Origin of the sequence: Micromonospora sp. NPDC049047, from assembly GCF_040649135.1 — a bacterium.
In the GTDB taxonomy this organism is placed as follows: Bacteria; Actinomycetota; Actinomycetes; order Mycobacteriales; family Micromonosporaceae; genus Micromonospora.
The window spans coordinates 1-114,601 of the sequence record NZ_JBEZEY010000019.1 but is presented as its reverse complement, the minus strand read 5'-3'; the positions used below and the strand labels follow the sequence as shown (position 1 = coordinate 114,601).

Genomic DNA, 114,601 nt, shown 5'->3' with positions numbered 1-114,601 from the left:
ATCCGGTACGCCTCCCGGATGGTGGGGGAGCGGAACGCCTGCGGGGTCTGCCCCCGGCGCAGCCGGGACCGCACCGGGATGTCGGTGATGCAGTCGTTCTCGTCCACCTGGATGATCGTGTCCGCGGACGGGATGGCCACGTCCACGGCGTCGTAGGTCCACAGCGCGTTGACGCACTCCCGCACGATCCGACCGCTGAGCAGTGGGCGTACCGCGTCGTGGAAGAGGATGTTGCAGTCCTGGGGGCCGACCGCGTCAAGCGCGATCCGGGTGGTGGCGTTGCGGGTGTCACCGCCCTCGATCACCTTGGTGACCTTGCGCAGGCCGGCCTTCTCGACGATCTGCCGGGCGTCGTCGACGTGGCCGGTCGCCATCAGCACGATGATCTCGTCGATCTCCGGTGCCGCCTCGAAGACCGCCAGGGTGTGCTCGATGATCGGCTTGCCGGCGATCTTGAGCAGCTGCTTGGGGATGCCGAGGCCCAGCCGGGTCCCGGTGCCGCCGGCCAGGATCACGGCCACCGTCCGCGAGGGCCGCCACGGCGTCGGGTGCTCCGTTGCGGCGTCCGGGCCAGTGGTCTGGTCCTGCGTCATTGCCGGATCCTCACTCTCAGGGATGCGTTAACGGAAGGTTCCGCCCGAGCGGCGACGGAATGAACCTTAACGCGCGGATCGCGCCGCCCCAACGCGGGCGACGCGGTCCATGGCGCCGTGTCGATGCCGGACGTTCGCCGGCGCTCTACTTGCTGTTCGCGTACGCCTCGTAGGCCCGAATGACCTCGTCGGTGGGCCCGTCCATCCGCAGTACGCCCGATTCCAGCCAGATCGTCCGCTCGCAGGTGTCCCGTACCGAGGAGAGCTGGTGGCTGACGAGGAACACAGTGCCCGCGCCCTCGCGCAACTCCCGTACGCGCTGCTCGCTGCGCTTGCGGAAGCCCTTGTCACCGGTGGCGAGCGCCTCGTCGATGAGCAGCACGTCGTGCTTCTTCGCGGCGGCGATGGAGAACCGCAGCCGGGCCGCCATGCCGGACGAGTACGTCCGCATCGGCAGGCTGGCGAAGTCGCCCCGCTCGTTGATCCCGGAGAATTCGATGATCCCGGCGGCCTGGTTGGCCACGTCGTCCGGGTGCATGCCCATCGCCAGGCAACCGAGGGTGACGTTGCGCTCGCCGGAGAGGTCGTTGAGCAGGGCGGCGTTCACGCCCAGCAGCGACGGTTGCCCCTGGGTGTGGATCGCCCCCCGGTTGACCGGCAGCAGGCCGGCGATGGCCCGCAGGATGGTGGACTTGCCGGAGCCGTTGCTGCCGATCAGCCCGATCGCCTCGCCCCGGTACGCGGTGAACGAGACACCCTTGACCGCGTGCACCTCCCGGATGTTCGGCGCGTGGGTGCGCTTGACCAGCCGGCGCAGCGCGGCCACCGGGGTGGTGCCACCGGTGGCACCCTGGTGCACCCGGTAGATGATGTGCGCGTCGTCCACGACCACTGTCGGGATGCGCTCCTGGGTCGACGTCATCGTCGCGGTCGCCTCGATGGGCGCGTCGAACTGCTCAACCACGGCCGTACTCCTGTTCGCCGCGCCAGAAGTAGAGGAAACCGCCGACGCCGGCGACCACTGCCCACCCGCCGCCGACCAGCCAGAGCTGGGCCAGCGACTCGTTGAGCAGTGGTGCTTCCTCCAGCAGCGTGTACCGCGCGAGCTCGATGTAGACGAGCAGCGGGTTGTACTGCACGAGCGTCGTCGCCCAGGCGGGCAGCCGTTCGAAGAGGCTGACGCTGTAGAGGACGCCGGAGCCGTACATCCAGGTGCGCAGGATGAACGGCATGACCTGCTTCAGGTCGCTCGACTTGCTGCCCAACCGGGCCACCGCGAGCACGACACCTGCGTTGAACACCGCCTGTAGGAGCAGGGCCGGCACCAGCAGCAGCCACTCCAGCGTGATCGGCTCGCCGGTGACGAGCACGATGCCGATCAGCACCACCATCGAGGCCAGCAGCTGCTGGAACTGCGTGAGCGTGGTGGACAGCGGCAGGCTGGCCCGGGGGAAGTGCAGCGCCCGGATCAGCCCGAGGTTGCTGCTTATCGACTGGGTGCCGGCCAGGACCGCGCTCTGGGTGAAGTTGAAGATGAACAGCCCGGTGGTGAGGTAGGCGATGTAGTTCGGCATGTCGTTCTGTGCCAGCACCACCCCGAAGATCAGGTAGTAGACCGCCGCGTTGGTGAGCGGGGTGAGCACCTGCCAGAGCTGGCCCAGCTTGGCGTTGCTGTACGAGGCGACCAGCTTGGCGTTGGCGTACGCGGCGATGAAGTGCCGGTAGGCCCATAGTCGGCGGCTGTACTCGACGACGCTGGGGCGCTCACCGGCGACCCGTAGCCCGTGCCGAGCGGCCAGCTGCGCCTGGGTCAGGCCCGTGTCGGGGTCGACCAGCGCGGTGGTGGCCATGGAAATGGCGCTCCGATCTTTCGTGCAGACGGGTGGCTCGCGACGATGGAATCCTAGTGGGAACTGTGCGCGGGGCGCCGCCTCGTCGCTGCGTGGACAGTAGTCCGAAACACGTCGGGACGCAACCGTATCGTCGTTGCGCTACTCTGGGCACCGTGACCTGCGATAAGAGTGATTGTTGACGACCGAGAAGAGGCGTGCCCCGGCCGGAGCGGCGGTGCTGCGCGACGAGATCACCGCGGCGATCCGGCGCGCGCTGACGCAGGAGCTCGCCGCCGTCGGCTACGGCCGGCTCTCCATCGAGGCGGTGGCCCGCCGGGCCGGCGTCAGCAAGACGGCGATCTACCGGCGCTGGAACTCGAAGCTCGACCTGGTGCTGGAGATCGTCGCCGCGGCGGCGCACGGCAAGCTGCCGGCCCTGGACACCGGCACCCTGCGCGGCGACCTCGCCCTGCTGTTCCAGGCGGTGGCGCACGCGCTGCGCCACCCGCTGGCCTCGCAGATCATCCCGGACCTGCTGGCCGAGGCGGCGCGTAACCCCAGCATCGACGCGACCCTGCGGCAGGTGCTGCACGCCCGTCAGCAGGAGATCGGCGGTCGCCTGGTCACCCGCGCGGTGCAGCGCGGCGAGCTACCCGCCGACACCGACCCGGACGCGGCGATCGACCTCATCGTGGGCCCGCTCTACTGGCGGCTGGCCATCGCCCGGCTCCCGCTCACCGACAGCTACCTCGACAACCTGGTCGAGTCCGTGGCCACCGGGCTCGGCGCCGACAGCGCCCTACCGCGTCCCCGGGCCGCCCCGATATCGGGTTGACCAGCGTCCGACACTCCGTCGCCCGCTGCGCCGGTCACCCGGTCCGACTCCGCTACGCTGCCCCCTGAAACCCGGTCGGCAGCGTGCCGAAACCCCTCATCCGCCTGACGAGTAAGGACGACCGTGGCCAACGTCGACAGCATCGCCGTAGCGCCCGCCGACCCGGACCCGGCACGGCCCGCACCGGCATCCCGTCCCGGCGGCCGGCCCGCGGCGATGTCCCGGGTGCGCGCGCTGGTGGCCGTCGCCCCGGCGGTGCTCACCGACGGTGCCGTGCTCGCGTTCGCGCTCTTCACGGTGATCTACCACCTGGCTTTCCTGGGTGACCTGCGTCCGTCGGTGACCTTCAAGATCTGGCTGGTGGCCTGCGTGGTGCTCGCGGCCGTGGTCCTGCTGCGCGCCCGCCGCCGGTTCGTCGACGTCGCGGCCCGCACCGAGCGGGCGGTGCCGGTCGACCCGGCACCGGCCGAGCCGGACGGCCCACGGCCCGCCGTCGACCGCCGGTTGCTGATCGGGGTGCTGGTCGCCGCCACGGTGGCCGCCGTCTCCGCCGCCGTCACCGCCGGTGAGCGGATCACCGTGTGGTGGTGGATTCCGGCGGTGACCGGCCTGCTCGCCGCGATCGGCGGGATGGTGCTGGTGCGCAAGGTCTGGCTGCGCGGCCCGGTGTCCAGCACCGTCGCCCCGGCACCCACCGCGGCCCAGTCGGCGTACGCGCTGATCGTCTCGGTGCTTGTCGGCATCTCCTCGTTCTTCATGGCCCGTAACACCCCGGACGACGTCTACTACGTCGGCAAGTCGGTCTGGATCGCCGATCGGGACCTGATCCCGATCAACGACTTCCTGTTCTCCGAGAACGTGCTGCCGGCCATGGGTTCGCAGCCGCCGATCCCGTCGATCGAGGCCTTCGACGGCGCCTTCGCCAACGTCGTCGGCATTCACGCCAGCTCGGCCCTCTGGTACGTGCTGCTGCCGATCATGGCGGTGATCGCGGCGCTGGCGCTCTGGCGGTTGACACACCGGTGGGCTCCGCGCCGTCCGGTGCTCGCCTTCGCCGTGGCGCTCGCGTACCTGTACCTCGTCGCCGGTGGGGACGCCGCACTCGGCACGTTCCACCTCCTGCGGCTGCACGAGGGCAAGGGCATGTTCGTCTCGGCGGTCATCCCGCTGATGTGGCTCTATCTCACCGAATGGTTCGACACCAGGTCGCGGCGCAGCCTGTTGCTCATCGTCGCGCTCTCGATCACCGCAATCGGTCTCACCAACACCGCGGCGATCATCCTGCCGATGCTCGTCGCCGCCGCCGGCTTCGCCATGCTGCTCGTCGGCCGCGGCAAGGACGCCGTCATCGCGGCCGTCGCCGCCCTCGCGTACCCGATCGGCTCGCTTGTGGTCTCCCGCCTGCTGCTCGGCGGGATGACAGCGGCCGGCGCGGACGACGCCTTCTTCGACGCGGCGTACACCTACCGGCGGACCCTGCTGTTCGGGGTGGTGGGGGTGATCAGTGGACTGGCGCTGTGGTGTGGCCCACTGCTCGCCCGTCGGCGGACGCCCGCGCTGCTCGCCGCCGGTGCCACGCTGGCGCTGAGCGTGATGTTCGTGCCCGGCGTGCTTGAGGTGATGAGCGCGTTGAGTGGGATCTCGGTGGTGCTCTGGCGCGTACCGTGGCTGCTCGCCCTGCCGACGCTCATCGGTCTGCTCAGCACCGTGCGCGTGCCGACGCCGAAACCGTCGCGCTACCGTGCGGCGGCCGGTGGGATCGCGGTGCTGCTTGTCGCCTCGTTCGCGCTGTTCGCCACCCCGATGTGGTCGGCGAAGAGCTGGGTCGAGGTGCACGAGCGCCCCACCTGGAAGCTTCCGCAGCAGCGTCAGGCCATCTCCTTCTGGATCACGGACCTGGACCGCCCGCAGGGCATGCTGCTCGCACCGAAGACGATCATGCGGACGTTGCCGGTCGTCACCAGCGAGGTCCGGGTCGTCCTGCCCCGTGACTTCTACCTCGTCGAGTACGACCTCACCTCCCAGTTCGCCAAGGACCGGCTGTTGCTCGCCGATTTCGCCGACGGCACGACCAGCCCGTCGCCGGCCGAGCTGACGCCGGCACTGGACCGCCTGAACGTCGGCACCATCTGCGTCTACAACGGCAACCACTACGCCCGCGACACCGCGCCGCAGCTCGGCTACCAGGAGTTCGCCACCCGCAAGGCGCCCGGCGCGATGACCTGCTTCGGACGGGTCGGCTGACCGCTCGCCCAGCGCCGCGCGGCGGTGCCTGGTGCGCCGGGCCCGCGACTTTGACCGAAATAGTGCGGGATACCCGAGCGACACCGAGCTGTCCCTTCGCGTTAAGGTCGCAGTCGTGCGCAGCCGGCTGCGGTTGACCCGCTGCGCTACGGGGGAGTGACGTCGGCCCATCACGGGCGCCGCCCGCAACGAAATCTCGTAGGGAGCGAACTCGTTTGTTCGGCACGTTGACAGGACGCCTCGGAGTGGCCGCCCACAGTGCGCTACTGGTTCTGGCCTACCTGGTCATGCTCGTCGGTGGTGTGTTCGGCTGGATCGGCCTGTTCGCCATCGCCGGGCTGGCCGCCATCATCGGCGAGTTCGCCGTCGCCCGCTGGTCACCCCCGTCACAGCTGCTGCTGGAGAAGGTGGGCCTGCACTGGTCGTACCGACAGCTGACCCGGGACCTCGCCGCCGTGTTGCTCGTCGTCGCCGAGGTGCGGCTCAGCGGCGGTGAACTGACCCTGCTGCTGGCGCTGCCGGCCGCGGTGTGGGTCGTGTCGGTCTTCGCCGGGGCACTCTCCATCATGATCGAGCGCCGTAATCCGCTCTCCGCCATGGTGCGCAACATCGAACTGGGTGAGCTGCGCTCCGCACCCCAGCTGCCGGGCTGGGTGGCGGCGGTGGCCGGGGACCGGATGCCCCTGCTCAACCTGCTGCTGGTGCCGGCCGCCGTGGCCGCGGCGGTGCAGCACGACGCGACGCCGTTCTTCGCCGCCGCCGCGGTGGCGGTCGTGGCGACCGGCGTGGTGGGCGCCATCACCGCGCTCACCTGGCTGCGCGGCCGGGGCCGGAGCACGGGGGAGGGCCCGCTGCTGCCCGCCGTGCAGCGTTGGCTGGACAGTTACCGGCCCGAGGTGGCGCTCTACTTCGCCGGGCCGGCCAAGGACGTCTACCAGGCCAACATGTGGCTCGCCCCGACCGAGGCGCTCCAGCAGCGCGCGGTGGTGCTGCTGCGCAGCCGGGACGCGTTCCTGGAGTTGGCCGACACCCGGCTGCCGGTGATCTGCGTACCGGCCGGGGTCGACTTCATGAACCTCGACCTGCGCGGCATCCGCGCGGCGCTCTACGCCGCGAACGTCGGCGCGAACATCCACATGCTGCGTGAGCCGGGCACCAAGCACGTCTTCGTGGGGCACGGCGACAGCGACAAGCAGGCAAGCGTCAACCCGTACAGCAAGGTGTACGACGAGGTCTGGGTCGCCGGCCTGGCCGGCCGGGAACGCTACGCCCGCGCCGGTGTGGGGGTCCTCGACTCGGACATCGTCGAGATCGGCCGCCCGCAGCTCGCCGGGGTGCACACCTTCGGCGCCGAGTCGGTGGACCGGCCGTTCACAGTGCTCTACGCCCCCACCTGGGAGGGTTGGCTCGACGACGACCCCTACCACACCTCGCTGGTGCTGATGGGCGAGCGGATCGTCAAGGGGCTGCTCGCCACGACGCCCCGGCTGCGGCTTGTCTACAAGCCGCATCCGCTCACCGGGTCGCGCTCCCGAGCGGCCAGGGCGGTCCACGACCGGATCGTGGCGGCCATCCGGGCCGCCGGTGGTGACCCCAACGCGTCCTCCCTGGACGGCACCGCTCACCTGGTGGTCACCGGCCGCACGCCGGCGCTGTTCGACTGCTTCAACCAGACCGATCTGCTGATCAGCGACGTGTCCAGTGTGGTCTCCGACTTCGTGCAGAGCCAGCGGCCGTACGTGGTGGCCAACCCGTCCGGCCTGTCGGAGGACGACTTCCGCCGGGAGTACCCGACGGCGCGGGCCGCGTACCTGCTCTCCAAGGACTGCGGCGAGCTGGAGAAGATCGTGGCACTGACCCGGGCCGGCGACGACCCGATGACCGAGGCCCGGCGGGAGCTGAAGACCTACCTGCTCGGTCCGGCCGAGGCGAACCCGATGGACCGGTTCCAGGAGGAGATCACCCGCCTCTGCCGCTGAGCGGCAGGTACCGCCCCGCGCGCCCGGCCCGACACCGATCGGGCCGGGCGCGACCGGTTCAGCCCAGCAGGTCGGCCACCGCGTCGGCGGCCGGAGTGTCCGCCGGCAACGGCTGCGCCGCGACGACCGCCGCGACCGGCAGCGGGCCGTACAGGTGCGGAAAGAGCTGCCCGCCGCGCGACGGCTCCCACCGCAGCGCGTCACCCAGCCCCTCCTCGGCCACGCTGAGCAGGGTCAGTCCGGTCGCCCCGGCGAAGTGTCGGCGGGCCGTCTCGACCACCTGGTCGGCGCCGGACAGGTGGATGAAGCCGTCCTGCCGGTCCACGGCGGAGCCGGGGAACGCACCTGCGACGAGGGCGTCGTCCCACTCCGTGCTCGACAGCAGTTTGTAGATCATCACGGCAGCCTACGGGTGCGCCCGCCGCTTTTCGCCGGTACCGCCGCGCCCGCCACCCCGGGCCGGGCATGCTCAGGTCAACGGCCGCGGAGGGATGGGCGATGCAGAGCTACGACGACGACTGGACCGACAGCCAGCGCGCGCTGTACGACGAGTGCTACCGGGCTGGCGGCGAGTGGGCCGAAGATCCGGACACGCCGTCCGATGACGTACAGCACGTGATCAACCTGGCCGAGGCGGACGACGACGCCTTCACCGACGCCGAGATCGACTACCCGCCCCTCGTCGACGCGGTCACGCAGGCCAGCGGGGTCACCGTGACCAGTGTGCCGGCCAGCCACGAGGACCCGGGCTTCCGCGGCTTCACCGACGGCGTCCGGGACGCCACCGCCGACGACGTGTTCGGCCTGTAGCCGGATCCGACACGACACGCGACTTCCCGCCGGGCGCGCGCTTCTGCCACCATTCGCAGAACAGCGCTGCGACGGACGGGGGCACGGGTGCGGATCCTGCTGGTGGAGGACGACCGCCGGGTGGCCGCCGCGCTCTCCTCAGCCCTCACCCGCCGGGGCTACGAGGTCGAGCACGCCTCCACCGTCGCCGCCGCGCTCTCCGCCGCCCCGTGCGACCTGGTGCTGCTCGACCTGACCCTGCCCGACGGGGACGGCACCGACCTGTGCCGGGAGCTGCGCCGGCGCAGCAGTCAGCTCGGCATCATCGCGGTGACCGCGCGAGGTGAGGAACGCGACCGGGTGCTGGGCCTGCGGCTCGGCGCGGACGACTACGTCGTCAAGCCCTTCTCGATGGTGGAGTTGCAGGCCCGGATCGAGGCGGTGCTGCGCCGGGCCGCGAACGCCGCACCGGAGCGGCACGTCATCCAGGTCGGCTCGGTGCACATCGACGTGGCCGCGCGGACGGTGACAGTGGACGCCCGTGCCGTCGCGTTGACCCGCAAGGAGTTCGACGTGCTGCTCTCGCTGGCCCGCCAACCCGGGGTGGCGGTGCCCCGCGACCGGATCCTGCTCGACGCCTGGGGCACCACCTGGGCCGACCGGCACACCGTCGAGGTGCACGTCGGGTCCCTGCGCGGCAAACTCGGCGACGCCCGCCTGGTGGAGACCGTCCGCGGCGTCGGCTACCGGCTGCGCGACGCGTGAGGGGCTGACGTGCGTCGTCGACTGGTGATCAGCTATCTGCTGCTGATGGTGCTCGTCCTCATCGCGTTGGAGACGCCGCTGGCGGTCACCATGGCCAGCCGCGAAACCGAACAGGTCCGGGCCGACCGGCTCGCCGACGCGACCCGGTTCGCCTCGCTCGCCGGGCCCGCACTGCGCGACGGTGGGCCAGGTCCGATCGAGCCGGAGCTGACCAGCTACGACGACCTGTACGGGATCGGAGCCGCGATCGTCGACCGGGACCGGAGCACACCCGTCGCGTCGCCGCGGTGGCGGCCCACCCCGGGCACCGCGTCGGTGCTGGACGTCGCGCTGTCCGGGCAGCAGACAAGCGCCCCCGAGCTGGTCTGGCCGTGGACGACCGGCCCGGTGGTGGTGGCGGTGCCGATAAACGACGGTGGTGAGGTGCTCGGCGCGGTGGTGATCGTGACCCCGGCCGACCCGATCCGTCGGGAGGTCGCCGCGTGGTGGTCGCTGCTCGCCCTGGCCGGCCTGCTCGCGGTGCTGGCCTGCGTGCTCACCGCGTTCGGGCTGGCCGGTTGGGTGCTGCGCCCGGTCACCGAGCTGGACGCGGTCACCCACGAGATCGCCGAGGGTGACCGGGGCGCCCGGGTGCAGCACCGGCCGGGCCCGCCGGAGCTACGTCGGCTCGCGGCCAGCTTCAACCACATGGCCGACGTCGTGTCCGACGTGATGGACCGCCAGCGCGCCTTCGTCGCGCACGCCAGTCACCAACTGCGCAACCCGCTCACCGCGCTGCGGCTACGGGTGGAGGAGCTGGGCCCCAGCCTCACCGACCCGGAGGGTCGGGCGGAGCACCAGTTGGCCCTGGAGGAGACCGACCGGCTGGCGTTGGTGCTCGACGCGCTGCTGACTCTGGCCCGCGCCGAACGGGAGGAGAACGAGCGGGTCACCGTGGACGCCGCAGCGGTGGCCGCGTCCCGGGTGGCGGCGTGGGCGCCGCTGGCCCGGCACCGTTCGGTAGCGTTGCGGCTGACCAGCACCGACGCCCCGGCGTACGCACAGACCGTGCCGACAGCTGTCGACCAGGCGCTGGACGCGCTCATCGACAACGCGGTGAAGTTCAGCGGGGCGGGCGGGGCGGTGACGGTGTCCGTGTCCCGTCGCGACGACGGGGTGGCCCTGGAGGTGCGCGACTCCGGTCCCGGCATGACCGGGAGTCAGCTCGGCCAGGCGACCGAGCGGTTCTGGCGGGCGCCGGACGCGCAGAACGTGGATGGAGCGGGGCTCGGCCTGACCATCGCCGCCGTGCTTGTGGACGCGTCCGACGGGCGGCTGACCATGCGCCCGGGGGAGTCGCGCGGACTGGTCGCGGCCCTGTGGTTCCCCGCGCCGGACCCGGACGGGTCGGCGGAGCCGGTGACCGGCGAGCGCGCCACCGACCTGCGGCAACCCCTGTCCCGGTAGGGCCGCCGTCAGGGTTTCTCCGCCCGGTACCAGGCGGCGGCGCCGGGGTGCAGCGGCAGCGGCGCGGTCACGATCGCCGAGCGAGGGCTCATCCGCCCTGCCGCCGGGTGCGCGGCGGCCAACTCGGCCCGCCGGTCCATCAGCAGCCGGGTCACCTCCCGGACCAACGAATCCGGCAGGTTGGCCCGGACGATCAGATAGTTCGGGTCGGCCACCGTGGTCACCGCGTCCAACCCGTAGACCGAGCGGGGAATGTCCCGGGACACGTACACCTGGCCGTAGCGCGAGCGCAGCTTCTCGGTCCAGCTGCTGAGGTCGACGATCCGGGTGGCGCTGCGCCGGGCCAGGTCCGCGATGCCCCGCACCGGCAGCCCACCGGAGAAGAAGAACGCGTCGATCTGCCCCGAGCCCAGCGCCGCGACCGAGTCGTCCAGCCCGAGCCGTTCACGGCGTACCGCGTCGCCGCCGAGGTCGGCCACCTCCAGCAGCCGGGTCGCGGTGATCTCGGTGCCCGAGCCAGGTGCGCCGACGGAGACCCGCCGGCCACGCAGGTCGTCGAGGGTGCGAACCGCGCCGCCGCCCGTGGTGACCAGGTGCAGCTGGTCGTCGTACACCCGGGCTATCGCCTCGACCGAGGAGTTTTCCGCGGCGTTCGTGGGTAGCACGTCGGCCTGGGTGAAGCCCAGCTCCGCGTCGCCGGAACCGACCAGGTGGATGTTCTCCGCCGAGGCGGCGGTGATCACCACGCTGGCGTGGACGTCGGGCAACTCCCGGTTGAGGATGGCCGCCAGCGACTGCCCGAACGCGTAGTAGACGGCGGTGGGGCTGCCGGTGGCGATTCGGATCGACGTCTGCTTGGTCGGGGTGTCCGGGCAACCGGCAGCGCCCAGGGTCATGGTCAGCAGCACCGTCAACAGGGCTGCCGTCCGCGCGTACGGACGCCGGGGCCGGCTGGAGGAGGTACGTCTCACGCGGTGCACTGTGCGCCGTCGGACCGGTGCGCGCAAGCTCCGGACCGCCGGTGTGCCGGGTGGGTGTGGCCCGGCCGCCGGTCAGCAGGCCGGGTGACGGGCCGCCGGCCCGGCCGCTCCCGCCGACCGAACCGGGCCGTGCGTTGATGTGCCCTGCGTCGGTGTGCCGTGCGCCGGTGTGCGCGCCGGCTCCACCGCCGCGTTGCTCAGGATCCGCGCCCGGTCCGGGCCGTCGGCCACGCTGACCAGGAAACAACCAGTACCGGCGCGCAGCCGGGCCGGGACGTCGAGCACGGCGGCGCTCCGAATCAGCACCGCGGCCAGCTCCCGGTCGGCGAGCCGCACACCCAGGATGTGCCGGCGGACGTGCCGCCCGGCGGCCAGCAACGCCGAGCGCCAGGCCGCCGCCGCGAGTCGGGTCACCAACAGTCGGCGGGCCGGCGAGGTGCCGGACAGCGGCGCACCGAGCAGCGCGCGTCGCCCCTGCCGCCAGCCCGCGTCCAACATCAAGGTGTACGCGCTCCGCTGCTCCTGCGGCACCCAGAGCCGGTGCAGCTCGTAGCGGCGGCGCAGGCCCCCGACGGCTACCTCGTGCGTGACCGGAATATCCAACCGGGCGAGCAACTGTCGCATCCGCTGCGCGGCGTCCTCCCGATTGAACTCCACCCCCGGTACGGGTGCCGGACTCGGCCGGGCGGCGGTCGGCGGCGGCGTGCAGCGCAGCAGGCAGGCGGCCTCGAACGCGTCGCCCAGCGTCAGCCAATCCAGCGGGGGCGGCGGCGCCGGCGAGCGCGGCCGGTCGAGCACTGCGGGTTCGCGGGTCAACGAAGGCTCCCTCGTCGGAGTCTGGGTTCCCCTACCGTGGCCCCTGACGCCTGGTTACGGAACTCCTCCGGCCCAGCCTTGAGCAAATCTTGCGGCTGATCGGACCGCCAGCTACAGCTCGGTGACCACCAGGTCCACCTGCCGCACCCGGCCGGGTGCGGTGGCCTGCTCCTCGACTGTGTGCTTCAACTCCCGCAGCGTGCCGAGCAGTTCCGCCGCCGAGCGCGGTCGGGCGCCGGCCACGAGCAGGTCCCGGACCAGCCGGCCCTTTGTCGCCTTGTTGAAGTGGCTGACCACCGAGCGGACCGGCACGCCGTCGACCTCCCGTTCGTGCAGCACCCGCAGGCTGACGGTCCGGTCGGCCACCTCGCCGCGCGGCGTCCAGGTGGCCGCGTACGCGCCGGAGCGTAGGTCCAGCACCGGGCCGCGCCCTGCGGCGGCGTCCACCGCCGGGGTCAGCTCCCGGCGCCAGTACGTCGACAGTGCTCCGACGTCGGGCAGGCGGGCGCCGATCGGGCAGCGGTACGGGGGGATCCGGTCGGTCAGCCGGACCGCTCCCCACAGCCCGGAGCTGATCAGGATCGACCGGCGGGCCGCCCGTTGCGCGGTGGCCGGCAACGAGGCCAGGTCCAGCGCCTCGTAGAGCACCCCGGTGTAGAGCCGTTCGGCCGGCGCGGTGGCCGCCGCCCGCAGTCGGGCGTTGCGGCGCAGCTCGCCCCGCTGGCCCCCGCTGAGGCCGAGCGCCGCCAGTGCCGTCGCCTCGTCCGGCCCGGCGCTGAGCGCGACAAGCGCGTCCAACACCCGCTCCCGGGCCGGGTTCAGCTCGGGCAACGAGAGCCGGTCCGGGGTCCAACGCCGCCCGGTGCCGGCGTCGGCCTTGCCCTCCGAGGGCGGCAGCAGGATCAGCATCTGGTCTCCTCGACGGGCGGTTCGGCGGCCCGGCCAGCGTACGACCTGTCGTCAGCGCCAGGGCCGCACCGGGGTCTCGGGGTGGTACACGCGATAGCCGCCGACCTCGCGGACCGGTGCGGCGTCGGCCCGGTCGGCGAGCAGCCGGCGCAGCCGACGCTCCATCGGCGAGTCGATCTCCACGACGTAGCCCGGCCGGGCGGCCCGCCCGACCTGCCGCCAGTACGGGCGGTACCGGTTCTGCCCGGGGGACAGGTCGGCGTCCAGCACCGCGCAGACCACCGTCTCGTCGGTGTTGAAGATCAGTCTGTTGCAGGTCCAGTAGTCCCCGTACACCTGGTGGGGTCCGTTCTCGCGCAGCGCGGTGGCCAACTCCCGGGCCTGGCGTTCCTCGGTCCGTGACGCGGCGGTGCCGGTGGCCGCGAAGCGCACGGTGACCACGAGCGTGGTGGCGGTCAGGGCGACCAGCACGACGGTGGACAGCACCCCGGCGAGCCGGCCCAGCGTGCTGCTGGTGCCCCGCCAGGCAGTCAGCGCCGCCACCCAGAGCGGCCAGAGCGCCGCCGGTAGCGACAGTTGCAGCACCGACAGGTAGCGGGCGTTGTCGAGCGGGCTGGTCGCGGCGAGCGGGCTGCGGACGTACGACAACAGGGTCAACGCGGCGCCGACGACAAGCGCGAGTTGCACGACCGGCCCGACCCGCTCCCCGCGCGACGCCGCCCGACGGTACGCGAGCACCGCGAGTGCCGCGCCGGCCACCAGCAGCACCGGGTACAGCACGCCGAACCACTGCTGCCACCGGCCGCAGCCGTCCACCGGGCAGAGCCCGTGCGCCAGCGGTACCCCTTGCAGCAGGCCACCCCGGAGCCGGTCGGACCAGGGCGGCTGCGGCCCGGCCTTGGTGCTGACCTCCCGGAACACGGTCAGCGAGTCCTCACCCGGCCCGGCACGCAGGTTGTCGAGGACCATCGGCGCGATCCCGACCACGACCCCCGCGACAAGCAGCAGGCCGGACCAGCCGAGCAGTTCGCGGCGCAGCGCCCACACCAGCGCCAGCCCGGCCACCGCCAGGTACGGCAGGATCAGCCAGTCCGACCAGGCGGCCAGCCCGACGAGCAGGCCGAACAACGCGGCCGCGAGCCGTCGGCGGCGGATCGTGCCGACGGCCAGCCCCACCGTGATCAGCAGCATCAGCAGCACCGCCGGCTTCACCTCCGGCCGTCCCCCGACGACGGTGAGCTGGTCGCGGACCACCCGCTCGCCGCCGAGCGCGAGCAGGCCGACGACGACTGTGGCGAACCACGGCGCGCAGAGCCGGCGGGTCAGCCGGTGGATCAGGTAGAGGAACAGCGCGTACAGGGCGAGCATCGGCAGCCGCAGCACCGGCCAGCTCGGCCCGGCCACCGCCACCAGCGGGGCGGCCAGGTACGACTCCAACATCCCCATGTAGTGCTGGCCGTAGAGGAAGACCGGGCGCTCCCGGCCGTGGCCGATGTGTAGCGCGGCGAGGCCGAAGGTCGCCTCGTCGCTGTTCGACACCGGCACCGTGTACAGCGTCAGGACCAGCCGGTACCCGACGCCGGCCAGCCCGAACAGCAGCGCGACGAGCGCCGGCCGGTCGAGTCGCGGGCGCCATCGCCCACGGTGCTGCTCTGGATGCGACACGACCAACGCCCCCGTCGTCGTCCCGACCGGAGTGTTTCACGTTCGGCCGGGCCACCGAGGTGGATCGGCGCAGCCGGGCCGGGCCGGTTCGGCTCGACAGCGGCCGGCTTGGATCGGCGCAGCGGGGGCCGCTCGCGTGGCCGCGGCTGTCGACGTGTGGCAGGGTTGGCGCGTGCCACCCACTCCTGCCGGCCAACTGGCCATTCCGAGCCTGCATCGGGCTGCACGGATCGAGGACGCCGTCCACCAGCTCGTTCAGCGCCGGCTGCGGCGCACCGGCTGGCGGGTCAACATCGTCGCGTACACCGGCTACGGCGCGCCGGGGTGGGTGCGGGTGATGTGCCGGGTGTTGCTGGGCCGCCCGGACACCCGCCAGCGGGGCCGGCTGGACAAGGTCCGCGGCTGGCGTAGCTTCACGACACTGCCCAACAAGCACGTCACGGTGACCATCGAGGCCGGCGGGGTGCGGCACGAGACGCAGGCCGACCGCAGCGGCTTCGTCGACACGCTTGTCGAGGCGGACCTGCCACCGGGCTGGGGCACGGTACGCCTCAGCGTGCCGGACGCCGACCCGGTCGACGCACCGGTGCGCATCCTCGACCCGGAGGTCAGGTTCGGCATCATCTCCGACATCGACGACACGGTGATGGTGACCGCGCTGCCCCGACCGCTGCTCGCCGCGTGGAACACGTTCGTGCTCGACGAACACGCCCGCAACGCGGTGCCTGGCATGGCGGTGCTCTACGAGCGGCTGGTCACCGCGCACCCCGGCGCACCGGTCTTCTACCTCTCCACCGGCGCGTGGAACGTGGCACCCACCCTGACCCGCTTCCTGTCCCGGCACCTCTACCCGGCCGGACCGCTGCTGCTCACCGACTGGGGCCCGACCGCCGACCGCTGGTTCCGCAGCGGGATGGAACACAAACGGTCCACGCTGGCCCGGCTGGCCAAGGAGTTCCCCGAGGTGCGCTGGCTGCTTGTCGGCGACGACGGCCAGCACGACCAGGAGATCTACCGGGAGTTCGCGGCCGCCCACCCGGAGAACGTCGCAGGGGTGGCGATCCGCCGGCTCTCGCCGACCCAGTCGGTGTTGGCTGGCACCCTGCCCGCCCCGGCGGGTCGCCCGTCGTCCGGGCCGGTGGGGCAGAAGTGGCTCTCCGCGCCGGACGGCGCGGGTCTCTGGAAGTTGCTCCGCGACGCCGGGCTGGTCTGAGCGCACCGGTCGGCGTGTCGGCCGAGGGTTGCCGCGCTGCGCTATCTGGAGGATCCGCAACCCCGCAGAGGGCTGGGTCCGCGCCAAGTCGATGAGCCCTCCCATGATCGTGCTCGATCCAGGAAACAGGCCCCTTCGGCGGGAACGAGGCCACTACAACCAGGATCGAGCACGATCAAGCCAGGCAGGCATCGCGGCGCGGGTCAGCCCTGGCGGAGCCAGACGGCACCCAGCGGCGGGATCTGGAGGGCCGCCGAGGCGACCATGCCGTGCCACGGCACGTCCTCGGCCCGTACCTCGCCCAGGTTGCCCACCCCCGACCCGCCGTAGTGGTGCGCGTCGGTGTTGAGCACCTCGGTCCACGTGCCGCCGGCCGGTAGGCCGATCCGGTAGTCGTGCAGGGGCTGGGCGGAGAAGTTCGCCACGCACACAAGTGTCGAGCCGTCCGGGGCGATCCGGACGAACGACACGGTGTTGTTGGCGACGTCGTCGCCGGCGATCCAGCGGAAGCCGGCCGGTGCGGTGTCCTGTGCCCAGAGCGCCGGGGTGTCCCGGTAGACCCGGTTGAGGTCGGCGACGAGGCGCTGCACCCCGGCGCGGGCCGGGTCGTGGAGTAGGTACCAGTCGAGGCCGCGCTCCTCGCTCCACTCCCGGTCGTCGGCCAGCTCGGAGCCCATGAAGAGCAACTGCTTGCCCGGGTGCGCCCACATGTACGCCAGCAGCGCGCGCACGTTCGCCAACCGCTGCCAGGTGTCGCCGGGCATCTTGCCGGCCAGCGAGCCCTTGCCGTGCACCACCTCGTCGTGGCTGATCGGCAGCACGTAGTTCTCGCTCCAGGCGTACGCCAGGGAGAAGGTGAGCTGGTGGTGGTGGTGCTGGCGGTAGATCGGGTCCTTCGAGGTGTAGAGCAGGGTGTCGTGCATCCAGCCCATGTTCCACTTGAACCCGAAGCCCAGCCCGCCCTCGGCGGTGGAGCGGGTGACGCCCGGCCAGGCGGTGGACTCCTCGGCGATCATGACGACGCCGGCGTGGTGCTTGTAGACCGTCGCGTTCACCTCCTGCATGAGCGCGATGGCCTCCAGGTTCTCCCGTCCGCCGTACTGGTTCGGGGCCCACTGGCCGTGCTCGCGGGAGTAGTCCAGGTAGAGCATCGAGGCGACGGCGTCCACCCGCAGCCCGTCGACGTGGAACCTGTCGCACCAGTAGAGCGCGTTGGCGACCAGGAAGTTGCGCACCTCGTTGCGGCCGAAGTCGAAGACGTACGTACCCCAGTCGGGGTGTTCGCCCCGGCGCGGGTCGGGGTGCTCGTAGAGCGGGGTGCCGTCGAAGCGCGCGAGGGCCCACTCGTCCTTGGGGAAGTGCGCGGGCACCCAGTCCAGGATCACGCCGATGCCGGCGGCGTGCAGCCGGTCCACCAGGTGCCGGAATTCGTCCGGGTCGCCGAACCGGGAGGTCGGCGCGTAGTACCCGGTGACCTGGTAGCCCCAGGAACCGCCGAACGGGTGCTCCATCACCGGCAGGAACTCCACGTGCGTGAAGCCCAACTCGGTGACGTACTCGGTGAGCTGCTCGGCCAGTTCGCGGTAGCTCAACCCGGGCCGCCACGAGCCGAGGTGCACCTCGTAGACGCTCATCGGCTCCTGGTGCGGCTGCCGCTCGGCCCGGCGGGCCAGCCAGTCCGCGTCGTTCCACAGGTACGTCGAGTGGTGCACCACGCTGGCGGTGGCCGGCGGCACCTCCGCGTACGCCGCGAGGGGGTCGGCCTTGTCGCGCCACTGCCCGTCGGCGCCGAGGATCCGGTACTTGTAGCGGGCCCCGACCCGGGCGTTGGGCACGAACAGCTCCCACACGCCGGTGGAGCCGAGTGAGCGCATCGGCCAGCCGTCGTCGGGCCCCCAGCCGGTGAAGTCGCCGACCACCCGCACGCCGCGGGCGTTCGGCGCCCACACGCTGAACGCGACGCCCTCGTCGAAGACCCGGGCGCCCAGCGCGTCCCACAGTCGCTCGTGCCGGCCCTCGCGGATCAGGTGCAGGTCCAGCTCACCGAGGGTCGGTGGATAGCGGTACGGGTCGTCGTGGGTGGTGCCGTCGACCTCCACCCGGTAGTCGAGCACCGTGCCGTCGACCTGGGTCTCGAAGACACCCGCGTCGTGCACCCGCTTCATGGGATGCCGTTCGTCGCCGACGAGCAGCACCACGTCACCGGCACCTCGGCGCAGCGTGCGGATCGTCGTTGACGCGTCGGCGGGGTGCGCGCCGAGCAGCGCGTGCGGGTCGTGCGTCGCGCCGGTGATCAACTGGTCCATCGGTCGTCCTTCGGGGCGGCGTCGGTCGGTGCGGAGGCGGGCGGGCGGGGCTTCGCTGAGCGGGGAGGGGCCGGGCGGGGAGCGGCCGGCCGGGGAGCGGACGAACGCGAGGCCGCCGCCGTGCCACCGTCCGCAACCGAGCCACCGTACGCTGCCGTGCCAGTGCTGGCGGTCGGGTCAGCGCCGGTCGTCGGCGTGGGGGTCGTCGGCGCGGTGCCGCCGGACAGGTCGTCCGGGACGTCGGTGACGGTGAGGTCCGCCGGTTCGACGACGGCGGGTGCCGGAGCGGAGGGCGCGACCGGGCGGCGGACGGTCAGCACGTGCGCCGGTTGCAGGTACGGGTCGAGCCGTACCGCGTTGCGTTGACCCCAGTCGTAGCTGGTGCCGGTCAGCTCGTCGTACACGGTGAACCGCTCGTGCCAGTCGAAGCCCAGCTCCGGCATGTCCAGCGTCGTGTTGCCCCACTGCACCTCACGCGAGTCGAACGAGCAGATCACGATGACGGTGTTGCCGGTGTCCGGGTCGTGCTTCGACCAGCACAGCAACGCCGGGTTGTCGATCTCGTGGAAGCGCAGGTTGCGGAGCTGGTGCAGCGCCGGGTTGTCGCGGCGTACCCGGTTGAGGGTGGTCAGGAACGGTGCCAGCGAGCGGCCCTGCGCCTCGGCGGCGGCCCAGTCGCGGGGACGCAGCTCGTACTTCTCGTTGTCCAGGTACTCCTCGGCCCCCGGCCGGGCCACGTGCTCGAACAGCTCGAAGCCCGCGTACATGCCCCAGGAGGGGGAGAGCAACGCGGCAAGCACCGCCCGGATCTTGAACATCGGCGGGCCGCCGTGCTGCAACGAGGAGTGCAGGATGTCCGGCGTGTTCGGCCAGAAGTTCGGCCGCATGTGGTCGGCCGACGCGACAAGCTCCTCGCAGTACTCCCGCATCTGCGCGGCCGTCGTGCGCCAGGTGAAATAGGTGTACGACTGGGTGAAGCCGATCTTGCCGAGGCCGTGCATGATCGCAGGCCGGGTGAACGCCTCGGCCAGGAACAGCACGTCCGGGTCGACAGCCTTGACTTCGGCGATCAGCCAGTGCCAGAAGTCGAACGGCTTGGTGTGCGGGTTGTCCACCCGGAAGATCCGAATGCCCTCGCCGACCCAGTGCAGCACCACCCGCAGCACCTCGGCCCGGATGCCCTCCGGGTCGTTGTCGAAGTTGACCGGGTAGATGTCCTGGTACTTCTTCGGCGGGTTCTCCGCGTACGCGATGCTGCCGTCGGCCCGGGTGGTGAACCACTCCGGGTGCTCGGTGACCCACGGGTGGTCCGGCGCGCACTGCAACGCCAGGTCCATCGCCACTTCCAGGCCCTGTGCCGCAGCCGCCTGGATGAAGGCCCGGAAGTCTGCCGGCGTACCCAGGTCGGGGTGGATGGTGTCGTGGCCGCCCTCGGCGGCGCCGATCGCCCACGGCGAGCCCACGTCGGTCGGCCCGGCGGTGAGCGCGTTGTTGCGGCCCTTGCGGTTGACCCGACCGATCGGGTGGATCGGCGGCAGGTAGAGCACGTCGAAGCCCATCGCGGCCACGCCCGGCAGCCGCTCGGTGGCGGTGGCGAAGGTGCCGGAGCGGCCACCCACCGCACCCTCGGAGCGGGGGAAGAACTCGTACCAGGCGGAGAAGAGGGACCGCTTGCGGTCCACCCAGATCGAATACGTGTCACCGGTGGTGACCAGCTCCCGCACCGGGTGCGCCCAGAGCAGGTCGGCCAGGGCGAGCGCCGGGCCGACCCGCTGCGGCAGGGGCAGGTCGGTGTCCGCGACGGCGGTGAGCGCCTCGGCGACCCGCTGCCGGTCGGCGGGCGGAACGAGGTCCCGGGCGGCGGTGAGCACCCGCGCCCCCTCGGCCAGGTCGTTGGCGAGGTCCTCCGGGCCCTGCCCGGCGGCGATCTTCTTGGTCACCGCGTTCTGCCAGGTCAGGTACGGGTCTCCGAACGCCTCCACGGAGAAGGTCCACTCGCCGACGGCGTCCGGCGCGATGGTGGCGTGCCAGCGGTCCTGGCCCGGTTCGCCGGGGCGCATCCGGGTGAACGGCCGTTGCTCGCCGTCCGGACCGGCCCACACCACGTTGCAGCCCAGCGCGTCGTGCCCCTCCCGGTAGGCGCGCGCCGACACCGGAACCGGTTCGTCGACCACCGCCTTGGCCGGGTACCGCCCGCACGAGACGACGGGGGAGACGTCTTCGATCGGGAACCGTCCAGTCACCCCGCCAACCTACTGCGCGAGATCCGTTCGCGCGCGGCCAAGCACCCCAGGTGCCCTTCTCCGCGATGATCGGATGCCCAGGTGTTCCAGGAGGTGTCGCGGGACCTACCCCGCGCGCCGGCCGGTGTTCGTCGCCCGCCAGGACGGCCAATCCTGTGGCCAGGTGTCGGGCCAGTCGTCGACCCGGGCGGCCAGCCCGATCCCGGTAGGGCCGAGCACACCTCTGGAGACCCGTTCGGCGACACCGGAGATCTCCACCGCCGTCAGCGGCGCCCACCGGTGGAGCCGTTCGCCGAGCGCTCCGTCGACGAGAGCCTGCGCGTGTTCCGCCGGCATGCCGGCGGCCGTGAGGAACCACCGCAGGGTGATCTCGCACCATCCCGGCCAGTCGTCGTCGTACTCGGCGACGGGGGCGGCGGCAAAATTCATCAGCTCCGCGACGGCGGCCTCCCAGGCGGCGGCGGCGTCAGCCGCGCCGGCGGCCCGCGCCGGATCGAGCGACGGCAGAATCCGGTTGAAACGCTCGGCCAGACTCTCCAACCAGCGCCGCCAGGCCGCCAGCGAGTCGGCGACGAACACCGGTGCGTCAGTCGGCGTCGGGATGCGGTCGATCACGAAGCCCAACCGCTCCCTCTCCCAGGGCCCCCAGTACCAGCGGTAGGCCCACTGGCCGTACCGCTCGGACAGGATCACGCTGACGGCGTCGACCCAGGCGAAGGTTTCTGACTCCCCGAGCCACCCAACGCCGTCGCGGAAGGCCGGCGGGGGAGGCGGCGGAGGAACCAACGCCCGGACCGTTACCGACATATCGACCGGGTCGAACGGGTGCCGCGCCGGATCGACGTCCGCCCACGTCGCGAGAAGTGGTCCGTGGTCCGCCATGGCTCAGCATGGTGCCAGCCGGCCGTCCTGACGTGAAACCAATAAGCACGAGAGACCCAATGCCGCACAGTTGGACGAGCCTTCGTCGGATAGTCCGTTGCCGCCCGAGCACCGTGCCGCCTACCTCCTCGACGTGGCCGGCGTCCATGCCCGGGCAGGTGACATGCTCAGGGGCGGGCCGGACGCTGCTTGACGCGGAGCGCGTCGCGCACAGCGAGGTGCACTACCGCCCGGCGATGCGGAACATGGTCGCCGTCGTGTGGCGAAACGCCGCCGCGCCAGCCGAACTGGCCCAGCTCGCCGCCGCCCTCCACGTTGCCTGACGAACGTCGCTCGCTCGCCCCTAACTGCGTCGGTGGTAGTGGTTGCGGCGGGGGACCTGTGTGGGGTCGAGCCAGGCGGGTGGGACGAACTCCGGGTGCCCGTCGCCGCCGAGCCGGATGGCCCAGTCGCCGTGGTGCAGGTGTCGGTGGTGGTGGCCGCAGAGCAGGACAGCGTTGTCGAGGCTGGTCGGGCCGCCGTCGGCCCAGTGCCTGATGTGGTGGGCGTCGCACCAGCGGGGTGGGCGGTCGCAGCCAGGGAACGCGCAGCCCCGGTCGCGGAGCACCAGGGCGCGGCGTAACGGCCCGGTGATGAGGCGGCGTTGTCGGCCCACGTCGAGGGGTTGACCGGCGCCGCCGAGGACGGTCGGCAGGAGGGCGGCGTCGCAGGCGAGCCGGCGAACGGCCTCGGGGGTGAGCTGAAGGCCGGTGTCGAGGGCGCCGACGCCCAGCTCCCGCGTCAACCCGTCATAGGCCGTGGTGATGACGATCTGGGTGGGGTCGCCGCCGTGCTCGGGCAGCTCGCCGGTGCGCAGGGCGAGTCGGCAGACGTCGGCCAGGGCGTCGTGGCGACGTTGGCCCGGGGTGCGGGTGTCGTCGGGGCCGGTGGGGGCGGTGAGTGGGTCGATGGCGGCGCGCAGCGCGGCGGCGGCTTCGGCGTCGAGGACCCCGGAGAGGCGCAACCGTCCGTCGGACTGTTCGCTGACGGTGATGTGTCGGTCGCGGCCGGCTCGTGACTCCTGCGCCCGCAGGGCCGCCTCGGCGGCGGCGTCGGCGACCTCCGGGGCCACGTGGTCGAGGATGCGGGTGCCGAGCCTGCGCAACTGGGCGGCGTCGAACTGTGCCGCCCAGTCGACGAGAACGCCGACGGCCTTGTCGGCGGCCTCCGCGCCAGCGACGACGTGCACAGTCTCGACCGTCTCGGCGATGACCCGGACCTGCTCCTGATCGGCCACCCCACCGGCCAACGCGTCACGCACCCCCGCCGGTGCGGCGTCGAGCGTCGCGGCCAGCTCGACCAAACGGCGGGCGGCGCCGACCCCGAGGCGCAGCCGGTCGCGCAGCCACACGGCCGTCGAGGACGCGCCCTGTGCGGTGGCGGTGCCACGCCCGTCCAACTCGCGCACCAGGGTCAGCTTGACTGCGGCGAGGCGTTGCTCGATGCGGTGCGTGGCATCCAGGGCCGCCACGAGGTCGCGCTCACCAGCGGCCCAGACGGCCGTGTCGAAGCAGGCCGTCACCGCGGCCTCTGCCTGCTCCAACGTATCGATCACCACCAGAGAATAGAACAGGTGTACGACATTTTCCGGATCGACGCTCGCCCCTCCGGAGTGGGTCGGCGCGCCACGGCGTGCGCGGCGGTGGCGTAGCCTCCGGCCATGATCGAACGGGTGAAGGTGGCGGTTGTCGGCGTCGGCAACAACACGTCGGCGTTGGTGCAGGGGCTCGCTCTGCACCGCCACAGCGGCAGCCTGGTCGGGATTCGCAGGCCGATGATCGACGGGCTCGGGGTGGGCGACATCGACGTCGTCGCCGCGTTCGCCACGTCCGAGGAGAAGATCGGCAGGGACCTGACCGAGGCGATCTTCCTGCCGCCCAACAACTTTCCCCGGCTCAACTGCGACCTGCCCAAGGCGGGTGTGCCGGTCACGAGAGGCCTCGTCGACGCGACAGGGGTGCAGTGGGTGGCGGCGGCACTGGCCGGGGCGGAGGTGCTGCTCTACTCGGCGCCGAGTGGCCGACCGGACGTCGCCCGGGCGTACGCCGAGGCAGCGCGTACCGCGGGCGTCGCCTTCATCAACACCACAGCCGACCCGATCTCCCGCGATCCGGACGTGCTGAGCGGTTTCGAAGCGGCCGGTCTGCCGCTGATCGGCGACGACCTGGCCAGCCAGTTCGGCACCTCGGTGCTGCACAACGCGCTGCTGCGGCTGCTCAAGGAGCGGGGCCTCACCCTGGTCAGCTCCTACCAGGTCAATCTGGGCGGCACCGAAGACTTCCGCAACCTGGTCGAGAACCCCAACACCAAGAAGCAGTCCAAGCTCAACGCCCTGGCCGGGGCGGACCGCGTCGAGGTGGCTCCGCTCGGTTACCTGCCGCATCTCGGGTCGCAGAAGGTGGCTCACCTCAACCTGGAGGCGCAAGGCTGGGGCGAGACAACCGTGAGCCTCGACGTGAAGCTGAAGGTGCACGATCCCAGCGGCGCCGCCGGGGTCAACATCGACCTGATCCGCATCGCCGCCGCCGCGCTACGGAACGGACGTGGTGGTCACTGCGCCGAGGCGACCTCATTGCTGAAATCTCCGCCTGGAACGGCGATCTGAGCGTGGCTCCCGCGTCGCGTCAGCACCAGGACCGCGCGGGTGGGGTGTCGACCGTACGGGTGAGGAATGCTCGGCCCGGGGCGGCGGCGCGGGCTGGCGGTGAGTGAATGGGCAGATGACAATCCTCGCGATCGTCGTCGGCGGTGGTATCGGCGCTACCCTGCGTTACCTGCTGGGCCTCGGCTTCGCGCCGTCCACGCCACCTGACTTCCCCTGGGTCACCTTCGCTATCAACATGGTGGGCGCCTTCGCTCTCGGCGCCGTGATGACGCTGCTGGCGGCACACCGGCTGCCCGGCCCGTGGGGCAAGCCGTTCCTGTCCACCGGGCTCATCGGCGGGTTCACCACCTGGTCGCACTTCATCGTCGAGTCCGACCAGCTGATCGGGGCGCGGCGCAGCGGAATCGGCATCGTCTACCTGGTGGTGTCCATCGTCCTCGGAGTGATCGCGGCAGCGCTCGGCGCCCGCCTCGTGGAACTGCGCACCGGGCGTCCGACGGGGAGGGGCGCCTGATGTGGGTGGGCATCGGGGTGTTCCTGGCCGGCGGGCTCGGAGCGCTGAGCCGCGCCGGCATCGATGCCCTTGTCAAGCCGTGGTGGAAGGCGCGGGCCACCGGGTCCAGCAAGGCGTTCCCGGCGAGCACCTTCCTGATCAACGTCTCGGGCGCTTTCGTGCTCGGCATCGTCACCGGCTACGCGGTGAAACACACCGCCGCCGGCGCGCAGGACTTCGCCACGATCGTCGGGGTCGGCTTCCTCGGGGCGTACACCACCTTCTCCACCGAGGAGTGGCACACCCTGGGACTGCTGCGCAGGAACGCCGCGGTCGAGGCGTTCAACGTGCTCGGCAGCCTCTGCGCCAGCCTCGTGCTGGCCGCGCTCGGCCTGTGGATCGGCAGCAGCTCTAGCCCGCCAAGCCTGACTACCGCAGCGCGCTCGGGTCAGTGAACGAGACCACCGCACGGGGCGCCGGGCACCCGAAACGAAGGCGGCCATGCGCCCCGGCAGAAAGGCGGCCGTGCGCCCCGGCAGAAAGGCGGCGTGCGCCCCGCGCGGCGGACTCGTCGTCACCTTCCGATCTTGTCCAGGTCGGCGAGGTCCTCGTCGGAGAGCGACAGCCCCGCGCCGGCGACGTTCTCGCGCAGGTGCGCGACTGACGACGTACCCGGAATGAGCAGGATGTTCGGCGAGCGCCGCAGCAGCCAGGCCAGGGCGACCGACATCGGTGTCGCGGCCAACCTGTCGGCCACGGCCGACAGGGCTGCAGACTGGAGCGGGCTGAAGCCGCCGAGCGGGAAGTAGGGCACGTAGGCGATGCCCTGTTCGGCGAGCGTGTCGATCAGGTCGTCGTCCTGGCGGAAGGCCAGGTTGTACATGTTCTGTACGCACACGATCGGCGCGATCGCCTGCGCCTCGGCGACCTGCTGCGCCGTCGCGTTGCTCACCCCGAGGTGCCGGATCAGGCCCTGCCGCTGGAGGTCGACGAGCGTCTCGAACGGTTCGGCGAGCGAGCCGGGTTGTGGGCCTTCGGCGTTGCCGAGCCGCAGATTGACCAGGTCGAGCACCTCGACGCCGAGGTTCTCCAGGTTCTCGTGGACCGCCCGGCGCAGGTCGTCGGGCTTGCGGGCGGGGGGCCAGCCGCCCTGCTGGTCGCGGGTGGCGCCGACCTTGGTGACGATGTGCAGCGATTCGGGGTACGGGCGCAGAGCCTCCCGGATCAGCCTGTTGGTGATGCGTGGCCCGTAGGCGTCGCTGGTGTCGATGTGGGTGATGCCGAGTTCGACGACCTCGCGCAGGACGGCGAGCGCGCCGTCGTGGTCGGCGGGCGGCCCCATGACCCACGGCCCGGCGAGCTGCATGGCGCCGTAGCCGAAGCGGGTGACGCTCAGGTCGCCCAGCATCCAGGTGCCGCCGGGGAGGGAAGGCTTGCCGCCTTGAAGGGCGTGGGCGTCGTCGGTAACGGAAGTGGAGCGCATGTGCAGGCCTCGGATTTCAGGTGGAGTGCGGCGCGATCAGTGCCGCGCAGGTACCTGCTTCACTCTGGTCGGGTAACTTCCTGCTGGGAAGTAGGCACTTCAAAGTGCGTAACACACCGACAGGTGGGGGAGTGGCGCGGATGGCGACGACGACGGCGGCCCAGCAGAGAGCACAGACCAGGGCGCAGTACGACGTATTCCTGGCCGAGTGCCCCAGCCGCAAACTGCTCGACCGGATCTCCGACAAGTGGGTCACGTTGATCCTGGCCGCGCTGGGCAGCGACGGCTCCCACCGGTTCGGCGCCGACTGCGCCGGTGAACCCCGCCCGCTGCGCTACTCCGAGCTGTCGCGCCTCCTGGCCGGCGTCAGCCAGAAGATGCTCACCCAGACGCTGCGCTCCCTGGAACGCGATGGCCTGATCACGCGAACGGCGACGCCGACCGTGCCCGTCACTGTCACCTACGAGCTGACCGATCTCGGCGTCTCGCTGCACCAGATGATGCGCGGCCTGAAGGGCTGGGCCGAGACACACATGGACGAGGTGCTCGACAACCGCGCGACGTACGACACCCGCGCCTCCGCGGGATGACCTGGGCGGGTCAGGCCTCCAGCAGCGAGCGGTAGACGTCGAGGGTCTGGCGGGCGACGGAGTCCCAGGAGAAGTGCTCGACCGCGCGCCGACGACCGGCCTGACCGAACCGACCGGTACGCGCCGGGTCGGCGAGCAGCGTGTTGATCGCCGACGCCAGGTCCGCGACGAACTTCTCCGGCTCCAACGGGGTCCCCGACCCGTCGCTGACCTGCTCGATCGGCACCAGCAGGCCGGTCTCGTCGTCGGACACCACCTCCGGGATGCCGCCGGTCGCGGTCGCCACCACGGCCGTCTCGCAGGCCATCGCCTCCAGGTTGACGATGCCCATCGGCTCGTAGATCGACGGGCAGGCGAAGACGGTGGCGTGGGTGAGCACCTGGATCACCTCCGGCTTGGGCAGCATCTCGGCCACCCAGACCACGCCGGAGCGGTTGGCCCGCAGCTCGGCGACCAACTCCTCCACCTCGGCGGCGATCTCGGCGGTGTCCGGTGCGCCGGCGAGCAGCACGAGCTGCGTGTCGGCAGGCAACTCCCGGGCGGCCCGCAGCAGGTACGGCAGCCCCTTCTGCCGCGTGATCCTTCCCACATAGACCACGCTGGGGCGGGACGGGTCGATGCCCAGCCGGTCCAGCACGTCGGTGCCGGGGTCCGGGGCGTACTGCACGGTGTCGATGCCGTTGTAGACCACCCGGACCTTCGACGGGTCGATCTGCGGGTAGGCGGTGAGCACGTCGGAGCGCATCCCCCCACTGACCGCGATCACCGCGTCGGCGGCCTCCATCGCGGTGCGCTCGATCCAGGACGAGAGCGCGTACCCGCCGCCGAGCTGCTCGGCCTTCCACGGCCGCAGCGGCTCCAGGCTGTGCGCGGTCACCACGTGCGGCACCCCGTGCAGCAGCTTCGCTGTGTGCCCGGCCAGGTTCGCGTACCAGGTGTGGCTGTGCACCACGTCGGCGCCCGCCGCGCCGGCGGCCATCTCCAGGTCCACGCCCATCGTCCGCAGCGCGGCGTTCGCACCGGCCAGGCCGGGCGGTTCGGCGTACGCGGTGACGCCCGGCTCGGTGCGCGGCCGGCCGAAGCAGTGCACGCGTACGTCGGTGAGGCGGCGCAACTCCCGGGCCAGGTACTCGACGTGCACCCCGGCGCCGCCGTAGACCTCCGGCGGGTACTCGCGGGTGAGCAGATCGACGCGCAGCGGGGTGGGTTCCGTCATGACCCCGCACCCTAGTGCAGAAGAGTCCCCGTACGAGTGGTGAAGTGCGACGCGGGTGGATAGCGTCGGGGCATGGCTGCCAAGGTGCTCGCGATCGTCCTGGCGGGTGGGGAGGGCAAGCGCCTGATGCCACTCACCACGGACCGGGCCAAGCCGGCCGTCCCGTTTGGCGGGATGTACCGCATGGTCGACTTCGTCCTCTCCAACCTGGCCAACGCCGGCTATCTCAAGATCGTCGTGCTGACCCAGTACAAGTCCCACTCCCTCGACCGACACATCACCAAGACCTGGCGGATGTCCACGCTGCTCGGCAACTACGTCACCCCGGTGCCCGCGCAGCAGCGTCGTGGCCCGTGGTGGTTCGCCGGCTCGGCCGACGCCATCTACCAGAGCTTCAACCTGATCAATGACGAGCAGCCCGACTACGTGATCGTCTTCGGCGCCGACCACATCTACCGGATGGACCCCCGGCAGATGGTGGAGGACCACATCGCCTCCGGCGCCGCGGTCACCGTCGCCGGCATCCGCCAGCCGCTGTCGATGGCCGACCAGTTCGGCGTCATCGAGGTCGGCGAGGACGGCCGGAAGATCCGAGCGTTCCGGGAGAAGCCCACCGACGCGGTCGGCCTGCCCGACGCGCCGGACGAGATCTACGCCTCGATGGGCAACTACGTCTTCACCACCCGGGCGCTCTGCGAGGCGGTCGAACGCGACGCCGCCGACAAGAGCAGCAAGCACGACATGGGCGGCAGCATCATCCCGATGCTCGTCGAGCGGGGCGAGGCGAACGTCTACGACTTCCGCGACAACGAGGTGCCGGGCAGCACCGACCGGGATCGTGGCTACTGGCGCGACGTGGGAACGCTCGACTCGTTCTACGACGCGCACATGGATCTGATCAACGTGCACCCCGTCTTCAACATGTACAACTTCGACTGGCCGATCTACACCGAGCAGCCGCCGTGGCCACCGGCGAAGTTCGTCCACCAGTGGGGTGAGCGGGTCGGCCGGGCGGTCGGCTCGATGGTCTCGCCCGGGGTGGTGATCTCCGGATCGCTCGTGGAGAACTCGATCGTCTCGCCGAAGGTGCGGGTGCACTCCTGGGCGCACGTCGAGGGCTCGGTGCTGATGGAAGGTGTGGAGATCGGCCGGCACGCGGTTATCCGGCGGGCCATCCTGGACAAGAACGTGTTCGTCCCGGAGGGCGTCGAGATCGGCGTCGACCTGGAAAAGGACCGGCAGCGCTACACCGTCTCCGACAATGGCATCGTGGTGATCGGCAAGGGCCAGAAGGTCGTGCCGTGACCGACCCGCACTCCCCGAGGAGGATCCCGCAGTGACCCACCCCCGTGCCGGCCAGCCCGCGGAGCCCGCCGACCTGGTCGACGTGCCGCGCCTGGTGACCGCCTACTACGCCGAGCATCCGGACCCCACGGACCCGGCCCAGCAGGTCTCCTTCGGCACCTCCGGGCACCGCGGCTCCAGCCTGCGCAACGCGTTCAACTCCGACCACATCCTGGCGGTCACCCAGGCGCTCTGCGACTACCGGCGGGAGCAGGGGCTGGACGGGCCCCTCTTCCTCGCCCGGGACACCCACGCGCTGTCCGCGCCGGCGGCCGTGGACGCCCTGGAGGTGCTCGCCGCCAACGGGGTCACCGTGCTCGTCGACAGCCGCGACGGCTACACCCCCACCCCGGCGTTGTCGCACGCGATCCTCACCCACAACCGGGGGCGCACCAGCGGGCTCGCCGACGGGATCGTCATCACCCCGTCGCACAACCCGCCGGACGACGGCGGCTTCAAGTACAACCCCACGAACGGCGGGCCGGCCGACACCGACGTGACCCGGTGGATCCAGGACCGCGCCAACGCGATCCTCGCCGCCGGGCTCAAGGAGGTCCGCCGGATCACCTACGCGCGGGCTCGGGCCGCCGACACCACCGGGGAGTACGACTTCCTCGCCCACTACGTCGACGACCTGCCCGCGGCGATCGACATCGACGCGATCCGCGACGCCGGGGTGCGCATTGGCGCGGACCCGCTCGGCGGGGCGAGCGTGGCGTACTGGGGCGAGATCGCCGAGCGGCACCGACTGGACCTGACCGTGGTCAACCCGACGGTCGACCCGACCTGGCGGTTCATGACCCTGGACGGCGACGGCAAGATCCGGATGGACTGCTCCTCGCCGAACGCGATGGCGTCGCTGATCGCCGCCCGCGCCGACTTCCAGATCTCCACAGGCAACGACGCGGACGCCGACCGGCACGGCATCGTCACCCCGGACGCCGGTCTGATGAACCCCAACCACTTCCTGGCGGTGGCGATCGGCCACCTGTTCCGGACCCGTAGCGAATGGGGTCCGGCCGCCGCCGTGGGCAAGACCCTGGTCTCCTCGTCGATGATCGACCGGGTCGCCGCGGACCTGGGTCGGCCGCTGCTGGAGGTGCCGGTCGGCTTCAAGTGGTTCGTGCCCGGCCTGCTCGACGGGTCGGCCGGCTTCGGCGGCGAGGAGAGCGCCGGGGCGTCGTTCCTGCGCCGCGACGGTTCCACCTGGACCACCGACAAGGACGGCATCCTGCTCTGCCTGCTCGCCTCCGAGATCCTGGCCACCACCGGGCGTAGCCCGAGCGAGCACTGGGCGGAACTGGCCGAACGCTTCGGCGCGCCGTCGTACGCCCGGATCGACGCCCCGGCCAGCCGGGAGCAGAAGGCAGTGCTCGCCAAGCTCTCCCCGGAGCAGGTGACCGCCACCGAGTTGGCCGGTGAGCCGATCACCGCGACCCTGACCACCGCCCCCGGCAACAACGCCCCGATCGGTGGCCTCAAGGTCAGCACCGAGTCCGGCTGGTTCGCCGCCAGGCCCTCGGGCACAGAAGACGTCTACAAGATCTACGCCGAGTCCTTCCAGGGCCCCGACCACCTCAAGCAGATCCAACAAGAAGCCAAAACCCTCGTAGACCAAGCCCTAACCCAGTCCTAACCCCAAACCCCACCCCCCACCCCACACCCGCGTTGATCATGAAGTTATTGCCACGACACGCCGCGCGGCATGGCAATAACTTCATGATCAACCGTGTCGGGTGGGGTGGGGTGGGAGGTGGGGTGGGGTGGGGTGGGAGGTGGGGGAGGGGGTGGGGGTTTAGCAGGGTGGGGGGATTTCTTGTTGGGCGCGGCGGCGTAGTTCTTCGGGGAGCAGCTCGCGGAGCTGCTCGGGCAGGAACGGCAGGTCGAGCAGGGTCATCTTCAACTGGTTGCGTTCCTGGTAGCGCAGCGGGTCGAAGCGGACCACCAGACCGGCGTTGCGGCGGTACGTGATGTCCACCGCCCCCTCCGTTGCCGCGTCGCGGAACACCAGCCCGTCCATCTCCACCACGACCGGCGACGAGTCGGGCCGCAGCTCCAAGCGGATCTTCTCGTCCGGTGAGAGCACCACCGACCGGGAGATGCCGGCCATCGGCGCCGACGGCGTGATCACCACCGAATCGGCGGCGGGGGAGATCAGTGGGCCGCCTGCCGCGTAGCTGTACGCCGTCGAGCCGATCGGGGTGCTCACCACCACGGCATCGCTGCGGTAGTAGCCGTACTGCTGACCGTCGATGCCGAGGGTGACGCTGACGAAGCCGGAACCGGGCTGGCGGACCAACGCGATGTCGTTGAACGCCACCACGTCGTCGCCGCACACGTCGCAGGCGAGGCAGGCGTGCGACTCGACTGTGAAGTCCTTCGACAGCAGCCGACTCAGCGCGTCGGGCAGCTCCGGCGGCTCGATCTCGACGAGAAACCCCAGGTGACCCAGGTGTACGCCGAGCACCGGCTTCGGGTCGCGGATGGCGGAGCGCAGCGCACCCAGCATGGTGCCGTCCCCACCGATGCTGATCAGCGCGTCGGCGCGGGTGGCAACCTCCTCGGCCGGTACCGGTTCGACGCAGGACGGCACGCGGTGCTGGTCCTCCTCGCTCACCATGAGCGTCTTGTGGTGGCGCGTCGCCCACCGCTCGATGATCCCGACCACCTCGGTGACATCCCGGGTGGGGTGCAGCACAAGTCCCAGCCCCGACACCCGTACAGCTCATCACATTCGTGGTGGCCGCACCCGTCGTACACCGAAGGTGCGCCGACGGTCGGGGACCGCCGGCGCACCTCGCCGCCGTCAGGGCCGGGGTCGACCGCTGAGGTGCCTCAGCGAGCGGGCGACCAGGTCGTCGCGGGCAGCCGGGGGCAGCCCCTCCAGCCCGAAGCCCAGATAGACGGTGTCGTCGGTGACCACCACCGAGCCCTCCTCGAACGCCCGCTGGCTGCGCGACCAGTCGGTGGCGTTGCCACCGGACCCGGCCGGTGGCCCGGCCACCGTCCAGCCGCCCAGGTCGGCCGACTCGAACGAGGTGTCGGCCACTGTCGCCCCGTCGACAACCACTCGGGCGTCGTCCAGGAAGACGCCGAGCCCCTGGGTCGACCAGTCCGAGGCGTACGTGATCGACACCTCGACCTGCTTGCCGGCATAAGCGGACAGGTCCGTGACGAACTCCTTCCAACCGCCGGAGGCGCCGGACGCCGCGTTCCAGCTGCCGGTGCTGCCGGTGGGCGAGCAGTCCGCGCCCTGGTAGTGCGTCAGGAACGGGTGCACCTCACTCCAGTTGCTGAGACAGCTCTCCCCGGTCGCCGAGCTGGTCTTGCCGTTGACGTCCGGCAGGGTCGTCCAGTTGTCGCTGCCCACCTCGTGCGCCTCGACGAAGAGGAAGTCCCAGTCCTGCTCGATGTCGTACGAGGTGAAGAAGCGCAACTCCGCGGCGCTCGCCCCGGTCAGGTCAACAGTGCGGGTGAGCCGCTTGTACGACTCGTCGCTCTGCCCGCTGTGCAGGTACCACTCGCCGGTCCGCGGATCGAACGGCGCGCCGCCCGGCCGGGTCCAGCCCACCGGCGCGGAGCTGGCGAACTGGGGGAACTCGTCCGGCGGCAGGAAACTCGACGTGGTCAGGAACGATGCGCTGTGCTCCTGGTTCTGCGCCGACCCGGGCGCGTTGAGCTGCCCGCTGAAGCCGGTGAACGCCCCGTCGATCCCGGCGACCGGGTACGGTCCCCCGTCCGGTGAGGTGCCGCCGTCACTGACGTAGGTGTGCGCGCCCAACCAGTACTGCTGGAAGTCGTTGAGCAACGGCAGGCAGCTGGCGGAATCGGCGTCGGTGCACTCGGGCGGTGCGTCCGGGTGATAGACGTACGACCCGTTGGCGCCCTGGGCGTACAGCGCGTACTGGCCGCTGACCAGGAGCTTGCCGCCCTCGTTGAGGTAGTCCCGGACGGCCAGCTCGGTGGTGAGCGCCGCCTTGGCCGTGGTGCCGGGCACCTGCCCGGGGGAGCGCAGGATGACGTCGTCGCCGGTCTCCCAGACCACCGCCTTGTAGTGCGACAACACGCCCAGCGGGTGGGGTGCCTCGCGTCCCATCGCGTCGAAGTCGTACACGTCGCTGCTGCGTCCGGCGGCACGCAACGACGCCGCGACCTCGTCGGCGTACTTCGCGGTGGTGCCGGTCTGCGTCGGGCTGAGGCCGGTGACGTCCTCCATCGCGAGGACCAGCACGTCGCCGCCGATGTCGTTGTGCACCCGATAGGTGAAGTGTTCGCTGGCCACCACCCCGGCTCGCGGTTTGTTTCCGGTGAACCAGACCTCCACCCGGTCACCCGGCTTCGCGCCGGTGACGGTGCCGCGCAGTTCGGCGTAGTAGTCGTCGTTCGTGTCGCCGTACCGCTCGCCGCCGCGCCACTCGCGGACCGCTACCGTCTTCGGTCGGCCGCCGTTGACCGTGTAGTGCATCCGGACGTTCTTCAGCGCCCGACGGGTGATCGAGGCGACCTGCTGGGTGCGCCCGTACGAGGTGTCGAACGCGTCCACCACGAAGTCCGGGGTGCTGCGACCGACCACCGACACCGGGTCGTCCGGGTCCGCCGCCGAGCGGGCCACGGCAAGCGCGAACGGCAGGTTCTTCTGCACCTCACCGGCGATGAGAGCCTCGTCGTCGGGGAAGATGAAGCCGCTGACGCAGTCCTCCGGGCGCCACTCGTCGTCCGGGTCGACCGCCGAGGCGGCCTCGCAGGTGGACATCTCCGGGGTGAAGCCCAGCGTGCCGTACTTGACGGTGGCGTGGCTGTCGGTGTCCCCGTTGGTGGTGTACAGCTCGGCGGAGATGTCCGGGTCGTAGCCGGGCACCGCCGGGTGCGCGTCGTCACCGGCCATCGTCTCGTAGATGACGTCGTCCGGGGTGGGGGTGCTCACCTGCCAGCCGACGCCGTAGAGCAGCAACTCGGCCGCCGAGTGGTAGTTGACGAAGAACTCGAACCCGACCCGCTTGAAGAGCCCGTCCAGGGCTTTGGTCTCCGGCTCCGAGTTGGGGCCCGGGCCCCGGTAGGTTTCGCTGTTCGGGTCCGGTGACGAGCCCTCGTTGTCGTACCCCCACTTGTAGCTGAAGTTGCGGTTGAGGTCGACACCGTCGCCCGAGGTGATCTGCCCGTCGCCGTTGTTGTCCCGCAGGTTCTTGCGCCACAGCCGGTTGCCGGGGGTGAAGGTGTGGTCGTAGCCGTCCGGGTTGGCGACCGGCAGGAACCACAGTTCGGTGGTGTCCAACAGGCGGGTGATCTCCCGGTTGGTGCCGTAGCTGTCAAGCACGTGGTGCATCAGCCGCCGGGTCATCTCCGGCGTGATCCACTCGCGGGCGTGCTGCGCACCGGCGTAGAGCACCGCCGGTCGCCGTCCGTCCGGGACGGTCCGCGCGTTCTTGGTGACCTTGAGGGCGACGATCGGCTGGCCCTGCTGGCTGCGACCGATCGTCTGCACCTTGGCGAGCTTCGGATACCGGGCCGCTGTGGCGTTCAGCTCGTCCCGCAGACCGCCCGGCTCCCCGTAGGGCCGGAAACTCGCCCAGCCCGCCGCGGCCTGCTCCCGCAGCGCCTGCGAGGCGTCCTTGCCGCGAACCTTCTTCACCGCCAGCGGTACGCCCTTGTCGGTCAACCGTTTCGCCTGCCGGCGGCTGAGGACCGTCTCGACGGTGGTGCGGCCGGATGAGTCCGTCTTCGCGTCGTGGCCGAGGTCGACCCCCGCCGCGCGCAACTGCTCCCGCTGTTTCGCGTCGACAGTGCCGACGTACACCTCCAGGCCGTCGCGGGCGCCCGGTTCGGATGGTGGCCGCGCGCTGGCGGGTGGGGTCAGTGCCAGTGCGCCGAGCAGGGTGACCACGCTGGCGATCGCCAGTCGTCTCGGTCTCATCGCGCCTCCTTGGGTGAAGGACCTGTAGGCGCGAGCCTTCGGTGCGGCGTGATCGATGTCAATAGTTCGATGGGCGCGAGGTGGCTGCCCGTGTTGGTGTGGGTGCCGGCTGTGATCATGTGGTGGGCTGGGCTAGCGGAGTGTCGCCGCGATGATCTCCGCGATCCGCTCGCCCGCCGCGCCGTCCCACATCGGGGGCGTGGGCCAGACGGCGGGTCGGCCCGCTGCCACAGTGCTCGCCACGGTCTCGGCGAGCGTCGACCGGGTGACGAGGCGGTTGGTGCCGTGCGTGATCGTGATCGGGCGTTCGGTGTTGGGCCGCAGCGTCAGGCAGGGCACCCCGAGCATCGTCGTCTCCTCCTGCACCCCGCCGGAGTCGGTGACCACGACCGCCGCGCCGCGTACCAGGCTGACGAACTCGAGGTAGCCCAGCGGGTCGACGACCCGCAGCGCGCGGTGTGACAGCAGGCCCGCGCTCTCCAGGTGCTGCCGGCCGCGCGGGTGCAGCGGCAGGATGACGGGGAGTTGATCGGCAACCGCGTGCATCGCCTTGACCAGGTCTACCGCGTCTGTCGCATCGTCGACATTGCCCGGTCGGTGCAGCGTGGCCACCACGTACCGGTCGGGCAGCGAGAGTGCCGCCCGAATGCCGGCGACGTCGAAGCGGTCGAGATTGGCCAGCAGGGTGTCGATCATCGGGTTGCCGACCAGATGGATCTTCTCGGCGGCGACGCCCTCGGTGCCGAGGTGCGACACGGCGTCGGGGCTGGTGGCGAACAACAGGTCGGACACGTGGTCGACGACGATCCGGTTGATCTCCTCGGGCATGGACCTGTCGAAGCTGCGCAGGCCGGCCTCCACGTGCGCGACAGGGACGCCCAGCTTCGACGCGACGAGCGCGGCGGCGAGGGCGGAGTTGACGTCCCCGTAGACGACGGTGAGGGCCGGGCGGTCGGCGATCATCAGCTCTTCCAGGCCGGTCATCACGCTCGCGGTCTGGCTCGCGTGGCTGCCCGAACCGACCCCCAGGTTGAGGTCCGGCTCGGGCAGGCCCAGTTGCCGGAAGAAGACCTCGGACATCCGCTCGTCGTAGTGCTGTCCGGTGTGGATCAGGCGCTGTGCCACGCCGTGCCGCCGAAGTGCGCGGATCACGGGCGCTGCCTTGGGAAAGTTGGGACGTGCACCCGCGACGTGCAGAACGGCGTCGGCTGGCATGGATCTCCTCGGGAAATTCGGTGCGAATCAGCGACGGCGCGCCAATAGTACAAGTTATCCAGTTTAAGGCATCTAATCGGCATAGAATGCCGAATGACGGATGCGTCGCGGTGTGTGTTGCCTGAGCGGTGACCTGCCGTGATCGGTGTTCTTACTCCCGAAGGCAGGCAGAGCCGCGTGAAGCAGATCGTCCAATCGGTGTCCGGCGGAGAGTTGCGAGTCGTCGAAGTCCCCCAGCCGGAGCCCGGCGCCACCGAGGTGCTCGTCGCCACCCGCCGGTCCCTGCTCTCCGCGGGGACCGAGCGCGCCGTGCGCGAGCTGGCCTCGGCGAGCCTGCTGCGCAAGGCGCGGGCCCGACCGGATCTGGTCCGCCAGGTGGTCAACAGGGCACGCACCGGGGGAGTTCGCTCGACCGTGGCCGCCGTGCGCAGCCGGCTCGACGAGGACATGCCGCTCGGCTACAGCGCCGCCGGTGTCGTCGTCACCGCCGGCGCCGCGACCGACGGGATCCGCCCCGGGATGCGGGTGGCCACGGCGTCGGTGGGGCACGCCGAATACCAGGCGGTGCCGGGTCTGCTCGCGGTACCCGTCCCGGAGTCGGTGTCCGACCAGGCGGCCGCCTTCGGCGCGGTGGCGGCGATCGCCATGCAGGGCCTGCGGCAGGCCGAGGTGGGTCTCGGCGGCTCGGTCGCGGTCGTCGGGCTCGGCCTGGTCGGGCAGCTGACCGTACGACTGGCGCTCGCCTCCGGGCTGCACGTCATCGGCATCGACCTGCGCGACTGGACCGCCCAGCTGGCCGGCGAGTGTGGTGCGGTAGGCCTGGTCGAGGCGGGTGCGACGACCACCGAGCAGATCATGGAACTGACCCGTGGCCGAGGCGTCGACGCCGTCCTGATCACGGCGGCGACCGCCTCGTCGGAGCCGGTCGCGCGCAGCACCGAGATCGCCCGCGACCGCGCCCGACTGGTGGTGGTCGGCGACGTCGGCCTGGCCCTGGACCGTCGACGCTTCTACGAGCGTGAGCTGGACCTTCGGTTCGCGCGCAGCTACGGTCCCGGCCGCCACGACCGGGCCTACGAGGAGTGGGGCATCGACTATCCGATCGGCCACGTGCGCTGGACGGCACGCCGCAACATCGAGGCCTACCTCGACCTGGTGGCCGGTGGCCGGGTCGCGGTCGACGACCTGGTGACGCATGTCTTCGAGGTGGAGCGGGCCACCGCGGCCTACGAGGTGCTGGCCGCGGACCCGCGCTCGCTCGCGGTGCAGCTCAGCTACGCGGCTCCCGCGCAGCAGTCCCGGCAATCGATCACGGTCCGACCGCGCCGCAACTCGACGTCGCCGCGCGGCGGCCTGATCGGGGCCGGCAACTACGCCAAGGCCACGTTCCTGCCCGCGCTCAGGGCGGCGGGCTGGGGCGACGACCTCGTGGCCATCACCTCGGCCAAGGGCCTGTCGGCGCGGCACGCGGCCGAGCGCAACGGAATCGCCGTGGTGGCACCGACAGCCGAGGATCTGCTGGTCCGCGATGACATCGACGTGGTGTTCATCCTCAGCCGCCACGACTCGCACGCCGCCCTGGTGGTGCAGGCGCTCGACGCCGGCAAACACGTCTTCGTGGAGAAGCCGCTCGCGCTGACCCAGGACGAACTCGACGAGGTCAGGGCCGCCTACGAGCGCAACTCCGGCCACCTGTTCGTCGGGTTCAACCGCCGGCACGCGCCCATGGTCAGCCACGCCAGGTCGGCCCTGGCGGCCGGGTCAGGTCCGATCACCGTCGCCTACCGGGTCAACGCCGGGCAGTTGCCCGCCGCCCACTGGTATCACGACCGACGCCAGGGCGGCCGCATCCGGGGCGAGGTGTGCCACTTCATCGATCTCGCCTCGTGGCTGGTGGGCGCGCAGCCGCGGGTCGTGCACGCGTACGGCAGCGGCCGTGGCGAACCGGGCCTGGAGGAGGACGTGAGTGTCCTGCTCGGATACCCGGACGGGTCCACCGCGACGATCACGTACGCCACCGGCGGGCACCGGCGGACGCCCAAGGAGCGCCTGGAGGTCCTCGGGCGCGGGCACACAGTGGTGATCGACGACTTTCGGCGCCTGGAGATCGACGGTCGGGAGGTCAAGCGCGTGCCCGGCGGCAAGGGACATCAGGAACTGCTCGCCCACACCCGCGCGGTGATCGCCGGCAATCTGCCCGACGATCGGGAACTCGACGCCTCCTTCGGCACGACCAGGGCCGCGCTGTCCGCGATCGCCGCCCTGACCGGCGTCCAGGAACACCCGTCGCGCCTGCCCGTGCAGGCAGACCTGGAGAGCGTGCGGGCCGGCTTCACCTCGTGACGCGGTACCCGGCGCCGGGCGTGCGGTCAGCACCTGGCGCCGGCTGTCGGTGTCAGGCGCGGTGCCGGGCGGCGGGACTGCCGTCAGCGCGACGCGTCGCCGTCGACAAGCGGATCGAGTAGCCGCCCGAGGGCCTGCGCCATGGCCGTACGAGACTGGTTCGCCCGGATCCAACTCCGGCCGGCCGCGCCCAACTTGGCAAGTTCGTCCGGGCTGGCCTGGCTGAGCTGGGCGAGGCCGTGGGCCAGGTGGCCCGGCGGGGTCACGTGTCCGGCGTCCGCGCCCAGCACGAGGTCGCCGACGACCCCCGGGCTGTTGGTGACGATCGGCAGCCCGGCCGCCATGTAGTCGAACACCTTGTTGGGGCTGACCCCGGCCCGGAACAGCTCGACGTCGGCGAGCACGTGCACCCCGACGTCCGCGGCGTGCAGGAGGTCCGGGATCTCCGACTTCGGCACCGGGTCGAGGAAGCGGACATTGTGGATGCCGACCGCCTTCGCCTGTAGGCGTGACTTCTCCACACCCGCGCCGACGAGGACGACGTCGATCTCGGGTACCGCCTTGGCGGCGGCCAGCAGCAGGTCGAGCCCGTTGGCCGGACCGTGCGCCCCGGCGTAGACGGCGGTCCGGCGGGTGAACCGGTAGCGCCGCCGCAGCTCGGCACGGTCCCGGCTGGGTACGAAATCCTCGGGGTCGGCCGCGTTGGGGATGAAGGCGATCTTCTCGGGCGCCACGCCCTTGCCCTCGATCGCCGCCCGTACGCCAGGTGCCATGATCACCACCCGGTCGGCGCGCCGGTACAGCAAGCGTTCGAGGCGCTCCAACGCCCGGTACGCCACAGATGTCTCCGACAGCGTGCCCATCTCCACGAGCACGCGCGGCCACAGGTCCCGGACCTCCAGCACGAACGGCGTGCGCCGCAGGGTCGCCACCACGCAGCCGGAGAGACCGGCCAGCAGGTGTGGCGACGAGGCGTAGACCACGTCGGGTCGGGGCTGCCGCAGGCTGGCCACCGTGGCCGTCACCGCGTAGCTGGCCCAGTTGGCCACCCGGCCCAGGCCGTTGCGCCGGTACGGCGTCACCGCGACCAGGTGGAAACCCGGCTCCGCCCGTTGCGGCTGACCGGTGATCATGTTGCGGCGAGCCGCGATGATCACGTGGGTCCAGCCGGGCAGTCGGCTGAACAGCTCGACGTGCCGGGTGCCGCCCGGATGGCCCGGGGGTACCGCGAAGTGGTTGAGGACCAGGACCCGGCGTGGTGTCATCGCGGCGCTCGCACCTGGTGGACGTCCCCTGTTCCGAGGTGGGTGGCGGTGAGGATGGCGCTCGCGTCGGTCCAGGTCACCTGGTACCGGAAGCCGTCGAGTGCGCTCGGCTCGGGGGGCGGCCCGGGTATCGTGCCCAGCCCCCACAGGGTGGTGTCGGCCCGGCTCTCGGCGGTGAGCCACGTCGCCGGCTCCCAGCGGCCGTAGGTCCGGCTGTGCCAGCCCGCGAAGGGCGTCGAGCGTCCGCGCACCTGCTGGTGACCGTCCAGGCCGATGAGGTCGAGTTTGGTGCCGCCGACGATGAGCGTGCCGTCCTGCACTGTGACGTCCGGGTGCAGCGGAACGGTGAGTGACCAGGACCGGGCGGCCGCCGGCGGGTCGGCGAACTCGACGATCGCCAGGTACTGCTCGGCCACCACCACCGCGCGGGCGACCCGTACCGGGTGCTCACCGCGCGCGTACGCGTCGTGCCAACCGAAGACGACTGTGCGATCCGGCAGGACGAGCGGTGCGCCGAGGTAGCCCCGGCCGCTGTTCAGCCAGCGGAACGCCCGGTGCGGGACGAGTTGGTCCTGCCCGTCCGGCCGGCGCACGGGGTGGGCGGCGGACGTACGTAACCCGTTGCGGATCTCCAGCGGGCCGTTGTAGGTGCCAGTGCCCGGGTCGGCGATCAGCCAGCGGTTGTCGTGCTTGACCCAGACCGAGGTCAGGTCGGCGTGGCCGTGCGACAGGCCGCCGTCCACCTTGAACCACACCCGCCACGGCCCCCGGTCGACAAGCGCGATGCCGCCCGAGGCCGTCGCTGTCGATCGGTGGCGCAGCGCGGCGGGAAACTCCGCCGAGGTGGCCGCGGGGCCGGGCGGCGGCGCGTACCAGGCCAGTTCGTCGAAGTCGGCGTACCAGTGCGCCGGCAGCCGTTCGCCGCAGAGCGCGAGCCCGAGCGCGGCGGTGCCGGCCACGTCGAGGGGGTCACCGGAGGACGCCAGCACCCGACCCTCGTCCCAGTCGCCGTACTGCGGGAGGTCGCCGTCGAAGACTCCGAGCCGGGCCAGGTGCAGGCTGGCGGCGTGCAGATCACGGTGCACGCTGGACGGCGCGCCGCCGAGCAGCACCCGCACGATGAGCATTTCGAGCACGAACCTGTGGTACGACAGCGAGTCCTCGATCATCCGGCCGTCCGCGCCGAAGTGGCGGCGTTGCTGGGCGGCGAACATCTTCGCGCCGGTCCGCGCCCACAAGCGGGCGCGTCGGGCCGTGGGGAACATCCGGGCGAGCAGCATCAGTCCGAGCGCGTCGCCGAGCAGGTGGTTGTTGCGCATGCTGCTCAACGTGTAGGGCAGCTCGACCATCAGGTGCCGGGCGCTGGCGAGCAGCTGCCGCTGCATGGCGGTCCCGACGTCGGGGGGTAGTCGGTCGCCGACCAGGGTGAGGATCTGGTTCCAGGCGATGGCGCGCAGGGCGAGTTCGAGGCTTGAGTACCAGTTGACGCCCCGCTCCGGCGGGGACTGCGAGCACCAGGCTCGCAGCAGCTCGTCGAGGCCGTCCTGCCACCGGCCGGACGGGTCGAGGCGGGCCGCGCGGGCCAGCACGACAAGGTCGCGGTGGCGGGCCGCCTCCCAGGTGTGCTTGACGTCCGACAGCCGGGCCGCGGAGCGGATGTCGATGCGCCACCACGGGTCGCCCGCCGGCCACTGCCGCCCGGTCAGCGGGTCGGTGCCCCACGGTTTCGACACGCCCGTCGCCACCCGGGCGCCGAAGACCCGGAGCCCGTCGTCAAGCACGCGGCCGGCGTCGTCCAGGCAACGCTGCCGTGCGCCGTCGCCGATCGGCAGCACGCTTGTCAGCGGCACCACAGCGGCCGGGTGGTGCCGGTGCGGCGGCCCACGGAACAGGACGGCGTGGAAGCCGCTGCGCTTGGATGCCTCGTAGGCCGCGCGCAGCGGTGCCGACAGGCCCAGCGCGCGCAGGTCCACGGCGATGGAGCGGAGATCGGGTTTCACCTTCGACTTTCCCCTTGGGCAATGGCGATTCCGTCGTTTCGTCCCGACCAGGACCGCCGGTGTAGGAAGCTGCAAGCTCAGTAAAAATCGGGCATTTAGGGCGGCTGTGAGTGGTGTGTGGGTCGGGCGGTTGGTGCGTGCCGGTCGGGGCGGGTCGTCGGTCTGTCGGCTGTCCAACGCCGCCGGTGCCGCTTCAGTGACGACATCGCCGCCGCCCGCTTCGTCGACGACGTCGCGGCTGCACAGTGGCAACGCAGAGGAGTGGTCGTGACAGTGCAAACCCGGGTGCGGCTCGGAGCCCGCCGGCCGATGCCGCCGCGGGCCGGTGCCGGACCCGTACCCACCGGTGGGGCCACCGCCGGCACCGTGGCGGGTGGCTGGCGGACGAAGGCGACGACCCTCGCCGTCGCGCTGCTGTGTGTCGCGGCCTTCCAGGCGGCCTCGGCGAACGCCTGGATGACCGTGTTGCAGGCGTGCGGCGCGGCGATCCTGCTCAGTTGTCGCCTGCCCCGACCCCGCCTGCCCGACGTGCTGGCGGTCGGGGTCGCGGCCTGGGCACAACTGACGGTCCTCTGGTCGAGCGACGTCGCGCAGACGCGGAGCGTGGCCCTCGCGTACACCTCGGCCGCTCTGCTCTTCGTCGCGGTCCGCCACGTCGCCACCACGCCGAGGCACCTGCTCGCGATCGGCGGCTCGTACGTCGTCGGGTGCGCCATCGCCGCGTGGCGTCTGATCATCGAGGCGCGGGGGGCCGGTGGGCCGGCCGGCGCGATGGACATGGCGGTGCGCTTCGGCATCGAGGGCACCAACATCAACTTCACGGCCTACTCCAGCGTCACCGCCTTCGTACTGGCGCTCTGCCTGTTGAAAATGCGCGGCCAGCGGCGGCTCGTCACCATCGGCCTGCTCACCGCGCTACCGGTACTGGCGTCCGGGATCTTCCTGAACCGCACCAAGGGCGCGCTCGTCGCCCTGCTGCTCGTGGTGGTGTACGCGCTGCTCAGCGAGGTGGCACCCCGGTTGACGTGGATGGCCGCGGTCGCCGCGGTACCGACGCTGCTGGTGGCGGTGCCGCTCGGCCTGGGGCAGAGCGCCTTGATGTGGGCGGACGGCGTCATCGGCTCGGCGGCGACCGGCGACGTGCTGAGTCGGATCGAGCTGTGGCGGTACGCGTCCGCCTACCTGTGGGACGACCTCTGGGTGGGCGGTGGCGCGGGCACCTTCGAACTGTGGAATCCGTTGGGGATCCGCCCGCACAACGCCGTCCTCGCCGTCGCCGTGGACCTGGGCCTGGTGGGCCTGGTGGGCGTCGCCACCCTGTTCGCGGTGGTGCTCGCCCGGCGGGCCGCGCAGCGCCCGGTCGGGCTCCAGGTCGCCGGGCTCTTCCTGGTCGGGGCGTTCCCGCTCTGGCTGACCGGGGTGTGGGAGTTCGAGCGGGGGTCGTGGCTGGCCCTCGCACTGCTGTCGATGCTGCCGGTCCAGGCCGGCAGCCGTCGGACGCGGACCACCCCGGACGGTGGGCGACCCGCCGTCCGGTCGGGGTCCGCGCCACCGCGCCCGGCCGGGACGAGCGTGCTGGAGTAGCCCGGTGCCATCACCCGGTGACAGCCCGATCGTTGGCTCGTTGAGTGAACACTCGCAGTCAGTCGATTGGCCCGAACCGGGGCGGGCGCCGTCCGGGCCACCGACACCTGGCTCGGTACGACGACGGCCACGCCCGGTCGTCGGGCGCTCAACAGGGTGGAGGGTCGGCGGGTGCAATCTCGGAATCCGGGCCGGGGCGACTCGCGACAGTTTCGGGCCGGCCGCTCAGCCGGGAATGGTCCGCGGTGACCGCCACCGACGGGATCAGTCGGGGCCGGCACCGCTCGCCGGTCGGCGACCTGCAACTCCCGGCCCCCGCCCGGCGACCGGAGCGCCGGGTACCCCGGCCGGTGGCGGCGCTCAACGCGATGCCGGCCGGTCGAAAGATCACCTGGCTGCCGCTGGCGCTGGCGCTGTTCTGGATGCTCGGCACGTTCGGCGCGTTCTGGTTGACCAGACTCGCCCACGATGTCGCGAACCCGTTCCGGCTCTGTGTCTTCGTGCTCGTGGCGACCGCCCTGTTCGCCGGGGGGTACGTGGCGCAGATGTCGCGTCGCGCGCCCCCGGTGGCTGTCCCGAGACACTCCGCCGGGCGCATCCGGCTGGTGCGTCAACTGGTCCTGGCCAGCGCCATCTACTACGTCGTCGTGAGCCTGACCCGGCTGACCCAGTTCGGTGCCACCGGCCCCAGCAGTGTGTGGGCGAACATCCAGGCGCCCGCCGCCGGCTACGTCAACAAGTTCGATGTCTACCAGCAGGGGTTCGCCAGCACCAGCCCGTGGATGAACGCGCTGTTTCCGCTCGGCGTGCTCAGCATGGCCCTCGTACCGCTGCTGGTGGTGCACTGGCGCGGTCTGCCCGGCTGGCTGCGCCTCGCCGGCGTGGTCGCGACGGCGACGCACATCGCGTTCTACCTCTTCATCGGCACCATGAAGGGGCTCGGCGACGTCGTCATCATGCTCGCGGCGGGGATGTTGATCGCCGGCGCGTCCGTCCGGCACCGGACCCGGACCCGGACCCACTCCCGCCGACGTCAGGCGCTCCTGCTGGTCGTCGGGGCGTTCGCGCTCCTGACCACCTACATGATCCACAATCACGCGACCCGAGCGGCCGAGTTCGGCACCACGGGTGACGTGGTGCAGGTGAATCCCGCTGTGGAACGGGCCGTGGGCAGGTCGATGGCCGAGGGCGTCGCCGCGATGATCGGCTATCCGACGCACGGCTACCTCGGGCTGTCCTACAACCTGCAGGTGCCCTTCGAGTGGTCCCGGGGCCTCGGCAGCGCGCCCTCCGCGGCCATCTTCGCCGAGCAGACCTTCGACGTGGACCTCACCGAACATCCGAGCTTCCCCGACCGGACCGAGCACGAGACGGGGTGGCCGGCGCGCATGTACTGGGCCACCATCTACCCCTGGCTCGCCTCGGACCTCACCTTCCCCGGCGCGGCGCTGTTCATGGGGTGGGTGGGCTGGCTCTTCGCCGGCTCGTGGCGCGCGGCGGTGTCCGGCCACCGGGTGGTCCCGACGTTGATCTTCGCGCAGCTCTGCATTCTCATCGTCTACGTGCCGGCGAACAACCAGCTCGGGATGGCCCCGGAATCCATCGTCGGGATGGTCACGCTGTTGGTGCTGCACCTCATGCAGTCGTTCTCCGGCGCCCGCCGACCACCCGCCGCCGACCCGGTCACCGCCGCGCCGTTCGCCACCCACCGCTAGCCGCACCGACGGGGCCGGGCAACAGGTACGCCGTCAGCCCCACTGCCGGAAGAACCGGCCCAGCGGCTCCGCGTGCGCCCGGTAGTCGAACGATTCGAGGGCCTGGCTCCGCGCTGCCTGGCGCATCACGCTGCGCTGCGTCGCGGTCAGCCCCGCCGCTGCGCGGAACGCCGCGGTGACCTCGCCAACAGTGTGGTCCCGGCAGACCAGGCCCTCCAGGTTGGGGCGCAAGTATCTCCCCATGTCGCTCGTGAGGTTGGCGATCACCGGGGTGCCGCTTGCCAGACTCTCGCAGAACTTCGTCGAGAAGCCCGCGTCCGCCGCCAACTCCGGCCTGCGGATGAGGACAGTGAAATCCGCCTCCTGGAGGGCGTTCGCCACCTCGGCCTGTGGCAGGCGGCCCAGGCACCGCACCCCGTCGGGCAGCGTCCGACCGCCGAAGAGGCCACGCACCTCGTCAGGCGTCGGGCCGTAGACGCGTAGCTCGACACTCGCGCCGTCGCGCCGGACGTTGCCCACCGCTTCGATGACGGTACCCAGGAGATCCTTCTTGTTCCCGTGCGGATTTCCCGCGTAGGCAAGGGTGAGCGGCGGTGAGTCGCCACCGGTCTGTCGGGCCTCCAGCGTCAGGCTCTTCACGTCGAGCGTGGGCGGCACGCGCAGGATGGGCTTTCCGCTGCGCCGGTAGTGGGCCTCCAGGTAGGAGCTGATCGCGATGATGCCGTCGCAGCGCGGGTAGTAGTGGTGCAGGGCCAGCTTCATGCTGAGGTGTAGCGGACCGAGGTAGCCACCGCGCACGTGGCGTCCGTTGAACCAGTCGACGACGTCGACGATCAGCGGTACCCGGTGCCGCCGGCACCAGCGCTGGAGGTGGAACATGTACTGGGCCTGCCCACCGTGGACCAGGACGTGGGACGGCTTGGTCGGCTGGGCGTCGAGCCATCGCACCGTGCGCTCACCCCAGCGCACCAGCGTCTGGACCGAGCTGCCGATCGGTCCCGCCGTTGCCGGTGGCCGCTCGGCGAGGCCGAGGTGCGAGACCGATCCCGGTCCGTCGACGCCCGGCAGCGCCGTCCTGGTCAGCGGCTCCGGCCCACCGCTGGCGACCACCACGTCGTAGCCTGCGGCGGCCAAGGACGCCACCAGGCCGTAGACCCGCCGTGACCCCGCCTCACCCCACGGGAAGAGGAACGGACCCACACAGGCGACCCATCCAGTACGTCTCATCGCAGCACCTCGACTTGCTTCTAGGCCGTTGGCCGGCCGGCGGCCCCGACCGTGGCGGATCCGGTTCGGGCCGCCGCGTCCAGCGTGGCGGCGAACCGGGCGGCCACGTTCTCCTTGGCGTGCTCCTGTCGGGCGAAGGCGGTGCCGTTGCGGGCGAGCCGCGCCCGCAGGGCCCCGTCCCGACAGAGGTCGGTCAGGCCGCGCACCAGCGCCGTCGTGTCCTCGGTACCGACGATCACGCCGGCCTCGGCCTCCTGGATGTGGTTCATCGACGCCACCTCGGCCGGCCCGTAGCCGAGGATCGGCCGGCCCGCGGCGAGGTACTGCGGGATCTTCGTCGAGACCGAGTAGCGGGTGTAGCGGCGAATCTCCTCGTCGAAGGACTCGATATGGACGAGGACGTCCGCGCCGTGCAACGCGGCGGGCACCTCGTCGCTGGTGAGCGACGGCCCTAGCCGCACCCGCCGCAGTGCGGCGAAGTGTTCCGCGTACCGGCGGAGATCCTGCTCCGGGGCGTGGATGGTCAGCCGGGCCGACAGTCCGGCCTCGGCCAGGCCGTCCAACGCGGCGCCGATGTCGCGCAGCGACTCCCAGCGGTTGAGGTGCAGCGCGCCGACGTAGACGAGCTCCGCCGTCGGCCGCTGATCCGCCTCGCTGCGGGGCGCGGCGAAGAAGGTCTCGTCGACGCAGTTCACGAACGCGCTGAACGGAATGCGGTACCGCCGGGTGTACTCCTGGGCCATCGGCGCACTGATGACCATGCCGAGCGGGGCCAGGCGGATGAGTCTGGCGACCGTCTCCCGGACGGATCGGTCGGCCCGACCGAAGAGTTCGCCGTTGTCGTAGAGGGTGGCCGGCCAGTCGTCGGTGAAGTGCGGCACGACAGGTACGCCGCAGGTACGCGCCGCGAGCGCGGTGATCCTGGTCAGCCGCACGCTGCCGAGCATCGAGTAGACGACGTCGGGCTGGAAGTCGCGCATCCAGCCGATCAGCGCCGGGGGGACGCGGATCGGGCTGAGATCGGCTGTCGCGCGCAGTTGTGCGTAGATCCTGGCCACTGTGGGACGGCGCTCCGCCACGGCGTGTACGGCGGCGATCGGTCGGCTCTGTTGCAGCGGCGTACGACCGTTCCAGCCCGACATCCGCATGGCGTAGTACTGGATGGGCAGGTAGTGGTCGCGGGGCGGGAAGTGGAAGAAGTTCTCGCAGACCTCGGTGGTCGGCGTGATGTTTCCGGTGTGCACCTGGGCGAGGCGGTCCTTGGGCCAGCCGGAGAAGAGGTTCGACAGGGTCATGGCGGTGCCACTGACCCGGCTGAAGGGGGTGTGGCTCACCACCAGCACCCGCGGAAATTTCTCGTCCAACACCATTGGCGTATCCGCCTCTCTCATGTGGTCCGTATTCTCAGCGCCCGCCGGTAGCCGAAGACGGCCGCCGGAACAACCGTCACGGCGTAGATGACAACGGCGACGTACGGTGCGGCGGCCACCCCCCACCAGTGCACTCCGAGCAGTTTTCCGACGATCGACAGTGGTAGGTACAGCAGGTAGCCGCACATCTGGGGGCGCACGACGCCGGCGGCGTTCTGCACCATGAACCGTGGCGAGATCGCGGCCAGCACGATCCACCAGCAGGCGAGGCCCAGCAGGAGTGCGCGATTTCCGATCGGAATCGGCAGCCAGGCAGCGAAGAACCGCTCGCCGAACAGCACCAGGAATGTCGATGGCAGTAACGCGATAAGCGTCGACACGACAGTCATCCGGCGCACGGTGCGGCGTATCCAGGCGAGGTCACCACGCGCCAGCGCCTCGCCGTGCATCGGCCACAGCGGTTGGTTGACAAGCGTGACGAGTGCGCCGAGCTGGTTGAACAATCTGGCCGGCACCGCGTACGCGGTGACGCTTGCCAGCCCCAGCACGTGAGCGATGATCAATGGGTCGGCGTTGTCCGCCAGCACCATTATCAGCGTGACCACGAAGAAGAGGCCGCCCAGGCCGAACAGGTCCCGGACCCCCCGACCGTCGACGAATCTCGGCCGCGGCGCCAGGTGTGGCAGCCGCCAGCCGAAGGTCCAGACCGTGTTGGTGATGTTGACGAGTAACGGGGCGACGGCGATGCTGGCGATCACCGCTATGGGTGGCAGGTTCGCGTACACCGCGCCGAGCGCGAGGGGTAGCGAGAGCGCGCTCGCCGCCGCCTGCCAGACATTGCTCGCCGCCACCTGTTGGTACGCGTACTGGACGCGGGCCACCAGGGACAGCGGGATGTTGAGCAGGAACGCGGTAAGGCACACCAGGGCGACGAGGTGGGCTTCGCGCGCCGCCGTCCCGGTCGCGTTGAAGAGCAACGGCCACGGGATGAACCCACCGAAGAGCCAGAGCAGGCCGCACGTCGGCAGCGCCACCCCGCAGACCGCCGCGTAGGCGCTGGAGACGTACCGCCGGGCGGTGTCCGAGTCGCCGGCCACCCGACACGGCGCGAGCCTCGTCATCAACCCGAGGCCGACGCCCAGGTCCGCGAAGGCGACCATCCCGGTGACGGCGAGCACCGCGGCCCAGAGCCCGTACAGATCGGTGCCCAGGTAGGCCAGGGTCACCGGGAGGAGGACCAGGGGTACGAGAGCGCTGACCACCCGACTCAACGCGGCGGTGGCGATCCAGGACAGCAGTCGACGACCGCGACTCGGTGCCGGGGGAGTGGGAGCTGCCGGCGCCGGCGGCGCGACAGTCTGGACACCCCGACCCGAGGTGGGTGCTGCGACGCCCGGCGGCTCGGGCCGCTCAAAGCCGCCGGATGGGGCCCGCATCTTTCGGTCCTATCGATCTGCGGCGAACGCCGGAGGGACACGGTTGCCGCGACGCGGCCGCACGCTGGGGTTCCTCACGGGCATAACTGCCGGTGCGGGAGTTTGGGTGCGGCTTCGCGCCACAGTCCGCCGCCGGTTACCGCGACTGAAGGGGTACGCCCACCGGGCCGTCCACCGCCGGATCGATCGGCTGCGCGCAGAGCATCGCCAGGTGCTCGGTGAGCTTCGCCGCGTCGTCGTACGGGTCGAGGCCGCTCACCTCCATCGGGTCGAGCGCCGGCACGGCCACGTGCGACACCAGCGGGTGGAACGGCCGGGCGTCCACCTCGCCGGTGCCGAACAGGTCCTCGTGCAGCTTCTCGCCGGGACGCAGGCCGGTGTAGACGATCGGCACCGTCGTGGATGCCTGCTCGGCCATCTGTCGGGCCAGGTCGGCGATGCGGACCGGCTCGCCCATGTCCAGCACCAACGCCTCCCCGTCCCGGCCGATCTCGGCGGCCTGGAGCACCAGGTGGACCGCCTCCTGGATGGTCATCAGGTAGCGGGTGACGTCCGGGTGGGTGACGGTGAGCGGCTTGCCGTCCTCGATCTGTCGCTGGAAGGCAGTCACCACCGAGCCCCGGCTGCTGAGCACGTTGCCGAACCGGACGCTGAGGAACGTCCCGGGGAACCGGGACGCGGCGTGCGCGGTCAGCCGTTCGGTGATCCGCTTCGAGTACCCGAGCACGCTTATCGGGTTGGCCGCCTTGTCGGTGGAGATGTTCACGAACTTCGCCACGTCCTGGCAGGCGTCCAGCACCGACAGCGTGCCCCAGACGTTCGTCTTGACCGCCTCGCCGGGGTGCCGCTGCAACAGGGGCAGGTGCTTGAGTGCCGCCGCGTGCAGGATGATCTCCGGACGGCGCTCCCGGATGATCCGCCGCAGGCCCTCGTCGTCGCGCAGGTCGGCGAGGATCAGCTCCGGACTGTCCAGCAGGGCTCGGCCGGCGAGCGACATCTGTAGGCCGTGCAGCGCCGACTCGTCCCGGTCCAGCATCATCAGCTCGGCCGGGTCGGCCTTCATCACCTGCCGGCAGAGTTCCGAGCCGATCGACCCGCCGGCGCCGGTGACCAGGACCCGCCGCCCGGTCAGGCTGTTCGAGCTCAGTGGCAGGTCGCCGATCACCTGACGGCGGCCGAGCAGATCGCTTATCTGCACGTCCCGGACGTCGGTGACGGTGATCCGGTGGTCGACCAGGTCCCGCACCGGGGGCAACACCTTGAAGACCGCCTCCGCGGCGAGGGTGGCCTCGCGGATCTGGCGGATCAGCGCCGCGTCGGCGTTGGCCACCGAGAAGATCACCGCCTTCGCGCCGGTCCGGCGGACCGCGGCGCCGACGTCGTTCCGCCCGCCGAGCACCCGCACCCGCCGGATGCGCAGGTCGCGCTTGTCCGGGTCGTCGTCGAGCGCGCCCACCGGCAGGTAACGGCCGCGCGGGTCGCCGAGCATGGCCCGCAGCAACTCCTGCCCGGCGTCGCCCATCCCGAACAGCAGGACCGGTGTCGAGGAGCGGACGTCGGGACGCATGGAGAGTTCCCGGCGGTGCCGGTACGCGAACCGGGCGCCGAGCATCAGGAGCAGGGCGAGAGCGCCGCCGACCAGCGGGGTGCTCGCCGGGATCGGCCGGTCACCGGAGGTCAGCAGGCCGAGCAGCACGATGGCCGCGGTCAGGATGGCGGTGCCGCCGACGCCCTGGACCTCCTGCAGACTGCCCAGCGGGTGTCGTCCGGAGTAGAGCCGGCGTAACGCTGCCACCGCCACGTGCACGACTGCCGCGAGCAGGCCCATCGCCGCGGCCCGGCCCAGTTGGCCCGCCGGGAGGTCGAACTCGAACCGGGTCCACACGGCGGCGGCGAAGCCGCCGACCCAGGCGGTGGTGTCGGTGGCGAGGAAGCCTGCGGTGCGGCGGCGGACCCTGGCCCGCCGGGTCGATCGGTCCGCGTGCTGCGTGTGCTCGGTTTCCTGCGGCATGTGTTTGGCTCCTGACCCCGTCTTCGACTGCTTCCGCCGCGAACGACAGAAGGACAAACGCCCTTTGTCCTTGTTACAGGCAGATTCGTGTTTTTGGGTGGTTTATGGCGAATCGCGCATCAAAGTCAGCTCCGTCGCCACGTGTTCGTCACACCGAACCGACTCCCGGGCGCAGACTCAGGAACTCCTCGATCGCGACGGACACCCGGTTGATCTGCGACTCGGTAAGCGCGCTTCCGCTGGGCAGCGTGAGCCCCTGGCCGAACAGTCGCTCCGCCGCGCCGGTGAGCAGGGCCTCCGCGCCGGCGTGCATGGGTTGCAGATGCATCGGCTTCCACACCGGCCGGGTCTCGATGTCCCGCTCGGCCAGGTGGGTCGCCAGGTCGTCCGCCCGCCAGCCGCACCGCTGCGGCTCGACGGTGATGACGGTGAGCCAGCAGTTTGACTCGGCGTCCTCCACGCCCAGCAGCCGGACGCCCGGCACCGGAGCGAAGAGCTTGGCGTAGTGATCGCGTAGCTGCCGGCGGCGGGAGATCATCGCGTCCAGCCGGAGCAGTTGGGCTCGACCGAGCGCCGCGAGCAGGTTGCTGAGCCGGTAGTTGTAACCGGTCTCGCGGTGCTCGTAGTGCCGGGCCGGTTCGCGGGCCTGGGTGGCGAGGTGGCGGGCGCGGGCGAGCAGCGCGGTGTCGTCAGAGACCAGCATCCCGCCGCCCGAGGTGGTCATGATCTTGTTGCCGTTGAAGGAGAGCACGCCGGCGCGCCCGAACGAGCCGGCGGCTCGTCCCCCGTGGTGGGCGCCGAGCGCCTCCGCGGCGTCCTCCACCACCGGGACCCCGGCGTCGGCGCAGACCGGGATCAGGGTGCGGTAGTCGGCGCAGCTGCCGAACATGTCGACCGGAACGACCGCGCCGACCCGCTCACCCCGCGAGCGCAGCCGGCGCAGCGCCTCGTCGACCAGGGCGACGTCCACGTTGCCGGTGCGGGGGTCACAGTCGACGAAGACCGGCCGCGCCCCGATGTAGCGGGCCGCGTTCGCTGTGGCGACGAAGGTGAGCGTGGGCACGACCACCACGTCGCCGGGGCCGACACCGACACCGAGCAGCGCGAGGTGCAGCGCCGCCGTCCCGGAGTTGACGGCCACGGCTGCCTCGGTGCCGACCCGGGCGGCGACGTCCTGCTCGAACGCCTGCAGGTCGGGGCCGACCGGTGCGACCCAGCCCGAGCGCAGGGCGGCGATCAGGTACGACTCCTCGAGTGGCCCGATGTCGGGTGGCGACAGATACACGGTGCCGCTCATCGGGCACCACCGGTCCCGAGACCACCAGGCATCGGCACGATCCCACCTCCAAAGGCGTCGGGCGAAACCGGATGACCGTGCCGATAGGCGACAGTCGGCCAGCATTCCCCCGATCAACCCCGAAACTCGCGGACGGACACGGCCAGCTCGGCGGCCTTCTGCGGTGAGCGGGTCAAGCGAGCCTCCGCTGAGCGCCGCGACGACCGGTCGGGCGAGGGGAAGACTGGCCGTCCGGGCGAGGGGTTGCGGCACGTAGGACACGCCCAGCAGGCCACCGGCCAACCTCCGCCTGCGACAGCAAAATCACCACATAAGCTGACATGTTTCCCGAGCGCCTGATAGCTCGTTTGGTCCGATTGCGGGCCAAACACGTATCTGCTGCTGGGGCCTCTCGTTGTCCCGGGTGCCGTATCCGGCGGGGCTTCCGCCTGACCGCCGGAGACCGGCGCCCGCGCCACAGCGCGCAGCGCTGTGCCGCGCCGGGTCGACGGGTGGGAACCGCCCGTCGGGTGACGAACGGGAGAACCAATGAGCGTGATAACCGCGGGCCGCCGGGTGCTGATCACCGGCGGGACCGGATCCTTTGGACAGACCATGGCTCGACGACTGCTCGACCGGGACGTCGCCGAGGTGCGGATCCTCAGCCGGGACGAGGCCAAGCAGGACGCCATGCGGCGCTCGATCGGTGACGAGCGGATGCGCTACCACATCGGCGATGTCCGGGACATCGACACGGTGCTGCGGGCCACCCAGGGCGTCGACTTCGTCTTCCACGCGGCAGCGCTCAAGCAGGTACCGTCCTGCGAGTTCTTCCCCCTGGAGGCGGTGCGCACCAATATCCTCGGCAGCAGCAACGTGGTGGAGGCCGCCGCGCACAACGGGGTCAGCTCGGTCGTCGTGCTCAGCACCGACAAGGCCGTCTACCCGGTGAACGCGATGGGCATGAGCAAGGCCCTGATGGAGAAGGTCGCCCAGGCGTACGCCAGGAACAACCCGAACAGCGCCACCACCGTGTCCTGTGTCCGGTACGGCAACGTGATGTACTCGCGCGGCTCGGTGATCCCGCTCTTCATCGAACAGATCAAGGCCGGTCGCGCGCCCACCGTCACCGATCCGGCCATGACCCGCTTCCTGATGTCGCTCGCCGACTCGGTCGACCTGGTCGAGCACGCCTTCCACCACGCCCGCCCCGGCGACGTGTTCATCCGCAAGGCCGCCGCCTGCACCATCAGCGATCTCGCCGAGGCCATCTGCCAGTTGTTCGACGTGCCGTTCAAGCTGGAGATCATCGGCGTACGGCACAGCGAGAAGTCGCACGAGACCCTCGCCAGCCGGGAGGAGTTGGCCCAGGCCGACGACTTCGGTGACTTCTACCGGGTGCCGTTGGACGCGCGGGACCTCAACTACGCGCTCTACATCTCCGAGGGCGAGCTGGGTGAGCGGCCCGGCGAGGACTTCAACTCGGCGAACGCCACCCGACTCGGCGTACCCGATGTGGTGCGGTTGCTCAGGTCGCTGCCGGAGATCCGGGCGGAGCTGGCGCTGCGGGATCCGGTGCTGGCGTGCTGAGCCTCGCCGTCACCGGTGCCGGCGGGTTCCTCGGCTGGCACGTGCGGGTCCTGCTGCGGGCGCTCGGCTGGCCCGAGCCGACAGTGCTGACCCGTACCGACCTGGCCGACCCGGCGGTGGTCGCCCGCAAGATCGCCGGGGTGGACCGGGTGTTGCACCTGGCGGGGGTCAACCGGGGTGAGCCCGCCGACGTGGCCGCCGGCAACGTCCAGCTCGCCGTCCAACTCGCCCACGGCCTGCGGGCCTGCCCGGAGCCGCCCGCCCAGGTGGTCTTCGCCAACTCGGTGCAGGCCGGCAACGGCACCCCCTACGGCGACGCCAAGGCCACCGCCGCCGGCATCCTCGCCGAGACCGGCGTGGCCCTGGACGACGTGCTGCTGCCCAACCTGTACGGCGAGCACGGCCGACCCTGGTACAACTCGGCAGTCGCCACCTTCTGCCGGGTGCTCGCCGAGGGCGGCCAGCCGGAGGTGCACGCCGACCGGCAACTGGACCTGGTGCACGTCACCGACGCCGCCGCCCGGCTGGCCGGTGTCGCCGCGGGCGGCTCCTGGGACCCGGCGCTGCCGGCCCTGCGGATCGGGGTCCGCGACCTCGCCGAGCAGCTCAGCTCGTACGCCGGCACCTACCGCACCGGCGAGATCCCGCCGCTGCGCGACCGGCACGACGTGCGGCTGTTCAACACCTACCGGTCGCACTGCTTCCCGGCGCACTACCCGCTGGCCCTGCCCACCCGGACCGACGCCCGGGGGGCACTTGTCGAGACGGTCAAGGCGCACGGGGGAGCGGGGCAGACCTTCTGCTCCACCACCCGGCCCGGGATCACCAGGGGAGAGCACTTCCACCTGGCCAAGGTGGAGCGGTTCGTGGTGCTGCGTGGCACCGCCGAGATCAGCCTGCGCCGCGTCGGCGACACCGATGTCGTCCGGTTCCCGGTCAGTGGCGACCAACCAGTTGTCGTCGACATGCCGACCATGTGGGCGCACAACATCACAAACACCGGCCCGGACGAGCTGCTCACCCTCTTCTGGACCAACGAGTTGTTCGACCCGGAACGGCCCGACACGTGGCCGGAGCCGGTCGGCGTCGAACCCCGGGTGCCGGTGGGCGCCCGGTGAGTGACAGGCGGAGGGAGACCACATGACCCGAGTGATGACAGTCGTCGGCACCCGTCCCGAGATCATCCGACTGTCCCGGGTGCTCAGCCGGTTGGACGAAACCGTCGACCACGTGCTTGTGCACACCGGACAGAACTGGGACAGCACCCTCTCCGACGTGTTCTTCACCGAGCTGCGGCTGCGCGAACCCGACAGGTTCCTGCGGGTGGACACCAGCTCGCTGGGCCGGGTGCTCGGCGGTGTCCTGGTCGGCATGGAGGCGGCGATCGCCGAGCTGCGGCCCGACGCGCTGCTCGTGCTCGGCGACACCAACAGCTGCATCGCGGCGCTGATGGCCCGTCGGATGCGGGTGCCGGTCTACCACATGGAGGCCGGCAACCGCTGCTTCGACCTCAACGTGCCGGAGGAGACGAACCGGCGACTTGTCGACCACGTCGCCGACTTCAACCTGGTCTACACCGAACACGCCCGGCGGAACCTGCTCGCCGAGGGCCTGCACCCGCGCCGGATCCTGCACACCGGCTCGCCGATGCGGGAGGTGCTGGAGCACTACCGGGCGCCGATCGCCGCCTCGACCATCCTCCGCCAACTGGAGCTGGACCCGAGCCGCTACGTCCTGGTCAGCGCGCACCGGGAGGAGAACGTGGACCGGCCCGACCGGCTGCGGCGACTGTTGGACTGCCTGGTGGCGGTCCGCGACCGTTGGGGCCACCCGGTGCTGGTCTCCACCCACCCGCGCACCCGCAAGCGGCTGGAGGCACTCGCCCCGGACGCCACCGCGCTCGACGGCATCGCCTTCCACGACCCGTTCGGGCTGCTCGACTACGTACACCTGCAGATGAACGCGTTCTGCACCCTCTCCGACAGCGGGACGATAAGTGAGGAGGCCGCCATCCTCGGCTTCCCGGCGGTGACCCTGCGCGAGTCCATCGAACGCCCCGAGGCGCTCGACGCGGGCGGGATCATCATGACCGGTCTGGATCCGCAGGGCGTGGTCGAGGCGGTCGAGGTGACTGTGGCGCAGGTCGCCGCGGCGGGTGTGCCGTGCCCGGCCGACTACCAGGTGCCGGACACCTCCCGGCGGGTGGTCGACTTCATCCTCTCCACAGTGCGCCGGCACCACGACTGGGCGGGCATCCGGCACTGACCGGCCGGCACGGGCGGTCGGTGGTCCGGCGGGACCGGCCACCGGCCGCCCGGCGACGTGCTCACCGAGGGCGGCCCGCAACGTCCTCGACCGCCCGGGGACCGGCGCTCACCGCGCCGGGACTCCCTTGACCACCGTGCCGGCGGGTACCTCGCGGACCACGCAGGCCCCGGCGCCGACGGTGGCGCCCGCGCCGACCCGCAGCCCCTGCAACACCACGGCACCGGCCCCGATCAGCACACCGTCGCCCAGCCGGCAGTCGCCGGAGACCGCTCCCAGCGGGTTGACCGAGACGTGGTCGCCGACCGTGCAGTCGTGCGCCACCGCGCTGTTCTGGTTGAGGTGTACGTGCCGACCGAGGGTGACGTTCGTGGTGACCCGGGCACCGGGGAACACGGTCAGGCCTTCGCCGTAGATGGTGTCCGGGCCGACTGTGGCGTCCGGATGCACAAGCACCGCCGCCGGCAGCCGGTACGCGCTCAGCCGCTGGTCCACCGACCGCCGGGCGGCCGGATCCCCGATGCCGAGCGTCAGGTGGGTGCCGGCGGGCTGCTCGCCGAGGCGGGTGGTGCCGCCGAGGTACGGCACCTCCAGCCGCTGCACCCGCTTCAGGTTGACCTCGCTGGGCTTGTCGTCGACGAAGCCCCGTACCCGCCACACCGGACCGTCGGGGGCGGCGGCGTTGATGGCCCGGACGATGCCGAGCACCTCTCGGCCGTGCCCGCCGCAGCCGACGATGACGATGTCCAGGCTCACCGGCGCCCCTCTGCCGACCCGCGACCGCCGGCGGTGGCCAGCTCGGCCGGGCCGAGGAACTCGTGGGCGGTGGCCGCGCCGGCCGCGGTGATCCCCTCCCGGCGCAGGACGGTGCGTACCGTGCGCAGCAGGATCCGCAGGTCCAGGACGAGCGAGCGGTGTCGCACGTAGTGCACGTCGAGCGCGAAGCGTTCGTCCCAGCTCAGCGCGTTGCGTCCGTACGCCTGCTGGAGGCCGGTGATGCCGGGGCGAACCTCGTGCCGACGCAGCTGCTCCGGGCTATAGCGGCTCAGGTAGGCCGGCAGCAGGGGCCGTGGCCCGACCAGGCTCATCTCGCCACGCAGCACGTTCCACAGTTGGGGCAGCTCGTCGAGGCTTGTGGTCCGCAGCCAGCGGCCGAACGTGGTGAGTCGGGCGGCGTCGTTGGCCGGGGCCTCGTCGGCGCCGCCCACAGTCATCGAACGGAACTTGACCAGGTGGAACAGTTGGCCACCACGACCCGGGCGGGCCTGCCGGAACAGCACGGGTCGACCCATGGTGACAAGCACGGCCAGCGCCACCGCGGCGAGCACCGGCGTCGCGAGCAGCAGGCCGGTGGCGGCCAGGAGCACGTCCAGCACGCGTTTGACCGTGTCGTAGGGGCGCTTCATCGGCGCCCGACCGGGAGGTGGGTGATCGAGGTGAGCACGCCGGGGTCGCCGCTGCGTGTCACGGGCCGGCGGTGGTGAATCAGATCCACGGATGGCGCCTCCGATCGGGCGTGTCAAAAGACCAAATGGTTGTATCAGCAGCTATGGCGGCACATAGGCGGTTTCGCCAACTCTGCGGTCAACCGACCCGACTGTCCCCCGACAGTCGGACCGGCCGTCCAGCCCGGCCGGCTAGAGTGCTGCCGGCCGTGCCCGTGCGCCGCGTACAACAGGGAGAACGAGTGCTGCACCTCAGGGTGATCGCCCCGGCGGAACGATCCGCCGAGGTCGTTGACCTGCTCGCCGCGGAGGCGGGGGTGACCCACCTGGCAGTGCTGCCCGGCGCGGCCCGGCAGCCGCAGGGTGACCTGATCCTCTGCGACGTGGTCCGGGAGAGCGCCGACGGCATTCTGCGCGGCCTCCAGCAGCTCGGGGTGGAGGCGAGCGGCGGTATCGCCGCCGACGACGTCGAGCTGACCATCTCCGCGGCGGCCGACCGGGCCGCGGAGAACGCCCCCGGCAGTGGTGCCGACGCGGTGGTCTGGGACGAGATCGCGGCGAAGACCGGCGAGCAGACCGAGCTGTCCGGCACCTACCTGGTGCTGATCGTGGTGGCCACCATGATCGCCGGCATCGGCGTGCTGCTGGACCAGCCGATCCTCATCGTCGGGGCGATGGTGGTCGGTCCCGAGTTCGGCCCGCTCGCCGCCCTCTGCGTGGCGCTGCTGCGCCGCCGGCTCGACGTGATCGGCCGGTCGGTGCAGGCCCTGACTGTCGGGTTCCTGGCGGCCATGGTGGTGACCGTGCTGAGCACCTGGGCGCTGACCGCGGCCGGCCTGGTGAGCGAGGAGATGCTGCTCGCCAAACGCCCGCTCACCAGCTTCATCTGGCGCCCGGACGCGCTGTCCTGGGTGGTCGGTCTGCTCGCCGGCGTGGCCGGCATGCTCTCCCTGACGTCGAAGAAGTCGGGCAGCCTGGTCGGGGTGCTGATCTCGGTGACCACGGTGCCGGCCGCCGCGAACGTGGCGGTTGCCGTCGCCTACGGAGTGTGGGACGAGGCGGGCGGATCGGCACTCCAGCTGGTGATCAACGTGTGCGCGATAGTCCTGGCTGGCCTGCTCACCCTCCTGGTCCAGCAGGCCTGGTGGTGGAATCTGGCCCGCCGGACCCGCCGGGCACGTCGCCCAGCAGCCGGCTGAGCAGGGTCCGCAACGGCATCGACTCGCCGTCACGGCCACCCGCGCCGATGACCAGCGGCGCCGGGCTGGGCTGCGGATCGACGCCGAACAGCCGGGCCCGCAGGCCGCCCGGCACGGTCAGCAGGTGGAACCGGCCGGCCACGTCCACCGCACGGGTCTCGGCCCGGTCGACGTACCAGCCGGTCAGCCGGGTGCGGTAGCGCCCGCGCCCGTCGTACCCCCGGGCGACCAGGTGTGTGGTGGGCAGCCCGCGCCGGGTGGCCTCAGCCACGAACCAGGCCACCAGCTCCGCCGCCTCTGCCTGCTCGGCGGCCCGCCGCCGCGCGTCCGCGTCGGCGTGCGCCCGCACCGCGTGCTGCTGCCGCTCCCGCCACTCGCGGCCGTCGTCCTCACCCACGAGCCGACGGTACGCCCCGACTCAGTCGAGCACCGCCCGCAGGGTGTGCCGGGCGAGGGCGGCCCGGACATCGGCATCCTGGTCCGCCAGGGGTCCGCCCCGACCGAACCCCGACCACGACCGTCCGCCGGTGTCGATGTCGTGCAGGGCGACCACGACAGCGGCCAGGTCACCGGCGAAGACGCCCAGGTCGTCGATCCGGTCGGGCTGGGCCGTCTCCCCGGGGATGAACCGGTACGCCGTCCACCACCCCGGGTACCCGTCGCCCGGCGCACCGAGGCCGAGCGGCTCGGGCACCGCGACCGGCAGGTACGCGGCGAGCAGCCGGGCGTACTCCTGCTCCTGCCGCAGCTCGTCGCGCAGCTCGGTGCCGGTGGAGGGGCGCAGCGGAAAGCGCAGCACGACGTCCGAGCCGACCCGGAACAGCGCGTTCACCGTGCCGGCCGAACGGAGGGGGCGCACCGGCAACCCCCGCCAGCGCGGGAACTGTCCAGCCACCAACGCGGCAACCACCTCCGCGGGCACGTCCACCTGGTCGGCATGCATCCGTATCGGGAGATCATCACCCAGAACCTCGCGGACGGGCGACCCGATTTCCCGCCCCGCGCACGCCGCCCCCGCGCACCCCGTCCGCCGCTCCCGGGGCTCTGTCAGGCCCATCCGCTCTGTCCGCCCGCCGTTTCCCTACCCGCCGTCTCCTGCCTGCCCCCGCTGTCCCGCTGCGCGGCCAGCCTCAGGGTTGCTCCCTGCGGCCCTTTCGAGCTGAATCGTTGGCGACATCAACTCGCGATTCGTTTACGACATCAGCTCCATAGGCAGCCACCCGGGACCGGCGACCTGGGTTGGTGTGCAGGCTGACGCCGTGGCCGCTTGGCCGCTTGGCCGGGTGGGCGATCAGGCCAACCCGGCGCGCCGGAGTGCGTCCGCCATCGCGTCGTTGGCCGGCGCCGGCCCGGTGCCGCCTCCGCCCTGCTGCTGGCCGGCGCGTCGACCCTGGCCGCCACGTTGACCCTGGCCGCCACGCTGGTCCTGGCCGCGTTGACCCTGGCCACCGCGCTGGTCCTGGCCGCGTCGACCCTGACCGCCGCGTTGGTCCTGGGAGCCACGGCTGCCCGGTGCGCCGCGTCCGCCCTGGTCGGCTTGGCCGCCGCGTGCTCCCGGTGCGCCCCGCGTCCCGTCGGGCGAAGTGCCCGGCTCGTCCGTCAGGCGCAGGGTCAACGAGATCCGCTTACGCGGTACGTCCACGTCGAGCACCCGGACCTTCACCACGTCGCCGGACTTCACCACCTCACGGGGGTCCTTGACGAAGGTCCGGGACATCGCCGACACGTGCACCAGCCCGTCCTGGTGCACGCCGACATCCACAAAGGCACCGAACGCGGCCACGTTGGTGACCACCCCCTCCAGCACCATGCCCGGCGTCAGGTCGCCGATCTTCTCCACCCCCTCGACGAAGGTGGCGGTACGGAACTCCGGGCGGGGATCCCGGCCCGGCTTTTCCAACTCGGCGAGGATGTCGGTGACGGTGGGCAGGCCGAACCGGTCGTCGACGAAGTCGGTGGCCCGCAGCCCGCGCAGAATCGCGCTCCTACCGATCACCGAGCGCAGGTCCTGACCGGTGCTGGCGAGGATCCGGCGCACCACCGGGTACGCCTCGGGGTGCACGCTTGACGAGTCCAACGGATCGTCCCCGTCGGGGATGCGCAGGAAGCCGGCGCACTGCTCGAACGCCTTGGGCCCGAGCCGTGCCACCTTCTTCAGTTCGGTACGGGACCGGAACGGCCCGTTGGCGTCCCGGTGCAGCACGATGTTCTCGGCCAGCCCGGCGCCGATCCCGGAGACCCGGGTGAGCAGCGGCGCGGAGGCGGTGTTGACGTCCACCCCTACCGCGTTGACGCAGTCCTCCACCACCGCGTCCAACGACCGGGACAGCTTCACCTCGGACAGGTCGTGCTGGTACTGGCCGACCCCGATCGAGCGCGGGTCGATCTTGACCAGCTCGGCGAGCGGGTCCTGGAGGCGCCGGGCGATGGAGACCGCGCCGCGCAGCGACACGTCCATCCCGGGCAGTTCCTGCGAGGCGTACGCGGAGGCGGAGTAGACCGACGCGCCCGCCTCGGAGACCATCACCTTGGTCAGGTTGAGCTGCGGGTGGCGCTTGATCAGGTCACCGGCCAGCTTGTCGGTCTCCCGCGAGGCGGTGCCGTTGCCGATCGCGATCAACTCCACCCCGTGCGCCCCGGCCAGCCGGGCGAGGGTCTCGACCGACGCGTCCCACTGCCGGCGCGGCTCGTGCGGATAGATGGTGTCGGTGGCGAGCACCTTGCCGGTGGCGTCCACCACCGCCACCTTCACCCCGGTGCGCAGACCCGGGTCCAGGCCCATCGTGGGTCGGGTGCCGGCCGGCGCGGCAAGCAGCAGGTCACGCAGGTTGGTGGCGAAGACGCGTACCGCCTCCTCCTCGGCCGCCTGCCACAACCGCATCCGCAGGTCCGCGCCGAGGTGGATGAGGATCCGGGTACGCCACGCCCAGCGCACCGTGTCGGCCAGCCAGCGGTCGGCGGGCCGGCCGGCGTCGGACACCCCGAACCGCCCGGCGATGGCCGCCTCGTACCGGCTCGGGCCGGTCGGCACGGCGTCGGCCTCGCCCGCCTCCTCCGGCTCCATGGTCAGGTCGAGCACGCCCTCCTTCTCGCCCCGGAACATGGCCAGGATCCGATGCGAGGGCAGCTTCGGGTACGGCTCGGAGAAGTCGAAGTAGTCGGCGAACTTGGCGCCGGCGGTCTCCTGGCCGTCGCGTACCCGGGACACCAGCCGGCCCCGCGACCACATCTGCTCGCGCAGCGTGCCGATCAGGTCGGCGTCCTCGGCGAAGGTCTCGATCAGGATCGCGCGGGCGCCCTCCAGCGCGGCGGCGGCGTCCGCGACGCCCTTCTCCGCGTCGACGAACCCGGCGGCGGTGGCCTTCGGGTCCTGGCTGGGGTCGGCCAACAGCGACTCGGCCAGCGGCGCGAGCCCGGCCTCGCGGGCGATCTGCGCCCGGGTCCGCCGCTTCGGCTTGTACGGCAGGTAGATGTCCTCCAGCCGGGACTTCGAGTCGGCCGCCATGATCTGCGCTTCCAGCGCCTCGTCCAGCTTGCCCTGGCCGCGGATCGACTCCAGCACCGCCGCCCGCCGCTCGTCCAGCTCGCGCAGGTAGCGCAGCCGCTCCTCAAGGGTGCGCAGCTGGGTGTCGTCGAGCAGGCCGGTGGCCTCCTTGCGGTAGCGGGCGATGAACGGCACTGTGGCGCCGCCGTCGAGCAGTTCCACTGCCGCCCGCACCTGACGCTCGGCCACGCCGAGCTCGTCGGCGATCCGCTGATGAACAGACTGGGTCACGATCTCGATCCGCCTTCGACTCGATCCGCCCTCAGAGAGCGGGTACCGCCCTGCATTGTGCCGGGCGACCCCGGGACGGCCCCGCCGGGCCTGCGCTAGCGTTGCGATCATGGAAACACCTGCGGAGCCGCGCGCCCGCCGACTCTTCGGCGGCAGCGCCCGCGCCCTCGGCGACCTCGCCGCCGACCCGTTCCGCGCCGACCGGGACCGGATCGTGGGCTCGCCGTTCTTCGCCCGCCTCGGCGGCGTCACCCAGGTGATCAGCCCGGTCGGTTCCGGCCTGCTGGTGCACAACCGGCTCACCCACAGCCTGAAGGTCGCCCAGGTCGCCCGGTCGATCGCCGAGCGGTTGACGACCGACGAGCGCTCCCGTGACCTGCTGGACAAGCTCGGCGGCTGTGACCCCGACGTGGTGGAGGCCGCGGCGCTCGCCCACGACCTGGGCCACCCGCCGTTCGGGCACCTGGGCGAGCGGGTGCTGGACCGGCTGGCCCGTCAGCGCCTCGGCCTCGCCGACGGGTTCGAGGGCAACGCCCAGTCGTACCGGATCGTCACCAGCACCGAGATCCGGGGCGCCGCCACCACCGGGCTGGACCTGACCGCGGCGGTCCGGGCCGCGATGCTGAAATACCCGTGGACCCGGCTTGATTACCCCGATCCGCACCCGCGCACGATGGACCCACCGCCGCGGGGAGCCACCCCGCCGCCGGACGACCCGGAGAGCGGCTCGTCTAAGTTCGGCGCGTACCGCACCGAGCTGGACGACCTGCGGCAGGCGCGGGAGCCGTTCGTCGGTCGCATCCCGGACTGGCAGCAGACAGTGGAGGCGTCCGTGATGGACACCGCCGACGACATCGCGTACGCCATCCACGACGTGGAGGACTTCTACCGGGTCGGTGTGCTCCAGCAGGGCTCGGTCTCCGCCGAGCTGATGGCCTGGCAACGCGAGAGCGGACAACTGCGGGCGATCACCGACGCGGCGCTGGCCACCGCGGCCCGACGACCCGGTGCCGCGATCGAGCGGCTCCGTCGGCAGTTGCACCGCAAGGACGCCTGGATCGCCGACGACGAGGCGTTCGCCGCCGCCGTCGAGCACGTCCGTGAGGAGCTTGTCGACGGGCTGCTGGCGATGCCGTTCGACGGCTCGATCGAGGCCGAGCAGTACGTGGCGCGGTTCTCCGCCCGCTGGTCCACCCGCTTCGTCGAGGCGATCGCGGTGACCGACAAGCCGTCGGTGCGCTCCGGGCACGTGCTGCTGGGCTGCGCGCAGTGGCACGAGGTCCAGGTGCTCAAGTTCGTCCACCACCGCTTCGTGCTGGCCCGTCCGGATCTCGCCCTGCACCAGCGCGGCCAGGCCCGACTGCTGGGCACCCTGGTCGAGGCGCTCTGGGAGTGGCTGCTCGACCCGGAGGAGGAGTCCCGGCTGCCCCGCCGGCTGCACGACCTGGTCGAGTTGGCCGAGGCGGAGCTGCACCCGCGCACCCCGGACCGGATCGGCCGGGCTCGGGGCCGGGCCATCGTGGACTTCGTCGCGCAGCTCACCGACGGTCAGGCGGTGGCCATGCTGGACGCGCTCTCCGGCCGTTCCGGCGCACTCTGGACCGACGCGTTCGTGCTCTGACGGGCTGCCTCAGGCGACGGCCTGCCACCAACCGTCGACGGCGGGCGGCTCGTCGACCACCACCCGCTCGCCCGGGCGGGGCACGGCGAGCCGCACGTCGCGGGCCTTGGCCTCGGCCCACAACCGGTTCACCGGCTCGGCCCAGTCGTGCAGGGCCAGGTTGAACGTCGCCCAGTGCACCGGCACGAACAGCCCACCGCGCAGGTCGAGGTGGGCGTCGACCGCCTCCTCGGGGAACATGTGGATCGTCGGCCACGCCCGGTCGTACGCGCCGATCTGCATCAGCGTCACGTCGAACGGGCCGTGCTCGGCGCCGATTTCCGCGTACCCGTCGAAGTAGCCGGAGTCGCCGGTGTAGAAGACCTTGCGGCGGGCCCCGGCCACCACCCACGAACTCCACAGCGTGCCGTCGCGGCGCAACCCGCGACCGGAGAAGTGCTGCGCGGCGGTGGCGGTGATCTCCAACCCGGCGACCTGGTGCGACTCGGACCAGTCCAGCTCGATGATCCGCTCGGCCGGTACGCCCCAGCGGTCCAGGTGCGCGCCCACCCCGAGCGGCACCAGGAACGGCGCGGACTGCCCGGCCAGCAGCGCCCGCACGGTGGGCATGTCGAGGTGGTCGTAGTGGTCGTGCGAGATGAGGATGGCGTCCAGCGGGGGCAGCTCGTCGATGCCGACCGGCGGCTCGTGCAGCCGGCGCGGGCCGACCAGGCCGGACGGTGAGCAGCGGTCGCTCCAGACCGGGTCGACAAGCACCCGCCGGCCCTCGATCTCGATCAGCGTCGAGGCGTGCCCGTACCAGACGATGGTGAGTTCGTCGGCGGCGTCGGCGCTCGCCGCCGAGCTGGGGCGCAGCAGCGGCACGGGCGCGGTGGGCCTCCTCTTCTGCTTGCCGAAGATCAGCTCGCGGAGCAGGTTGCGGCCCGGCTCGGTGACTGTGGTGCGGGTGCCGGCCCGGTTGTGGAAGGTGCCGTCGCGAAACTGGGGCGAGCGGGCCGCCCGCTCGGCCCGGGCACCGCTGAGCCGGCCACCGAGCGCCGCCGGCACGTCCCGGGCCACCCAGGCCAGGCCGGCCAGCGCGGCCAGGCCGGCCGCGCCCCGCATCCGCCGCCCGAGCGACCGTTCCACGTCCGTGCTGCGCGCTCGTGCCATTGCCGTCCCTCCGACGTGTCCGCCCTTACACGGTAGTCACCCGCGCCGGGGCGTGCCCCGGCGGTCGCCACGCCGGGTCGGCCGCCGGCAGCGGCGACCGACCCGGACCGGTGCGGACCGTGCCCTAGCCGCCGTTGCTGGGACGTCGGGCGGTGCTCCGGAACGTCTCGCCCACACCCGCGATCCGGTCCACCGCGGCCAGGAACTTGGGGCCCATGACGGCGCGGGCCCGCACCGCCGGGTGGGTGGCGCCGAAGTTGTCCGGGTCGGCCTGCCCGTCGGCGAAGAGCGCGTAGGTGAGCACCGCCGCGCCGGAGCGGTCGAAGATCACGCCGGCCTCGTGCCGGGCGTCGCCGTACCAGCCGGCCTTCGTGGCGATGCGGGCCCGTTCGTCGGAGGACATGGTGCGCCGGATGCCGTCGGTGAACGCCACAGGGGAGCGCAGGATGCCCAGCAGGTACGTCGTCGAGGCGGGGGAGAGCAGCGTGCCGGCCACCAGGGCGCGCAGCAGGTCGTGCGTCTCCCGGGGGGTGCTGGTGCCGAGGAAGAACCGGTTCGGGTTGGCGACCGGCTCGACCTGGGTGTTCGGGAAGCCCTTGGCGACCAGGATGGCATTGATCTCGGCCGCCGGCGCGACGAGCCCGCACAACCGCACCGCTGTGTCGTCCGAGACGGTCAGCAGGTTGGCCAGCACGTGCCCGAGGGTCACCCGGCTCGGGTACGCGCCGTCCAGGCTGAAGATGCCGTCACCGCCGGGGACCACGATCGCCGCGCTCACCTCGACCTGCTGGTCCAGGGTGAGCAGCCCCCGGTCGACCTTGTCGAGCACCGCGGTGGCAACCGCGATCTTGTTGACGCTGTACGCCTCGATCCGCCGGTCCGCGTCGGCGGTCACCGCGACCACCGGCACACCGGAAGGGTCGGCGACGCTGACACAGGCCTGCCAGTTGCCGCCGGCCTCGGCGCTCTGCGTGGCGAAGACCGAGGCGACGCGCCGGGCGGCCCGAGCGGGCGTGGTCGGTGCGGCTTCGGCGGCGCTCGCCGGGGAAGCGGCGCTCGCCGGCGACCCGGCCCCCAACACCGTCCCGGCGGTAGCCATCGTGCCCAGTCCGAGTGCCGTTCTGCGATTGAGTCGCATTGTCGTTCGTCTCCCCCACAGTGGAGCGCCGGAGCGCTTGCTGGCCCACCACCCTAGGCGAGTTGATCGATGCACGACGACCCCAAAAAGTCTCAAACAGCCCCGAACAGCTTCAGCCGAACCGTCGGCGCAGTACGGCACCCAGCGCGTTCGCCGGCCCGGACACGAGTTGACGCAGGTCAGGCAGGTGGCCGCCGCGTACCGACTCACCGGCCGGGTTCGGGGCGAAGACGCTGCCGTCGTTGGCGGCCACCGGCTGTCCACTCAGGCCGGCCAGCCGCATCAGCGGCCCGACCAGGACGTCGTAGACGCCCGGCAACACTGTGAAGCCGGCGCGCAGCACCACGTTGAGCCGCCCCACGGAAACCTCGCGCCGTGGCCGGTCCACACAGTCCACGATGGCGCGGGCCACCCGCTGCGGGCTCGCCACCGGCGGTGGGGGCCGCCCGATCCGGCCCAGATAGTTGGCCGCCTGCTGGTACACGGGCGTGTCCACGCTGCCCGGATTGACCAGACACAGCCGGATCCGCGGGCTGTCGCGTAACTCCTGCTGCACCGTGCGGGCCAGCCCCTGCAACCCCCACTTGCTCGCCACGTACGCGCTCATGTAGGGCGCGGTGATGTGCCCGAGCACCGAACCGGTGAGGACGACAGTGCCGTTCCCGGCGGCCCGGAAGTGCCGCAGCGCCACCCGTACCGAGCCGGCGGTGCCGAGCAGATCGGTCCGTAGCACCTGGTCGAAGACCCGTTCGGGCAACTCGTCGAAGCGCCCGTAGGCCATCACGGCCGCGGTGTGCACCCAGACGTCGATCCGGCCGAACCTGTCGATCGCCGCGTCCGCGAGAGCCTCCAACGCGCCCGGCTCGGTGACGTCGGTCGGCACGGTCAGCACGTCGACGTCGGCGCACTCCGCGCGTACCTCGGCCAGGGTGGTGGTGGCGCGGGCGGCGAGGACGAGGCGGTCGCCGCGCTCGGCGAACGCCCGGGCCGTCGCCCGGCCGATCCCACTGCTCGCGCCGACGACCACCACCACCCGACTCACGGTTCCAGCACGACCTTGATGCAGCCGTCCTCCTTCTTCTGGAACATCTCGTACGCCTGCGGGGCGCGGGCCAGCGGCATCCGGTGGGTGCGCAGGTCCTCCACGCCCAGCGGGTCGTCGTCGCCGGCGAGCAGCGGCAGGATCTCGTCGGTCCACCGGCGCACGTGACACTGCCCCATCCGCAGTTGGACGCCCCTGTCGAACATCTCCATCAGCGGCATCGGGTCCGCCTCACCGCCGTACACGCCGGAGACCGACACGGTGCCGCCGCGGCGCACCCCCTTGACCGCGGCGTGCAGGACGGACAGCCGGTCCATGCCGACCCGGTCGGTCATCGTCTGCGCCAGCTTGTCCGGAAGCAGCCCGACGGCGGCGTGGGCCAGCTTGCCCCCCGGGGAGCCGTGCGCCTCCATCCCGACCGCGTCGATCACCGCGTCCGGGCCACGCCCGTCGACCAGGTCGATGAGCGCGCCCGGCACGTCGGAGAGTTCACGGACGTCGAGCACCTCGATGCCGTGCCGGCGGGCCAACTCCAGCCGCTCCGGCACCAGATCCAGCCCGATCACCCGGCCCGCGCCGAGGTGGCGGCCGATGCGAGCGCAGAACTGCCCGACCGGGCCCAGCCCGAAGACGGCCAGGGTGCCGCCGGGCGGGGTGTCCGCGTACTTCACCGCCTGCCAGGCGGTGGGCAGGATGTCGGACAGGTAGAGGTACCGCTCGTCGGCGCCGGTCGGCGGGACGACGATCGGGCCGAAGTGGGCCTGCGGGACACGCAGATACTCGGCCTGCCCGCCGGGCACCGAACCGTAGAGCGAGGTGTAACCGAACAGCGCGGCACCCTTGCCCTCGCCGGTCACCTGGGTCGTCTCACACTGGGCGTAGAGCTGGCGTTGGCACATCCAGCAACTCCCGCAGGAGATGTTGAACGGCACCACCACCCGGTCGCCCGGCTTGAGCCCGGTCACCTCCGACCCGACCTCCTCGACGATGCCCATCGGTTCGTGGCCCAGGACGTCACCGGGCTTCAGGTACGGTCCCAGCACCTCGTACAGGTGGAGATCCGAGCCGCAGATCGCCGTGGATGTGATCTTCACGATCGCGTCGGTCGGTTCCTCGATCCGGGGATCCGGCACCTCCTCGACCCGTACGTCCCGCTTGCCCTGCCAGGTGAGCGCCTTCATGTCCCTCGTCCCTTCTCCTGCTGTCTCGAGAGACTGCTACCCGGGCTCGGGCACTTGAACCGGCTTCGCACCCCGATGTCTGGGGGCATGGAGTTGATCGACTCGGGTTCCTTGAAGTCGCGGTGTCCGAGGCGCTGTGACAGCCCGACTTCCTGAAATCCGAGTGGATCATCGGGCGGCTGCGTCGCGCCGCCTGACTCCGCACAGGGCGCAGGCCGCCGTACCCGAGAGGGCACGGCGGCCTGCCAGGTGCGGTGGCTTCAGGAACCGGGGGTGTTGTCGGCTCCCTTGGCGGTGGCGGCGAGGTAGTCGCGGTTGAGGCGGCCGATGGTGTTCAGCGGGATGCCCTTCGGGCAGGCCGGGGTGCATTCGCCGGCGTTGGTGCAGCCGCCGAAGCCGGCCTCGTCGTGCGCGTCGACCATGCCGATGACCCGGGTGTACCGCTCGGGCTGGCCCTGCGGCAGCAGCGAGAGCTGGGTGAGCTTGGCGGCGGTGAAGAGCATGCCGGAGCCGTTCGGGCAGGCCGCCACGCACGCGCCGCAGCCGATGCAGGCCGCCGACTCGAAGGCGGCGTCCGCGTTGGCCTTGGCGACCGGGGTGGAGTGCGCCTCGGGTGCACTGCCGGTCGGGGCGGTGATGTAGCCGCCCGCCGCGATGATCTTGTCGAAGGCGCTCCGGTTCACGACCAGGTCCTTGACGACCGGGAAGGCGCTGGCCCGCCACGGCTCAATGTCGATCGTCTCGCCGTCCTTGAACTGCCGCATGTGCAGCTGGCACGCGGTGGTGCCGCGCTGCGGCCCGTGCGCGTCACCGTTGATCATCAGGCCGCACATGCCGCAGATGCCCTCGCGGCAGTCGTGGTCGAAGGCGACCGGGTCCTCGCCGGCGAGGATGAGCCGCTCGTTGAGCACGTCGAGCATCTCCAGGAACGACATGTCCGGGGACACGTCGTCGACCGGGTAGGTCACCATCCGACCCTTGTCCTCAGGGCCCTTCTGGCGCCAGATGCGCAGGGTCAGGTTCACTTGTAGCTCCGCTGCGTCGGGTGGACGTATTCGAACTTCAGGTCTTCCTTGTGCAGCACCGAGGGCTCACCGGTCGCGGTGAACTCCCAGGCCGCCACGTACGCGAACCGGTCGTCGTCGCGCTGCGCCTCCCCGTCGGGGGTCTGGTGCTCGGCCCGGAAGTGGCCGCCGCAGGACTCCTCGCGGTGCAGGGCGTCGATGCACATCAGCTCGGCCAGCTCGAAGAAGTCGGCGACGCGGCCGGCCTTCTCCAGCGACTGGTTCAGTTCCTCGCCGGTGCCGGACACCTTGACCCGCTGCCAGAACGCCTCGCGCAGGTCGCGGATCTCGCCGATCGCCTTGCGCAGGCCGGCCTCGGAGCGCTCCATGCCGCAGTGCTCCCACATGATCTGGCCCAGCTCCCGGTGGAACGAGTCCACAGTCCGGTCGCCGTTGACGGCGAGCAGCCGCTGGACCCGGTTCTCCACGTCGGTGCGGGCCTCGACCGCCGCCGGGTGACTGGCGTCGACAGTGTCGAGGGGGCCGGAGGCCAGGTAGTTGGCGATGGTGGTGGGCAGCACGAAGTAGCCGTCGGCAAGGCCCTGCATCAGCGCCGAGGCGCCGAGCCGGTTGGCGCCGTGGTCGGAGAAGTTCGCCTCGCCGATCACGAACAGGCCGGGGATGTTCGACTGGAGGTCGTAGTCGACCCACAGGCCGCCCATCGTGTAATGCACGGCGGGGTAGATCCGCATCGGCACCTCGTACGGGTCCTCGCCGGTGATCCGCTCGTACATCTCGAAGAGGTTGCCGTACTTGGCCTCGATGGCCTTGCGGCCGAGCCGGTTGATCGCGTCGGCGAAGTCGAGGTAGACGCCGAGCTTGGTCGGTCCGACGCCCCGGCCCTCGTCGCAGACGTTCTTCGCGGCGCGGGAGGCGATGTCCCGGGGGACCAGGTTGCCGAAGGAGGGGTAGATCCGCTCCAGGTAGTAGTCCCGCTCGTCCTCGGGAATGTCCTTCGGGCTGCGCTCGTCGCCCTTGGCCTTCGGCACCCAGACCCGGCCGTCGTTGCGCAGCGACTCGCTCATCAGGGTCAGCTTCGACTGGTGGTCGCCGGAGACCGGGATGCAGGTCGGGTGGATCTGGGTGTAGCAGGGGTTGGCGAAGTACGCGCCCTTGCGGTGCGCCCGCCAGGTGGCGGTGACGTTGCAGCCCTTGGCGTTCGTGGAGAGGTAGAAGACGTTGCCGTAGCCGCCGGAGGCGAGCACCACGGCGTCGGCCATCTCGGTGCTGATCTCGCCGGTGACCAGGTCCCGCACGACGATGCCGCGGGCCTTGCCGTCGACGAGGACCAGTTCCAGCATCTCGTGGCGGGCGTTCATCTCCACGTTGCCCAGGCCGATCTGCCGCTCCAGGGCCTGGTACGCGCCGAGCAGCAGCTGCTGACCCGTCTGGCCCCGGGCGTAGAAGGTGCGCTGCACCTGGGCGCCACCGAAGGAGCGGGTGTCCAGCAGACCGCCGTACTCGCGGGCGAACGGCACACCCTGGGCGACGCACTGGTCGATGATGTTGACCGAGACCTCGGCCAGCCGGTGCACGTTCGACTCCCGGGAGCGGAAGTCGCCGCCCTTGACGGTGTCGTAGAAGAGCCGGTGTACGGAGTCGCCGTCGTTGCGGTAGTTCTTCGCCGCGTTGATGCCGCCCTGGGCCGCGATGGAGTGGGCCCGGCGCGGGCTGTCCTGGTAGCAGTAGGACTTCACGTGGTAGCCCTGCTCGGCCAGGGTGGCGGCGGCCGAGCCGCCGGCCAGGCCGGTGCCGACCACGATCACCGTCATCTTGCGGCGGTTGGCCGGGTTGACCAGCTTGGCCTCGAAGCGTCGGGTCTCCCAGCGCTTCTCGACCGGGCCGGCGGGAGCCCTGGTGTCGGCGATCGGGTCGCCCTCGGTGAAGAGTTCCATGTCAGGACACCAATCCGGTGAGTACGGCGAACGGGACCACCAGGTATCCGGCGCAGAGCAGCACGGCGAAGACCAGCGCCGCGACGCGCGCCCGGCGCTCGCCACGCGGTGTCTGCTGGCCGAGGCTGCGGAACGCGCTGAACGCGCCGTGGCGCAGGTGGAAGCCGACCGCGAGGATGGCGAGGGTGTAGAAGAGCGTGACGTACCAGCGCTCCGGCGCGAAGTCGGCGACGACGTTCCCGTACGGCTTGCTCTCGTTGCCGACCGGGTTCAGCGTGCCGGTGGTCAGGTCCAGCAGGTGGTAGATCACGAAGAGCAGGATGATCACGCCACCCCAGCGCATCGTGCGGGCGGCGTAGCTGCCGTTGACCTTCTTGCGGTGGGCGTACTTGACCGGGCGGGCCGCGCGGGCGCGCCGGGCCAGCACGGTGGCGGCCACGATGTGGGCGACGACGGCCACCGTGAGCACGGCGCGCAGGATCCACAGGAACCAGACACCGGGCAGCAGTGGCTTGCCGATGTCGCGCAGCCAGTGCGCGTAGTGGTCGAACGAGGTTTCCCCCGTGAACACCTTCAGGTTCCCGAGCATGTGCGCGATCAGGAAGAGCACCAGGAGGATGCCCGTCACCGCCATGACGGCCTTGAGGCCGACGTTCGAGCGGATGGGCGACCGAGTTTTCGTCATTACCACGAGACCGACGCTAGGAGCACTTCGATCAGTCGTCCAATGCATCAAACGAGCAGCGTTGATAGCCGTAGGCTATGTAGATGCAGCTCCATCAGCTCCGGTACTTCGTTGCGGTGGCCGAAGTACGACATTTCACCCAAGCCGCCGACATCGTCGGCATTACTCAGCCTTCTCTCAGTAAGCAAATTCACGCCCTGGAGGCCGACCTCGGGGCCCCGTTGTTCGAGCGGGTAAGGGGCAACATCGCGCTCACCGCCGCGGGTGAGGTGCTGCTGCCGTTGGCCACCCGGATCCTCGCCGACGTGGAGACCGCGACCCGGGAGGTGCAGGAGCTGGTCGGGCTGCGCCGGGGCCGGGTCCGACTCGGCGCCACCCCCAGCCTGGCCACCTCGCTCGCACCGCCGGTGCTGCGCCGGTTCCGCGACGCGCACCCCACCATCGACCTGCGCGTCGAGGAGGGCGGCTCCCAGGACCTGGTCCGCGACCTGCTCCGCGGCGACCTCGACCTGGCGCTGATCATCATGCCGGCCCAGGGCGCCGACCCCGGGCTACGGGTCGACCCGATCCTGCGGGAGAGCCTGGTGGTGGCCTCGGTGGGGGAGGTGCCGACCGCCTCGGTGACCGGCGAACTGCACATCACCGACCTGCGCGACCAGCCGATGGTGATGTTCCGGGAGGGCTACGACCTGCGCGACGCCACCATCCAGGCATGCCGCGAGGCGGGCTTCGAACCGAGCTTCGCGGTGGACGGCGGCGAGATGGACGCGGTGCTCAGCTTCGTCGAGGCGGGGCTCGGCATCGCGCTCGTGCCCGGCATCGTGCTGGCCCGCCGACCGGGCGTGCGGATCACCCCGCTCGCCCCGCCCGGGGTGCGGCGGACCATCGCGGTGGCCCGCCGCCGTGACATCGTGCCCACCCACGCCGGACGGGAACTGCGGCGCATCCTGCTGGACTACATCCAGTCGGCCATCGACCGGGGCGAGCTGCCGCCGGGCGTGGAGCCGCTGACCTGAGCGGGCGGTCAGCGACCCTCCGCGTCGTCCATCGCGCGGTAGATCCGCTGTTCGGAGACGGGGTACGGGGTGCCGAGCGCCTGCGCGAACACGTTCACCCGCAACTCCTCGATCATCCAGCGGATCTGCCGGACGGCTGTCTCCTGCCGACGGGCCGGCGGCAGGTTGGCCAGCATGTCCTGGTACTCCTTCTGCACCACCGCGACGCGGTCCTGCTGCTGGCGGTCCCGCTGCGGATTGCCGCCGAGGCGGTCCAGTCGGCGCTCGATGGCGGTGAGATAGCGCAGCAGGTCGGGCAGGCGGGCGTACCCGGTCTCGGTGATGAAACCCGCGTGCACCAGCCCGGCGAGCTGCTTGCGGATGTCGGCGAGCGCGGCCACCACGGCGAGGTTGCGGGTGGCACCGAGGCGCTGCTCGACGGTGTACGCGGCGGCGAGGACCTTGCGGACCCGGTCCATCACCTCGACCACTGTGTCGACCAGGTCGGCGCGGACCTTCTCGCGTAGCGCCGCGAACCCCTCGGCGTCCCAGGCCGGCCCACCGGCGTCGCCGATCAGCCGGTCGATGGCCGCGCCCGCCGCGTCCTCGATCAGCTGCTGTACGCCGCCGTGCGGGTTGCGACTGAGCGCCAGCTTCGCCTCGTTGCTCAGCCGGCCCTGCAGGAACCGGGCCGGGGACGGCACGGTGAGGCGCAACAGGCGGCGGGTGCCGGCCCAGTGGGCCGCCTCCGCCTCGGCGGGGGAGTCGAACACCTTCACCCCGACCGTGGCGCCCTCGTCGACAAGCGCCGGGTACGCGGTCACCGCGTAGCCGGCGCGGACCTGCTCGATGGTCCGGGGCAGCGTGCCGATGCTCCACTCGCGCAGCCCGGTCCGCGCGACCTCCGGCGCGGCGGCCGCCACCACCTGGCGTACCTCCTGGCGGAGTTGACGTTGCAGGGCCGGCAGGTTCTTGCCCTCGGCGACCGGCTTGTCGTCGTCGCCCAGAATGCGGAACGTCACCCGCAGGTGGGCTGGCAACTTGTCCGGTTCCCAGGCGTCGCGGGGCACTGTCACCCCGGTCATCCGGCGCAGTTCACGGGTGAGCGCGTCCAGCAACGACGTCTCGCCGGGGGTGATCGTCGCGAGGGCGGCGCGGGCGTAGTCCGGCACCGGCACGAAGTTGCGGCGGATCGCCTTGGGCAGCGAGCGGATCAGCGCGATGACCGTCTCCTCGCGCAGGCCCGGCACCTGCCAGTCGAAGCTCTCCGCCGGCACCTGGTTGAGCAGGGGCAGCGGGATGTCGACTGTGACGCCGTCGTCCGGCGTGCCCGGCTCGAACCGGTAGGTGAGTGGCAGGCGCACACCGTCGGCCTGCCACTCGTCCGGGTAGTCCTCCTCGTCCACCCCTTGTCGACCGTCGTTGACAAGCAGGTCGCGGGTGAAGGTGAGCAGGTCGGGCTGCTCCCGGCGGGTCTTCTTCCACCAGCTGTCGAAGTGCCGGCCGGACGACACGTCGGCGGGGATCCGCTTGTCGTAGAAACCGAAGATGGTCTCGTCGTCGACAAGGATGTCGCGGCGTCGCGCCCGGCTCTCCAACTCCTCGATCTCGCCGAGCAGCCGTTTGTTGTCCGCCCAGAACTGGTGATGGGTCTGCCAGTCGCCCTCGACGAGGGCGTGCCTGATGAACAACTCCCGGCTCAACGCCGGGTCGATCCGACCGAAGTTGACAGTGCGAGAGGTGACGAGCGGAACGCCGTACAGGGTGACCTTCTCGTAGGCCATCACCGCGGCCTGCTTCTTCTCCCAGTGCGGTTCGCTGTAGCTGCGCTTGACCAGGTGTTGCGCCAGCGGTTCGACCCACTCCGGCTCGACCCGGCCGGCGATGCGGGCCCAGAGTCGCGAGGTCTCCACCAACTCGGCGGCCATCACCCAGCGCGGCGGCTTCTTGAACAGTGCCGACCCGGGGAAGACGGCGAACTTCGCTCCCCGCGCCCCCAGGTACTCGTGTTTCTGGGCGTCCTTCAGGCCGATGTGCGACAGCAGGCCGGGCAGCAGCGACTGGTGCACCTTCGGGGTGTCGATCTCCTCCGGCAGGTCCGCACCACCCCGGCGGCCCGCACCCCGGCCGGGGTCCGCGCCGTCGGCGGTGTCGCGCGCCGGCCGCCCACCACGCCGGTCGCCATCCCCAGGGGTACGCAGCACCTGGCGCAGTTGGCTGACGATGTCCTGCCACTCGCGGATCCGCAGGTAGTTCAGGTACTCCGCCTTGCACATCCGGCGGAACGCGCTCGAGGACAGCTCGCGCTGCTGCTCGCGCAGGTAGCGCCACAGGTTGAGGTAGGCGACGAAGTCGGACTCCTTGTCGGCGAACCGGGCGTGCGCCTGGTCGGCCTGGGCCTGCTTCTCCGCCGGCCGCTCCCGCGGGTCCTGGATGGAGAGCGCGGCGGCGATCACCAGCACCTCGGTGGCGCAGCCGTTGCGTTCGCCCTCGACCACCATCCGGGCCAGCCGGGGGTCGACAGGCAACTGGGCCAGCCGCCGGCCCAGCGCGGTGAGCCGCTTGGCCGGGTCGGCCTCGGTCGGGTCCAACGCGCCCAACTCGTGCAGGAGGTTGACGCCGTCGGTGATGTTGCGCTTGTCCGGTGGGTCGATGAACGGGAACGCGGCCAGGTCGCCGAGCCCGATCGCGGTCATCTGGAGGATCACCGAGGCCAGGTTGGTCCGCAGGATCTCCGGGTCGGTGAACTCGGGCCGGGACAGGAAGTCCTGCTCGTCGTAGAGGCGGATGCAGATGCCGTCCGAGGTACGCCCACAGCGGCCCTTGCGCTGGTTGGCCGACGCCTGGGAGACCGGCTCGATCGGCAGCCGCTGCACCTTGAGCCGGCTGGAGTAGCGGGAGATGCGGGCGGTGCCCGGGTCCACCACGTACTTGATGCCGGGCACTGTCAGCGAGGTCTCCGCCACGTTGGTGGCGAGCACCACCCGCCGCGAGCTGTGCGCGGCGAAGACGCGGTGCTGCTCGGCGCTGGACAGCCGTGCGTACAGCGGCAGGATCTCGGTGCCGAGCAGCGAGCGCTTGGTCTGCACCAGCTTGCTTAGCGCGTCGGCGGTGTCGCGGATCTCCCGCTCGCCGCTGAGGAAGACCAGGATGTCGCCGGGGCCCTCGGCGGCCAGCTCCTCGACGGCGTCGCCGATCGCCTGGATCTGGTCGCGGACGTTCTCCTCGTCGCCGTCGCCGTCCTCCTCGCCCTCGGCGACCTCCAGCAACGGCCGGTAGCGCACCTCCACCGGGTAGGTGCGGCCGGAGACCTCGACCACCGGCGCCGGCACCCCGTCCGGCTCGTCGGAGGTGGGGGGCCCGGCGAAGTGCCGGGCGAACCGGTCGGTCTCGATCGTCGCCGAGGTGATGATCACCTTGAGGTCGGGTCGGCGGGGCAGCAGCTCCCGCAGGTACCCGAGGATGAAGTCGATGTTGAGGCTGCGCTCGTGCGCCTCATCGATGATCAACGTGTCGTACTGGCGCAGCATCCGGTCGGTCTGCAACTCGGCGAGCAGGATGCCGTCGGTCATCAGCTTCACCAGGCTGCGCTCGCTCACCTGATCGGTGAAGCGCACCTTGTAGCCGACCACGTCGCCCAACTCGGTGCCCAGCTCGTCGGCGATCCGGTCGGCCACCGTCCGGGCGGCCAACCGCCGGGGCTGGGTGTGCCCGATCAGGCCGTTGATGCCCCGCCCCAACTCCAGACAGATCTTGGGGATCTGGGTGGTCTTGCCGGAGCCGGTCTCGCCCGCCACGATCACCACCTGGTGATCGCGGATGGCGGCGGCCAGGTCGTCCTTGCGCTCACTTACCGGCAACCCTGCCGGGTACGTGATCACCGGCACCGCCGCTCGGCGGGTGGCGAGTCGCTGTTCGGCCTGGACCACGTCGGCGGTGATCTCGGCCAGCGCAGCCTCGCGCCGCTGCGGGTCGCGCAGCTTGCGGGCGCCGTCGAGGCGCCGCTGGAGCCGGCGCTGGTCGCGGAACATCAGAGGGGTCAGGCGGCGGTGCAGCTCGCGAACGGGATCGGTCGCGGCGGAGGCGGTTGGATTCTGCATGTCGTGCCCAAGGATAGGCAGCCCGGCGGCGTACCGCCCCTGGGTTACCGCCGCAGGCCTGCCGGAGGGCCGTCCGCCGAGGCCCGAGCCGCAGGCGCGACCCCGGCCGTCCCGGGTCGCGCCTGCTGCGGGGTGCGCAGTCCGCGGATCCGTCGGGTCAGCATGGGTACGGCCGAGACGACGAACCCGGCGGCGCCGACCGCGACAGCTGTCCGGCTGCCCACCGTCTGGCCCAGCACCCCGCCGAGGGCGCTGCCCAGCGGGAGTGCCCCGTAGATCAACACCCGGTAACCCCCGTTGCTGCGGGCCAGGTTGCCCTGGGGGATGACCACCTGGCGCAGGGTCACCGAGAGGACGTTCGCCACTCCGAGGCCGATCCCGGCGGTGAACTGCACGCAGGCGAGCCCGGCGGCGAGCGCTCCGCCGGAGCCGGGCAGCGCCGCGATGAGCAGGGGTGTGCCCGTGGACAACATCAGGGCCGCGGCGAACGCCCGGCCGTAGCCGAGCCGGTCCGCCAACCGGGTCGAGGCGAGGGTGCCGACGAGCGCGCCGGCCCCGCCGGCGCTGAGCGCCAACCCGAACAGGCCGGGGCCGAGTCCTCGGTCGGTGACCATGAGGACGACCAGGTTGACTGTGACGACCTGCGACGCGGCGTTGTAGATCGTGGCGTGCGTGGTGAGCGCCCGCAGCCACGGATTCGCGGCGATGGCCCGGAGCCCGTCGAGGATGCCTGAGCTGTCCTCGCGCGGCGGCTCGGGTTCGGCACGACGGGCGCCTGCCACACCGATCGCGCTGGCCAGGTAGCTCACCGCGTCCAGGGCGACGGCCAGCGGTGGCCCGGCGAGCTGGGTGAGGCCACCGGCGAGACCCGGCCCGGCCACCTGGGCGGCGGTGGTGGAGCCCTGCGTGGCCCGGTTGGCGTCGGCGAGGTCCGGGTCGTCCACAAGCGACGGCACGTACGCGAAGCTGCCGATCTCGAACACCACGCTGGCCGCGCCGACGACGAGGGCGACCGCCACCAGCAGCGGCACCGAGAGGAGTCCTGCGAAGTGGGCCACCGGCACCACGGCCAGCGTGGCGGCCCGTACCAGGTCGGCGGCGATCATCACCGGTCGCCGACGACGGCGCTCCAGCCAGTGCCCGACCAGCAGCGGCAGCAGCAGGTTCGGCAGGTACGACGCGGTCGCGATCACGGCGACCCCGCTGGCGCCCGCGTCGAGGGTCAACGACGCCAACAGGGGCAGTGCCACGGCGGTCACCTGCGAACCGACCACCGACGCGGTGTGGCCGGCCCAGAACCGGCGGAAGTCCCGGTTGCGGCGGAGCACATTAGCGGTGGGCGTAACCATATGCCGGCCTCCTTGTGGTAACGGTTACCGGTGATGCTGCCACAGCGGTAATGTCTGCGCATGCGACAGCCCGGCGACCGCGTGCCTGCCCCGGGGCCGCTCGCTCTCGTGCAGGACCTCGCCAACACCGTCGACATCGAGGCGGGACGCGACACGCTGGTCGGCGTCGACGACCTGGTCGCCTTCTGCGCGGCGCACGACCTGCCGGCACCAACCCGGACCGGGGACGAACTGGCCGCGGTACGCCGCCTCCGCGAGGCCCTGCGGGACGTCTGTCAGGCCCACGCCGGGGTGGACGTGCCGCCGGCCACCCGCACGACGCTCGCCGAGCTGTTCCGGGACGCGCCGCTGACCGTCGAGATCGACGCGCACGGCCGGGCCCGGCCGGTGCCCCCGCCCGGCCTCACCGGGGCAGCCGCGCTGACCGCCGAGGTGGGTCGCGTGGTGCTCGTCGCCGAAGCCGACGGCACCTGGCCACGCCTGAAGGCCTGCGCCGCCCACGAGTGCCGCTGGGTCTACTACGACCACAGTCCGGCCGGGCGCAGCCGCTGGTGCACGATGAGCATCTGCGGGAGCCGGGCCAAGATGCGGGCGTACCGCGACCGCTCCCGGCCCGACGAGGGTCGGGCGACGACGAGCCACCGGGAATGACGATGACGATGCGCGACACCGACCGGGCCCTGGTGCAGGCGGCCACGGCGGTCGCCAAGCTCCGCTGCCGCAACGCCCGGCACACCAGGGCCGCTGCCGCGCGGACCGCCGACGGCCGGGTCTTCAGCGGCGTGAACGTGCACCACGTCACCGGCGGTGCCTGCGCCGAGGTGGTGACCGTGGGCGCCGCTGCCACCCAGGGCGTCACCGAGCTGGAGACGCTGGTGCTGGTGGGGGATCGGGGGCGCGAGATCCTGGCGCCCTGCGAGCGTTGCCAACAAATGCTCAGGGACAGCTTTCCGGCGCTGCGCCTGATCGTGGGGCCGGTCGACGGCCCACGGGTGTTGTCCGTCGCCGACCTGCCACCGGGGCCTTCTGTCGGCACGGCGGCCGCGGTCGACGCTTCGCTGCCGGCGCCGCGGCCCGCCCCCGAGGGCTGAGTCGGACCGCGGGCTCAGTCGCCGGCGGCCGCCTCCAGCATCGAACGGGGCATCGGCACGCCCTCGAACCGCACGTTGCCCTCCGGGACCAGCCAGCTCGTCACCCGCGCGTCCAAGCGTCCGGCCCGCACGGCCGGGTCGTTGGCGAACAGGGCACGCGCCTCGTCCGGGGCGATGGAGAGCACGACGAAACCCCGTAGCAGCCCGTCGTCGGGGTGCAGGAACGGCCCGGTCGCGAGCACCAGCCCCTGCTCGACGAGCCCGGCCTGATGGGCCAGGTGCGCGTCGTGTAACCGGTCGATCGCGTCCTGCGGCAGCTCCGGCGGGTCCGCCGCTCGGACCAGCAGGACGGCCGTGTGCTGGTCGTATCGCATGTCCACACCCTAGGTGCGGTATGTCCCTCTTATGGGTCTGATCCGCCGTCTGCACCTCTTCGCGCGCTCCGTGAAACTCATTCTTCTTCTATCGGGATCGGGAGCAACTGGAGGTACGGCATGGTCACCAGACGACGGTTGCTCGCGGCCGGGGCCGCCGGCAGCGCGGCGGCACTGGGTCCGGTGGGCTGGGCGGCGTCCGGCCGGGCGGCCGCCGCGGTGGCGCCGCTGGACGCCGGGGACATCCCGAAGTACGTCACACGGCTGCGGATCCCACCGGCCATGCCGACGGTGGCGACAGGCCCGGAGCGCGACACGTACGAGATCGCGGTACGACAGTTCCGCCAACAGATCCTGCCGCCGTCGTGGCCGCGCACCACAGTGTGGGGATACGGCTCCACCACCCATCCCGACAGCTTCGGCTACCCCGCACCCACCATCGTGGCGCGGGTCGGCCGCCCGGTCCGGGTGACCTGGGTCAACCAGCTCGTCGACGGGCGGGGCGAGCACCTGCCGCACCTGCTGCCGGTGGACCCGACCCTGCACTGGGCCAACCCGGCCGGTGGCACCGAGGGCCGCGACCGGCACGGCCGTTGGGACGGCAGCCGACAGGGGTATCGCGGGCCGGTGCCGCAGGTGGTGCATCTGCACGGCGCGCACAGCGGGCAGGAGAGCGACGGGCACGCCGAGGCGTGGTACCTACCGGTGACCCGCGACCTGCCACCCGGCTTCGCCGTGGCGGGCAGCGCGTACCGCGAGTTCCGGTCCCGCTTCGCCGACCACTCCGGCCTGCGTTGGGCACCGGGCTCGGCCACCTTCGAGTACGCGAACGACCAGCGGCCCTGCACCCTCTGGTACCACGACCACACGCTCGGGCTCACCCGCGAGAACGTCTACGCCGGACCGGCCGGGTTCTACCTGCTCGGCGGCGGCGGGGACGACCTGCCGGACGGGGTGCTACCCGGCCCGACACCCGGCCGCGAAGACGGGCCGAACAGCGCACCCCACGACATCCCGCTGATGATCCAGGACCGCAGCTTCACCGCCGACGGCGAACTGCGCTACCCGCGGCGGTACTCCGGCGGCGACGACGGGCCGCCGACCTGGATACCCGGGTTCTCCGCCGCCACCATGGTGGTCAACGGCCGTACCTGGCCCACCCTGACCGTGCGGCGCCGCCGTTACCGGTTCCGGTTGCTCAACGGCTGCAACAGCCGGTTCCTGCTGCTCAGTGTGGTCGCCAACGCCACCGCGCGGCCGGCCCGCCCGGTGCTCCCGGTCTGGCAGATCGGCAGCGACGGTGGCTTCCTGCCCGAGCCGGTGCCGCACGAGCGCGTGGGGCTCGGCCCCGCCCAGCGGGTCGACGCGATAGTCGACTTCACCGACGTACCGGCGGGCACCGAGCTGTACCTCGTCAACGAGGGACCCGACGGGATGTACGGCGGTGGCCGACCGGGAGTGGACTTCGCGCCGGCCGATCCGCGGACCACCGGGCAGGTGCTGCGCTTCGTGGTCACCGACGCGACCGAGGCCGACCCGAGCGTGCCACCGGAGCAGCTGCGGCTGCCGTCGCAGCCGCGGCTCGGAACGGCCCAGCGGGTACGCCGCCTGTCGCTCAACGAGCGGATGTCCGGCGGTTCGATGATCATGCTGCTCGGTGTCCTCGACGAGCGGGGCCGGGGTCTGCCGCTGCGCTGGAGCGACCCGGTGACCGAGCAACCCACCCTCGGCGACACCGAGGAGTGGGAGGTGCGCAACTTCACCCGGCACGTGCACCCGATCCACCTGCACCAGGTCCAGTTCGAGCTGCTCGGGCGCGGGCACTCGGGCCGGCTGCGGCCGGACCCGGGGGAGCGCGGCCGGATGGACACGGTGCTCGCGTACCCCGGGGAGGTGACCCGGATCAGGGCGCGCTTCGACCTGCCCGGTCGCTACGCCTGGCACTGTCACCTGTTGGAGCACGAGGACAACGAGATGATGCGACCGCTGAACGTGCTGCCGCGCGGGGGCGCGGCGACCGGGGACGGCGGTTCGCTGGGCGGGTCAGTCCCACCGCTGGGCGGGCCGGAGGTGCCCCCGACGGCATCGACCGACGCCGGTTAGGTCACTTTCCGCAGGTCGGCTAAGGTTAGGCGAACCTAAGCCCGATCGTGCAGGGAGATTCGTGACCGCGCTCGCCAGCCGGCCGACCCAGGCCAGTAGCCGGTCCGGCACCCGCACCCGCCGGCGGTTGGCCGTCACCGTCGGGGCCGCCCTGGTGTTGCTGTTGGCAGTGCTTGCCAGCCTCGCGCTCGGCAGCCGGCACCTCGGCGTCGACCAGGTCTGGCACGCCCTCGTCGCACCGGACGGTGGCGAGGCCAGCACCATCGTGCGCGAGCTGCGGATGCCCCGTACCGCGCTCGGCCTCGCCGTCGGTCTGGCCCTCGCCGTGGCCGGTGTGTTGTTCCAGGCGCTCACCCGGAACCCCCTCGCCGAGCCGCGCATCCTCGGCATCAGCGCGGGCGCGTCGTTCGGTGTGGTGCTCGCCATCTCCGTCTTCGGGGTCGGCACGCTCGCCGGTTATGTCTGGTTCGGCATCGTCGGCGCGCTGATCGCCGGGCTGCTGGTCTTCGCCATCGCCACCCGGGCCCGCGAGGGCGCCAGCCCGGTCACCCTCGCGCTTGTCGGCGCGGCACTCGACGCCAGCCTGGCCTCCGGGGTGTACGCGCTGCTCAGCATCGACGCCCGCACCTTCGAGGAGTACCGGTTCTGGGTGGTCGGCGGGCTGGCCGGACGCGACCTGACGGTCACCGCACAGGTGCTGCCGTTCGTCGTCGCCGGTCTGCTGCTCGCCGCCCTGGTGGCCCGAGGCCTGGACGCGTTGGCGCTCGGCGACGACGTGGCCCGTGGCCTCGGCCACCGCATCGGTCTGGTCCGACTCGGCGGCGGCCTCGCCGCGGTCCTGCTGACCGGCGCGGCGGTGGCGGCGGCCGGACCTGTCGCCTTCGTCGGGTTGGCCGTGCCGCACCTGGCGCGGGCCCTGGTCGGCGCGGACCACCGCTGGACCCTCGCCGTCTCCGCCCTGCTCGGCCCGGCGCTGCTGCTCGGCGCCGACGTCGTCGGCCGGTTGGTCGCCCCGCCCGGTGAGATACCGGCCGGGATCGTCACCGCGCTGATCGGAGCGCCGCTGCTGGCCGTCCTGGTCCGCCGCGCCCGGGTGGTGACCGCGTGACCACCACCCGCCCCTCCGACAAGGCCGGTCGGTCCGACGCGGCTGGCCAGCCCCGTCTGGCTGGCCCGGCTGGTACGTCGGTCGCCGCGACCGCCGCCCCACCCCGTGCTGGTGGTGCCCGGCTCGCCAGCCGGTCGCTGCTGCGGGTCGGCCCGGTCAGCCTGCTGATCCGCCGCCGCGCGGTGCTGGTGGCCGCCGTGCTGACCGTGCTGCTGCTGTCGGCCGTCGTGCTGAGCCTCTCGCTGGGCACCCCGTACGTCGCCCCGGCCGACGTCCTGCGCGCACTCTCCGGCGCCGGCACCCCGTACGACCTGGTTGTCCTGGACCTTCGACTGCCACGGGTGGTGCTGGCGGCGGTGGCCGGCGCGGCGTTCGGCGTGGCCGGCACTCTGATCCAGAGCGTGGCCCGCAACCCGCTCGCCAGCCCGGACGTCATCGGCATCACCCAGGGCGCCGGCCTCGCCGCCACCGTGGCCCTGACCAGCGGAATGGCCGCCGTGCTGGTGGCGCCCACCGCGCTGGTGGGTGGGCTGCTCGCGGCGGTGCTGCTGTTCGCCCTCGGCGCCCGGCACGGGCTGGCCGCACAGCGGTTCGTGCTCGCCGGGGTGGCTGTCGCGTTCGGCTTCCGGGCGCTGACCGAGGTGGTCATGCTCACCGCCGACCCGATCGACGGGCTGCGCGCGCAGATCTGGCTGATCGGCACCCTCGCCGGCAAGGGCTGGACCGAGGCCGCCTGGATCGCCGGCACCCTGCTGGTGCTGCTGCCGGTGCTGGCCTGGGCCGGCTGGGCACTGAACAGCACCGCACTCGACGACGACACCGCACGGGGCGTCGGGCTGCGCCCGGTGGCCCGCCGGATCGGCCTCGCCGGCACCGGCGTGCTCGTCGCCGCGATGGTCACCGCCCAGGTCGGCGCCGTCGACTTCGTGGCGCTTGTCGCCCCGCAGGTGGCCCGACGGCTGGTCCGCGCCGAACGGCCGCCACTGGTCTGCGCCGCCCTGCTCGGCGCGCTCCTGCTGGTGCTTGCCGACCTGGCCGGCCGGCGGCTGTTCGCACCCACCCAACTGCCCGCCGGGGTGCTGACCGCCGCGATCGGTGGCCCGTACCTGATCTTCCTGCTGCTGCGTGGACGGCGGCGGTCGTCGTGACCCCTCAAGGAGTCGTGTGATGCTCTCCACCCGCGACCTGGTCGCCGGCTACGACGACCGGACCGTGCTCGACGGGCTCGACCTGGACCTGCCGACCGACGCGTTCACCGTGATCGTCGGCCCCAACGCGTGCGGCAAGTCCACACTGCTGCGCACGATGGCCCGGCTGCTCACCCCCCGCCGAGGCACTGTGCTGCTGGACGGCACCGCGATCCGCGACCTGCCGACCCGGGAGGTCGCCCGCCGCCTCGGCGTCCTGCCGCAGAGCCCGCTGGTACCCGAGGGCGTCACAGTGGCGGACCTGGTCGGACGCGGCCGGCAGCCCTACCAACGCTGGTGGCGGCAATGGTCGACGGAGGACGGCACGGCGGTGGACCAGGCGATGGCCCTCGCCGACGTGACCGACCTGGCCGACCGGCCCGTGGACAGCCTCTCCGGCGGTCAGCGGCAACGGGTGTGGATCGCCATGACCCTCGCCCAGGACACCGACGCCCTGCTGCTGGACGAGCCGACCACCTTCCTCGACCTGGCCCACCAGGTGGAGGTGCTGGACCTGCTGCACCGGCTGCGCTCCGAGCGGGGCCGCACCGTGGTCGCCGTGCTGCACGACCTGAACCAGGCCGCCCGCTACGCCGACCACCTGGTCGCGATGCGCGCCGGCACCGTGGTGGCCGCCGGACCGCCCCGGGAGATCCTCACCGCCGACCTGGTCCGCGACGTCTTCGGGCTGGCCTGCGTGGTCGTGCCCTGCCCGGTGACCGGCGCACCGCTTGTGGTGCCCGCGTACACCGGCGGCAACTCCGCCAGCCCGGTCACCCCCGCCGCCGAAGCGATCCCGCTCGCCGGCTCGTACCCCTCGAAAGGAATCTGATGCGTCGTCTCGTCGCCGCTCTCGCCGCGGCCGCCGCCCTCGGCGTCGGACTCACCGCCTGCGGTGAGAGCGACCCGGTCGCCGGCACCACCACCGGGGAGACCCGGGAGATCACCCACGCCATGGGCACCACAAAGGTCCCGGCGGAGCCCAAGCGGGTGGTCGTGCTCGACACCGACAAGATCGACACGGCGCTCTCGTTGGGCATCACACCCGTCGGCGCCGCCACCGCCGGTGAGGCCAAGAGCTGGCCTACCTACTTCGGCGCGGACAAGCTCGCCGGCATCAAGGAGGTAGGCGTCCTCACCGAGCCCGACCTGGAGGCGATCAACGCACTGAAGCCGGACCTCATCCTCGGCAGCAAGTTCCGCCAGGAGAAGTTCTACGACGAACTGGCCGCCATCGCGCCTACCGTGTTCACCGACAAGGTGGGCATCACCTGGAAGGAGAACCTCCTCCTCGACGGCAAGGCGCTCGGCCGCGAGCAGCAGGCAAAGGACCTGCTCGGCGCGTACGAGAAGCGGGCCAAGGACTTCGGTGCCACCCTCGGCGACCCCGCCGCGCGCAAGGTGTCGATCGTGCGGTTCATCCCGGGCAACATCCGGGTGTACGGCCCCGACTCGTTCTCCGGCATCGTCATCGGCGACACCGGCCTGGGCCGCCCCGAGCGGCAGTTGCTCGCCAACAAGGAGGACAAGCGCTTCGACCTGGTCAGCCCCGAGCGGATCAACGAGGTCGACGGTGACGTCATCTTCGTTACCGCGTACGGCGACAAGGCCGCCGCCGAGCAGACCAAGGTGGCCGGCGGAACCCTCTGGAAGGGCCTCAACGCCGTCAAGGCCGGCAAGGCGTACCCCGTCTCCGACGAGGTCTGGATGACCGGCATCGGTGTCGGCGCCGCCAACAAGATCCTCGACGACCTGGCCAAGTACTTCCCCGCCACCTGACGACCCCGGCTACACGTCCGCGCTCGCACCCGTGTCCGCGCTCGCACCCGTGTCCGCGCTCGCGCCCGTGTCCGCGCTCGCGCCCGTGTCCGCGCTCGCGCCCGTGTCCGCGCTCGCACCCGCGTCCGCGCCGCGCCGCGCCGCGCATGATCGTGCTCGATCCAGGATGTAGTGGCCTCCTCGTGTAGGGAGGCCACTACATCCACCTTCGAGCGCGATCAGCGTGATCAGCGCGATCAGCGTGATCAGCGTGATCAGCGTGATCAGCGGGACCGCGTGGAGCGGGCGCGTGCTCGTAGGGCGGCCCGGACCTCGGCGAGGAAGCCGTCGAAGTCGTCCCGGAGGCGCTTGGCAGTCACGTGCAGCACGATCCACTCGTCGCCGAGCAGTCGGTTGAGCCGGCGGCGGTCCCGATGGAAATGCTCGGGATCGTCGTGCCAGAGCCCGTTGTACTCCACCGCCACCTTCAACTCCGGCCAGGCCAGGTCGAGCCGGGCCACGAACCGCCCCTGGTCGGCGACGACCCACTGGGTCTGTGGGCGGGGCAGGCCAGCAAGGACCAGCCCGATCCGGGTGCGTGACTCCTGGGGTGACTCCGCCCCGGCATCGGCCAGGTCAACCGCGCGCAGCAGGCTCCGCCAGCCGCGTCGACCGGCCCGATCCAGTGCGTACGCGCGCAGGGCTGGCACGTCGGTGAGCCGCCTCGCCAGCATGGCGTCGAGGACGACCACCGCCTCGACCACGTCGAGCCACAGGGCGAGATCCCAGCAGGTACGCGCGGGACTGGTCACCCGGACCCCGGCCCGCTCGACCGTGTCGCCGGGCTCGACCTCCCCGCGGTGGATCCGGAGACCCGTGGTCGGCCCGATCCGGGCTGCTCGGGGAACCAACACGTCCACCGGATCGGTCGCCGGGGGTGCCGGGCAGCCGTACACCGCTGCCGCGGAGCGGCCGGCGACTGCCGCTTCTGGTGGGATCAGCAACCGCCCGACGGCGGTGCACCTGACCCGGTGCGTGACCTCAAGTGTGGCGTCGGCGTAGATGTCCCGGAACAGTGGCCGCCAGGCGGAGCTGCGCAGGTCGTTCCGGCTCAGCAGACCCTGCGAGACGGCGGTCGAGCCGCGGAAGACCCGGCCGCGCAACTGCGGCGGGCGTCGAGGAGCTTTCGGCATGCGCTCCAGGCTGACCGATCAGCTCCGCGTCACGCTGTCCCTGTGGATAACCATCGATCCTGCCCCGGTGACCGGGCGCAGCGCTATCCCCATGATCGCGCTCGAACAGGGATGGAGTGGCCTCCGGCGAAACGGAGGCCACTCCATCCTGGATCGAGCGTGATCTTGCAAAATGCGCGGCCGGACAGCTGGGACGGGTGGGACGGTGGGACGGGTGGGACGGGTGAGGGTGAGGTTAGGCGGCGGTGGACCAGATGGCGCGGAAGGCGGCAGCTTCGCCGGCCAGCCACCGTTCGATCTGCTCGGGCTTGGCGTCGGTGGGCATGCGGTGGGCCTGGCCACGGCGGACATCCACCAGCACCGGCTCGGCGTGCGGGAGCACCGCGTCCATGTGTCGGGCCATCAGGTGCAGGGTGGCCAGCACCGATTCCTCGCTCGGTGGGGTCTCGTCGAAGTGCAGACGGATCGCTTCGGCGCGGCCGTCGGCGTGGCGTACCCCGAAATGGGGGTTGATCTTGACGGGCAGGTCGCCCAGCATGGCCAGGGCGTCGCGGGTCTGGGCGAGGTCGATGGCGGCGGGCTCACCGAGGGAGTGCAGCCAGGCCGTGGCGCCGGGAACGAGCGCCTGGTAGAGCGGGCGCCAGCGGGGCTTGACCACGTCGACCACCCCGGTCAGGTGGGTGCCGCCGGTGTGGAAGGCGATGTCGGCCTTGAGCGCCTTGACGAACTGGCCGTGCGGGTTGAAGCCGGAGCGGCTGGCTCGCTGCTTGCGCAGCCCACCCACGAAGGTCGCCTTGGTGGGCCCGGTGCGGTCGACGTAGCGGGTGAAGCCGAGCAGGGTGGCGTAGGGGGTGAGGGGCATGGAGGCGGGCGCGGTCACGGGCGTCCTCCCAGGTCAGGAACTCGATTAGTACATACATTCTAATCGACACCTGTGACATCTCCCAGTGAATCTGGGCGCCGAAACGGCGCCGGCCGGGCCGGCGTGCTGCCCGGTGTTCGGCGCGACGCCGTCCGGGCCTGCGGGCGCCACCGGCCGCCGTTCACCGGCCGCCGGTTCGGCCGAGCCGACCGGGGGTGGCGGCCGTCAGGGCGGCGGTCAGCCGGGCGATGCCGAACTCGAAGGTCTCGTCGAGGTCGCCGCCGAGGTTGAAGGCGCCGGCGAGTTCCATGCTGACGAAGCCGTTGACCCAGGCGGTGATCATGCGGGCGCCGGGCAGGGCGTGCTCGGGACCGGCGAGGTCGGCGGCGACGCGCAGGGCGGGGGCGCTGGCCAGGGTGAGGGTGTCGAGGCTGGGCCGGGACTCCTCGGGGCCGCTGGCGAAGATCAGGTGGTAGCCGGCCGGGTGTGCGTGGGCGAACGCGCGGAAGGCGTGGGCCAGCTCGCGCAGGTCGCGGCCCGGGTCGCCGCTGCCGGCCACGGCGTCGAGTTGTTCGCCCATCTCGCGGACCGTGGCTTCGGCGACGAGCCGGATCAGGGCGTCGCGGTTGCGGACCCGCTTGTACAGCGAGGGTGCGCGTACGCCGACCCGCTCGGCGACCGCCTGCATGGTCAGCCCGGGGAGTCCCTGCGACTCCAGGATGTGGCGGGCGGCCGTGACGATGTCGGCGAGCGAGGTGCGATCGGGGGTCGGCATGCGGTGCTCCTTCGCGGGTAGTGAGGACCGACACCATGATAGCTATGGACCTTAGGCATGATGGCTATGTATCGTAGCTATCAGATCGCCGCATCATCTTCGGGAGGCATCATGAAGCTCGGGCCACATCTGCACCGCATCGGCAACGACATCGTCGCCGCCTACCTGGTCGAGACCGAGGAGGGCGTGACAGTCGTGGACGCCGGCCTCGCCGGTCACCTGTCCGAGCTGGTCGCCGAGCTGTCCCGGATGGGTCGTTCGCTCGCCGACGTCCGGGGTCTGATTCTCACCCACGGCGACACCGACCACATCGGCTTCGCCGAACGGCTGCGGCGTGAGCACGGCGTGCCGGTCTACGTGCACGAAGCGGACGCCGCCCGCGCCCGCGGCGAGGTCAAGTCGAAGGCGCCCTTCGGCCCGTTCAAGGTGGGCGCCACTGCAGGTTTCCTCTGGTACGCGAGCCGCAAGGGCGGGCTGCGCACCACGTACCTCAGCGAGGTGCGCACCGTGCGCGACGGTGAGGTGCTCGACCTGCCGGGGGAGCCGCGCGTGATCGGCATGCCCGGCCACTCGCCGGGCAGCATCGCCGTGCACGTGCCGATCGCCGACGCCGTGTTCGTCGGCGACGCGCTGACCACCCGACACGTGCTGACCGGCCGGCAGGGTCCGCAGCCCGCGCCGTTCACCGACGACCCGGCGCAGGCGCTCGCCTCGCTCGCCCGCATCGAGGACCTGGGGGCGACGTGGATCCTGCCCGGTCACGGCACGCCGTGGAACGGTGGCGCGGCCGAGGCGGTACGCCGGATCAAGGCAGCCGCCCAGGACCGTTAGTCCATGTGACGGTGTGGGAAGTCAGCGCCACCGGCCGACGGGTCCAGCCGGGGGCAGGCGTCAGAGCTGTCCCACCTCGGTGACCCGGACGACAGCCGCGCCGACCTCGTCCGAGGCGGCCAGGTCGATCTCGGCGCTGATGCCCCAGTCGTGGTCGCCGTCCGGGTCGTCGAAGATCTGCCGCACGGTCCACCGCTCCCGGCCCTGCTCGATCATGAGCAGCGCGGGCCCCCGGGCGTTCGGACCGACCCCGATCGAGTCGTACGCCTCGAAGTACGGCCCCAGGGCGTCGGACCATGCGTCGTAGTCCCAGCCGTCGCCGGCGTCCAGTTCGGCGAGCAGATCCCAGCGGCGCAGCGCGGCCAGCTCGACGCGGCGGAACAGCGCGTTGCGCACCAGCACCCGGAACGCCCGCGCGTTTCGGGTCACCGCCGGTGGCCGGTCGGTGAGGGCGGCGTGCGCCTGGGCCACCTCGGCCACGTCGGACGGGTTGCGCAGCCGCTCCCACTCGTCGATCAGACTGGAGTCGACCTGGCGGACCAGCTCGCCCAGCCACTCGATGAGGTCGATCAGCTCCTCGGTCTTGGCGTCCTCGGGCACTGTCTGGCGCAGCGTCTTGTACGCGTCGGCCAGGTAGCGCAGGACCAGCCCCTCCGAGCGGGTCAGCCCGTAGAACTGCACGTACTCGGTGAAGGTCATCGCCCGCTCGAACATGTCCCGGACGACGGCCTTGGGGGAGAGCTGGTGGTCGGCGACCCAGGGGTGGCCCTGCCGGTACATCTCGTACGCGGCCTCCAGCAGCTCGGCGAGGGGCTTCGGGTGGGTCACCTCATCGAGCAGTTCGAGGCGGGCCTCGTACTCGATGCCCTCGGCCTTCATCGCCGCGACGGCCTCGCCGCGCGCCTTGAACTGCTGCGCGGAGAGGATCTGGCGCGGGTCGTCGAGGATCGACTCGATCACGCTCAGCACGTCGAGCGCGTACGACGGGGACTCGGCGTCGAGCAGCTCGATGGTGGCCAGCGCGAGCGGGGAGAGCGGCTGGTTGAGCGCGAAGTCGAGTTGGAGGTCGACGGTGAGCCGGATCCGCCGGCCGGTCTCGTCCGGCTCGGGCAACTCCTCGACCACCCCGCCGGCCCGCAGCGCCCGGTAGATGGCGATGGCCCGGCGGATGTGCCGGCGCTGGGCGGCGGGCTCCTCGTGGTTGTCGGTGAGCAGGTGCCGCATCGCCGTGAACGCGTCCCCGGGCCGGCCGATGACGTTGAGCAGCATCGAGTGGCTTACCTGGAAGCTGGAGGTCAGCGGCTCCGGCTCGGCGTCGACGAGGCGGTCGAAGGTGGGCTGGCCCCAACCGATCGAGCCCTCCGGCGGCTTCTTGCGGACCACCTTGCGTCGCTTCTTCGGGTCGTCGCCGGCCTTCGCGAGCGCCTTCTCGTTGTCGATGACGTGCTCGGGAGCCTGCACCACGACCCGGCCGATCGTGTCGTAACCGGCCCGGCCGGCCCGCCCGGCGATCTGGTGGAACTCCCGGTTCTTGAGCAGCCGGGTCCGGACCCCGTCGTACTTGGACAGGCCGGTGAACAGCACAGTGCGGATCGGCACGTTGATGCCGACACCGAGGGTGTCGGTGCCGCAGATGACCTTGAGCAGGCCGGCCTGGGCGAGGGTCTCCACCAGGCGGCGGTACTTGGGCAGCATGCCGGCGTGGTGCACGCCGATGCCGTGCCGGACCAGCCGGGACAGCGTCTTGCCGAAGCCGGAGGTGAACCGGAAGGCACCGATCGCCTCGGCGATCATGTCCTTCTCGGCCCGGGAGCAGACGTTGACGCTCATCAGCGCCTGGGCGCGTTCCAGCGCGGCGGCCTGGGTGAAGTGCACCACGTACACCGGGGCCTGCTTGGTCTCCAGCAGCTCCTCAAGTGTCTCGTGCAGCGGCGTCATCGCGTACGAGAAGATCAGCGGGACCGGCCGCTCGGCCGAGCGGACGACGGCGGTCGGCCGCCCGGTACGCCGGGTCAGGTCGTCGACGAACCGGGTGGTGTCCCCCAGGGTGGCCGACATCAGGACGAACTGTGCCTGCGGCAGCTCGATGATCGGCACCTGCCACGCCCAACCCCGGTCGGGCTCGGCGTAGAAGTGGAACTCGTCCATGATCACCTGGCCGACGTCGGCCTTCGCGCCCTCGCGCAGCGCCAGGTTGGCAAGGATCTCCGCGGTGCAGCAGATGATCGGGGCGTCGGCGTTGACGCTGGCGTCACCGGTGAGCATGCCGACGTTCTCGGCGCCGAAGACCTCGCACAGCGCGAAGAACTTCTCCGACACCAGCGCCTTGATCGGCGCGGTGTAGAAGGTCGTCCGGCTGTCGGCGAGGGCGGCGAAGTGCGCGGCGATCGCCACCAGGCTCTTACCCGAGCCGGTCGGAGTGTTCATGATCAGGTTGGCGCCGGAGACGATCTCGATGACCGCCTCCTCCTGATGGGGGTAGAGGTCGAGGCCGCGCTCCTTCGCCCAACCGGCGAACGCGTCGAAGAGGGTGTCGGGGTCGGCGCTTGTCGGCAGCGCGGCGGTGAGCGTCATATCCCGTCCATGGTGCCTGGATCATGCCCCGCTCCGCCAACCCGGTGTCCACCGGACCCCCGTCCGGGCCGGTGGGTCCGGGCCGGCGGGACGGCCCGGCGCGTCACCGTCGGCGGTAGAGCAGGTCGGCGACGGGCCGGCCGGCCGTGATCGCCCGCCGCTCGAACTTCGTCACCGGCCGGTGCGCCGGACGCGGCGCGAAGCCGCCGTAGGCGTCCACCAACTCCGGATCCGCCTCCAGGGTCTCCCGCATCGACTCGGCGTACTCGGCCCAGTCGGTCGCGCAATGCAGCGTGCCGCCGGGGCGCAGCCGAGACCGCAGCAGCGCCACGTGCGCCGGCTGGACGATCCGCCGCTTGTGGTGGCGGGTCTTCGGCCACGGGTCCGGGAAGAAGACGTGTACGGCGTCCAGCACATCCACCGGCAGGCCGCTGACCAGGGACAACGCGTCGCCCTCCGCCACCCGCACGTTGCTCAGGCCGCCGCGCTCCACCAGGTCGAGCAGGTTGGCGATTCCGGGCGTGTGCACCTCGACCGCCAGATAATCTCGATCCGGGTCCGCGGCGGCCATCGCGGCGGTGCTGTCGCCCATGCCCGAGCCGATCTCCAGCACCACCGGGGCCCGGCGACCGAACAGGTCAGCCAGGTCGACGGGCACGACCGGTCCGTCCGGCACCGTCAGGCCGTACGCGGGCCAGAGCCGGGTCAGCGCGTCGGTCTGCCGGTCGCTCATCCGACCCCGGCGGGGATGGAACGTGCGGATCGTCCGGCTCACGGGCGGGACGGCGGGGTCATTGTCGGTGGCGGTCACAGCGACCCGAGCGTACGCGACGCCGCCAGCGAATCGGATGTGATGTGCGACCGGAAATGAGAGGATCCAACTGGTACGGCAGGTCGGGTGCACCGCTGCCCGACTCGGCCGCGCGGCGTCGAGAGGGGGCATCGTGACAGTGACCCGCTGCGGCGTGACCCTGTCGGTGCTGACCGCCCTCACCGGCCCCCTGCTCACCGCACTCCTGCTCACCGCGCCCGCCCATGCCGCACCCCGGTCCGGCACGCCGGAGGTTGCCGCGCCCGCGGCCCGGGGGACCGCGTTCGTCGCCGCCGCGCCGCAACCGGAAGGCCCACCGGGTGGCGCACCGCAGCCGACACCGGCGGTGGACATCTTCGTCGAGGTGAGCCCCAGCACGGTGCAGCCCGGCTACCTGGTCGGGATCCGGGCCAGTTGTCGGGACAACTCGGTCGGCGCCACTGTCGTCTCCGACGCCTTCGGCGCGATCGGCGTACAGCCGCAGCACGGCCTGCTCACCGCGGCGCCGATGGTGCGCGAGCGCACGCGCCCCGGCAACTACCGGGTCAAGCTGGAGTGCCGTGACGGTGAGACCGCCTCGACCATGCTCCAGGTGGTCAAGAAGGTTCCGGTCCAGCCCAGTCGCGGTCCGGCCACCGGTTTCGGTGGGAGTGCCAACGGGACGACCGGCAAGCTGCTGCTGCCCGGCGGCGCGGCGCTGACCGTCACCGGGATGGTCCTCGCCGTCGTGGCGTTGCGCCGGCCGCGTCCGGCCCGCGGCGCTGCGCGGGGCTGAGGCCGCCATGGAGATCTTCCGACCCGCGTCGCCGCCGCCCGGCCCTCGCCCGGCCCCCGGCTCGCGCCCGGCACGGGCCGACCGCGTGCCGGTGGACGACCGCTTCGAGGCCCATCGCCTGCCGCTCGACGACAGTCCGCTGGTCCCGGACCGCCCGAGTGTGGCCGCTCGTCCGCCGACCGCGGTGGCCCCGCGGCGCAGCCGACCTCCTGGTCGTAGCCCCTGGTCGGTGCCGCTGGCCGTGGTGCTGGTGCTGGTCGGGGTCTTCGCCACCGGGGCAGGGCTGGGCCGCTCGGTCGGCCCGCTCGACTTCGCCCCGGCGGGCGGGGACCGCCCGGCCCGCAGCGAGTCGGTCGGGTTGTCGGCCAGCCGCCCGGTGCGCCTCACCGTGCCCGCCATCAAGGTGGCCGCGCCGGTGGCGCCCGTCGGGCAGGCCCGGGACGGCTCGATCGCCGTACCGCCGCTGGAGCGGCACAACGAGACCGGCTGGTACGACCGTGGTCCCACGCCCGGCGAACCCGGCCCGGCGGTGATCGTCGGGCACGTGGACACCAAGAGCGGGCCATCGGTCTTCTACGACCTGGGCAAGCTGAAGCCGGGCGACCTGATCGAGGTGGCCCGCGCGGACCGGTCGACGGTGGTCTTCAAGGTCGACAGCGTGGAGCACTTCCCGAAGGACCAGTTGCCGGCCGACCGCATCTACGGCCACGACGGCCCCGCCGGGCTGCGGCTGATCACCTGTGGTGGCCAGTTCATCGGCGGGCGCACCGGCTACGCCGACAACGTGATCGCCTTCGCCACCCTCCAGTCCTCCCGCAAGCCCTGACCGCGCGGGCGTCAGCTCAGGAAGTCGAGGAGTTGGCGGGTGGTCTGCTCGGGTGCCTCCTCCGGGATGAAGTGCCCGACCGGCACGGGCTCGCCGCGCACGTCATGGGCCCACTCCCGCCAGATCGCGAGCGGGTCGGCGTAGAGCTTGGCGACCTGGCCGCGTTGACTCCAGAGGAACAGCACCGGGCAGGTGATCTTCCGGTGGCCGCGGTCCGCCTCGTCCTGTTGGTAGTCCAGGGTCGCGGCGGCACGAAACTCCTCGCAGATCGCGTGCGCTGTGGCCGGGTCGCTGAACTGCTTGACGTACGCCGCCCGCACCTCGGGCGGGAAGGCGTCCTTCACCTCGGGCCAGGTGTCGAGCATGTAGTCGACGAGCACGGCGGGTGCCGCGCCGATGAACTGCTCGGGCACCGGCGCCGGTGCGGCCAGGAACGACCAGACCCAGTAGGAGAGACTGAACGCCTTGTCGGCACGGTTGTAGACATCCCCGATGGGGACGACGTCCATGACGGCCAGCCGGGTGACGACGTCCGGTTCGTCAAGCGCGAGACGGTACGCGCAGCGCGCCCCACGGTCATGGCCGACGAGTCGGAACCGCTCATGGCCCAGGCTCCGCATCACCTCGACCTGGTCGCGGGCGATGGCTCGCATGCTGTACGGCTCATGGTCGTCGGTGCTCGGCGGGGTGCCGCTGTCGCCCCAGCCTCGCAGGTCGGTGGCGACGACAGTGAAGTGCTCGGCGAGACGGGGCGCGACCTGGTGCCACATGAGATGCGTCTCGGGGATGCCGTGGAGGAGCAGGACAGGCGGTCCGTTTCCGCCCCGGCGGCCGTGGATCGTCGCGCCGGAGGTGGCGATGTCGAACTCTTCGAACCCGTCGAACACGGCCAGGACCCCCCGCAGCTTGGGATGCACAGTGAGCGAACGGCGTGGGACGGCAGGCAGGGCGACTGGTGGCCGGCTACCGCACGGACCGAATCGAGGCTATCAACGGAGGCAGTCGGCCCGACGTGATTCGGCTGCGGTGCGGCATGCGCGGCACACCGGCGGCCGGGTCTGCTCGGTGGCGGCCGGGCTGTCGCTCGACGTACCCCAATGCCTTGCCAAGGCCGTGTCTGACAAGTGGCCTGCGAGTCACCTAGTGGGCGAGTTGCTGAAGCCAGTCCTGCAGGAGTGCGGTCTCGACGGGGCGGAGCGGGACGCTAGTTGGATCCGTCCCGCCGAGGGCGGCATCGAGCGCGAGGGCGCGAGCGGCGAGGGTGGGGTCCGGGGCCGGGCTCGTGTCGGTGGTCAGGGCGTCGATGAGTGCTTCCCGCATGCGCGGTGAAACCTCCGGGTCGCGTTCGCTCTCGGGGATGCCGATCAGGGAGAGCGTGGTGCCGGTTACCGCTGCCAGCGTGAGGTGGGCGGCAAGGACGGGCGGCACCCGTAGGCGGCCGTCGGAGGCGGCGCGGCCGAGGAACGTCATGAGGAGTTCTTGAGCCTCCCGCGCGGCAGGTGGGCGCCGGCCGGGGCGGTCGGTGCCGTACATCAGCAGGTAGAAGGCGGGGTGTTTCAGGCCGAAGTCGACATGCATGTCCCATCCGCGGCGAATGTCGTCGACCGCGTTGCCGCTCGACGACAAGGTGTGCTTCTGCGCCAGGTAAAGGTCGAAGCCGTGGATGGCCAGCGACGAGAGGAGCCCGTCCTTGTCGCCGAAGAGCTGGTACAGGGAGGCGGCACGGATGCCTGCCGCCGCTGCGACGGCGCGGGTGGAGAGCGCCTGGGCGCCCTCCCGTTCCAAGAGCTCGGCTGCGACCTCCAGGATCTGCCGGCGGCTGCGGGTCTTCGCATCATCCACGGTTGCAATGCTACGGCATAAGGCGTATCACTGGTTCGGTCAGCGATACGGGAAATACCGTCGCAGTGATACGGCAGGAGAGGCCGATGAATCGTGTGGGATACGGCGCCATGCAGCTTGCGGGCCCTCAGGTCTGGGGATTCCCGGACGACCCGGAGGCGGCGCGGCGGGTGTTGCGCCTGGCTGTCGAGCTGGGCGTGACCTTCTTCGACACCGCGAACGCCTACGGGCCACGAACGGTGAACCAGCTGATCGGGCAGGCGCTGGGACCGATCCCCGAGGGCGTGATCGTGGGCAACAAGGTCGGCGCAGAGCGCGGCCCGGACAAGTCCTGGATCGTCGACGGTCGCCCGGAGACGGTCCGGCGGCAGGTTCACGAGGCCCTTACCGACATGGGAACGGACGCGAGCGAGCTGACCTACCTCCGGCTCGTCGGCGACACCCCCGGTGCGCACCAGGACGTACCGCTGGAGGAGTCGCTCGGCGCACTCGTCCAGCTGCGAGACCAGGGGCTGATCCGCCGCATCGGCCTGTCCGGCGCGTCCCCGCAGGTGCTGGCCCGCGCCCAGCGGATGACCCCCATCGCGGCGGTGCAGAACCGCTTCAACCTGCTTGACCGCAGCGGCGTCCAGGTCCTCGCCGACTGCGAGACCCAGGGCATCCTCTTCATCCCCTACTTCCCGCTGGCCGCCGGACGGCTCAGCGGCCACCAGGAGCTGACCGGCCCGGCAGAGCGCCTAGGCGCCACACCGGCCCAGATCGCACTGGCCTGGCTGCTGCGCCGTTCGCCCTCCATTGTCGTCATCCCCGGCACGAGCAGTACCGACCACCTGCGGTCCAACATCGCAGCTTCCGAAGTTGCCGAACAATTGACCGACACCGAGGTCGCGCGCCTGACCGGACTCGTCGACGAGTCGCAAGCGGTCCTCGGGCAGCCCACGCCACCCGCCCAAGGCCACCGCTGAAGAGGCCCCGGGGATGCCGCTATCGACCTCGGCCGCTCCGCCAACCAGCAAAGTGATCATTGTCAGACGCGGCCTAGGGGTGGGGGACGTGCAGCGCCACCTCGAACTCCAGCAGGCTGGCCCCGGTGGCGACCGGTGGGCGGGGCTGCTCGCCGGGCGCGCCAGCGTGGGCGGCCCGCGACGGGCCGGCGGCCCACGCCTGGTACGCCTCTTCGCTCTCCCACTTCGTGTACACGAAGTATCGGGTCTCACCGGCCACCGGTCGGAGCAGCTCGAAGCCGAGGAAGCCGGGGGAGTTTTCCACAGCGCCGGCGCGGGCGGCGAACCGCTTCTCCAACTCCGCGCCGGCGCCAGGCGGGACCTCGATTGCGTTGATCTTCACGACTGCCATCTGCCCACCCTAGCTACTCAGAACCCGTCGACCGCAGGCACCAGCTCCGCGTCGACCACGATCGGGGCGTGGTCGGAGGGTCCCTTGCCCTTGCGGGCCTCCCGGTCCACGTAGGCCGAACCGACAGCGCGGGCGAACGGCGCGGACGCGTACACCAGGTCGATTCGCATGCCCTTGTTCTGGTGGAACATCCCGGCCCGGTAGTCCCAGTAGGTGAAGGGGTGTGGCCCCTTCATCGGGGTCGGCACCACGTCGACGAGGCCCAGGTCGCGAAGTGCCGCGAGGGCCGCCCGCTCCGCCGGGGTGACGTGGGTGGAGTGGGTGAAGACCGCCGGGTCCCAGACGTCGGCGTCGGTCGGGGCGACGTTGAAGTCGCCGCAGACGACAAGCGGTAGCCCACCGGACAACTCGGCAGCCACCGCGTCGCGCAGCGCCGCGAACCAGGCCAGCTTGTACGCGTAGTGCGGGTCCTCGGGTGTCCGGCCGTTCGGCACGTACACCGACCAGACCCGCACCCCGTCGCAGGTGGCGGAGATGGCGCGGGCCTCGGGCTCGGGAAAGCCGGGCTCACCGGCGAACCCGACCCGGACGTCGTCCAGCCCGACCCGGGACAGGATGGCGACTCCGTTCCACCGGCCGTCGCTGTGGCTGGCCACCGTGTAACCCAACGCGCCCACCTCGGTCACCGGGAAGGCGCCGTCCGGGCACTTTGTCTCCTGCAGGCAGACGACGTCCGGCCCGGTGTCGGCCAGCCACTCCAGCAGCCGGGGGAGGCGGGCCTTCACCGAGTTGACGTTCCAGGTCGCCAGGCGCATGCCCCCAGCCTGCCGCATCCGCCCCCGGTACGCCGGGTCAGCTGCCCGGGGTGTCGCCGGGACGGGTTTGTTCGGCCAGGAACCGCTCCAGTTCCGCGCCCAGCTCGTCGGCAGTGGGCAGCGGCCCGGCGTCCGCGGCGAGCAGGTTCTTCTCACCTCGACCGCGGGCGAACGCGTCGTACTGCTCCTCCAGGGCCTGGACCAGGGCGGCGGCGTCCTCGGTCTGCGCGACCTGGCGGTCGATCTCCACCCGGACCACCTCGGCGGCCGAGCGGAGCCCGTCGCCGGGCAGCAGCAGCCCGGTGCTGCGCGACACCGAGCTGAGCAGCACCTCGGCGGCGGCCGGGTATTCGGTCTGCGCCACGTAGTGCGGCACGTGGGCGGCGAAGCCCAACGCGTCGCGACCCTGCTTGCCGAGGCGGAACTCCAGCAGGTGCCCGACGCTGCCGGGCACCTGGACGCGTTGCAGCCAGGGCTCGTATCCGGCGATCAGCTCGGGGCGGGTGGCGTGCGCCGTCACTCCGGTCGGTCGGGTGTGCGGCACCGCCATCGGGATCGAGTTCAGCCCCACGGTGAGCCGGACGTCCAGGCGGGCGGCCAGCCCGGCCACCGCGGCCACGAACCGCTCCCACTGCAGGTCCGGCTCGGGGCCGGTGAGCAGCAGGAAGGGGGTTTCGTCGTCGTCCCGCAGCAGGTGCAGCTCAAGCGTGGGCGCGTCCACGCTCTCCCAGTGGTCCTCGACGAAGGTCATCACCGGTCGGCGCGACCGGTAGTCGAAGAGCTGGTCGACGTCGAAGGTGGCGATCGGTCGACCCTCAAGCGAGGTGAGCAGCTGCTCGCGCGCCAGCCGGCTGGCATTACCGGCGTCCACGAACCCGGTGAGGGCCTGGATCAGAACCGGCTGCCCGAGGTCGGGCAGATCGTCGGTGAGCTGGTAGAGCTCGTGTGGGTCGAGCACCGGTGCGGACCTCCCTGAAATGTGCCTGCGGGGCGCCGACGCGATGGAGGGCACCCGTTCGGGCAACGTACCCGCCATCCTGGTGCATTCCTGCGCCGGGCGATTCGTCGCCCGAGGGATGAGCGGGACCAGACTATTCGCCCGATTACGCCGCCAGACTGTTTGCCCTCGGCCGATCGGCCGAGGGGTGGTTCGACCCAACGGCCCAGTTTGTCGATCATGTCTCGACCGGGGGTCCGATGTACCCGACAGTCACCGGCCGTGTCGGCCTGCGCGCACCGCCGCATTCATCCGGTACGCGAGGAATGTTCCTCGGGCGGGTCGCCCCGGCCGCGTCGTCCACCAGGGTGGCCCCGATCTGTGGGAATCACCACGTGATCACCGTGCGTGATCGGGGTTTCCCCCTGCCTAGCCTCGGTTGATGCGTGACGACGGCACCCTCGACGACCCGTACGCCCCGAGCAGCGCCACTGCCGATACGGAGGATGGCGCCTCAGCCGAACGGACAACCGCCGCGAGTCGACTCCGGGCGTACGTCCGGGACCTGAACGGTCGACGCCGGGCCCAGCTGGCGCTGGCCACCGGTGTGGTCTGCTGCCTCGGCCTGACCGCGGTCGCCCAGGTGGGCGACGAGAAGCCCGGCGGGGCGACCCGCTCCGGCCCGCCCGCCAGCTCGGAGCTGGCGCAACGCGCCGAGCAGCAGGACGCGGCCTCCCGTGGTCACGATCGCGCCGCCGCCCCGGCGCCGTCGGCCACGGCGACCCCCGGTGACCCGGACACCGCGGCACCCGCCCGCAAGGTCGCACCGGCCCGCCCGACCAAACCGGCGCCCGTCGTCGGGCTGGACGAGGCCCAGATGGAGAACGCCGCGGCGATCGTGCGCGCCGGCCGCAAGATGGGGGTGCCCCGCCGGGGCCTGGTGATCGCGGTCGCCACCGCCATGCAGGAGAGCAACCTCTACAACGTGGCGAGTGGTGTGCTGCCCGAGTCGCAGGACTACCCACACCAGGGCGTCGGCTGGGACCACGACTCGGTCGGGTTGTTCCAGCAGCGTTCCAGCAGCGGCTGGGGCCCGGTGGGCCGGCTGATGGATCCCGAGTTCGCGACCCGACAGTTTCTCAGCGCGCTGGAGCAGGTGCCCGGCTGGGAGCGGATGCGGCTCACCGACGCGGCCCAGGCGGTGCAGGTCTCCGCGTACCCCGAGCACTACCAGCAGCACGAGTGGCGGGCCACCCGGGTCGTCGACGCCATCATGCCGGCGGGACGATAGTCTTCCGCCCACTGTGGACGGTCAAGGTTGAGGCTGTCGCATCCCGGGTACATGTGTTGCGGTTACGGGGTACACATGACAACGGGATCATCGACAGGAGGACGCCATGTCACTGATGCAGCGGATCACCACGTTCCTGAGATCGCCGAAGGGGCAGCAACTGGTCGAGCGAGGTCGTCGGGAGATGGCCAAGCCCGCTAACCAGGAAAAGCTCAAGGGTCTGGCGGCCCGGTTGTCCAACCGCCGCCGCTGACCGCCCCATCGGCCGCCCTGTCCGCCATTCCCATTCCAGGGGAGACCCGGTGACCGACACTCCGCCCGTCGGCGGCCAGCCTGCCGCCCCTACTCCCCAGCCGTCCGTCGACCTGCCCGCCGGGCCGGCGGACACCGCCGAGGGTCCGCCGGCCCGTCTCTGGGACCGGATGCGCGACGACCCCCAGTACGCCCCGGAGCACCTCGCCCTGGAGGCGGTGCGCCGGCTCGGGCCGGAAGCCGAGCAGTGGGCCGACCGGGCCCGCGCCGAGCAGCCCGGGGTGTCGTCCGACGCCCTGGCCGACCAGGCGACGCGCAAGTTCGTCAACCTGGCCCGGCTCTCGGGCGCGGTCTCCGGCGCGGCCGGACTACCCGGCGCCGTGATCGACGTGGGCGTGCTGGCCTGGACCCAGGCCCGGATGGTGTTGCACATCGCTGCCGCTTACGACGTCGATCCGCTGCACAGCGACCGGGCCACCGACCTTCTTGTGCTGCAGCGCGTGCACAAGGTCGCCGAGAGTGCCCGACTGGCGCTCGGGGTGGCCGCCGGCCGGGAACGCGCCGACGCCCTGTTCGGTCTGGGTGGCCAGCGCCCACTCGGTCGGGTGATGCTGCAACTCGGCGTCCGGCTGGCCCAGATGGCCGGCGTCCGGGCCGCCAAGCGGGTCGTCGCCAAGATCATCCCCGGGGCGGCCATCGTGCTCGGCACCTGGGCCAACTCGTCGGCCACGAAGGAGCTCGCCCAGCGTTCCCGCGCCCTCTACCGGCCTCGGGGCGGCAGCGCCCTCCCGGGACCTCGGCTACCCTGACCGCCCGCCCGGAGCGGTCAGCTGGCCATCCCGGAGGGACGCCAGGTCACCTCGGCCAGTCGGCCCTGGCCGGCGGTGTTGGGATGGAACCAGTCGAGCGGGTTGAGCAGGTCCAGGGTGAACCGGACCCGGTGCGCCGCGCCGCCGTCGTGCCGACAGCGCGAGCCGTACGCCCGGCAGGCCGCGACCAGTTCGGCGTTGTACGCCTCGATCCGGTCCCGGACCGCCGCCCGGCGTGCCTGGTCAGCGGGTGCCGTCGAGGTGGCCTCGGCCAGCAGGGCCGGGCAGACGCCCCGCCGCCACGCGCGGACCGCCCGTGGATCGTCGTGCCCGACCTCCCAGAGCCGGTACAGGTCGGGGATGCTCACCACCAGCACCCGGGCCTTCGGCCGGCCGCTGCGCAGCACCTGTAGCCCCCGGTCCACGTCGGCCCGGAACCGCGCCACCGGGGTCATCGCGTCCACTCCACCCCGGCAGACGTCGTTGGCGCCGATGAGCACCGTGACGTAGTCGGGACGGTCGCGTACCGCCGCCCGGGCCTGCCCTTCGAGGGCGTCCGCGCGGGCGCCGGCCCGGGCGTGGTTGTACGTCCGGTCGCGGATCGCCGAATTCTGGTCGAGCAGCCGCCGGTAGTGGCTGCGCACCCGCAGGCCGTCGCCGGTGGACCAGGAGTTGCGCTCGCAGGAGGTGAGCACCAGGCAGGAGGCGAAGCCGGTGCTTATCGAGTCGCCGAGAGCGGCGATGCCACCCGGCCCGCTCGACGCCGGGCCGCTGCGGGTGGGGCGGGGCGTCGCGGACGTACCACCCTCGCAGGCCAACGCGACGAGTGCGACGAGACAGGCCAGCGCGGCGACCCACCGTCGAGGCATGACGTCCCCCGTTCCGCAGCGCAGAGCGACAGCCCGATAACTCTATGCATAGGACGTGGTGTGCCGGGAACCTGCTGTCGGCTATGCGGCAGAGTGCCGGCGGCCGGGCCGGCGAGGTGGTTTAATCCCGCCGCGCTGCCGGCTGGCCGTGCAGCCACCCGTGCAGGGCCCGGGTGATCCGCGGCAGCACCAGATAGGTCATCAGTGGGGTCAGGCAGAGCGTCATCAGCAGCACCCGCGCCGCCAACGGCACGGCGGCGAGGAAGTGACTGGTCAACAGGGTCGCGCTGAGGCTCAGCGGAAAGAACGCCAACCAGATGGTCACCGCCTGCTTCCACCTCGGCGGCGAGGTAGGCCCGACCGGCTCGACCGGGTCGACCGAGTGCTCAAGCGGCGGGTCGAACCAGCCCTCGATGCCGGTCCGCCGCTCGACCCGGGTGTGCTCGACGATGCCCTGGGCCGAGCTGAGCCACCAGTGCCGCTGCGGTGACTCCTCCCACCGGTGCAGCGTCTCGGCGTCGGCGAAGCGGTAGAGCATGTGCCACTCCGGCGAACCGGGGCCGCTCTGCACCCAGCCGGCGCCGAGGAAACCCGGGAACGCCTCGGCCAGCGCGGTGCCGGCCCGCATCCAGGCCACCATCTCGCTGGACCGCGTCGGGTCGACACGGCGGGCGATGGCGACGGTCACCGGCACGGCGAGGGTCATTGACATGCGCCCATCCTGCGGGCATCGGGGGCCACGGCGCGATCGGATGTGCCGGAGCACACCACCACACCGGCAGGTGCGAGCGCGCGGTACCGGTTAACCGGGCCGATCGGGGGTAGGTCGGGGGTTATGACGAGATCGCAGCCCCGGCGCGCCCGTGGCACGGTCGGCCACGCGAACAGCGCCCTCAATCTCCGGCTCACCCTCGCCAGCTTCGGGCTGGTGACCATGGTGGTGTTCGCGGTGCTGGCGTTCTGGGCCGGCATCGCCTGGCTCGGCGTACTCTGTGCGATCTTCGCCGTGGTCGCCGTGGTCGACCTGGTCGTGATCCAGCGCCGCCGCGCCGCCCGCCGCCGCGAGGAGCCGGGCGTACGACACTCGTTGTTCGAGTGACAGGAGGACGAGATGCCCCACATCGCCACCACCAACCCCGCCACCGGACAGGTGCTCAAGACCTACGAGGCGATGTCCACCGAGCAACTCGACGGTGCCATCGAGCGCACCGACCTCGCCTACCAGCAGCTCCGGACGACGAGCGTCGACGAGCGCGCCAGGTGGATGAGGGCCGCCGCCGACCTGCTGGACGCCGAGCGTGACGAGATCGCCCGGATCATGACCACCGAGATGGGCAAGACGTACGCCTCCGCGCAGGCCGAGGTGACCAAGTGCGCCACGGCGGCCCGCTTCTACGCCGACCACGCCCCCGCGTTCCTCGCCGACGAGCCGGCCGACGCCGACGCGGTGAAGGCGACCCGGGCGTTCATCCGCTACCAGCCGATCGGTGTGGTGCTCGCGGTGATGCCGTGGAACTTCCCGCTCTGGCAGGTGATGCGGTTCGCGGCCCCGGCGCTGATGGCCGGCAACACCGGCCTGCTCAAGCACGCCTCGAACGTGCCGCAGACCGCCCTGTTGCTGGAGGACGTGTTCCGCCGGGCCGGCTTCCCCGAGGGCGCCTTCACCACGGTGCTGGTCGGCTCGGAGGCCGTCGACCGGATCCTGAGCGACCCCCGGGTCCGTGCCGCCACGCTCACCGGCAGTGAGCCGGCCGGCCGGTCCATCGCCCAGATCGCCGGGCGGGAGCTGAAGAAGACGGTCCTCGAACTCGGCGGCAGCGACCCGTTCGTCGTGATGCCCTCGGCCGACGTGGACCGGGCCGCCGAGGTGGCCACCACCGCCCGCTGCCAGAACAACGGCCAGTCCTGCATCGCCGCGAAGCGGTTCATCGTGCACACCGACGTCTTCGACGCCTTCGCCGCGAAGTTCGCCGCGAACATGGCCGCGCTGCGCGTCGGCGACCCGATGGACCCGGACACCGACGTGGGGCCGCTGGCCAGCGAGCGGGGCCGTGACGAGGTGCACGCCCAGGTCCGCGACGCTGTCGACAACGGCGCCACAGTGCTCTGCGGCGGCGAGCCGCCATCCGGCGACGGGTGGTTCTACCCGCCGACGGTGGTCACCGACCTCACCCCGCAGATGCGGATGTGGTCCGAGGAGGTCTTCGGCCCGGTCGCCGGGCTGTTCCGGGTGTCCTCGTACGAGGAGGCGATCGAGGTCGCCAACGGCACCAGCTTCGGGCTCGGCTCGAACGCCTGGACCCGGGACCCGGCCGAGCAGGAGCGCTTCGCCACCGACCTGGACGCGGGCAACGTCTTCATCAACGGCATGACCACCTCGTACCCGGAGTTGCCGTTCGGCGGGGTGAAGAACTCCGGCTACGGGCGCGAGTTGTCGGCGCTGGGGATGCGGGAGTTCTGCAACACCAAGACGGTCTGGGTGGGCGAGGGCGCTGCCTCGGCCGGCGCGGGGGCACACGCGGAATAGCCCGCAGGCATCAGCCGACGCCGTCATGGGTAGGAGGTGCGCCCATGACGACGTTCGGTTTTCACGCCTCCCATGAGCAGATCGGCCCGCGCGCACTCCTCGAGGCGGTGAAACACGCCGAGCGGGCCGGCTTCGACGCCGCCATGTGCTCCGACCACTTCTCCCCGTGGAGCGCCCGGCAGGGCGAGTCCGGCTTTGCCTGGTCCTGGCTTGGTGCCGCCCTGCAGGCCACCGGCCTGCCGTTCGGTGTCGTGAACGCGCCCGGCCAGCGGTACCACCCGGCGATCATCGCGCAGGCCATCGGCACCCTCGGCGCGATGTACCCGGGCCGGTTCTGGGCGGCGCTGGGCACCGGCGAGGCCAGCAACGAGCACATCACCGGCGACCCGTGGCCGCGCAAGGACGTGCGCGCCGCCCGCCTGCGCGAGTGCGTGGACGTGATCCGCGCGCTGCTGGCCGGCGAGGAGGTCAGCCACGACGGCCTGGTCCGGGTGGACCGGGCCCGGCTGTGGACCCGCCCCGAGCAGCCGCCCGCACTTGTCGGCGCCGCCGTCAGCGTGGCCACCGCCCGCTGGTGCGCCGAGTGGGCCGACGGGCTGATCACCGTGAACGCCCCCGTGGCGCACCTGCGCGAGATGATCGACGCGTACCGGGACGCCGGTGGGCGCGGTCCGCTGCACCTGCAGGTGCACGTCTCCTGGGCGCCGGATCAGGCGCAGGCCGAGGCCATCGCGTACGACCAGTGGCGCAGCAACGTCTTCGCCCCGCCGGTCTGCTGGGACCTGGAGACCGCCGAGCACTTCGACGCGGTCTCCGCCGACGTGCCGGCGCAGCGGGTCGCCGAGGTGGTGAACGTCTCGGCCGACCTGGGCCGGCACGTCGGCTGGCTGGAGGAGTACCTGGAACTCGGCTTCGACCAGATCGCCCTGCACCACGTCGGGCAGGAACAGCGCGGCTTCATCGACACGTTCGGCGCCGAGGTGCTGCCGAAGCTGCGGCCGACCGGCTGATCGAGGCACGCATCGGCGGCACCCCTAGGCTCGTATCCCATGGAAAGCCTGTTTCCGGTAGTCGTCTTCCTGGCGATCGCCACCTTTGGTGCGGCGCTGGCCCGCCGGCTCGGCCTGCTGGCGCCGATCGTGCTGGTCGTGCTCGGCCTGGCGCTCTCCTTCGTGCCGGGCGTTCCGCACGTCGAACTCGACCCGGAGCTGGTCCTGGTCGGCATCCTGCCGCCGCTGCTGTACGTCGCCGCGCTGGAAACCTCGGTGCCGGCGTTCAAGAACAACATCCGGCCGATCCTGTTGCTCGCGGTCGGCCTGGTGCTGTTCACCGCCTTCGTGGTCGGGTTCGTGCTGCACCTGCTGGTGCCGCAGGCGCCGTTCGCGGTCTGCCTGGCGCTCGGCGCGGTGGTCGCCCCGCCGGACGCGGTGGCCGCCACCGCTGTCGCGCGCCGGGTCGGGCTGCCCCGCCGGGTGGTCACCATCCTGGAGGGGGAGAGCCTGGTCAACGACGCCACCGCGCTGGTGCTGCTGCGGGTCGCCACGATGGCCACCGCCGGCTCGGCGGTCGGCGCCACCGACGTGACGATCGAGGTGCTGCGGGCCACCGGCGGCGGCATCCTGATCGGCGCGCTCGGTGCGGTGGTCTTCGGTTTCCTGCACCGGCGGATCACCGATCCGCTGCTTGACAACGCACTGTCGCTGATCATCCCGTTCGCTGTGGTGTTCGCCGCCGAGGCGGTGCACTCCTCCGGCGTGGTCGCGGTGGTGGTCACCGGCCTGGCGCTCGGCCACAAGCTGTCCCAGCTGCTCTCGGCGGCCTCCCGGTTGCAGACCGGCGCGTTCTGGCGGCTGGTCCGGTTCCTGTTGGAAGGGCTGGTGTTCCTGCTCGTCGGCCTGCAACTGCGGGAGGTGTTGCGCGACCTCGACGAGCCCGCCGGGTCGCTCGCGCTGATCACCGTCGCGGTGCTCGCCACAGTCGTCCTGACCCGTTTCGTCTGGCTCTTCCCGGCCACCTACCTGGCCCGGCTGGTTCCCCGGATCCGCCGCCGGGACTCGGCCCCGTCACCCAGGATCCCGATCGTCATCGGCTGGGCCGGGATGCGCGGCGTGGTGACGCTGGCCGCCGCTCTGGCCCTGCCGCTGACCCTGGCCGACGACAAGCCGTACCCCCGGGCCCTGTTCATCTGGCTGGCCTTCGCGGTGATCGTGGTCACCCTGGTCGGCCAGGGCGCCACGCTGCCGCTGGTCGCCCGCCGGCTGAAACTGCCCCAGGACGACCCGGTGCAGGACGCGTTGTCGGCTGCCGGGGTGCAGCAACAGGCCAGCAGGGCTGCCCAGGAACGCCTCGACGAACTGGCCGACAGCGCCCCCGAGGCGGTGGTGGACCGGCTGCGCCGCGCCCTTGAGGATCGCAACAACATGGCCTGGGAGCGGCTCGGTGGCACCGAACGGGAAACGCCGTCGCAGGCGTACGGTCGACTCCGGCAGAGGATGATCGACGCCGAGCGGGATGTGTTCCGGGCCGCCCGGGACGCCGGTCGAATTCCTGAGGAGGTGTTGGTGCGGGCCTATCGTGACCTGGACCTGGAAGAATCATTGTTGCGGGAGGTCGAGAAGTGAGCTGTGAGCACCTGACCGAGGCGGGTGCCGCCGAGGCGCGTACCCCTGACGAGTGCGCGGACTGCGTCGCCATCGGCGAGACCTACTGGGTGCATCTGCGCACCTGCCTGAGCTGCGGGCAGGTCGGCTGCTGCGACTCGTCGCCGAACCAGCACGCGAGCAAGCACTACGCGTCCACCGGCCACCCGGTGATCCGCTCGGCCCAGCCCGGCGAGGCCTGGCGGTGGTGCTACGTCGACGAGGAGATCGGCTGATCGCTGGCCGGAAGCGGCTGGGCGCGGTTCGCCAGCGCCCGTCGGGTGAGCGGTGGCACGGCCAGGCCGGTGCCGGCGAGCAGCCCGGCCAGGGCCAGCCAGCCGATCGGGCCACCGCCGAGGATCAGCCAGGTCAGCAACGCTGGCCCCGCCGCGCGGGCCAGCCCGGCGAGCAGCGTGTCGACTCCCTGGTAGGCGCCGATGGCGTCCGGGGCGGCGAGGTCGTAGGCAAGCGCCGCCCCGGCCCCGGCGTGCCACAGGTCGCCGAGGGTGTAGACCACTGTCGCGCCCAGCAGCAGGCCGATCGCCAGCGCGCCGGAGACGACGCCGGTCGCGGCCCAGAGCAGCGTCCCGGCCGCGAGCACCAGACCGGCCCGACGCATCGTCGCCGCCGCCGGCAACGCGTCCCGCACGCTTCCGCTCAGGCGTACCGCGAGCGCCACGGTGAGCAGCGTGTTGACGAGCAGCACGGCGGACACCGTCACCAGCGGCGCGTCGGTGCGGGCCACCACCCACAGCGGCAGCACCACCGTCAGCGCCACCGAGTGCAGGGCGAGCACGGCCGAGGACCCGGCGACCGCGAGGAAGCGCCAGTCGCGCAACGCGCGGCCCGGTAGCGGCCGAACCGCCCGCCGGACCGGCGGATACGACGGCAGTCGCAGGATCAGCGCCGCCGAGACCAGGTAGGTCACGACGTTGCCGACCACGAGCAGCCGGTACGCCCACCCGGTGTCCGCCACCAGCGCGAACCCGGCCAGGCCCGCGCCGAGCGCCACACCCAGGTTGGCCACCGCGCGCAGGGTGGCGAAGGCGTGCACCCGGCCCTGCGGCCCGCCGACCGCGGCGACAAGCGCGGCGCGGACCGCCAGGTTGCCGGAGACCAGCAGCGCGTCCAGTGTGGCCACCAGCAGGAAGACCGGGAACGAACCGACAAACAGGTACGCGACGGCGACGGCGGCCTGCGCCAGTTGGAGGACCGCCCGGAGGGTACGCGGATCACGCTGGTCGGCCAGCCCGCCGAGCGGCACGCTGGCGGTGAGCCCCACCAGGCCGGCGAGCGTGAGCCCCAGCCCGACCCGTGTCGGGCTCAGCCCGACGACGCGAGTGAGGTAGAGCGCCGAACCGGCCACCCACAGCCCGGTCCCGACGGTGTTGGCGAGCGTGGCCAGCGACAGCGTACGCAGCCGACCGGGCGGCGGCAGCGGTGACAGCGACCGCCAACGGCCGCGAATCTCCGTCCGGGTGTCCGCAGTGTCCACGCACCCGACCCTAGGACTGACGCACGGGTAGCGACGCCCCGAGCGCTGCGGCTCCCGTCACAGCTACGCCACGCCGTCTGCTGGTGCGCGGACCGTGGCGTCATCGTCGAGTGGGTGCTGTCCGAAAACGGCTCTGCCGAGCCCACCGTCCGTGGGCAGCACAGTATGGTCATCCCAGCCAGGATGGCCGATGGCTTCCACCAGTTGTTGGCAGCTAGCCCCAACGCCGTTCAGTTTGGGCGGTGGTTGGTTGGTCAAGGTTCGTTGGTGATGATGTCGATGCTGGTGGTGGCCTTGTAGGTGCGGCGATCGATGTTCGGTCCACGGGCCTGGTAGTTGGAGTTCGAGCGTTTGATCATGCGGGTCTTGGTGCGGATGCGGCGTTCGGGTAGCAGGTTGGCCAAGACGCGTTCGCCGATGACGCCGACCAGGTGGATGGTGGTGTCGGCGATGACGCCGGCGGCGTGGACGACCTGGTCGCGGGCGGCGTTGAGGGCGGTGGTGAAACTGGCCCGGTCCGGGTCGAGGCCGGGCCGACTGTCGGTGGCGTCGACCATGGCGGTCCGCAGCACCTGGTAGACGATCAGCAGGGCATGGATCTCCTGATCGACGCCGTCGGGGTGCGGGCGCGCAGGACCCGGCCGCCGAGGATGGTGGATTTGAGTTCCAGGTAGGCGGTCTCGATTTCCCATCGCTGGTGGTAGAGGGCGGCGGGGTAGCGACGCGGGTCGAGCAGGGTTGTGATGAACCGGTAGCCGCCGGTGTGGTTGCCGGTGGTGGTGGTGATGATGCTGATCCGGGCCTCGATCACGCGGACGTGCTGGCCGCCGATGACCGACAGCCAGGAACCGTCGCGGTAGCGGCGGATCAGCGGGAGCCTGCGGCCGGTCTTGCAGCGGATTAAAGGTCCGTTCCGGTCGCGGTGAGTGTGGAGATCAGGTCGGCGGCGGCGTAGTTGCGGTCGGCTTGGAGCAGCATCCCGGCGCGTAGGCTGCGGGCGAGCCGCGCGGCTTGGACTGTTTCGCCGGTGGTGCTCGGATCGAACACGGCGTCGATGACCGAGCGAGTGCCGCAGGCCAACAGGGCGCTCAGCCGCAGTGTCGGGTAGCCGGAGCCGCCGTGGTTGCACCGGTGTTTGACGTAGCGGCGCAGGTTGGCTGTCGAGTCCGCGACGGTGAGCATGGTGCCGTCGATGACGACCGGCAGCAGGCCCCGCCACCACACGGTGGCGACGGCGCCGGTGGCCGCTGGGCCTCGTAGCAGGTCGAACAAGGCCCGCAGTGGTGCCGGGCCGAGTCGTTGCCGGGCTTGGCGCAACGCGCTGCCGCTGGGGTCTGGTACCGGCAGCCCGCGCAGGCCGGCGACGAGTTTCGCCCATACCTGCCGGTAGCCGAGGTCGGCGAACAGACAGCCGGCCAGCAGCAGATACACCACCACCCGGGCCGGCAACAGACGGACCCGTCGCTGCGTACGCCGGGTCGCGGCGAGGACGTCATCGACCATCTCGAACGGCACGAGGCGGGTCAACTCACCGAGATGACCCGCCGCGAGCGGTTCGGCGGCTACCGTGACCGTCCGTGTTATGGCAATCTGATCGACCAAGCGGGGTTCCTGGTTCGGGTTGTCTTGGAGTGACACACCTTGATAGCGGAACCCCGCCTCTCACATCGTGATCAACACACCTATCGACCAGCCCCGCCCACGCCTAACTGAACGGCGTTGGGGCTAGCTGCGGCGGGACGAGTTCGGCATCGCCTTGTTTAAGGTGCTGCGGGAGATCCCGAGCAGCTTCGCGATCGACGACATCGACCGGTCCGGCTCGGCGAGCTGGTGCATCGCGTAGGCGACCTTCTCCGGCGTCATCGCCGCTCCCGGTGCGGTCGCGATCAGGGCCGCCAGTCGCCGCGCGCATCCCCCTTGACGATCGGCCGGCCGTATTGCTGCACGGCGGCGCATAGCACCTCCCCGAACTGGTCCCGGACCTGCTCGCCCGGTCGTCCCTGGATGCGAAAACGCTTGCCGTCCACTGCGGTCAGGTGGTAGGCCCCGGCCCTCCGGGAAATCAGCAACCGGTCCACCTGGTTCCACGCCACCAGATGGGTACGGCCGCGACGGCGCAGCAGCATCCCACCGGTGTACAGGTAGGCGTGTACCGGGGTCCGGGTCAACGCGGCCAGGGCCACGAACACCAGCGTCACCGCCAGCAGCAACGGCGCCAGTGCCAGCATGGCCACCCCCCGCGCCTGCAGGCTGATGGCCAGCCAGGCCAGGAGGAAGAAGGCGGCGACGGACGCGGCGGCCCCACCGAGCGCCAACACGAAGTTCGCCACCTGGTTGGCATCCTTCCGGGTGGCGATCAGATCACCGAAGCCGGCCTGCTCCGCCCGGGCCGCAGCCGCCGGCGGCGGCGGTGCGGCCGGCGCCGAGAAGCCGTCCGGAATCGCCGTCTCGGCCCACTGCTTGCCGTTCTTCTTGATCGCCACGTTGCTGAGGGCGACCATCGCCACCCCGGCAGCGATCACGAACACCTTGCCGAGGACGTCGCCACGCCAGAAAAGACTGATCAGCCCCACCGCGACAATCAGGAATCCGCCGAGCAGCACGAGGAGGGCCAGACAGCCGACAGCCGGCATGTGTGTCTCCGGTGCGGACTTGATCCCTTCCCGCGCCACGGAACCTCCTCCAGGCAGCCCATCCGCCGGCGGCCCGATCTCCGCTGGATCCTCACCGGCACCCTCTAACCGATTTACGTCCGCCATGCCATTCCTCCCCGCGCGGATCGAAGCCCTACCATTTTATGAAGACATTGACGGTCGGCGCTCACCCACTTCAGAGTGGAGAGCAACGATCTCCGGCTAGATCCGCGCTGGCGCGCCGGTCAGCGGCACCGCAAGCGTGACCAGCGATCCGTCCCCCTCCATCGGTAACTGAGTGGTCCCGGCCCGCACCGTGTTTGCCCATCTGGCCCCTCGCGCAGCTCAGGATGGCCGGGCCCAGTCGGTCCGAGCCCGAAGCAGGGCCCGGCGGCGGGCCCCGGACAGGTCCGCGACGCCCTCGCGCCGGTCGTCACCGCCCTGACCATCCGGGCCGGCGGCGAGGTCGCCCACCACCGGCTGCTTCCCGACCACGCCGACGCCCTGCACAACGCGATCACCCGCGCGCACGTCGACGTCGTCGTGATAACCGGGTCGTCCTCGGCCGGTGCCGCCGATCACCTCCGCGGCGTGCTCGCCACCCTGAACGCCCGATGGCACATCGACGGTGTGGCGTGCCGGCCCGGGCGACCGCAGGCCCTCGCCAGCACCGCCGACGGCAGGTGGATCGTCGGCCTTCCCGGTAATCCGTTCGCCGGCCTAGCCCCACGCCGTTCAGTTAGGCGTGGGCGGGGCTGGTCGATAGGTGTGTTGATCACGATGTGAGAGGCGGGGTTCCGGTATCAAGGTGTGTCACTCCAAGACAACCCGAACCAGGAACCACCTCGATGGATCGATCGCCGCACCTACAAGGCCACCACCAGCATCGACATCATCACCAACGAACCTTGACCAACCAACCACCGCCCTAACTGAACGGCGTTGCCAGCTAGCCCTACCCTGGCCAGATGCTTGCTGCTGAGGCTCCGAAAGTCACCGACTGGATGCAAGCGTGGGGGAGCATAGCCGGTCTGGTGATGTCGACATTCGCCGTGATCTTCACCGGTCTGCTGTTCCGCCACGAGATCCGCGTCCGTCGTGATGAGAAGGCGGATTCGGAGGCAGCCCAAGCTCGCCTAATTGTCGGTCGTCCAGTAGCTCTGGGTCACGGCAACGCTGGCCTACCAGGATTCACAAGGGCGGACTGCCTGATCAGCAACTACAGTGGGGCCCCGATCTTCAACGTCAGGCTCCGTCTACTGCACAATGGATCAGTCCTCAGTGTCAAGGACGGGATATTCTCCGTGCTGACCGAAGAAACAGATTGGCACGCTGACCTGAGGAAACTCATTCCCGTGTCGACAAGTGAGCCAATGGCTGACTGGGTTGTCGAGATCCGATTCACGGACTCATCGGGTCACTTGTGGTGCCGAGTAGGTATGGATCTCCCCGTCAGAATTCTTCCGGCCCAACCTTCCGAGAGTCCGTTCCGGTGGATTCTCCTCTTACTTGCCGGGGCGGCATCGGCCGTAGCAGGGATCGGCATCATCGAGTACATCCTGTAGTCAGCCCAAGCCGTGTCGTCGGATCCGGATCGGCGCGGAAAGATCACGTTCGCCGGTGGTAGTGGTTGCGGCGGGGGAGTTGTTCGGGGTCGAGCCAGGCCGGTGGGATGAATTCGGGCTGACCGTCGCCGCTGAGTTGCACGGCCCAGTCGCTGTGGTGGAGGTGTCGGTGGTGGTGGGCGCAGAG

100 protein-coding genes and 1 pseudogene (1 of these 101 cut by a window edge) are annotated in these 114,601 nt (G+C 71.5%); 44 read left to right on the top strand and 57 right to left on the bottom strand.

Features of this window, described 5'->3' with window-relative positions:
- From AB0B86_RS25495 to AB0B86_RS25485, 3 genes are all read right to left on the bottom strand, one after another.
- Positions 1-593: the start of a bifunctional cytidylyltransferase/SDR family oxidoreductase gene (locus tag AB0B86_RS25495; protein ID WP_357404221.1), read on the bottom strand. The gene continues 925 nt to the left of window position 1, outside the view; the window shows 593 of its 1,518 coding nt (coding positions 1-593); it begins with the start codon at positions 591-593; the stop codon falls past the left edge of the window.
- Between the two features lie 145 nt (positions 594-738).
- Entirely contained in the window at positions 739-1,515 is a 777-nt protein-coding gene (locus tag AB0B86_RS25490) for an ABC transporter ATP-binding protein (protein ID WP_357404526.1), read from the bottom strand.
- A 34-nt stretch (positions 1,516-1,549) separates the two neighbouring features.
- A complete protein-coding gene (locus tag AB0B86_RS25485; RefSeq protein ID WP_357404219.1) occupies positions 1,550-2,443 on the bottom strand; it encodes an ABC transporter permease in 894 nt (297 codons plus the stop codon).
- 178 nt (positions 2,444-2,621) lie between these two features.
- Here AB0B86_RS25485 and AB0B86_RS25480 point away from each other — a divergent pair, with 178 nt between their 5' ends.
- The 3 genes from AB0B86_RS25480 to AB0B86_RS25470 all read left to right on the top strand — a co-directional run bounded on the left by AB0B86_RS25480 (position 2,622) and on the right by AB0B86_RS25470 (position 7,483).
- The gene (locus AB0B86_RS25480; protein ID WP_357404217.1) at positions 2,622-3,260 is read left to right on the top strand and encodes a TetR/AcrR family transcriptional regulator; all 639 of its coding nucleotides are present in this window, start codon (positions 2,622-2,624) and stop codon (positions 3,258-3,260) included.
- Positions 3,261-3,383: 123 nt separating this feature from the next.
- Positions 3,384-5,504, top strand: a complete 2,121-nt coding sequence (locus AB0B86_RS25475; RefSeq protein WP_357419922.1) for a DUF6077 domain-containing protein — start codon at positions 3,384-3,386, stop codon at positions 5,502-5,504.
- A gap of 215 nt (positions 5,505-5,719) precedes the next feature.
- Complete coding sequence (locus AB0B86_RS25470) at positions 5,720-7,483, top strand: CDP-glycerol glycerophosphotransferase family protein (protein ID WP_357404213.1); 1,764 nt, start codon at positions 5,720-5,722, stop codon at positions 7,481-7,483.
- A gap of 58 nt (positions 7,484-7,541) precedes the next feature.
- On the opposite strand, the gene AB0B86_RS25465 is transcribed toward AB0B86_RS25470, so the two are convergent.
- The gene (locus AB0B86_RS25465) at positions 7,542-7,880 is read right to left on the bottom strand and encodes a DUF952 domain-containing protein (protein WP_357404211.1); all 339 of its coding nucleotides are present in this window, start codon (positions 7,878-7,880) and stop codon (positions 7,542-7,544) included.
- A 101-nt stretch (positions 7,881-7,981) separates the two neighbouring features.
- On the opposite strand from AB0B86_RS25465, the gene AB0B86_RS25460 reads away from it, so the two are divergent.
- The 3 genes from AB0B86_RS25460 (at position 7,982) to AB0B86_RS25450 (ending at position 10,483) form a co-directional block, all read left to right on the top strand.
- Positions 7,982-8,293 carry a hypothetical protein gene (locus AB0B86_RS25460; RefSeq protein ID WP_357404209.1) on the top strand — a complete coding sequence of 104 codons (312 nt, stop codon included), beginning with the start codon at positions 7,982-7,984 and terminating at the stop codon, positions 8,291-8,293.
- 87 nt (positions 8,294-8,380) lie between these two features.
- Positions 8,381-9,037 carry a response regulator transcription factor gene (locus AB0B86_RS25455; protein ID WP_357404207.1) on the top strand — a complete coding sequence of 219 codons (657 nt, stop codon included), beginning with the start codon at positions 8,381-8,383 and terminating at the stop codon, positions 9,035-9,037.
- 9 nt (positions 9,038-9,046) lie between these two features.
- Positions 9,047-10,483: a HAMP domain-containing sensor histidine kinase gene (locus tag AB0B86_RS25450; RefSeq protein WP_357404205.1), complete on the top strand. Its 1,437-nt coding sequence runs from the start codon at positions 9,047-9,049 to the stop codon at positions 10,481-10,483.
- An 8-nt stretch (positions 10,484-10,491) separates the two neighbouring features.
- On the opposite strand, the gene AB0B86_RS25445 is transcribed toward AB0B86_RS25450, so the two are convergent.
- From AB0B86_RS25445 to AB0B86_RS25430, 4 genes are all read right to left on the bottom strand, one after another.
- Complete coding sequence (locus AB0B86_RS25445; RefSeq protein ID WP_357404203.1) at positions 10,492-11,454, bottom strand: TAXI family TRAP transporter solute-binding subunit; 963 nt, start codon at positions 11,452-11,454, stop codon at positions 10,492-10,494.
- Positions 11,455-11,535: 81 nt separating this feature from the next.
- Complete coding sequence (locus tag AB0B86_RS25440; protein ID WP_357404201.1) at positions 11,536-12,279, bottom strand: hypothetical protein; 744 nt, start codon at positions 12,277-12,279, stop codon at positions 11,536-11,538.
- Between the two features lie 111 nt (positions 12,280-12,390).
- Positions 12,391-13,188 carry a peroxide stress protein YaaA gene (gene yaaA / locus AB0B86_RS25435; RefSeq protein WP_357404199.1) on the bottom strand — a complete coding sequence of 266 codons (798 nt, stop codon included), beginning with the start codon at positions 13,186-13,188 and terminating at the stop codon, positions 12,391-12,393.
- Between the two features lie 51 nt (positions 13,189-13,239).
- Entirely contained in the window at positions 13,240-14,853 is a 1,614-nt protein-coding gene (locus AB0B86_RS25430; protein ID WP_357404197.1) for a hypothetical protein, read from the bottom strand.
- Between the two features lie 172 nt (positions 14,854-15,025).
- Here AB0B86_RS25430 and AB0B86_RS25425 point away from each other — a divergent pair, with 172 nt between their 5' ends.
- Positions 15,026-16,066, top strand: a complete 1,041-nt coding sequence (locus tag AB0B86_RS25425) for a phosphatase domain-containing protein (protein ID WP_357404195.1) — start codon at positions 15,026-15,028, stop codon at positions 16,064-16,066.
- Between the two features lie 203 nt (positions 16,067-16,269).
- On the opposite strand, the gene glgB is transcribed toward AB0B86_RS25425, so the two are convergent.
- The 3 genes and pseudogenes from glgB to AB0B86_RS25410 all read right to left on the bottom strand — a co-directional run bounded on the left by glgB (position 16,270) and on the right by AB0B86_RS25410 (position 21,497).
- Positions 16,270-18,372 (bottom strand): 1,4-alpha-glucan branching protein GlgB, encoded by a 2,103-nt coding sequence (gene glgB / locus AB0B86_RS25420; protein ID WP_357404193.1) that lies wholly within the window; start codon positions 18,370-18,372, stop codon positions 16,270-16,272.
- A 197-nt stretch (positions 18,373-18,569) separates the two neighbouring features.
- Positions 18,570-20,615: pseudogene (locus tag AB0B86_RS25415) on the bottom strand (maltotransferase domain-containing protein); the annotation flags it as partial.
- A gap of 105 nt (positions 20,616-20,720) precedes the next feature.
- Entirely contained in the window at positions 20,721-21,497 is a 777-nt protein-coding gene (locus tag AB0B86_RS25410; protein WP_357404191.1) for a hypothetical protein, read from the bottom strand.
- 158 nt (positions 21,498-21,655) lie between these two features.
- Between AB0B86_RS25410 and AB0B86_RS25405 the strand changes: the two genes are divergently transcribed.
- Entirely contained in the window at positions 21,656-21,820 is a 165-nt protein-coding gene (locus tag AB0B86_RS25405) for a hypothetical protein (RefSeq protein WP_357404189.1), read from the top strand.
- Positions 21,821-21,840: 20 nt separating this feature from the next.
- Here AB0B86_RS25405 and AB0B86_RS25400 read toward each other — a convergent pair whose 3' ends face one another.
- Positions 21,841-23,091: a DUF222 domain-containing protein gene (locus tag AB0B86_RS25400; protein ID WP_357404187.1), complete on the bottom strand. Its 1,251-nt coding sequence runs from the start codon at positions 23,089-23,091 to the stop codon at positions 21,841-21,843.
- Positions 23,092-23,196: 105 nt separating this feature from the next.
- Between AB0B86_RS25400 and AB0B86_RS25395 the strand changes: the two genes are divergently transcribed.
- The 3 genes from AB0B86_RS25395 to AB0B86_RS25385 all read left to right on the top strand — a co-directional run bounded on the left by AB0B86_RS25395 (position 23,197) and on the right by AB0B86_RS25385 (position 25,089).
- Entirely contained in the window at positions 23,197-24,141 is a 945-nt protein-coding gene (locus AB0B86_RS25395; protein ID WP_357404185.1) for an inositol-3-phosphate synthase, read from the top strand.
- A gap of 115 nt (positions 24,142-24,256) precedes the next feature.
- Complete coding sequence (gene crcB / locus AB0B86_RS25390; RefSeq protein WP_357404183.1) at positions 24,257-24,655, top strand: fluoride efflux transporter CrcB; 399 nt, start codon at positions 24,257-24,259, stop codon at positions 24,653-24,655.
- On the top strand, positions 24,655-25,089 hold the full coding sequence (locus tag AB0B86_RS25385) for a CrcB family protein (RefSeq protein WP_357404181.1): 435 nt from the start codon (positions 24,655-24,657) through the stop codon (positions 25,087-25,089). Before crcB ends, AB0B86_RS25385 begins: the two co-directional genes overlap by 1 nt.
- A gap of 119 nt (positions 25,090-25,208) precedes the next feature.
- On the opposite strand, the gene AB0B86_RS25380 is transcribed toward AB0B86_RS25385, so the two are convergent.
- On the bottom strand, positions 25,209-26,117 hold the full coding sequence (locus AB0B86_RS25380) for an aldo/keto reductase family oxidoreductase (RefSeq protein ID WP_357404179.1): 909 nt from the start codon (positions 26,115-26,117) through the stop codon (positions 25,209-25,211).
- 140 nt (positions 26,118-26,257) lie between these two features.
- On the opposite strand from AB0B86_RS25380, the gene AB0B86_RS25375 reads away from it, so the two are divergent.
- Positions 26,258-26,707 carry a helix-turn-helix domain-containing protein gene (locus AB0B86_RS25375; RefSeq protein ID WP_357404177.1) on the top strand — a complete coding sequence of 150 codons (450 nt, stop codon included), beginning with the start codon at positions 26,258-26,260 and terminating at the stop codon, positions 26,705-26,707.
- A gap of 10 nt (positions 26,708-26,717) precedes the next feature.
- On the opposite strand, the gene glgA is transcribed toward AB0B86_RS25375, so the two are convergent.
- Positions 26,718-27,923 carry a glycogen synthase gene (gene glgA, locus AB0B86_RS25370; RefSeq protein ID WP_357419921.1) on the bottom strand — a complete coding sequence of 402 codons (1,206 nt, stop codon included), beginning with the start codon at positions 27,921-27,923 and terminating at the stop codon, positions 26,718-26,720.
- 72 nt (positions 27,924-27,995) lie between these two features.
- On the opposite strand from glgA, the gene glgC reads away from it, so the two are divergent.
- Both glgC and pgm read left to right on the top strand, forming a co-directional pair.
- Entirely contained in the window at positions 27,996-29,228 is a 1,233-nt protein-coding gene (glgC, locus tag AB0B86_RS25365) for a glucose-1-phosphate adenylyltransferase (protein ID WP_357404173.1), read from the top strand.
- A gap of 31 nt (positions 29,229-29,259) precedes the next feature.
- Positions 29,260-30,903, top strand: a complete 1,644-nt coding sequence (gene pgm, locus AB0B86_RS25360; RefSeq protein WP_357419920.1) for a phosphoglucomutase (alpha-D-glucose-1,6-bisphosphate-dependent) — start codon at positions 29,260-29,262, stop codon at positions 30,901-30,903.
- Between the two features lie 159 nt (positions 30,904-31,062).
- On the opposite strand, the gene AB0B86_RS25355 is transcribed toward pgm, so the two are convergent.
- The 3 genes from AB0B86_RS25355 to wecB (AB0B86_RS25345) all read right to left on the bottom strand — a co-directional run bounded on the left by AB0B86_RS25355 (position 31,063) and on the right by wecB (AB0B86_RS25345) (position 36,393).
- A complete protein-coding gene (locus AB0B86_RS25355; protein WP_357404169.1) occupies positions 31,063-31,983 on the bottom strand; it encodes an NAD(+)/NADH kinase in 921 nt (306 codons plus the stop codon).
- 90 nt (positions 31,984-32,073) lie between these two features.
- On the bottom strand, positions 32,074-35,178 hold the full coding sequence (locus tag AB0B86_RS25350) for a M14 family zinc carboxypeptidase (protein ID WP_357419919.1): 3,105 nt from the start codon (positions 35,176-35,178) through the stop codon (positions 32,074-32,076).
- A gap of 132 nt (positions 35,179-35,310) precedes the next feature.
- Entirely contained in the window at positions 35,311-36,393 is a 1,083-nt protein-coding gene (wecB, locus tag AB0B86_RS25345; protein WP_357412526.1) for a UDP-N-acetylglucosamine 2-epimerase (non-hydrolyzing), read from the bottom strand.
- 177 nt (positions 36,394-36,570) lie between these two features.
- On the opposite strand from wecB (AB0B86_RS25345), the gene AB0B86_RS25340 reads away from it, so the two are divergent.
- Positions 36,571-38,736: a bi-domain-containing oxidoreductase gene (locus tag AB0B86_RS25340; RefSeq protein ID WP_357412524.1), complete on the top strand. Its 2,166-nt coding sequence runs from the start codon at positions 36,571-36,573 to the stop codon at positions 38,734-38,736.
- Between the two features lie 83 nt (positions 38,737-38,819).
- On the opposite strand, the gene AB0B86_RS25335 is transcribed toward AB0B86_RS25340, so the two are convergent.
- Positions 38,820-40,001, bottom strand: a complete 1,182-nt coding sequence (locus AB0B86_RS25335) for a glycosyltransferase family 4 protein (protein WP_357419918.1) — start codon at positions 39,999-40,001, stop codon at positions 38,820-38,822.
- Positions 39,998-42,001, bottom strand: coding sequence for a heparinase II/III family protein (locus AB0B86_RS25330; protein ID WP_357419917.1), 2,004 nt, complete (start codon positions 41,999-42,001; stop codon positions 39,998-40,000). The genes AB0B86_RS25335 and AB0B86_RS25330 overlap by 4 nt, the downstream gene beginning before the upstream one ends.
- A gap of 267 nt (positions 42,002-42,268) precedes the next feature.
- Between AB0B86_RS25330 and AB0B86_RS25325 the strand changes: the two genes are divergently transcribed.
- Both AB0B86_RS25325 and AB0B86_RS25320 read left to right on the top strand, forming a co-directional pair.
- Positions 42,269-43,585: an O-antigen ligase family protein gene (locus tag AB0B86_RS25325; protein ID WP_357419916.1), complete on the top strand. Its 1,317-nt coding sequence runs from the start codon at positions 42,269-42,271 to the stop codon at positions 43,583-43,585.
- Between the two features lie 245 nt (positions 43,586-43,830).
- Positions 43,831-45,300, top strand: coding sequence for a hypothetical protein (locus AB0B86_RS25320; protein WP_357419915.1), 1,470 nt, complete (start codon positions 43,831-43,833; stop codon positions 45,298-45,300).
- A gap of 33 nt (positions 45,301-45,333) precedes the next feature.
- Here AB0B86_RS25320 and AB0B86_RS25315 read toward each other — a convergent pair whose 3' ends face one another.
- The 5 genes from AB0B86_RS25315 to AB0B86_RS25295 form a co-directional block, all read right to left on the bottom strand.
- Positions 45,334-46,527, bottom strand: a complete 1,194-nt coding sequence (locus tag AB0B86_RS25315; protein WP_357419914.1) for a glycosyltransferase — start codon at positions 46,525-46,527, stop codon at positions 45,334-45,336.
- 20 nt (positions 46,528-46,547) lie between these two features.
- Positions 46,548-47,918 carry a glycosyl transferase family 1 gene (locus AB0B86_RS25310; RefSeq protein ID WP_357419913.1) on the bottom strand — a complete coding sequence of 457 codons (1,371 nt, stop codon included), beginning with the start codon at positions 47,916-47,918 and terminating at the stop codon, positions 46,548-46,550.
- Positions 47,915-49,333: an oligosaccharide flippase family protein gene (locus tag AB0B86_RS25305; protein WP_357412510.1), complete on the bottom strand. Its 1,419-nt coding sequence runs from the start codon at positions 49,331-49,333 to the stop codon at positions 47,915-47,917. Before AB0B86_RS25305 ends, AB0B86_RS25310 begins: the two co-directional genes overlap by 4 nt.
- A gap of 136 nt (positions 49,334-49,469) precedes the next feature.
- Positions 49,470-51,344: a polysaccharide biosynthesis protein gene (locus AB0B86_RS25300; protein WP_357412508.1), complete on the bottom strand. Its 1,875-nt coding sequence runs from the start codon at positions 51,342-51,344 to the stop codon at positions 49,470-49,472.
- A gap of 148 nt (positions 51,345-51,492) precedes the next feature.
- Positions 51,493-52,641 (bottom strand): aminotransferase class I/II-fold pyridoxal phosphate-dependent enzyme, encoded by a 1,149-nt coding sequence (locus tag AB0B86_RS25295; protein WP_357412506.1) that lies wholly within the window; start codon positions 52,639-52,641, stop codon positions 51,493-51,495.
- Positions 52,642-53,169: 528 nt separating this feature from the next.
- Here AB0B86_RS25295 and AB0B86_RS25290 point away from each other — a divergent pair.
- From AB0B86_RS25290 to wecB (AB0B86_RS25280), 3 genes are read left to right on the top strand one after another with little or no spacing between them, the layout of a single operon-like run.
- On the top strand, positions 53,170-54,210 hold the full coding sequence (locus tag AB0B86_RS25290; RefSeq protein WP_357412504.1) for a polysaccharide biosynthesis protein: 1,041 nt from the start codon (positions 53,170-53,172) through the stop codon (positions 54,208-54,210).
- Positions 54,204-55,328 (top strand): NAD-dependent epimerase/dehydratase family protein, encoded by a 1,125-nt coding sequence (locus tag AB0B86_RS25285; RefSeq protein ID WP_357412502.1) that lies wholly within the window; start codon positions 54,204-54,206, stop codon positions 55,326-55,328. Before AB0B86_RS25290 ends, AB0B86_RS25285 begins: the two co-directional genes overlap by 7 nt.
- Before the next feature lie 22 nt (positions 55,329-55,350).
- Positions 55,351-56,475 (top strand): UDP-N-acetylglucosamine 2-epimerase (non-hydrolyzing), encoded by a 1,125-nt coding sequence (gene wecB, locus AB0B86_RS25280; RefSeq protein ID WP_357412500.1) that lies wholly within the window; start codon positions 55,351-55,353, stop codon positions 56,473-56,475.
- A gap of 108 nt (positions 56,476-56,583) precedes the next feature.
- Here wecB (AB0B86_RS25280) and AB0B86_RS25275 read toward each other — a convergent pair whose 3' ends face one another.
- Complete coding sequence (locus tag AB0B86_RS25275; protein ID WP_357419912.1) at positions 56,584-57,231, bottom strand: NeuD/PglB/VioB family sugar acetyltransferase; 648 nt, start codon at positions 57,229-57,231, stop codon at positions 56,584-56,586.
- Positions 57,228-57,851 (bottom strand): sugar transferase, encoded by a 624-nt coding sequence (locus AB0B86_RS25270; protein ID WP_357412495.1) that lies wholly within the window; start codon positions 57,849-57,851, stop codon positions 57,228-57,230. Before AB0B86_RS25270 ends, AB0B86_RS25275 begins: the two co-directional genes overlap by 4 nt.
- Before the next feature lie 311 nt (positions 57,852-58,162).
- On the opposite strand from AB0B86_RS25270, the gene AB0B86_RS25265 reads away from it, so the two are divergent.
- Positions 58,163-59,119, top strand: coding sequence for a DUF389 domain-containing protein (locus AB0B86_RS25265; protein ID WP_357419911.1), 957 nt, complete (start codon positions 58,163-58,165; stop codon positions 59,117-59,119).
- Here AB0B86_RS25265 and AB0B86_RS25260 read toward each other — a convergent pair.
- From AB0B86_RS25260 to AB0B86_RS25250, 3 genes are all read right to left on the bottom strand, one after another.
- Positions 59,040-59,516 (bottom strand): hypothetical protein, encoded by a 477-nt coding sequence (locus AB0B86_RS25260; protein WP_357412491.1) that lies wholly within the window; start codon positions 59,514-59,516, stop codon positions 59,040-59,042. The genes AB0B86_RS25265 and AB0B86_RS25260 overlap by 80 nt on opposite strands.
- A gap of 21 nt (positions 59,517-59,537) precedes the next feature.
- Complete coding sequence (locus AB0B86_RS25255) at positions 59,538-60,062, bottom strand: phosphotransferase (RefSeq protein ID WP_357419910.1); 525 nt, start codon at positions 60,060-60,062, stop codon at positions 59,538-59,540.
- A 348-nt stretch (positions 60,063-60,410) separates the two neighbouring features.
- Entirely contained in the window at positions 60,411-62,894 is a 2,484-nt protein-coding gene (locus AB0B86_RS25250) for a Tex family protein (RefSeq protein ID WP_357419909.1), read from the bottom strand.
- A 109-nt stretch (positions 62,895-63,003) separates the two neighbouring features.
- Here AB0B86_RS25250 and dgt point away from each other — a divergent pair, with 109 nt between their 5' ends.
- Positions 63,004-64,515 carry a dGTP triphosphohydrolase gene (dgt, locus tag AB0B86_RS25245; RefSeq protein ID WP_357412484.1) on the top strand — a complete coding sequence of 504 codons (1,512 nt, stop codon included), beginning with the start codon at positions 63,004-63,006 and terminating at the stop codon, positions 64,513-64,515.
- Between the two features lie 9 nt (positions 64,516-64,524).
- Here the strand turns inward: dgt and AB0B86_RS25240 are convergent, their stop codons facing one another.
- The 7 genes from AB0B86_RS25240 to AB0B86_RS25210 form a co-directional block, all read right to left on the bottom strand.
- Entirely contained in the window at positions 64,525-65,667 is a 1,143-nt protein-coding gene (locus AB0B86_RS25240) for an MBL fold metallo-hydrolase (protein WP_357419908.1), read from the bottom strand.
- Positions 65,668-65,791: 124 nt separating this feature from the next.
- Complete coding sequence (locus AB0B86_RS25235; protein ID WP_357419907.1) at positions 65,792-66,805, bottom strand: serine hydrolase; 1,014 nt, start codon at positions 66,803-66,805, stop codon at positions 65,792-65,794.
- Positions 66,806-66,917: 112 nt separating this feature from the next.
- The gene (locus tag AB0B86_RS25230; protein WP_357419906.1) at positions 66,918-67,847 is read right to left on the bottom strand and encodes an SDR family NAD(P)-dependent oxidoreductase; all 930 of its coding nucleotides are present in this window, start codon (positions 67,845-67,847) and stop codon (positions 66,918-66,920) included.
- On the bottom strand, positions 67,844-69,028 hold the full coding sequence (locus AB0B86_RS25225; protein WP_357412475.1) for a zinc-dependent alcohol dehydrogenase: 1,185 nt from the start codon (positions 69,026-69,028) through the stop codon (positions 67,844-67,846). Before AB0B86_RS25225 ends, AB0B86_RS25230 begins: the two co-directional genes overlap by 4 nt.
- Positions 69,029-69,288: 260 nt before the next feature.
- A complete protein-coding gene (locus AB0B86_RS25220) occupies positions 69,289-70,053 on the bottom strand; it encodes a succinate dehydrogenase/fumarate reductase iron-sulfur subunit (protein WP_124777088.1) in 765 nt (254 codons plus the stop codon).
- Positions 70,050-71,987: a fumarate reductase/succinate dehydrogenase flavoprotein subunit gene (locus AB0B86_RS25215; RefSeq protein ID WP_357419905.1), complete on the bottom strand. Its 1,938-nt coding sequence runs from the start codon at positions 71,985-71,987 to the stop codon at positions 70,050-70,052. Before AB0B86_RS25215 ends, AB0B86_RS25220 begins: the two co-directional genes overlap by 4 nt.
- Position 71,988: 1 nt before the next feature.
- Positions 71,989-72,672, bottom strand: a complete 684-nt coding sequence (locus tag AB0B86_RS25210) for a succinate dehydrogenase cytochrome b subunit (RefSeq protein ID WP_357412471.1) — start codon at positions 72,670-72,672, stop codon at positions 71,989-71,991.
- An 83-nt stretch (positions 72,673-72,755) separates the two neighbouring features.
- Between AB0B86_RS25210 and AB0B86_RS25205 the strand changes: the two genes are divergently transcribed.
- Complete coding sequence (locus AB0B86_RS25205) at positions 72,756-73,688, top strand: LysR family transcriptional regulator (RefSeq protein ID WP_357412469.1); 933 nt, start codon at positions 72,756-72,758, stop codon at positions 73,686-73,688.
- An 8-nt stretch (positions 73,689-73,696) separates the two neighbouring features.
- Here AB0B86_RS25205 and hrpA read toward each other — a convergent pair whose 3' ends face one another.
- The gene (gene hrpA / locus AB0B86_RS25200) at positions 73,697-77,767 is read right to left on the bottom strand and encodes an ATP-dependent RNA helicase HrpA (RefSeq protein WP_357419904.1); all 4,071 of its coding nucleotides are present in this window, start codon (positions 77,765-77,767) and stop codon (positions 73,697-73,699) included.
- Between the two features lie 44 nt (positions 77,768-77,811).
- Entirely contained in the window at positions 77,812-79,116 is a 1,305-nt protein-coding gene (locus AB0B86_RS25195) for an MFS transporter (RefSeq protein ID WP_357412464.1), read from the bottom strand.
- A gap of 60 nt (positions 79,117-79,176) precedes the next feature.
- Here AB0B86_RS25195 and AB0B86_RS25190 point away from each other — a divergent pair, with 60 nt between their 5' ends.
- Together AB0B86_RS25190 and AB0B86_RS25185 are read left to right on the top strand one after the other, a co-directional pair.
- Complete coding sequence (locus tag AB0B86_RS25190) at positions 79,177-79,767, top strand: CGNR zinc finger domain-containing protein (protein WP_357412462.1); 591 nt, start codon at positions 79,177-79,179, stop codon at positions 79,765-79,767.
- Positions 79,768-79,769: 2 nt separating this feature from the next.
- Entirely contained in the window at positions 79,770-80,207 is a 438-nt protein-coding gene (locus AB0B86_RS25185; RefSeq protein ID WP_357412460.1) for a cytidine deaminase, read from the top strand.
- A gap of 14 nt (positions 80,208-80,221) precedes the next feature.
- Here AB0B86_RS25185 and AB0B86_RS25180 read toward each other — a convergent pair whose 3' ends face one another.
- Positions 80,222-80,581 (bottom strand): YciI family protein, encoded by a 360-nt coding sequence (locus AB0B86_RS25180; RefSeq protein WP_357419903.1) that lies wholly within the window; start codon positions 80,579-80,581, stop codon positions 80,222-80,224.
- Between the two features lie 120 nt (positions 80,582-80,701).
- On the opposite strand from AB0B86_RS25180, the gene AB0B86_RS25175 reads away from it, so the two are divergent.
- The 5 genes from AB0B86_RS25175 (at position 80,702) to AB0B86_RS25155 (ending at position 86,758) form a co-directional block, all read left to right on the top strand.
- Entirely contained in the window at positions 80,702-82,684 is a 1,983-nt protein-coding gene (locus tag AB0B86_RS25175; protein ID WP_357419902.1) for a multicopper oxidase domain-containing protein, read from the top strand.
- A gap of 61 nt (positions 82,685-82,745) precedes the next feature.
- Positions 82,746-83,792 (top strand): iron ABC transporter permease, encoded by a 1,047-nt coding sequence (locus AB0B86_RS25170; protein ID WP_357419901.1) that lies wholly within the window; start codon positions 82,746-82,748, stop codon positions 83,790-83,792.
- Positions 83,789-84,940: an iron ABC transporter permease gene (locus tag AB0B86_RS25165; protein WP_357419900.1), complete on the top strand. Its 1,152-nt coding sequence runs from the start codon at positions 83,789-83,791 to the stop codon at positions 84,938-84,940. The genes AB0B86_RS25170 and AB0B86_RS25165 overlap by 4 nt, the downstream gene beginning before the upstream one ends.
- 19 nt (positions 84,941-84,959) lie before the next feature.
- Positions 84,960-85,811, top strand: coding sequence for an ABC transporter ATP-binding protein (locus AB0B86_RS25160; RefSeq protein WP_357412450.1), 852 nt, complete (start codon positions 84,960-84,962; stop codon positions 85,809-85,811).
- Positions 85,811-86,758, top strand: coding sequence for an iron-siderophore ABC transporter substrate-binding protein (locus AB0B86_RS25155; RefSeq protein ID WP_357412448.1), 948 nt, complete (start codon positions 85,811-85,813; stop codon positions 86,756-86,758). The genes AB0B86_RS25160 and AB0B86_RS25155 overlap by 1 nt, the downstream gene beginning before the upstream one ends.
- Positions 86,759-87,021: 263 nt before the next feature.
- Here the strand turns inward: AB0B86_RS25155 and AB0B86_RS25150 are convergent, their stop codons facing one another.
- The 3 genes from AB0B86_RS25150 to AB0B86_RS25140 all read right to left on the bottom strand — a co-directional run bounded on the left by AB0B86_RS25150 (position 87,022) and on the right by AB0B86_RS25140 (position 89,567).
- Positions 87,022-87,930, bottom strand: coding sequence for a hypothetical protein (locus tag AB0B86_RS25150; protein ID WP_357419899.1), 909 nt, complete (start codon positions 87,928-87,930; stop codon positions 87,022-87,024).
- Between the two features lie 235 nt (positions 87,931-88,165).
- A complete protein-coding gene (locus AB0B86_RS25145) occupies positions 88,166-88,810 on the bottom strand; it encodes a hypothetical protein (protein ID WP_357413342.1) in 645 nt (214 codons plus the stop codon).
- 163 nt (positions 88,811-88,973) lie between these two features.
- Positions 88,974-89,567, bottom strand: coding sequence for a TetR/AcrR family transcriptional regulator (locus AB0B86_RS25140; RefSeq protein WP_357419898.1), 594 nt, complete (start codon positions 89,565-89,567; stop codon positions 88,974-88,976).
- A gap of 111 nt (positions 89,568-89,678) precedes the next feature.
- Between AB0B86_RS25140 and AB0B86_RS25135 the strand changes: the two genes are divergently transcribed.
- The gene (locus AB0B86_RS25135) at positions 89,679-90,398 is read left to right on the top strand and encodes an MBL fold metallo-hydrolase (RefSeq protein ID WP_357413338.1); all 720 of its coding nucleotides are present in this window, start codon (positions 89,679-89,681) and stop codon (positions 90,396-90,398) included.
- Between the two features lie 60 nt (positions 90,399-90,458).
- Here AB0B86_RS25135 and AB0B86_RS25130 read toward each other — a convergent pair whose 3' ends face one another.
- On the bottom strand, positions 90,459-92,972 hold the full coding sequence (locus AB0B86_RS25130; protein WP_357419897.1) for a DUF3516 domain-containing protein: 2,514 nt from the start codon (positions 92,970-92,972) through the stop codon (positions 90,459-90,461).
- A 103-nt stretch (positions 92,973-93,075) separates the two neighbouring features.
- Complete coding sequence (trmB, locus tag AB0B86_RS25125) at positions 93,076-93,705, bottom strand: tRNA (guanosine(46)-N7)-methyltransferase TrmB (protein ID WP_357419930.1); 630 nt, start codon at positions 93,703-93,705, stop codon at positions 93,076-93,078.
- Between the two features lie 208 nt (positions 93,706-93,913).
- On the opposite strand from trmB, the gene AB0B86_RS25120 reads away from it, so the two are divergent.
- Complete coding sequence (locus tag AB0B86_RS25120; RefSeq protein WP_357419929.1) at positions 93,914-94,558, top strand: hypothetical protein; 645 nt, start codon at positions 93,914-93,916, stop codon at positions 94,556-94,558.
- A 184-nt stretch (positions 94,559-94,742) separates the two neighbouring features.
- Positions 94,743-95,384 carry a class F sortase gene (locus AB0B86_RS25115; RefSeq protein ID WP_357419928.1) on the top strand — a complete coding sequence of 214 codons (642 nt, stop codon included), beginning with the start codon at positions 94,743-94,745 and terminating at the stop codon, positions 95,382-95,384.
- A gap of 11 nt (positions 95,385-95,395) precedes the next feature.
- Here the strand turns inward: AB0B86_RS25115 and AB0B86_RS25110 are convergent, their stop codons facing one another.
- Together AB0B86_RS25110 and AB0B86_RS25105 are read right to left on the bottom strand one after the other, a co-directional pair.
- A complete protein-coding gene (locus AB0B86_RS25110; RefSeq protein ID WP_357419896.1) occupies positions 95,396-96,271 on the bottom strand; it encodes an alpha/beta hydrolase in 876 nt (291 codons plus the stop codon).
- A gap of 253 nt (positions 96,272-96,524) precedes the next feature.
- Positions 96,525-97,226 carry a TetR/AcrR family transcriptional regulator gene (locus AB0B86_RS25105; RefSeq protein ID WP_357419895.1) on the bottom strand — a complete coding sequence of 234 codons (702 nt, stop codon included), beginning with the start codon at positions 97,224-97,226 and terminating at the stop codon, positions 96,525-96,527.
- Positions 97,227-97,312: 86 nt separating this feature from the next.
- Here AB0B86_RS25105 and AB0B86_RS25100 point away from each other — a divergent pair, with 86 nt between their 5' ends.
- Positions 97,313-98,191 (top strand): aldo/keto reductase, encoded by an 879-nt coding sequence (locus AB0B86_RS25100; RefSeq protein ID WP_357419894.1) that lies wholly within the window; start codon positions 97,313-97,315, stop codon positions 98,189-98,191.
- Positions 98,192-98,264: 73 nt separating this feature from the next.
- Here the strand turns inward: AB0B86_RS25100 and AB0B86_RS25095 are convergent, their stop codons facing one another.
- From AB0B86_RS25095 to AB0B86_RS25085, 3 genes are read right to left on the bottom strand one after another with little or no spacing between them, the layout of a single operon-like run.
- A complete protein-coding gene (locus AB0B86_RS25095; RefSeq protein WP_357413329.1) occupies positions 98,265-98,582 on the bottom strand; it encodes an antibiotic biosynthesis monooxygenase in 318 nt (105 codons plus the stop codon).
- A gap of 17 nt (positions 98,583-98,599) precedes the next feature.
- Positions 98,600-99,397: an exodeoxyribonuclease III gene (locus tag AB0B86_RS25090; protein WP_357413327.1), complete on the bottom strand. Its 798-nt coding sequence runs from the start codon at positions 99,395-99,397 to the stop codon at positions 98,600-98,602.
- A gap of 37 nt (positions 99,398-99,434) precedes the next feature.
- Positions 99,435-100,355 (bottom strand): PAC2 family protein, encoded by a 921-nt coding sequence (locus tag AB0B86_RS25085; RefSeq protein WP_357413325.1) that lies wholly within the window; start codon positions 100,353-100,355, stop codon positions 99,435-99,437.
- A 421-nt stretch (positions 100,356-100,776) separates the two neighbouring features.
- Here AB0B86_RS25085 and AB0B86_RS25080 point away from each other — a divergent pair, with 421 nt between their 5' ends.
- The 3 genes from AB0B86_RS25080 to AB0B86_RS25070 all read left to right on the top strand — a co-directional run bounded on the left by AB0B86_RS25080 (position 100,777) and on the right by AB0B86_RS25070 (position 102,686).
- On the top strand, positions 100,777-101,625 hold the full coding sequence (locus tag AB0B86_RS25080) for a peptidase M23 (protein WP_357413323.1): 849 nt from the start codon (positions 100,777-100,779) through the stop codon (positions 101,623-101,625).
- Positions 101,626-101,731: 106 nt separating this feature from the next.
- Positions 101,732-101,878, top strand: a complete 147-nt coding sequence (locus AB0B86_RS25075) for a hypothetical protein (RefSeq protein WP_357413321.1) — start codon at positions 101,732-101,734, stop codon at positions 101,876-101,878.
- Between the two features lie 49 nt (positions 101,879-101,927).
- A complete protein-coding gene (locus AB0B86_RS25070; protein WP_357413320.1) occupies positions 101,928-102,686 on the top strand; it encodes an EcsC family protein in 759 nt (252 codons plus the stop codon).
- A 17-nt stretch (positions 102,687-102,703) separates the two neighbouring features.
- Here the strand turns inward: AB0B86_RS25070 and AB0B86_RS25065 are convergent, their stop codons facing one another.
- Both AB0B86_RS25065 and AB0B86_RS25060 read right to left on the bottom strand, forming a co-directional pair.
- A complete protein-coding gene (locus tag AB0B86_RS25065) occupies positions 102,704-103,555 on the bottom strand; it encodes a GDSL-type esterase/lipase family protein (protein WP_357413318.1) in 852 nt (283 codons plus the stop codon).
- 121 nt (positions 103,556-103,676) lie between these two features.
- A complete protein-coding gene (locus AB0B86_RS25060) occupies positions 103,677-104,267 on the bottom strand; it encodes an antibiotic biosynthesis monooxygenase (RefSeq protein ID WP_357413316.1) in 591 nt (196 codons plus the stop codon).
- Between the two features lie 123 nt (positions 104,268-104,390).
- Between AB0B86_RS25060 and AB0B86_RS25055 the strand changes: the two genes are divergently transcribed.
- Genes AB0B86_RS25055 through AB0B86_RS25035 form a run of 5 tightly spaced genes read left to right on the top strand, consistent with a single transcriptional unit; the run spans position 104,391 to position 108,957 of the window.
- On the top strand, positions 104,391-104,654 hold the full coding sequence (locus tag AB0B86_RS25055) for a DUF6343 family protein (RefSeq protein ID WP_357413314.1): 264 nt from the start codon (positions 104,391-104,393) through the stop codon (positions 104,652-104,654).
- 12 nt (positions 104,655-104,666) lie between these two features.
- On the top strand, positions 104,667-106,082 hold the full coding sequence (locus AB0B86_RS25050; RefSeq protein WP_357413312.1) for an NADP-dependent succinic semialdehyde dehydrogenase: 1,416 nt from the start codon (positions 104,667-104,669) through the stop codon (positions 106,080-106,082).
- Positions 106,083-106,126: 44 nt separating this feature from the next.
- On the top strand, positions 106,127-107,092 hold the full coding sequence (locus AB0B86_RS25045) for a TIGR03885 family FMN-dependent LLM class oxidoreductase (RefSeq protein ID WP_357413310.1): 966 nt from the start codon (positions 106,127-106,129) through the stop codon (positions 107,090-107,092).
- A gap of 39 nt (positions 107,093-107,131) precedes the next feature.
- A complete protein-coding gene (locus tag AB0B86_RS25040) occupies positions 107,132-108,703 on the top strand; it encodes a Na+/H+ antiporter (RefSeq protein ID WP_357413308.1) in 1,572 nt (523 codons plus the stop codon).
- On the top strand, positions 108,700-108,957 hold the full coding sequence (locus AB0B86_RS25035; RefSeq protein WP_357413306.1) for a UBP-type zinc finger domain-containing protein: 258 nt from the start codon (positions 108,700-108,702) through the stop codon (positions 108,955-108,957). The genes AB0B86_RS25040 and AB0B86_RS25035 overlap by 4 nt, the downstream gene beginning before the upstream one ends.
- On the opposite strand, the gene AB0B86_RS25030 is transcribed toward AB0B86_RS25035, so the two are convergent.
- From AB0B86_RS25030 to AB0B86_RS25005, 6 genes are all read right to left on the bottom strand, one after another.
- Positions 108,933-110,216, bottom strand: a complete 1,284-nt coding sequence (locus AB0B86_RS25030; RefSeq protein ID WP_357413304.1) for an MFS transporter — start codon at positions 110,214-110,216, stop codon at positions 108,933-108,935. The genes AB0B86_RS25035 and AB0B86_RS25030 overlap by 25 nt on opposite strands.
- A 254-nt stretch (positions 110,217-110,470) precedes the next feature.
- On the bottom strand, positions 110,471-110,788 hold the full coding sequence (locus tag AB0B86_RS25025) for a hypothetical protein (protein WP_357413302.1): 318 nt from the start codon (positions 110,786-110,788) through the stop codon (positions 110,471-110,473).
- A gap of 11 nt (positions 110,789-110,799) precedes the next feature.
- On the bottom strand, positions 110,800-111,027 hold the full coding sequence (locus AB0B86_RS25020) for a hypothetical protein (RefSeq protein WP_357413300.1): 228 nt from the start codon (positions 111,025-111,027) through the stop codon (positions 110,800-110,802).
- A gap of 89 nt (positions 111,028-111,116) precedes the next feature.
- On the bottom strand, positions 111,117-111,818 hold the full coding sequence (locus tag AB0B86_RS25015; protein WP_357413298.1) for a transposase domain-containing protein: 702 nt from the start codon (positions 111,816-111,818) through the stop codon (positions 111,117-111,119).
- 123 nt (positions 111,819-111,941) lie between these two features.
- Positions 111,942-112,079: a hypothetical protein gene (locus AB0B86_RS25010; RefSeq protein ID WP_357413295.1), complete on the bottom strand. Its 138-nt coding sequence runs from the start codon at positions 112,077-112,079 to the stop codon at positions 111,942-111,944.
- A 23-nt stretch (positions 112,080-112,102) separates the two neighbouring features.
- Positions 112,103-112,888 (bottom strand): DUF6585 family protein, encoded by a 786-nt coding sequence (locus AB0B86_RS25005; RefSeq protein ID WP_357413294.1) that lies wholly within the window; start codon positions 112,886-112,888, stop codon positions 112,103-112,105.
- 255 nt (positions 112,889-113,143) lie between these two features.
- On the opposite strand from AB0B86_RS25005, the gene AB0B86_RS25000 reads away from it, so the two are divergent.
- Entirely contained in the window at positions 113,144-113,635 is a 492-nt protein-coding gene (locus AB0B86_RS25000; protein ID WP_357413346.1) for a molybdopterin-binding protein, read from the top strand.
- A 182-nt stretch (positions 113,636-113,817) separates the two neighbouring features.
- On the top strand, positions 113,818-114,414 hold the full coding sequence (locus tag AB0B86_RS24995; protein WP_357413292.1) for a hypothetical protein: 597 nt from the start codon (positions 113,818-113,820) through the stop codon (positions 114,412-114,414).
- The last annotated feature ends 187 nt before the right edge of the window (positions 114,415-114,601 follow it).

Excerpts from the sequence above, each read along its gene's own strand:
- glgB (WP_357404193.1), bottom strand. The coding sequence starts at position 18,372 with ATGGACCAGTTGATCACCGGCGCGACGCACGACCCGCACGCGCTGCTC.
- AB0B86_RS25130 (WP_357419897.1), bottom strand. The coding sequence starts at position 92,972 with ATGACGCTCACCGCCGCGCTGCCGACAAGCGCCGACCCCGACACCCTC.
- AB0B86_RS25215 (WP_357419905.1), bottom strand. The coding sequence starts at position 71,987 with ATGGAACTCTTCACCGAGGGCGACCCGATCGCCGACACCAGGGCTCCC.
- AB0B86_RS25385 (WP_357404181.1), top strand. The coding sequence starts at position 24,655 with ATGTGGGTGGGCATCGGGGTGTTCCTGGCCGGCGGGCTCGGAGCGCTG.
- AB0B86_RS25315 (WP_357419914.1), bottom strand. The coding sequence starts at position 46,527 with ATGAGACGTACTGGATGGGTCGCCTGTGTGGGTCCGTTCCTCTTCCCG.
- AB0B86_RS25210 (WP_357412471.1), bottom strand. The coding sequence starts at position 72,672 with ATGACGAAAACTCGGTCGCCCATCCGCTCGAACGTCGGCCTCAAGGCC.
- AB0B86_RS25465 (WP_357404211.1), bottom strand. The coding sequence starts at position 7,880 with ATGATCTACAAACTGCTGTCGAGCACGGAGTGGGACGACGCCCTCGTC.
- AB0B86_RS25060 (WP_357413316.1), bottom strand. The coding sequence starts at position 104,267 with ATGTCAATGACCCTCGCCGTGCCGGTGACCGTCGCCATCGCCCGCCGT.
- AB0B86_RS25100 (WP_357419894.1), top strand. The coding sequence starts at position 97,313 with ATGAATCGTGTGGGATACGGCGCCATGCAGCTTGCGGGCCCTCAGGTC.
- AB0B86_RS25185 (WP_357412460.1), top strand. The coding sequence starts at position 79,770 with ATGACGATGCGCGACACCGACCGGGCCCTGGTGCAGGCGGCCACGGCG.
- AB0B86_RS24995 (WP_357413292.1), top strand. The coding sequence starts at position 113,818 with ATGCTTGCTGCTGAGGCTCCGAAAGTCACCGACTGGATGCAAGCGTGG.
- AB0B86_RS25040 (WP_357413308.1), top strand. The coding sequence starts at position 107,132 with ATGGAAAGCCTGTTTCCGGTAGTCGTCTTCCTGGCGATCGCCACCTTT.
- AB0B86_RS25235 (WP_357419907.1), bottom strand. The coding sequence starts at position 66,805 with ATGCGACTCAATCGCAGAACGGCACTCGGACTGGGCACGATGGCTACC.
- AB0B86_RS25190 (WP_357412462.1), top strand. The coding sequence starts at position 79,177 with ATGCGACAGCCCGGCGACCGCGTGCCTGCCCCGGGGCCGCTCGCTCTC.
- AB0B86_RS25300 (WP_357412508.1), bottom strand. The coding sequence starts at position 51,344 with ATGCCGCAGGAAACCGAGCACACGCAGCACGCGGACCGATCGACCCGG.
- AB0B86_RS25045 (WP_357413310.1), top strand. The coding sequence starts at position 106,127 with ATGACGACGTTCGGTTTTCACGCCTCCCATGAGCAGATCGGCCCGCGC.
- AB0B86_RS25335 (WP_357419918.1), bottom strand. The coding sequence starts at position 40,001 with ATGACACCACGCCGGGTCCTGGTCCTCAACCACTTCGCGGTACCCCCG.
- AB0B86_RS25225 (WP_357412475.1), bottom strand. The coding sequence starts at position 69,028 with ATGAAGGCGCTCACCTGGCAGGGCAAGCGGGACGTACGGGTCGAGGAG.
- AB0B86_RS25490 (WP_357404526.1), bottom strand. The coding sequence starts at position 1,515 with ATGACGTCGACCCAGGAGCGCATCCCGACAGTGGTCGTGGACGACGCG.
- AB0B86_RS25055 (WP_357413314.1), top strand. The coding sequence starts at position 104,391 with ATGACGAGATCGCAGCCCCGGCGCGCCCGTGGCACGGTCGGCCACGCG.
- AB0B86_RS25375 (WP_357404177.1), top strand. The coding sequence starts at position 26,258 with ATGGCGACGACGACGGCGGCCCAGCAGAGAGCACAGACCAGGGCGCAG.
- AB0B86_RS25410 (WP_357404191.1), bottom strand. The coding sequence starts at position 21,497 with ATGGCGGACCACGGACCACTTCTCGCGACGTGGGCGGACGTCGATCCG.
- wecB (WP_357412526.1), bottom strand. The coding sequence starts at position 36,393 with ATGCCAGCCGACGCCGTTCTGCACGTCGCGGGTGCACGTCCCAACTTT.
- AB0B86_RS25010 (WP_357413295.1), bottom strand. The coding sequence starts at position 112,079 with ATGACGCCGGAGAAGGTCGCCTACGCGATGCACCAGCTCGCCGAGCCG.
- AB0B86_RS25050 (WP_357413312.1), top strand. The coding sequence starts at position 104,667 with ATGCCCCACATCGCCACCACCAACCCCGCCACCGGACAGGTGCTCAAG.
- AB0B86_RS25460 (WP_357404209.1), top strand. The coding sequence starts at position 7,982 with ATGCAGAGCTACGACGACGACTGGACCGACAGCCAGCGCGCGCTGTAC.
- AB0B86_RS25065 (WP_357413318.1), bottom strand. The coding sequence starts at position 103,555 with ATGCCTCGACGGTGGGTCGCCGCGCTGGCCTGTCTCGTCGCACTCGTC.
- AB0B86_RS25075 (WP_357413321.1), top strand. The coding sequence starts at position 101,732 with ATGTCACTGATGCAGCGGATCACCACGTTCCTGAGATCGCCGAAGGGG.
- AB0B86_RS25350 (WP_357419919.1), bottom strand. The coding sequence starts at position 35,178 with ATGAGACCGAGACGACTGGCGATCGCCAGCGTGGTCACCCTGCTCGGC.
- AB0B86_RS25195 (WP_357412464.1), bottom strand. The coding sequence starts at position 79,116 with ATGGTTACGCCCACCGCTAATGTGCTCCGCCGCAACCGGGACTTCCGC.
- AB0B86_RS25310 (WP_357419913.1), bottom strand. The coding sequence starts at position 47,918 with ATGAGAGAGGCGGATACGCCAATGGTGTTGGACGAGAAATTTCCGCGG.
- AB0B86_RS25205 (WP_357412469.1), top strand. The coding sequence starts at position 72,756 with ATGCAGCTCCATCAGCTCCGGTACTTCGTTGCGGTGGCCGAAGTACGA.
- crcB (WP_357404183.1), top strand. The coding sequence starts at position 24,257 with ATGACAATCCTCGCGATCGTCGTCGGCGGTGGTATCGGCGCTACCCTG.
- trmB (WP_357419930.1), bottom strand. The coding sequence starts at position 93,705 with ATGAGCGACCGGCAGACCGACGCGCTGACCCGGCTCTGGCCCGCGTAC.
- AB0B86_RS25135 (WP_357413338.1), top strand. The coding sequence starts at position 89,679 with ATGAAGCTCGGGCCACATCTGCACCGCATCGGCAACGACATCGTCGCC.
- AB0B86_RS25295 (WP_357412506.1), bottom strand. The coding sequence starts at position 52,641 with ATGAGCGGCACCGTGTATCTGTCGCCACCCGACATCGGGCCACTCGAG.
- AB0B86_RS25160 (WP_357412450.1), top strand. The coding sequence starts at position 84,960 with ATGCTCTCCACCCGCGACCTGGTCGCCGGCTACGACGACCGGACCGTG.
- AB0B86_RS25155 (WP_357412448.1), top strand. The coding sequence starts at position 85,811 with ATGCGTCGTCTCGTCGCCGCTCTCGCCGCGGCCGCCGCCCTCGGCGTC.
- yaaA (WP_357404199.1), bottom strand. The coding sequence starts at position 13,188 with ATGCTGATCCTGCTGCCGCCCTCGGAGGGCAAGGCCGACGCCGGCACC.
- AB0B86_RS25175 (WP_357419902.1), top strand. The coding sequence starts at position 80,702 with ATGGTCACCAGACGACGGTTGCTCGCGGCCGGGGCCGCCGGCAGCGCG.
- AB0B86_RS25240 (WP_357419908.1), bottom strand. The coding sequence starts at position 65,667 with ATGGCACGAGCGCGCAGCACGGACGTGGAACGGTCGCTCGGGCGGCGG.
- dgt (WP_357412484.1), top strand. The coding sequence starts at position 63,004 with ATGGAAACACCTGCGGAGCCGCGCGCCCGCCGACTCTTCGGCGGCAGC.
- AB0B86_RS25095 (WP_357413329.1), bottom strand. The coding sequence starts at position 98,582 with ATGGCAGTCGTGAAGATCAACGCAATCGAGGTCCCGCCTGGCGCCGGC.
- AB0B86_RS25290 (WP_357412504.1), top strand. The coding sequence starts at position 53,170 with ATGAGCGTGATAACCGCGGGCCGCCGGGTGCTGATCACCGGCGGGACC.
- hrpA (WP_357419904.1), bottom strand. The coding sequence starts at position 77,767 with ATGCAGAATCCAACCGCCTCCGCCGCGACCGATCCCGTTCGCGAGCTG.
- AB0B86_RS25380 (WP_357404179.1), bottom strand. The coding sequence starts at position 26,117 with ATGCGCTCCACTTCCGTTACCGACGACGCCCACGCCCTTCAAGGCGGC.
- AB0B86_RS25140 (WP_357419898.1), bottom strand. The coding sequence starts at position 89,567 with ATGCCGACCCCCGATCGCACCTCGCTCGCCGACATCGTCACGGCCGCC.
- AB0B86_RS25090 (WP_357413327.1), bottom strand. The coding sequence starts at position 99,397 with ATGCGCCTGGCGACCTGGAACGTCAACTCGGTGAAGGCCCGCCTCCCC.
- wecB (WP_357412500.1), top strand. The coding sequence starts at position 55,351 with ATGACCCGAGTGATGACAGTCGTCGGCACCCGTCCCGAGATCATCCGA.
- AB0B86_RS25485 (WP_357404219.1), bottom strand. The coding sequence starts at position 2,443 with ATGGCCACCACCGCGCTGGTCGACCCCGACACGGGCCTGACCCAGGCG.
- AB0B86_RS25395 (WP_357404185.1), top strand. The coding sequence starts at position 23,197 with ATGATCGAACGGGTGAAGGTGGCGGTTGTCGGCGTCGGCAACAACACG.
- glgC (WP_357404173.1), top strand. The coding sequence starts at position 27,996 with ATGGCTGCCAAGGTGCTCGCGATCGTCCTGGCGGGTGGGGAGGGCAAG.
- AB0B86_RS25255 (WP_357419910.1), bottom strand. The coding sequence starts at position 60,062 with ATGCATGCCGACCAGGTGGACGTGCCCGCGGAGGTGGTTGCCGCGTTG.
- AB0B86_RS25080 (WP_357413323.1), top strand. The coding sequence starts at position 100,777 with ATGCGTGACGACGGCACCCTCGACGACCCGTACGCCCCGAGCAGCGCC.
- AB0B86_RS25305 (WP_357412510.1), bottom strand. The coding sequence starts at position 49,333 with ATGCGGGCCCCATCCGGCGGCTTTGAGCGGCCCGAGCCGCCGGGCGTC.
- glgA (WP_357419921.1), bottom strand. The coding sequence starts at position 27,923 with ATGACGGAACCCACCCCGCTGCGCGTCGATCTGCTCACCCGCGAGTAC.
- AB0B86_RS25180 (WP_357419903.1), bottom strand. The coding sequence starts at position 80,581 with ATGCGATACGACCAGCACACGGCCGTCCTGCTGGTCCGAGCGGCGGAC.
- AB0B86_RS25150 (WP_357419899.1), bottom strand. The coding sequence starts at position 87,930 with ATGCCGAAAGCTCCTCGACGCCCGCCGCAGTTGCGCGGCCGGGTCTTC.